The following is a 115,343-nucleotide window of genomic DNA, read 5'->3' as shown; positions in this document are numbered from 1 at the left end:
CCTGAAGGCTGGAAGTCCCGAAAAGGGATAAAAACCCGCAAGGCGTACCTTCAAGAAAAATACGCACGCATCCCGCGCCAGGAGATGCAAAAAACCCCACATCTCGGCTGGAAATCCAAAACCCTAGATGACAAGGATGGCTACCTGGAGGCGCATTTCTTCCCGCAAGAGTTTGCCCAAGTATTCATGTCGCTGTGGCGACAGTATTTGGTTTTCCGTGCATCGGTGGAGTGCCATCATCCCTATGCGTTTGTTAGCTTCGACTCTCGCTATCTGGGCAATCCCTATACCTACAATTCCTTCAACCAAAATTATGCGGCTGGGTTAAGACGAATTGGTCTCGAACCCGACAAGACCGTAGGGTTAGATCCACACGGCCATCGCCACAACTATGGCCGTCGATTGACGGATGCCGGAGTCGATCCGCTTATTCGCAAAAAGTGCCTGCATCACGCAAGCCTGGAGTCTCAGGTTCCTTACACCATGCCCTCCAGCGCGAAAGTCTCGGAAGCGCTGTCCCAGGCAACACAACAACTTCAGTTGGGATCGGATAAGGAAAAGCCCCCCGCATCTTTCGATTGGAAGACGCTTGCAGAACACGGTTTTGAAGACATTGATCCAAACGGCCACTTTACGGGCAAGAATCCACGATTGGGCAAAGGTAAATCATGACAAAAAGAAGGACGAGTAAAGGCTACACCACGGATCTGACGCTGGGGTGGGTGACTAAGGAACTGGGGCACAACTGGCTGCAATGGCAGCAGTACGCCGCCGAATGGCTTGCGGAGCAAAACGTAGGCATTGATCTGCGATTAAAATGCTTAAGACACTTCTTTAACTATCTGAACGCTAAAGCCCCGTACGCCGTTGACGTGGCCACGATGTTCAAGGGCCATCCGGGTGGTCACAAGGTGTCCACGGAAGAGTTTGAGGCCTTTCTGGTTAGCAGTGGATCGATTACTAAAAACTCTAAACACATTTCGTCCACGGTCGATTTATGCAATTACATCCTCAAGCACCATTTGAGCGCCGAGGACGATAACGGCGTTGGGCGGCCCCTATTCCCGAATCCGTTCGAGAAAATCACGAATAACACATCAAACACCGAAACCGTCCACAGCCCCTTGCCCTATCGCTACATCCAGCAACTGAGGCACATCCTCTGCCCCTATCCAACCGACGACCCCGGCAATAAAACGCCGTGGGTAGGCCACCATTTCCGGGACTGGCAATGGGCCATCGATCACCTTCAGTCTGGCAATGGGGCATGGGTGGAAGTGCCGCCCGAGGTCATCGACCCTGATGATCCGGATTGCGTTTTCCGGACTCGGATTGTGCCCAGGAAGGGAGAAAGAGTTGAGGTCCACGAAATCTGGTCGCCGGTCATGGCGATGTTCCTGTTTACCAAGCTGCACCTACCCCTGCGCTCTTTTCAGGTGAGGTTTCTGGACTCCGGCGAAGCCGATACCTGGCGCTATGAAGGTGGGCAATGGGTGGAAAACACCAAGCACCCCTTCAAGTATGGAACGCCCAAGCGACCTTATGAGAAAGGCGTCTTCCGCCGCATATATGACTCCATGACCGAGGGGTACTCGACCGGCCTCTACGTGTCCACCAACAAAACCGCCGATCAAAACAAGGATGAACTTCAGCGGGGATACACCATCCCTTGGCAGCACGAAGAGCTGCTGTATTGGCTGGAAAAGCTCCGCAGTTGGCAGGAAAAATACAACCCGATTAACCGACTGGTCAGTGGCACAGAGCTTAAGCGTAGCCATATTGGCGTCGCTAAATCCAAGCAACAATTGAAACAAATGGGCGAGTTTGCCTTTTTATTCAGGGAGCGTAATTCTGCTTTTCCAATTACCTACACCTCATTGGCTAGTTCGTGGTATCGCCTGTTGTCCAAACTGGAAGAGGATGTCTTCCAGTCGGGCCAAACGATGGCCAACGGGGATCGCCTTCGGTTTGTGAAAGACTACGGCGAGGACTTTGAAGGTACGGAAGCCGCTAAGGTGGCAACGGACTACCCGCTTCACAGCCTTCGGGTCTCCTTGATCACCTGCTACACCATGGACACCGACCTCCCCTTGCCGGTGATCGCGAAGCTTCTGGCCGGCCACACACGGCTTCTGATGACGATCTATTACAACAAGATCACGCCCTCCGTGATGGCCGACAAAATGAAGGAGGCACACGCAGTTCTGTCCGAACGAGGTGAAGGCTCGCTCCGAAACTTCCTGGTGGACGCGGAAATGAGACAGATCCCGCTCCGGGCTGCCTTTCACAACGACCAGCACAATTCCGTCGAGAGCGTGCTTGCCAACCGGAATCCCATCGGCTGGGAGGAACGAGCCACGGGCTTGTGCCTGGTTGGGGGCAACACCGTGCGCTCAGATGAGCTGTCCACCGTAGGCGGGTGCTGGAACGGTGGCCCGATAGTTAGGGGTTCAGAAAGCGCACATTCAAGAGTTTATGGCCCGGTCCCCCTCGGGCCGGAAAACTGTCCCCGCTGTCGCTGGCACATTACCGATGCCACCTATCTTCCGGCTCTCAATTCTGCGTTCAACCAGGTGAGCTACAAGGCGCACCAGGCGGCCGAGCTGTCTGTTCACCTAGAGGGTCAGCTAGAAGCACTAAAGGATGAGCTGTTCATCGCTGAGGAAACCGGTGCAGTGTTTCTCAAGCACAACGAACTTCAGGCGATAGAACGGCGCTACGAGAAGCAGAGGGTGGAGGCGGATGAGTACGCCAAGGATTGCATCGCAATTTTCAACCTGATCAATCGGGTGATCCAGATCGAGAATGGGCGTGAAGAGGACGACGACGGGCAAAAGCTGATCGCGGTCGGCTCTGATGAAGACCTCAAATATAGTATGAAGTTCGTCGAAACTGACTCGGAGTTACTGCACCTGGCACTGCTGTGCGAGGACGCTGAGTTCCACCCCGATCTGCATGATGATCTGCGCAAGACGCCCGCGATAGCCAAGCGTACCAACGCCTTGAGCCGCATGATGGCCCGTTCCGGGTACAAGCCCGTTTTCCTTGAAATGGACGAACAAACCCAGTTGATTGCGGGTAACGCGCTCATGCGCAAGATGGCCAAAATCGCCGCCCCCGAAGATCGGCTTGAGGGCTACCGGATCGCGTCCAATTACATTGAGGCGCAGGAATTCCTGAAAGACGATCGGCTGCTGAAATCCGGGTTTGACGCCGTGAAGAAGATAGCCCCAATCACCTTGCCTACTGAATCCGTGGCGCGGATTCCCGCCCTGGAGGTGGAAGAATGAACATCGATACCAATGCGGTTCTGGAGTCCCTCAAGGACGGTAAAACCGCTAAAACACAGTCGTCCCTGGATACGCTCAACCAGACCCTGAAGGACTACTACGAATCCGGTGCCCGGGACTTCTCCATTACCACCATAGGGCGTGTCTCAGAGGAAAATGACGGCGTTGGCTATCAGTCGATTCGTGCCACCGCGAACAAGCATTACCGGGACCTGATTGAAGCGTGGGCCGCTAAGGCGAAGACCACCACCAAGAAGCCACCGGTAGGGCCTGCCAAGAGACCAACTCAGGACCATCAGTTGCTTGAGCGGATTGATGATACAGCTGTGCGAGCCCTTTTTGGGCAAATCATCCGTGAGCGGGATCGCTACAGGAGCGAAGCCAACATGCTCAAGAACCAAACCCAGATCGTCATCGACAAGCGCCCTACGGTTTACAGTGAACCCCAGTCAGACGCCAGTGTGGAGCTGCTGCCCTCATTGAAGGGAGTCTGCTCTGACAACGAGATTAAAGCCCTGCAAACCGTCTGCACCGATGAGTGGCTCGAAAAGCTCGGGTTCCAGGCGAACGAATTGGGTCAGGTGAAGGATGAGTATGGTGTGGAAATCCTGCCTCGTGGCTTCCTGACCGGGCTCAAGAAGATCCTGGGGGAAATTGATGAGTAATGGTCAGGAAAGAGCACGTCAGAACCTGAGTGCCTTCCAGAGCTGGGTGGCCACCCAAACGGATGACGATTTTAAGCAGATCCTCCATCGGGGCCAGTTAAACCGTGGCGAAGTGGCCAAAGCCATAGGCATCGGAAAGAGCGCGTTGCGCCAGAATCCGGCCATCAAAACGGCATTGGAGAATCTGGAGCAGAACCTGCGTTATCGGGGTGTTCTGCCAGAACTGACCGAAACCGCCAAGGCCCAGCGATCAGAACCCAAACGCTATGATCCCAGCGTTAACAAAAGAGCCATGGAATCGAGAAGGCTCTCAGTGCTGGAGCAGGAAAACATTGAACTAAAGGCCCGGGTGGCAACCCTCGAAGCCAAGCTAAAACGTTACGGTGAACTGTCCGAAGTCCTCACAGAGTTCGGAGTAGCGCCCGATGCATGAAGAGTATTTCCGTGTCACCAGCTGCCAGCATAACGGCTATAAATACACGATCTTCACGGGCGTTCCCCTCAAGACTGACAGTTACAAGATCAACTCGGGCAAATACATCGTCAGCATCCGATGCGAAAACCAGTCCCTGCCTATCAAGCCGTCCGTTGGTCAGCAATGGCGAGTGCGTGGCGTAAGGACGCTGGAGACCGTTCAGGCAGGCGATTATAAGCTTCAGCAACATTTGTATGACGCCCCAGCTGAGATGGAGTGCACGCTGCCGGAAACGGGCGAGGCGCTGATCCGTTTCATTGCCAATGAAAAGGAGTTCACCGGTATCGGTGAGGCCAAAGCACGCGCCCTCTGGAACGTTTTTGGCAGTGACCTGCACCCCATGCTCCAATCCAATACCTCCGAGCACAGAGGCCGTCTCAGGGAGGTTCTTAGCGAGGTTTCAGTAACCGCGCTATACAACGGCTACGCCAAGTACAAAAACCTTGCGCATGCGAATTGGCTGGCTTCTCTGGGAGTGCCGCTGAGCATCCAGCAACGCATTCTAAAGTACCACGATAATCGAACCGTTGAGGTACTCAAGACCAATCCCTACGCATTGCTCGGATTCGGAATGCCTTTTCCCGATATCGATGCGATTGCTGAAAAAATGGGCATGGATAAATCGGCACCGGTGCGGCTCGCAGCTGCGTTAGAAAGCGCGATACGAAAAGAGGTAGAAAAGGGGCACACCTACGCCTCCCATCCGGCGCTCAGGCCCGAGGTGACCAAGCTTCTGGGCGATAAAGCTCTGGTCGCAGAGGCGTTCGCCAGCGGTTATCGCAACGGCCAGTTCATTCTCAGGCCAGAGACCGGCACCTACCACCCTACCGCCCAAATCATGATGGAGTCGGTCGTTGCGAAGCGGCTCAAGGCCCTGGCCGCCATCAAGAATGAAGATGAATCCGTCTTCAAGGCGCTCACCGAGGCCGTTCAGGAGTTGCCCTACGACCTGACCGAGCAGCAGGTCCAAGCGGTCGAGTTGAGCCTTACCAATGCGGTGTCCTGCATTACGGGTGGTGCCGGTACGGGTAAAACCACGGTCCTTCGTGCCGTGCTCAAAGCCTATGCCGCACTAGGCTATCAGGTTCATGCCGTCGCTCTGTCGGGGCGAGCTGCTATGCGACTGCACGAGAGCATCGGATTCTTCACCATGACAATTGCTCGCCTGTTGCGGGAAGAGCCGATCTCGCCGTCACTGGATCAGGCGCAGCATCTCCTGGTCATCGACGAAGCCAGTATGACCGACCTGCCGACCATGTATCGGATTGTTACGCACCTCGATCCTTCGGTACGCATCATCCTGACCGGCGATCCGAACCAGCTACCAGCCATCGGCTGCGGCAAAGTCCTCTCAGACATCGTTGAGTCCGGTGCAATCGCTACGGTTGAGTTGAACATCGTCAAACGCCAGGAAGACTCAACGGGCATCCCGGAATACTCGGCCACCATCAATCGGGGTGAGGTGCCTCCTGCGTTATCGGTTGGCGCAATCACGTTCCACGAGACGCCTCCGCAGAAGATGGTCGATAAGTGCAAATCCTTGTATGCGGAGTCACCCTATAACACTCAGATCATCGGAGCCACCAAGGCTCTAGTTGGCGAGGTGAACCGTGAGTGCCAAAAGCTGATCAATCCCGATGGGGAGTGCTTGCAGTTTAGACTGCATGGCGATGAATTCTTCCTCGATATCAGAGTGGGCGACCCGATCCTCTTCACCAGGAACAAGTACAACATCGGCATTCAGAATGGGTCTCTTGGCGTATTATCCTCAACAGAGCGCGACACCAAGGACGGCCAGGAAACATTTGGTGTCGTGACGCTGGATACCGGCGAAGCCATTTCAATTACGGATGAAGTCTTCGATTGCATGGAGCTTGGCTACGGAATCACGCTCCACAAGGCTCAAGGGAGCCAGTTCCCGAGAATCATCGTGGCAGTCCAGACGGGGCGTATCTCAGACCGTGCGTGGCTTTACACGGCGATTACCCGTGCCGAGGCAGAGATACATATTGTCGGGCAGGCTAGTGATTTTGCGTCCATCGTAAAATCGGTAAGCAATGCCACCAGGCGGGCGAGTTTCTTGAGGGAGCTGCTGCAAGAGAGGGATTCGGGGGTAAGCCATTAATGGCACGCCCCCTCATCGCCGGTCGCGGCCATCGGGACCTCTCCCTGTACCGCAACTTCATCTTAAACGATCATCGCTGGTCGTCAAATACCTCGAAATCAGCTCATAAACAAAAGCGGACATTCGCCGCACTCCCAATTCCAGGCTTTACGCCCCTTAAACGGGTAAGCAACGCCCCATCAAGAACTTGGCAAACGATCAAAAGGGCTGACGGTTCCAGCACGTCGATCGCCAATGACATGCGTGTAGATTTCTGTCGTTCGAATGTCGCTATGCCCAAGAATTTCCTGGACCGTCCTGATATCGCTCCCCGATCTCAATAACTCTGTCGCAAAGGCATGCCGAAAGGTATGAGCCGTCACACGCTTGGTGATTCCCGTGGCCAGAACGGCCTGCCTCAATCGCCGCGAGTACGATGAATGATGAAGATGGTGGCGGCACACATAACCAGCGATGGGATGAACGCATCTTGTTACGGATGGGAACAGGTACTGCCAACCAAAGTCCTTCATGGCCGGTCCATACTTCTTGTGAAGTGAGGCCGGCACTGACGTAAGCCCGAATCCATCGGCCAGATCGGACTCATGTACAGCCCTGACATGGGCGAATTGTCGCTCCATGTTTTCTCTTAGATTGCCTGGAATCAGTGTGTATCGATCTTTTCGTCCCTTACCGTTGAATACGAGCAAACTGCGGCTTTTTAGGTCGATGTCTTTCACGCGAAGCGAAAGAGCTTCGTTGATTCTCAAACCGCATCCATAAAGAAGCGCAGTGATGAGCCAATACTCTGCATCCATGTTTTGAAGAATAGAAGCAACTTCATCGGGACTCAGAACGGTTGGCATGCGTCGAGGCGTTTTCGTCATCTTGTACTGTAGGTTTTCAATCTCCCGCTTCAGCACATGCTTGTAGACAAAAATAATCGCGCATAGCGCCTGATTTTGAGTGCCCGGACTGACTCCCCGATTGACGGCGAGGTGATTCAGGAAACGCTCAATTTCGTGATTACCCATGACTTTTGGGTGCTTCTTGTCATTGAAAAGGATGAACTGACGAACCCAGTAAAGATAGGACTTCTCGGTTCGGTAGCTGTACTGCTTTGTCCTAATTTCTGTGCGGACCGATTGTAGAAACGGTGATTTCGACACGCTCGCCCTCCGTGGCTGAATGCTGTATGTACGTACAGTTATAATAAAAAACACCCAAAAACACCAAAATTCTTGCGGCTTAATTTGCACGGCCCTGCTCACTTTTCACAATGCATCTCTGTAGGTATCTGTTTCAGCATGGGAAAAATTCGACCCACTGGATTTAACGTGCAAAAACGTGCATAAATATCCCGCGTGCACACTTTTCACAGAACCAAAAGCTCAAAAGCCCCTGAGATGGAGGGGTAATGATCTGAAAAATCGAGGTTATTCAGGTTGTGAAGCAGTATTGGACTGGGTGATGGTGTTGCGGTTTAATAAGAAAGCAAACTAATAAGCTGTTAGCCCTCAGGAGGAAAAATGAAAATATCCATTATGGCAGCTGTTTCCGAGAATGGAGTAATTGGCTCTGGATTGGATATACCTTGGCATGTATATGGTGAGCAGCTCCTGTTCAAAGCTATGACTTACAATCATTGGCTTTTAGTCGGTCGTAAAACTTTCGACTCAATGGGTAAACTTCCGAATAGGAAATATGCTGTGGTTACTCGTACTGAAATGGCCTCGAATGATCCTGATGTTGTTTATTTCACAAGCGTTGAATCGGCATTAGCTTACTTAGACAACACGACAACACATGTCTTTGTTTCTGGTGGTGGTGAAATTTACAAAGCATTAATCGAACAAGCAGATGTTATCCATCTTTCAGTGATTCATAAGCACATCTCTGGCGACGTGTTTTTCCCTTCAGTTCCACAGAGTTTCAAGCAAACATTTGAGCAAAGTTTCAGTTCAAATATTGATTACACGTACCAAATTTGGACAAAGGGCTAACAAACTGTTCAAGAGTGATTCGCAACGCGTGGCATTTTCACTATGCGTTGATTTAAGTGATTAAGGTGGTGTGTGGAGGCTTCGGTATTGCGTTGCTCACACCTTAACAGGGCGTTATGTATCCTGACCTAGGAACTAGATACAGCAGATCCATCATAATGAAGATATTGAGTTGAACATATGACGTACAGAACAATCAGAACGCTCTTACAGCCTTGTAATGTAGATTTCAGTGAGCTTGAAGATCTATCTTCGATGGCGAAATATGCCAGAGTGATAGGGATTGGCGAAGGGGCTCACTTTGTTTCTGAGTTTTCCTTGGCCAGAGCCAGTTTCATCCGATACTTTGTAGAGATGCACGAGTTTAATGCAATTGGGCTGGAGTGCGGGGCGGTTCAGGGTAACCGGATCTCCGAATGGCTCAAATCTTCAGCGAGCACGGATAAGCTAGAGGAAATCACGAACCCATTGACCTTCGCTCTGTATGGGTCGGTGCTGACTTGGCTCAAATCTTATCTTTTAGAGACTGGAAAAAGCATTATGGTGGTTGGCGTTGATTTGCCCAATACGCTGAACCCACTTGACGACTTACAGAGATTGTCCGCGGCTATTGATTTACTGGATCCCATTTTGAAGCCGGACGTCGATGCGTTAATCCAGTCTTTGGAATCCATATGTGGCGATTCCCCCGTGATTTCATCCGCGCAATGGGGTGAACTGGGTACCGCTAAACAGGATCAAGCCTTCTCCCGGATTAGTCGGTTAAAGTTGCGGTTGTCTGGATTGGAACCAATTCTAGTCCAGCGAGGTGGAAAGGAGCTGTTTCAAAGGGCGTCGGAGTGTGTCTGTTCGATTGAACATACGCTCGAAACATTGCGCACCATGAAGATGCTCTTTGATGGCACTTCACTCGATGGTGACACTTCCGTTCGTGAGATGTTCACAGCTACCACTGTTGAGAGATTTCTTCACGCAGATCCAAATTTGAAGATACTTCTACTTGCGCATAACAACCATATCCAGAAGACTTCAGTTTCCTTTTCTGGAGAACTTACGGCTGTTCCTATGGGCCAGCAACTTGCGTATCGGAGGAAAGATTACCGTGCCATTGGAGCAACGCATCTAGGGGGTACTGTGCCGGAGATGCAGTTTCCTTCGCCTGACAGTCCGTTAGGCTTTTCGGTGGAGCCCACAGACGCTGATAAAATCCAAAGAGACAGTGTGGAACAGCATATTATGAGTGCTAGGGGTGTGGCGGGCTCATGTTTAATATTGTCGGACGACGTTAAAGGCGCTAGCCGAGTTAGATCGCAGAGCTCATCTGTTGAGACGAATGTGAGTGATGCCTTTGACGCTATATTCTGCGTTCCTAGCGCCAACCAAGATAAATTAGTGAAATTATAGGCATCGGAAATTGGACTACATAACAATCACATGCACTCGGAGAGCAAAAAGTACCGCTCGTCCCTCGCTTTGCTTTTCGCTCCCGGTGATGTGAGGCGTTATACAGTAGAAGGACCTCAGTCAGATGAGCCTGAAACAACATTTTGAGCTGATGGCCGAATACAACCGGTGGATGAATGAGAGGGTATATGGCGCCGCAGGCAACCTGAGCAAATCGGCTCTTTTAGAAGATCGAAGAGCCTTCTTCGGGTCAATATTGGGTACGCTAAACCATATCGTTGTTGGGGATACGATTTGGCTAAAGAGGTTTGCTGCACAACCAGCAAGCGCTGAACCACTACGTGAAATCACTGAGCTAGCGGCTCCCAAAAACCTCAACCAAATAATTTTCGAAGATCTTGATGAGTTGTATAGCCACCGAAAGTGGCTAGATGAGAAAATCATCAAATGGATTTCAGGGCTCACTGATAGTGATTTAGATTTTATTCTCAGCTATCAGAATACCAAGGGTGTGCCCGCCACCAAACGATTTTCCTCCTTGATCTATCATTTCTTCAATCATCAAACTCATCATCGGGGGCAGGTAACTACGCTACTTTCGCAATCTGGCGAAGACGTTGGGGTAACGGATTTGCTAGCACTGATCCCGAGTCAGAACAATGTATAACCAGGGGCTCCAGCGGACCGGTTTTCCGGCGCGGTGCGCCTCCAAATCGGCCGCTGAGCCCAGGCGTTAAAACGGGGTATGCCCTGGTGATACCATGAACGATGAACAACAACATAAAAAATATCGAGAGATGGATTTTCTGTTACCCGCATGGCTCGAGCGACAATTTAGCCATCAGGAAAATATGGAGCTGGAGCTGAATGGGTGTTGGATTAGGGCTTTAGAGCAAGGTGTTCTCAATCCCATCAATATCGAGCACCAACATTTGTTGGATGTGGTTACGGGAAAGGCAGAACCAAGCACATTGCTTGAGCAAACATGGCTTAAGTATAAAAAGCTCTCAGCAAATGGCTGCCCTTGCGAGGTATGCGCCGGTGTCGGGTATTACGACAACCCGAAAACTGGGGAAAGGGAAACTTGCTATGGCTGCCATGGTGCCGGACGTGTTGGCTGCACTCCGGTACAAATTACAGTAGAGGGGCATTATTCCAAGTGACCCAAGAGGTTTTAACAAGGCCAGTCACGGCGACGTCTACTACATTGCGGCTTCGCCTCCATTCCGTAGCCGCGCATGCTGGCTGGCGTTATGCAATCAAGGAGGACAAGTTACGTGATCACTGACCGAGAAACTGAACTGGCTGAGCGACTAATCAAGCTACATGACGGAAGGAGCTATCGGGAACTCCAAGAAATGTCGGCGCTGCCTAAGGACCCGAATGACGATGGGAAGATCACTGAAGACATGTATCTGGATATGTGTCGGGATATAGAGAACGAAATGGGTGCGTTGGAAAGCATCGAGTCTATAGATTGCCTACCGAGAAATGAGTCCAAGTTGACGTTGTGGAAGGCGAAGTACAGCAAAAGTGATATCAAAGTGTTTTGGGCGATTGGATTCGACTCGGAGACACTGAAAGTTCAAGACGTTTTGGTCCAATGGTAAATGCATAACAAGGCCAGTCACGGCGACGTCTACTACATTGCGGCTTCGCCTTCATTCCGTAGCCGCGCATGCTGGCTGGCGTTAAAACGTAAATACAGGAGGTCACATGCAACGGATCGCAACACAAATTACTCTGCGGGTTAATCTGCTCTTTCTATCCTTGATTCCTAGCATTGCTCTTGCCGACAACTCGGCTCCTGAAGACTATCTCGCCAATAAAACGCTGGTGTTGGAGGTTCGGTATTGTGAGTGTCAGGCTACACAATCGGATAGCTTACCCTCTGATTTATTGCCAAGCTTTCTGGAAGAATCGAGACTTTTAAGGGTTAGCGTATCGAGCAAGGATAAAGGCTTTGCCTCTTCCAGTGAGTTGTCCATAGGTTATGAACTCAAGCCAATCATGGGCTCGTCCGGCCAATTCCAGTTCAACTATGCTGGCAATTACACTACAAGCAATGGGAGCAATGGGAGCAATGGGAGCAGTGTTGGCAACGGGGAGTTGGTGTTGGTTCAGGGGCAGTGGGTCAATCTTTTCGGCTCACAGCATGAGAATGAAACTGGATCGCAACACAGCAACGTTGCGGTGCGGCTGGCTAACCCCGGAGGTTCCTGATGGTAGGTTTTAACCAATGCAGGCACGGCGACGCCTACTACATTGCGCCTTTGGCTCCATTCCGCAGGCGCGCATGCTGCAAGCGTTGTACGAGTAGGTACTGATGAACTTCGAGATTGGACGATCAGAAGATTTTTTAGTCGAGCACTGCTATTCCTGTGCTGTGCCCGGCTATTTGATCGTCTCTCCGTTGGCTTCAGTCGAATCGCTAGATGCTCTACCAAGGCAATCGGTCGAGAGCCTTGGCCCTCTATTGGCCAATGTCACTTCGCTGGTAAAGGAAGCAGTGAATCCCTTGCGCATCTACTGCGCTCAGTTTGGGGAAGAGCAGTCTCGACTTCATTTTCACATTTTTCCCAGGGGAGCCGCCCTTACTGAAGAGTACTTGGAGGCATTTCCCCACCATGCGTCACAAATTCGAGGCCCTATTGTTTTGGATTGGGCCAGGGACCGTTACCGTTGCTCTCACGAGGTGGTGTTTGAAACGGTCGCGGGTGTCATTGGCCAGCTGCGGGAGTCTTGGAACGTACAACAAATCGCTTAAGTACGTTCCCGGCCTGACGGCCGTCCACCGGACGTCCCTGACGGGCCGCCGCTTAGCTTCGCGTTACATGGTGAGGTCGGCCTTATGATTCCAGTGAAGCTGAGGGATCTTCAACAGAAAGATAAGACGGCTGTTATGTCGATGCTTCGAGATCCTGAGGTCATGCGATTTCTTGGGCCGGGTCGCGCCCTGACAGAAGATGAGGCGAATTCTTGGTTCGAGAGTGCTCTCACTAACCCAACTCGCTTTGCTATTGCAGAGGCTGATAAAGATGAATTTATCGGGTTCTGCGGTATTAAGCAGATAGATGGCGTTTTCGACTTCGGCTATTTCATCAGGTCGGAGTTTTGGGGAAACGGGATAGCTGCCAAGGCTTGCGAGTTGGCGGTTGAAAGGCTATCCACAGAGTTCGACCTCGATACCGTTCAGGTCTTCATCGCGGACGATAATGTGGCCAGCAAGAGAGTGGCCCAAAAATTGGGTTGGCAGGCCACGCACAGTGGTTCTAAGGATGGAGAGTATGGCGGATACTATCGAATCACCATGTAACAAGGCGGTCAACCGGACGCCAAAAGCGTGCCGCTTTTGGTTCCCTCCGCTGGCGCTCCGGCGCCGGTTACCTAAGCGTTATTCCGAAATCTGAACGTTCGCTTTGCGACCAAAGCTACGGGCGGCCAATTTATTATGGCATCCTCCAGCTACAGTATGAGTATGGTGGTACGACCATTGCTCACTTTTAAGCATCCCCGAGGAAGTTATCTGTATCTGTGCTCTCACTGGATCACATCGCTGGTCGTGAAATACCTCGGGTGAATCGCCGCTTGCGGCGAGAGGGCAGAGCCCTTGGAGCAAGTGCTCCTATTTTTACACACCAAATTACATACCGTGTAAAAACTAAAAATGCCCCAAAAGCCTTTGCTTATGGGGCATTCACTCACTCACCAACAGAAGTACACAAAATTCACTATATACTCTCTTAGGCCCTTTTTTGAATCATTATTCTGCGCGTTCCAGCGTCATACGATTTAACAATGGTGCAGTTAACACCATGACTATCGCAATAGCCCCTGTCACTAAACCAATCTTCAAGAATACATCACTGTACACCGCTAATGACTCAAGCTTACTGGTCAGCTCCCCTTCTGGCGCTGCTGCCATAGAAGCGACATAACCCGCAATAAATGCAGCCGCTGAGTTAGTTAAGAACCACGCGCCCATAATAAAGCCCATTAAACGCTGTGGAACTAACTGAGCTACCATTGCCAGCCCAAGACCAGAGATCATCAGTTCACCAATGCTTTGAAAACCATAACAGATAATCAACCATTCAACAGAAACAATCCCCGCTTCGTTTGCAAATTTGGCGCCAAGCGGTAGTACTAAGAATGCCGCAGAGCATAACACCATACCAATCGCGAATTTATGCGGCATGGGTAAGTTATCACCCATTTTATTATAAATTGCGGCTAATATTGGGCTACCAATCATAATCCATAATGGGTTTAGTGCTTGATACTGTGCAGGTTCGATAGAAAAACCAAACACTTCATGCTCTACGTTATGTAATGCAAAGAAGTTGAGTGAGGTTGGCATTTGGCTATACAAAACAAAAAAGACAATTGCTTCGAGCATCAAGATCAGAGCCACCACCATGCGCCGACGTGCAATCCCCTGAAGAGCTAGCGTTTCTTTAATAAAGATAACCAAAATACCTAAAGAAATAACCGCTAATGCTGTACGCGCTACCCCTAGGTTATGCAATAACCAAGTTGAAATTGCAATCAAGGCAATAACACCCGCGACTGTTGCAACTAACCGTGAAATAATGACCGGAGCAAAGTCAGGTTTTGACCCATGTTGGGAAACCCACTTCTTACACATATAGAAGTTAATCAGCGTAATAATAAGGCCAACAACACTGAGTGAGAATGCAACATCCCAACCATAGTGTTTTGCTAACCACGGTGTTGCAAGCATAGAAAAGAATGAACCAATATTCACGGACATATAGTACATGGTAAATGCACCATCTAACCGCGGGTCATCTTTATCATAACAGGTTGATAACAGTGATGAAGGGTTCGCTTTAAAGAGGCCGTTACCAACGGCAATAGTCGCTAAACCTACATACACCATTGAGACATCATGCCCTGAGAAGGCAACAAACGCATACCCCGCAATCAACGTTAATGTTCCAAGAACAATAACCCGTTTTGTACCAAGTATTTTATCGCCTAACCAACCACCAATTGCAACAAAGCCGTAAACTAATGCCGCAAATGCAGAGAATAAAGTGATGGATTCAGTTTCTGACATACCAAGAACTTGGCTAAGATATATAGGTAGAATACCTTGTAAACCGTAGTAACCAAAACGTTCCCAGAGTTCGATGGAAAAGATGAGATAGAATGAGCGAGGTTGCTTAAACGCGTTAAGACTGACTTCCTCTTTGTTATTTGTTGTGGACACAAGTTACCTCTAGTACAACCTGTAGATATGCAAAAAAAACCACGGAACGCTCTATGCGCTCTCGCATTGTTATTACCCCAAGAATTCAACGTCGGAAAGATTCACTTTTGGTAGGAGGAGCATCATTCCTTGATCTCAAAACAAACAAAACTGTGTGCAAACTTGTTTCTGGATCTCAAGCATAAATTCAATGAGTTAAAGCACATTTGATTATTTATTCAACGTTGACTGGTAGATAACCCGCCAAGAACGCAATAATCAATTAAGCCATATACGCTATTTATGCACCAAAATTAAAGAATTAGCTAGTATTAATTACTGCATGGATAAAATCTTATCGTGATTTACTTCAATTTTTAACAAAATAGCGAAACTATCAACGCCCACTATTTAATCACTTGTATACTTAATGTTAAGAATATTATTCTGCCATGAAACTATCGCACCACCGATTATTAACATTAGTGATATGAACGAAAAGCATAATTCAAATAAATAAAAACCAAGAATATATTGAGTGCAAGAAAATGGTTCGAGGGTTTAATGAGTGGGGAAAATACGTAAAATTTTGACAAAAAAAAGCCCAGTAACAAACTGGGCACAATGCATTCTACTCAAGGATCTTTTTACTAAATCAAACTATCACTACGTAGGTGCATTATTACATTACTTCGTGTAAAGAAATGAATGATGAGGGTAAATATATGAATGTTTACGCAAGCAAACAGTATATAGATACTAGTAAGACATGCTAATTTCAGAAAAAGTTCATATTTTTTCTCTTTTTTTTGTTTTTTCACTTTTTAGCAATATTTAACCATTTGATTTGATAATCATAATGTACAATTTGCTTTAACCCTTGCAGGTCTGAACAAAACCAAATAAGTTACCCGCTAAACTGTGACAAAACCAACATTGAGGTCGCCTTGTGAAAAAAAAACTTCTTCCTTTAATTATCATCGGCAGCCTCTTTGCACACTTAGCTTTTGCTGAGCCTACGCCAACCCCTCTAGATGAAAAAACATTATTAGGGTTAGCAAATGAAGGGCAAGCCGAAGCCCAATTCAATTTGGGCATGTTTTATCAATCCAATAAGCAATTTGAAAATGCAATAAATTGGTACCTCTTATCAGCCCAACAGGGGTTTACAAAAGCGCAAATTAACCTTGCGCTCATGTACCAACAAGGAACTGGCATCCCAAAAGATGAAAAACAAATGCTGCACTGGATGAAGATAGCCGCTGAAAACGGCGACCCTATTGGCCAGATGAATATGGCAGAATACACCTTATATGGTATCGATAAGGCTCTTGAGAAAAACCCAGCAGAAGCAGAAAAATGGTTAAAAAAAGCGGCCGAACAGCAATTTCCAGCGGCTATGTTAACCCTTGCTTACTGGTATGAAGAAGGTAAAGCAGTAACTAAAGACCCGCAGAAAGCACAAAAAATATACCTTGAACTTGCTGAGAAAAACCATCCACAAGCCCTCTACTTGCTTGGCTATCAATCCGCAACAGGTATGTATGACAAAGTCAATTACCCACAAGCTTTCCAATATTTTACTCGCGCAGCGGAGCAAGGCTTTTCCCCTGCTCAAAATAGTTTAGGTATGCTGTACCTAACCGGGCAAGGCACCGAAAAAGATCCCCAAGCGGCAATAAAATGGCTAACTTTGGCGGCCGAGCAAGGTGAGGTTTCCGCACAATTTAATATTGCGCTTATCTATGCTCGCGGTGATGGCATTAAAACTGACCAGACTAAAGCCTGTCATTGGTTTATCAAAGCGGCGCAGCAAAATAGTGCTGATGCCCAATATGCAGCTGGGGCATGCTACCAGTATGGGATGGGGGTTGAAGCCGATGATAAAAAAGCGCTACGTTGGTATAAGCTTGCCGCCGCTAAAGGTGATGAACGAGCTGCAAAAAAAGTATTAATTTTGGAAAACCAGCGCAAATAACTTAATGAGGATGCAATTTATGTGCAGCGATAATTGGATGGGGCGAACAAACGTTTTTATAGGCATTTCGCTTTACTCTCATAATGCAATTTAATCTACATGCCCCCCATTTAACTCCCTTTTATATCATGACGTTATCGTTACCCATTGAGCCAAAGTGGTGCTATATACAAGAAGTTCTGCATTGAATATATACCCCATGCAGAACTTTTATCGATATGCGCAGATTAATACAAACATTCACATTTTTCTACGGTAGACTCGCTGTGGTCGCCCCACTTTCCCGTATTCAATTTCAGCCTCAATTTTATTTTTTGCCAAACAATATTCCAAATAACGCCTTGCTGTTGTGCGGCTCAATTTTATTGTTTCAGCGATACTTTCAGCTGTATATTCTGCTTCTGAATCAGCAAATAGCGCTAATATTTTTTCTAATGTAATGATGTCAATCCCCGTCGGTAGCTCTTCTTTCGATTCACCACGCGCATAAGTATTAAACATATCATCAATTTTACTTTGGTTAGTTTTACTATTCGCTTGCAGAACAGATTTACGTTGAATATACCTATCTAATGTTTGCCCTAAACGCTCATAAGCGATAGGTTTCACTAAGTAGTCAAAAACCCCTAAGCGAATTGCTTCAGAGACCGTTTCCATGTCGCTTGCTGCGGTTGTGAAAACAATATCTGCGTTGTTTCTTTCTTGTATTAATTCATGAACCAAATCAATACCTTTACCATCAGGTAAATAGTTATCTAATAAAATTAGATCGGGTTTCATATATTCAATCATTTTCCTAGCTTCAGCTAGGTTCCCCGCAAGCCACACTTTGTCACATGCAGGGTACGTTTTTATATACTCGCCATGCATTTCTGCCAGAAGTAACTCATCTTCCACAATGAGGATTTTTATCTTAATCATTTTATATCTTCACTTTCGGAATAAAAATTGAGAATACTGTACCATGCGGTTGATTTTCTTCAATAATCACCGCGCCATTACAGCGCTTAACATAAGATGCAACTAAATAGAGCCCAATACCATGGCCATCTGTTGCATCTGTCTTGGTTGTCACTCCACGTTCAAACCATTTATTTTGAAGCTCTTCGGGGAAACCACAACCTTGATCCACAACTTCAATAACTATTTCCTTTCCTTCATCAGAAAGGTATAACTCGACCTGCTTATTCCCTTGGTTGCTTTTCAAACTTGCTTCAAAAGCATTATCCAATAAATTACCCAAGACAGCACAAAATTCAGTACTGTTTAATGAATCAGGTAAGTCGCGCAGTTGGCTACCCGCCGTAAACTTTAATTGTAACCCTAGCTCTTTGGCTCGATGATACTTACCAAATAATAAGCCAGCAACTTGCTTATCAAAAAATTGCCTGCGTAACGTATCAATCAATTGTTGTTGGGACTCTGATTCACCTTTAATTAGAGCCAAAGCTTGGTCATACTCTTTCATCTGCAATAAACCACTTAATGTTGACATCCAATTAAGGTGTTCATGGCGTAGTGTGCGTAAATTTTCAACATACTGACGCACTTGTGTTAACTGAGAATTTAAGGATTCAATATCATTTTGACTACGAAAGCTGATTACAGCCCCCACAAGTTGCTCACTATCACGAATAGCTACTCGATTTGCAATCACATTTAGCCCATTAAATTCACAAATCACATCATGCCGTGTTGTCGCAATATCGGTCATAAAAAAATCAGCGGGCGATATTCTTTCTGAAACGCGCATACCCGTTAGTTGCCCTAATGGCTCACTCAACATGAGCATTTTTCTAGCATTCGAATTGATATTGATAATCTGCCCTTGGGTATTAACAGCGATGACCCCTTCAAAAACGGCATCAAATATCCCTTTTTGTACTAACACTAATTGTGTAATTTCCTCTGGCTCCATGCCCAACATTTGTTTCTGTATTAGGCGTGAGAATGCCCAAGATAAAAACAATAAAATAATCAATATACCGAGAAACGTAGCGCCAGTTTGTACAAATAGTTCACTGCGGGAGGTGTCAATTTTATTGGTTAAATAACCAATAGAAACCACCCCGATAACTTTACCCTGCTCATCAAAAATGGGAGTTTTTGCTCGTACCGCATTTCCCATCGAACCTTCACCATTGATGAAGTAACTTTCGCCCCGCTCCAATGCACCTGGTTTGTTCCATTGCATTTTGTAGCCAATTTTCTGGCTGTTTGGGTGATATAGGCGAATCGAGTTTTCATCACCAATCACCACATAATCATAATTCGAATCTTGATTGAGTTTATCTGCAATAATTTTCAGTCTTGGGATATCTTTATTTTTTACAGATTGCACCACCCCTTCAATTGAAGCGATTAGCTTCGCTTGGCTCATCGCTAGAGACCTAATATTCGCAATCAACCGGCTTTCCGCAGTATCTGTAAAATATTTACCCAACCCAAACGTCAAAAAGACAGAGACAAGTAATAGAAGAAAGAATACTCGTACTGAAAACGAAATCGAGCTTACTTTTTTCAGTGAGGAGAATGCATATTCTTTTTTCATGTTAAATCTCGTTACACTATGAAAAGTAAAAAATTTGTTAAATACAAAGATAACAATATAACGGATAACTCAGGTTAAAGCCAAAGGTATAATACACATATTAATAATTAAACACATAAAAACCAAGCAATAAAAAACATATCCAATAATTAAAAACTTTAAAACCATTAAACAAATACAAACTCATTTAAGAAACATGAAATAGGTCAAGTATATTAAATACAGCTTCTTTAATATTAATATTGAAAAGGGAAATTAAATAATTACTTATATTAAGCGCACTAAAAAATTCTAAAAATAATTATTTAATTAACTTTAACATTAGCAACATTTTAAAAACATCTCTAAATGAGATGCAGGATACTATTATGTTCGAAAACATAACGTTTAATCAGGTAAAACGTCATGAGAACAGGAAACTTGCTGAAATTACTCAGTTTTTAAAGGAAAACGATTTAGAGCTTGATTCAAGTATCGACGTTTTTATTACTATAACCCGTAATGAAAAATTAATTGCATGCGGGGGATTAGCTAAAAACGTGATTAAATGCGTTGCAATTAGCGATGATGTTCGTGGCGAAGGCCTAGCATTAAAGTTAGCAACAGAACTTGTTAATCTCGCTTATGAAAATAACACAACACATTTATTTATTTATACCAAATTTCAGAACGAAAGCCTATTCCAACAATGTGGTTTTCATACTATTGCAACTGTCCCTGATGTCATGGTGCTGATGGAAAACAGTTGCTGTTATCTAAAACGCTATATTGAAAGCTTAAAAGCACAGCGTAAAGATGGGAAAAAAATTGGCGCCATTGTGATGAATGCCAATCCATTTACCCTTGGACACCGTTATTTGATAGAACAAGCGGCAAAAGCGTGCGATTGGCTACATTTATTTGTCGTCAAAGAAGATACCTCGCGCTTTCCTTACAAAGTTAGGCTTAATTTGATTGAGGCGGGCACAAAAGGGATAGACAATCTCACTATCCATAAAGGCTCTGAATATATTATTTCTCGAGCGACTTTCCCTTGCTACTTTATAAAAGATAAAACGGTTGCCAATAACTGTTATACCGAGATCGATATTAAGATTTTTCGTCAATATATCGCCCCAGCTCTTGGGATCACCCATCGATTTGTAGGTTCTGAGCCTTTTTGCCAAGTCACTAATCAATATAACCAAGACATGCGCTTCTGGCTGGAAACGGACGCTATGAATTTTCCACCTATAGAACTCATTGAATTTCCGCGAATAGTCATCAATGGCACGGCGGTTTCCGCCTCGCAAGTTAGAAGACTGCTCGCTAAAAAAGATCTTGCGGCAATTAAAGCGATTGTGCCTGAAGCGACATATCAATATTTACAAGAAATGCTCGCTAACCAAGTAACAACCACAATAAACCGCACCGAAAGTTCTGAATTAGCCATAGGTGAAATATGAAGATTAAACACGCAGCAATAGCTGGCACGCTTGAATCAAGTGATGTCATGGTTCGCATAGAACCTTTAGAAGATACTCAAGAAGTTTCAGTGCAAGTAACCAGCAGTGTCGAAAAACAATTCGGTGATGCCATCACGCAAATCGTACAAGAAATGATACAGCGGCATGAAATCCAAGGTGCACAAATCATCGTTGATGATAAAGGTGCATTGGAATGCGTACTCAGAGCACGTCTTGAAGCATTATTCGCTCGCGCTTGTGATATCGACTACCTACCTTGGGAGGAAAAATAATGACTCCACAACAAAAATCACGGACACGCAGAAGCATGCTTTTTGTTCCTGGCTCAAACGCAGCGATGCTAAGCAACTCCTTTATTTATAAAGCAGATGCGCTGATGTTTGACCTTGAAGACTCCGTTACACTGCGTGAAAAAGACACGGCTCGACGTTTAGTTTACCACGCATTACAACACCCGCTTTATCAAGATATTGAAACTATTGTTCGTGTCAATGCATTGGATTCCGCATTTGGTGTCGCCGATCTTGAGGCCGTCGTTCGCGGTGGCGCCGATATTGTTCGCTTGCCAAAAACCGATACTGCGCAAGACGTTATTGATATTGAAAATGAAATTCTACGTATTGAAAAAAGTTGTGGTCGTGAGGAAGGCAGTACTGGATTACTGGCCGCCATTGAATCCCCTATGGGGATCACCCAAGCTGTTAATATTGCACATTCATCACAACGACTTATTGGCATCGCACTAGGTGCCGAGGACTATGTCCGCAATTTGCGCACCGAGCGGTCTCCTGACGGCGTTGAACTCCTCTATGCTCGGTGCGCCATTTTACAAGCCGCACGCTCAGCAGGTATCCAAGCTTTCGATACCGTTTATTCTGACGCTAATAATGAAGAAGGCTTTCTACGCGAAGCCGCTCACATTAAACAACTCGGCTTTGATGGCAAGTCATTGATAAATCCAAGACAAATTGAGTTACTTCATAACCTGTATGCACCTACTCAAAAAGAAGTCGACCATGCTCAACGTGTTGTTGAAGCAGCTGATTCAGCTGCCCTTGAAGGTAAAGGTGTTGTGTCTTTAAACGGAAAAATGGTCGATGGCCCAGTGATTGATAGAGCCCGTCTTGTATTATCACGCGCAGCATTATCAGGCATTCGGGAAGAGTGAGGCAAATAAAATGACAAATAATACTCAGCGTCAGGCTCGCGTATCAGCCTACCTACAACCAAATACGGATGAAACTCAACAAGAATTCCAAGATATTGGCAAAATACAACAGCAGGTACAAAAACCGAGAAATCGCAAACTGTGCGATGATTTACAAGTTGCTATCCGTCGTTCTGGCCTCAAAGACGGTATGACGATTTCATTCCATCACGCATTTCGTGGTGGCGACCTTACCGTTAATATGGTGATGCAAGTAATTGCCGAAATGGGTTTTCGTAACCTTACCCTTGCTTCTAGTTCATTAAGTGCATGTCACTCCCCCTTAGTTGAACATATTCGCCACGGCGTTATTCGTAAAATTTATACCTCAGGTATTCGGGGGCCATTAGCTGAGGCTATTTCACGTGGAGAATTGGATGAGCCAGTACAAATCCATTCACATGGCGGACGAGCAAACTTAATACATAGCGGTGAGCTATCAATCGATGTAGCCTTTATTGGTGTTCCTTCTTGTGATGAGTACGGTAATGCCAATGGCTATACAGGAACTGCAAGCTGTGGTTCTTTAGGTTATGCCAAAATTGACGCAGAAACAGCTAAAAAAGTGGTCATGCTGACAGAAGAATTATTGGATTACCCACATAACCCATCCAGTATTAAACAAGATGAAGTTGACTACATTGTGAAAGTAAAACGCGTAGGCGACGCAGATAAAATTGGCGCCGATGCGACCCGTATGACATCTAACCCTCGGGAACTTCTCATTGCCCGTACCGCCGCGGATGTGATCGAAAAATCCGGTTATTTTAAAGATGGTTTTTCATTGCAAACAGGGACTGGCGGTGCATCTCTGGCAGTAACTCGTTTTCTTGAAGATAAAATGAGACGTCACAATATTACCGCAGGCTTTGCATTGGGCGGGATCACGTCAACCATTGTTGATTTACATGAGAAAGGCTTAATTCGCAAATTATTAGATGTACAAAGTTTTGATAAAGCCGCCGCAGAATCATTAGGCCGCAACCCTAATCATATTGAAATCAGTGCGAATCAATATGCTTGCTTTGATTCTAAAGGGGCCTCCGTTGATATGCTTGATGTGGTGGTACTCAGTGCGCTAGAAATCGATACTCGCTTTAATGTCAATGTATTAACCGGCTCTGACGGTGTCATTCGTGGAGCTTCAGGTGGTCATAGTGATACAGCGGTGGCCTCAAAACTCTCCATCATTGTGGCACCATTAGTTCGCGGGCGCATCCCAACCTTAGTTGATGAAGTATTAACTTGTGTTACTCCAGGCTCAAGCGTTGATATTCTCGTGACGGACCATGGTATTACAGTAAACCCAGCTCGTCCTGAATTAAAACAACAACTTGAAAGCCAAGGGATTAAAACTGTTTCAATGGACTGGTTAAGAGAACGAGCACAACTCTTAACTGGTACTCCTAATCCAATTGAATTTACCGATAAGGTCGTGGCCGTTGTTCGCTACCGCGATGGTTCGGTCATTGATATTGTTCATCAAGTGAAGGAGTAACTATGTTTTACCCACTGCCTGATACTCAAGAGCAATTTGAAATTTCCTTACCTGAACTGCTAGATAGCCGTGATGCCCGTCAGGCTCGTCAGCAACAATGGATTGGTCTCCATCAGGTAACCTTGATTTCATTTACTGTCGTTTTCCCGGGAGCGGTTAAAGATAACTCCCTTGTTAGACATGTTTTTAATCAAGGACTAAATGCGCTTAAACAAATTGCTTCACGCAGGCAGTGGGTGTTTTTATCACAACAATCATGGGCATTAAAAACAGGACCGGAATGTTTGGCTGCTGTTGATGTCGATGCAATTGAAATTAAAAAAGCGTTAATTGAAATTGAAGAGTTATCGCCAGTGGGACGGCTATGGGATTTTGACGTTTTTGATGCGAACGGACAGCAGTATTCTCGCTCACAATTAAACCTCTCTTCAAGGCGTTGTTTGGTTTGTGAGAATGAAGCTAAGGTGTGTGCTCGACATCGAACACACCCACTTGGTGAGATCCTTAACCGTATTGAGGAGTTAGCTAATGCAACACGCTAAACAGTTAAACTCTATCACTGAAGAACAAGTTCAGCATTACAGCCAATTAGCTTGGCAAGCTTTGCTCGCTGAAGTGAATTTAACCCCTAAACCGGGGTTAGTCGATAAACATAACACAGGTGCCCATAAAGATATGGCACTGACCGATTTTCACTTAAGTGCCAATGCAATTGCAAAATATTTCCCTTATTTTCTACTCGCAGGGGCTCAGCATAAAGATTTACCGATAGAAAACGTTTTAATCAATATCCGTAGTATTGGTATTAATTGTGAAACGGCCATGTTCCGTGCAACTCAAGGTGTAAATACGCATAAAGGCAGTATTTTTTCCCTAGGGTTGGTATTAACTGCAATCGGCCGTTTAATTGCCTTACAGCAACCCGTGCTGCCTCAATATATTAGTCAGTTAGTGGCAGGAATGTGTGTTGGAATTACCGATGAATTAAAAAAACCAACTGATACCCCAACGGCAGGGCACCGCCTATATCAGCAATATGGGCTAACAGGTGCTCGAGGTGAAGCGCAAAATGGTTACGCGTTAGTCATTCAACATGCACTCCCTTACTATTTACAACAACTCGCAAAAGATAAAGCAGACGATATTGCCCTACTTGATACCTTAATTTTATTAATGAGCCTGAATGATGACACTAATATTGTTAATCGTGGAGGTATTCAAGGGTTAGAGTGGGTAAAACAACGCGCTACACAATTATTACATCAAGGGATTAATACCCACAATGATTTAATTTTTGTAAAAAATTTCGATAATGAATGTATTCAACAGAATGTCAGCCCCGGTGGCAGCGCAGACTTATTAATATTGACTTGGTTTTTTGCCCGATTAGCAAATCAACATCACGGTTTAACATTACAAAAATTCAACATTATTAATATAGGAAGAAATAAGAAAAATTAAATTAATTAAGAAAATAAAAACCAATTAAATATTTATTAATAAAAAACATCCGCTTTAGAATGAATTACTAATAAAACCAATTTATTATTTTCATTCAAGATGCAGCCATATTAAAAATTGTTATTTTAACAAATTCCTAATATTAAAGTTCATTCAATTTAATATTAAATAAATTTAATATTGATTTAATCAAGGAAATTGGCTTATGCAAAAAGAAAAAATATGGAAGCTATTTATATTAATAGCGATTCCAATTATCATTGCTTTAATACCAACACCAACTGGGCTCCCGCATATTGCTTGGTTATTATTTGGTCTTTATCTTGCCGCCATTGTAGGGTTAGTATTAAAACCCTATTCAGAACCCGTTATTTTATTAGCCACTATTGCAGCAAGTGCTGTCATTATTGGTATTACAGGTACTAAAGATGTCAAAGCAAGTGAAGTGCTCAGCGGTTATGCGTCTGGGACCACATGGTTAGTATTTGCTGCATTTACACTGAGTGCCGCATTTGTAATTACCGGTCTCGGGAAACGTCTCTCGTATATATTAATAGGTAAGCTAGGCGGAACAACGCTTGGGTTAGGATATGTCACTGCTATTCTGGATTTAATTATTGCTCCTGCTACCCCATCGAATACTGCACGAGCTGGGGGAATTGTTTTTCCTATCATCAATAGTGTCGCGGTTGCTTTAGGGTCAGATCCAGAAAAAAGCCCTCGTAAAGCAGGTCACTATTTACTGGTTAACGTATATATGGTGACTAAAACCACCAGCTATATGTTTTTAACTGCCATGGCACCGAATGCTTTAGCATTAGCGATGATGACCGACATCATGGGGATCCATTTAAGTTGGGGTGGATGGGCACTCGCTGCTTCAGTTCCCGGCTTAATCATGCTGATTTTAACTCCCTTAATGATTTATAAGCTTTACCCACCAGAATTAAAAAAAGTAAATAACAAAGAGATCGCGGCAAAAGGCCTTGAAGAATTAGGCCCGATGACTATGCGTGAAAAATTACTCAGCATTGTATTTATTATTGCGCTTTGTGGCTGGATTTTTTCCGACTTAATCGGCGTAAGCGCATCCAGTGTTGCTATTGCCGTCATGGCATTAACCCTGCTCCTTGGTGTTGTTACTTGGGATGATGTCTTAAAAAACAAAGGCGGCTGGAACACGCTGATTTGGTACGGTGGGATCATCAGTATGTCTGGCGTACTGACTAAAGCGGGTTTCTTTAAATGGTTAGCTGATACCATGAGCCAATACCTTTCTTTCGGCGACCAAGCCATGCTTGCCTTCTTCGTCATCATGTTTATCAGTGTCGCAATACGTTACTTATTTGCCTCTGGTGGTGCATATGTCGCCGCGATGGTTCCAGTATTCGCGACAGTCGGTATGGTAGCTGGTGCACCTCCAATGCTACTGGCTCTAGGCTTACTTTTCTCTAATGCCTACGGTGGTAGTGTAACTCACTATGGTGGTGCGGCTGCGCCTATCGTATTCGGTGCGGGTTATAACGATATTCGCTCTTGGTGGATTATTGGTGGCCTTGTCGCATTCATTAGCTTACTTGTTCATATGACTATCGGTTTAGGTTGGTGGGAAATTTTAATTAACACTGGGTTAATTTAATCCTCACGCCTTTATATAACGGTATGGGCACAATGATTATTGTGCCCAATTTAACTAAACATTATTTCTCACGCTTCTATGGTTATTTGCAGCCTTTAAGCTATCGCGTAAATATTTATCGGCTTCCCCTAAATAGTTCTCGTTGTGGCTAGGCGGCAAATGAAGGCATCCCAAGGCGCATACAAAGGTATGTGACTTGGGTAACTGAGTGTAGCCAACACCGCCACAGCGGGAAACATCAACGGGCTTCCCCTAAATAGTTCTCGTTGTGGCTAGGCGTCAAATGAAGGCATCCCAAGGAGCATACAAAGGTATGTGACTTGGGTAACTGAGTGTAGCCAACACCGCCACAGCGGGAAACATCAACGGGTTTACCCTAAATAGTTCTCGTTGTGGCTAGGCGGCAAATGAAGGCATCCCAAGGAGCATACAAAGGTATGTGACTTGGGTAACTGAGTGTAGCCAACACCGCCACAGCGGGAAACATCAACGGGTTTACCCTAAATAGTTCTCGTTGTGGCTAGGCGGCAAATGAAGGCATCCCAAGGAGCATACAAAGGTATGTGACTTGGGTAACTGAGTGTAGCCAACACCGCCACAGCGGGAAATATAACGGGTAAACAGATGAAAAAGATCCCTTGCACATTAATGCGTGGCGGCACCTCGAAAGGTGTATTCCTACTCGCAGATTCTCTTCCCAACGATATTCAACAGCGCGATAAGCTCATTCTTGCATTGATGGGTTCTGGTCATGCTTTACAAATTGATGGCATTGGAGGTGGTAGCCCACAAACCAGTAAAGTCGCCATTATTGGCCCCTCTTCTCACCCTGACGCTGATATAGACTATTTATTTGCACAAGTTTCTATTATGGAAGCGATTGTCGATACAGCGCCGAACTGCGGTAATATCCTGTGTGCGGTTGGCCCTTTTGCCATTGAAAAAGGCTTAGTCCCTATTCATCATGACACGACCACGGTAAGAATTCGTAATGTGAATACCAATACCTTTATTAATTCAACAGTACAAACACCTAATGGCGAAGTGAATTACCTTGGTGAAACCTCAATTGCTGGTGTACCTGGGTATGCAGCACCTGTTGCGCTAACATTTTTAAATGCCTGCGGTACTAAAACTGGGAAACTTCTGCCAACTGGGCACTCAATTGATACCTTTGACGGTGTTGAGGTGAGTTGCATCGATATGGCAACGCCTGTGGTACTCATTGATGCCCCTCAGATGAATAAAACCGGTTATGAGACGGCTGAACAATTAGAAACAGATAGCGAATTTATGCAGAAATTGGAAGCTATTCGCATTAAAGCGGGGGCAGCAATGGGTTTAGGTGATGTGAGCAAAAAAGTGATCCCCAAACCTATTTTGGTCTCTCCTGCTATCCATGGTGGTACCATCAACGTACGCTATTTTATGCCTCATAAATGTCATGGTGCCCTTGCTGTAACCGGCGCTATTGCTATTGCCACCAGTACCCTTTTACCTGACAGTATCGTGAAACAATATATTGATTCTGTGGATATGAAAAATATCGCTATTGAGCATCTCAGTGGAATGTTTGAAGTCTCATTAACTCCAAAAAGTGACTTTCCTGAGGGGCTACAGGCATCAATTATCCGTACAGCAAGGAAGTTATTTGAAGGTGATGCGTTTATTCCATAATACAAAATGAGAACCTGCCTCTTACCTAGAGGCAGGTAAACCATGCTATATCTCCCCGAACAACTCAACAAACTCACTATTAATATAATAAGAAACTTGGTGCGCTTCATCGGGAGTGGGTAATTCCAACTTGCCTGCCATTCTTTCCATAATATTATCTGGAACAGCATATTGCCGTTGTTGATTTTGTTGCCGCCATTGCTTGAATGGCACTTCCAAGTAAACTAAATGAACTTTTGCTTGATAACGTTCAAATAGGCTGATCATACTGGCTCGCAAAGAAGCGCTTAACGAAGTCGCATTCCAAATAAAATCCGTTTTAGTGCGCAGTAAACCTTTAGCTTGCTCTTTCGCTTGTTGAGCCACCCACCCTTGTGCATTTTTATCTGCAGGGTTAATTTTATGTTCTCGGCGAATATCATCGAGGCAAATTATTTGAGTTTGTGGATAAAACTGTTTTACAAAGTGATCCTTCCCCATACCGGGTAAACCGCATAACATAATCACTTCGCTACCAAACTCCTCAAAAGGGAGGTAATCTGCCGTGCCCTTCTGGTAGTGAAAATATTGGAAACGGCCCGCTAAAGAGGCAAATGATTTAGGCTTATCCCAACAATCTTGCTCACGACAAAATAATTCAAACAGCTCAATTCTAGCGAGTAAATCAGCTTTATCTTCACAAGTTCGGCCTATTGCATCCGCTTTCGCCAACATACACAACAACGGCATTTCGACACGTAAAGAGGCGGCAAATAAAGTACGCTCAGGGTCTGGTTTTTCCATTATCCATAACGGTAAGCCGTGAAAACGCACTAATGCAGCAATATGTTCACGAATGGCAAAAGGTGTTTCTATTTGACGAAATAATATATTCCGTACAGATAACTCACCTTTTTTAGCGTGCCCCGGTGAATGAATTCGCCCCTCTTCATCTTCACGTGTGGTACTGCGCTTTTCTACGTCATGCAATAATGCCGCAGTCCAAACCACCTGCTGCTTAAACGGTGATAGTTGCTGATATTCAGGCAAACTTTCAAGCGCGGCTAACACCATTTGGGTATGAATAGCCACATTACCCTCTGCATGGTGCAAGCTATCTTGTGGTACATTTTGCATGTCGCGGATAAAATCAAATTGAGCTTCAAGCTGCAACCAATCGCGGTTTTTTGTCAATTGCCAGCTCATCATTGCCCTCCTTGATATTCAAAAGCCAGTTTGGCTCTTTGCCAATTACGCTTCCAGTGGATATCTGTTTTGACATGATTTTTACGCACATATTTAAATACATGCGACATAAAATCATCTACTGGGAAGGCTTGGCTATCACGGCTAACAATACCTTCCATGCTACATGCTTTGCCTATATGTGTATCATAGGCAATAAATTGGCTATCTTGGGATGCGGCTTCTATTAATCCACGGGTATATTCTTGCTCAGACATATTCTTATTCAATGATAAATCCAACTGAGGCACCGTAGGGAAATCAAATAATGCTGCATAAAATTGCACTTCTTCCCAACTAAGCCAATAACCCCCTTGCCTAACGGCAAACAGATAAAAATAGTCTTCAATATGCTGATACTCAATGGAATGCACAGCATAAAGATTTTCACCGAATAGTTCGATATCACCTAAATCATCTTTAATTAACTGCCAACGCTGACGTATCTGTTGGCTCCATGCAGATTGTGTTGGCGCGCCATGAGAGCGTGCAAACACACCATAGCGATTTAAACAATTGTTTTCGCCATCGAGTTTTTCTGTGTGAATTAATTGCCCAATATTTTGGATGTGCGACCACCAATCGCTATTGATGCGATCGTCACTAGTCGTACCGGGTGAGAACGGATAATGATACGTTCTACCATACTTTCTTGATTGCATATTCATCATGCTTTCTCTAAAAAATAGAAATCACAACAAATCTTTTGCAAGATTTGCTTCTTTTATTGTTGAGAAATCAAGTGTTGGTATTACATATCTAGTCCGAGTGTCGGCCTCATATTGATGCTGCCTAGCGTTTTCTCTAGGCCTGTTTGTGTTATATTCAGTGAGATCCTAACTTAACTGTCAAGGAAAAAACTATCAATTTATTCCTAAACTCATGAAAAACGCAGTTATTCGATAACAATTCGGCTTTCATCAATAGGGTATTTCACTACGACTTTATTGCAGTACAAACAATTATCTTGCAAAGTGACTGGTTCTTGCCCTTTAGTCGTCACTTTTTGCCAAATTTCATTGTGGCGATAAATCACCCCTTTTTCACGGGTAAATTTATGGTTTTTCTCATAAATATGGTATTTCGCCTCTCGCGGATCACTGCATAACAACTCCCCTTCAAGTTGGTGCTCAGCAATATTAAAAACCAATTGAAATGCACTTTGAGTTGGGTTGTAAAAGACAAGGTCGATGTAATTATAAAAAATGGCAGCGCCTGAGCCAAACGGCAATACTCTGCCCTCATCAGGAAAAGGGTCAAAACTATGATTAGCACGCTCAACCACCTGTAATGGTGAGTGCAAAATCATCCAGTGTATTAGGTTGCTGAGCTGGCAAATTCCACCACCAATACCACTACGAGCTTCGCCAAATGATAATTCCATCCCCTCAAGAAACCCCCTACGCGCTGTGGGCTTTCCCACTAATCGACAAAAGGAAAAATACTCCCCAGGGTATATCGTAATACCATTCATGGCTTTAATGGCTATGCGCAAGTTAGTCACTTTGTTGTACTGCAAACGTAAATCCGACTCACCTAATTTGCGGATTAATTTGGATGTGTGCTTATTGTAACGATATTCAAGACGTTCAGAAGATTTCGCTTTCGCATAATATTGAGAGGAAAATGCCCAATGCAGTCTTCGAGCTAGACGTTTTTGAGTCACACGCAGCCAATAGAGGATAGGATGATAAGAAGAAAGTGGCCGACGCATAACAAAACCTTATTGATAATAATTAACCAATAAATCATGTCATAACCGTAAATTTTACGACATAGTAACTATCTGATAATTCGCAATATAGCTATTCAATCACCTTGGTACCTGTACCGACTACAGATTACAAACCAAAAAATAAACTGGATGTATTCTAATCTGATGCTATTGCAACTAGGCGACAAAAAGTAACCCCTAGAACATACCAATGTATGACTAGGGGTTACTTTTAAAGCCAACAACACTGCGGCGCGAAAGTCAATTAGTAGAGACCGAGTACCGCACCAGCGCCAAGTAAAAATAGACTAAATAGCCAAATCCACCCAAATGAATAACGCAGGTGACGCCCCATATCAATCCCCGCTAGCCCCATGGCTAACCAAGCTGCCGGTGAAAATGGGCTAACAAAAGTCCCTGCATTATTACCAATAGCCATAGAGTAAACAACAGCAGATGGGTCTACCCCTACAGTGGCTGCAATTTGTTGAATTATCGGTAATAAAGCAAAATAATAAGCATCTGTACTGGTGAATATATCCATCGGCACACCCAAAATACCAACAAAGATATGCACTTTTGATACCCATTCCATTGGTAAAATAGCAGTTAAATCTTTTGCTATCGACTCAAGCATTCCCCCTTCAGATAAAATCCCCAAAAATGCTCCAGCTGCAAGTATAATCGCGACCATACCTAGTGCTTGTGGCGCATGAGCAGATAAAACCTTCATTTGGTCTCTAGGGTTAGGGAAGTTCACCATCAGTGCGATTGATAGTGCTATCATAAATACATATGGAGCTGATAATAAACCAAATGCCAGACACACCACCGATGCAACAATTAAACCACCATTAATTAATGGCTTTTTAGGCTTTTGGATAGTTTCATTGATTTCGCCAATTTCTTCACTCGCAGGTAATAACGAATCCATCTCATACGGCGTCGTCCCTTTCAACCGTGCGGAAGCTATGCGGCGTTTCTCGCGCAAACCCATAATAATAGCGAATACCACAGCGCCACCCATACCAATTAATTGAACAGGTATAAGTTGCTGCCATAAAGTTGATGCGTCAATTCCAGTGACTGCAGAGGCGCGCCCTAAAGGCCCTCCCCAAGGCACCATATTCATCACCCCCATGCTTGCACACATCAGTAATAACATTAAATATGGGCTCATACCTAGCTGTCGATATAAAGGTAATAATGCAGGGATAATAATTAAAAATGTTGCTGCTCCTGAGCCATCTAAATGGACAATACCCGCGATTAGGGTAGTCATAATACAAACAACAACAATATTTCCACGAGTCATTTTGACCATTATCCGAATTAATGGGTCAAAAATATGGAGATCTTTCATCAAGCTAAAAAACAAGATGGCAAATAAAAACATTGCAGCGACTTTCGAGACTTTATTAATCCCACTCTCGAAGAAAACTGAAATTTCCGCTACAGAATATCCTGCAAATAATGCACCAATAAATGGTATACAGGACATTGCGATAATAGGGCTCACTTTTCCCATCATGAGCAATGTCACGATAGATACAATGATTAAAATACCAATAATTGTTAACACATCGACTTCCTTCTTAGAATTATATTTTTCAGGTGAAATAAGCTTTAATTAACTAGCCTAATTATTTAATGCTATTTTACGACTATGCAAATTGCGTAATTAAATTGTCTATTTGATTCAATATCAGTATGTTGCTTATATAAACCATTAGAAACAAGTGCAAGGCTATTTTTATATTTTTGCTGCGATAACAACTTGTTTACACTAATTAAAATCACTATTTAAAATAAAAAACCAGTGTATTTTTCTATTACAACCATTAAAACCATAAGGTGAAATTAAAACCATTATATATTGGTGATTATTTATTTAATTTATAAGTGACAGAATTATAAATACCAAGATAATATATTTACTCTATTATTTTATTTTTTATGCTATTTTTTTAAGTATTTCAGCTATTTTTTAGCCATCAACACAGGGATTTATACTTTTTTTTATGTTTTTCAAAGATCCAAAAAACTACTTGCTTTTTAGTTTCAACTTTATGTAAAGGTAAGGTTGATTTGCAATATCACACCATCTCACAAAAAGACCAAAATAAACTAGGTATAATATAAGAATAACTAAAGTTATCTAAAAAGGAATGTTCCTATGAGTCATCTTTTTTCATCCGCATCAATAGGCCAAGTTTCACTAGAAAATAGAATTATCGTTCCACCTATGTGTCAATATTCAGCAGACAATGGGATGCCAACGCCGTGGCACAAGGCGCATTATATGAACCTCGCTTTGTCTGGTGCTTCATTAGTCATTATGGAAGCTAGTGCAGTTACGCCCGAAGGACGTATTACACACAAGGATTTAGGGCTGTGGAATGATGAACAAATGGCCGCCATGCAGCAAATGCTGGTAGATATTAGGCAATATTCGAATGCACGTTTAGGAGTGCAAATAGCCCATGCAGGTAGAAAAGCCTCTACTGATTTACCTTGGTTTGGTGGAAAAAGCCTTCAAGCAACTGACCCTCATGGGTGGCAAACCGTTGCACCATCCGCGCTTGCTTTTGGTGATAACTACCTACCACGTGAGTTAACTATTGAACAAATTATTGAAATCAAAAAACAATTTATTGATGCAGCAAAACGAGCAGAACAAGCTGGATTTGACGTCATTGAAATTCACGCAGCTCATGGGTATTTATTGCATGAATTCCTATCCCCAGTTTCAAATCAACGCCAAGATGAATATGGGGGGAGCTTCGAGAACCGAAGTCGCTTATTAGTGAATATTTTTCATGAAATTAGAGAAACAATTAGCCCAAATATTGCAGTTGGCGTACGAATTTCCGCAACTGACTGGCTTGAACACGGATGGAGCGTTCCCGAATCTATCGAGCTTACTGAAATATTAGAAGATTTAGGCTGTGACTATATCCATGTCTCCTCAGGTGGCCTATCTGCGGAACAACAAATTCCTTTAAGCCCTAATTACCAAGTTCCATTGGCTCAAGCAATTAATGAACATACTATGATGCCTGTTATTGCTGTTGGCCTTATTACAGAGCCATTACAAGCAGAGGCTATTCTGGCGACTCATCAAGCGGATTTTGTCGCTATTGGGCGGGGGATTTTATTTGAGCCACGCTGGCCATGGAGAGCTGCTTGTGAATTAAATCAGCAAGTTAATGTTGCACCACAATATTTACGTTGTGCACCACATCAGTTTAAAAATTTATTTAAATAGAAATAAAAAACCCGCAGCACTTATACGATGAATAGCCATCAAACTGCGGGTTTAAAGCGACTAACGTGCGTTTTGCGAACACTGCTGAACAAATTCGATCATGGATTTTTGGAATTCAGGTTCTGCATCACCTGACTTAGCCAATTCACCATCAATACGTTTAAATTCAGCTAAGCCATATTTCTCAATTGTTTTGTCATAGGCACATCCGCATATCGCTGAAACAGCATTTGCTGTTTCGCCCTGTGGATTCCCTGACCCTGCAACACAAGTATTCACAAAGTTAGTTTTATATTCAGCAATTTCTGCCTTTTCATCAGAACATGCAGATAACACAGCTACTGCCCCAACCATACCCAATATTAATGCTAATTTTTTCATCTTATGCCCATTTTCTCATTAAGCGCTTGACCCAAGAAGACAACAATAAACAAATTATCGTCTTAGTACTTCGCTATTTTGGATAGATAATTTATATTTACAACACCATTAATCTTAATATACAAAATAAGAACTTCTAATTTAGATAAATATTCCTATCTATGATTGTTACTATTAATCATAGACGTTTTCCTATAAAAGATCTGCAATCATTAAGTTATTTTTATAATTTAATTTCACTTAGGTATCGAATTTGAACAACGCCAACGATAATAAAATAAAGCACATAAAATCAATATACAACCCACGATTTGAATCAAAGGCATCCGTTCGTGATACCAAATAGCCGCAACAAATACTGTCATAACAGGCTCTAGGATCATAATAATTGCAGCGTTTGCAGCTGTTGTGTTTTTCTGGCCAATAAGCTGTAAAATAAACCGTAAACTCGTCGCTATCACCACACTTGCAATAAACCACATCATCGTCGGTGCAGTAATACTGGCAGGCCACTCTTCCAAAAAGATGGATAGCACTAAACCTACAGTACCTGTGCAAGCTAATTGTATTGTCGTTAAAGGTAAAAGCGGCACGGTTCTGGTATATAAGCTGGTATAACAAAAATAAATAGCTTGGACGATAGCAGCACAAAGAAACCATAGTTGGCTCGCCTTAAATTCAAGTTGTGCCTTAAATAAAGTTAAGCACGCCAAACCCACTACAGCAACAGGAAGGGCTTGCCAAAAATAACGCACTGGCTTATTTTTTAAAATGACCCACGCAACTAAAGGAACAAATAGCATGGCTAGGCTCATAATGAATGCCCCTTCCCCTATCGAATCCGTTGTTGCCACTGCGTAGATCCATAACACCATATTCAATGCCATCCAACCACCTGTCATTAATATTTTTGGCAGTTGTTGAAGAGTTACTTTATTTTTCTTTCCGCGACAAAATGGCAGTAAAATTATGGCGGCTAATAAGAAGCGGCTGCCGAGAAAGGCGAATATAGGCATTCCCTGTACAGCTTCGCGAGAAAAAACCCACCCCCAAGCTGCAATTATCGTGGTCAGCACTAAGAAAAATTCTGCCTTTCTTTGCGAATACATGTGTTCCTCTAAATAAATTCACCCTCAAGCACTTACATCATACTGGCTTTTGCAGGCAAACCAATCATATTTATTTGCTTTGTTAATTCATTTTCCAAATAAAAAAATACTTATCCAAAAAGCATAAATATGACCTTAGATGAGTAACCATTTCCTCTTAATGAAGCTAATTTAGCGCTTAAACTTCTTTTTCCCTTATTTATTTAACTGAAACCGAGTTTTATCGTAAAAAAGGAGGAAGTTTGTATAAAACCCCATCAATTTTTCTGACTTTACATATCTGAAATAATCACAGCAGACAAAATAAGCCACATATCATTACCTTAATAAAAGGCAAGTAATCATGATGATGCAAAAAAATGCCGACACTACCACCGATATAGTTAATAACGTTAAAAATGCCATTAATACTCGCAAATATGCACATGCTGATGAAATAAGCTTATTATGGCAACATGCAATGAAATCCCCCTATATGATCAGTTGGGGGCATGTGATGTTAATTGCGCTAATCGTCGCGGCTATCATTACTGTGATTAGCACATTATTTTTTTAAGTTAAAAACACCAATAAAAAATCGGGCTGTTCGCCCGATTTTTTATTCTAACTAGGTAAATTTTTCACTATTACCAGTAACCTAAGAATTTCCACCAAATGCTACCGATAAAGAACCAAACGGCTAAATTTACAACACTCATGACAAAACCCGTTTTCCACCATTCGCCTAACGTCGCATAACCCGAACCAAAAATAATCGGCGCTGTCCCTGTACCATAATGCGTTAATGACATCATTAGTGAAGATGAGAAAGCTAACGTTAAAGCTAATAACATTGGCGGGGCACCAAGCGCTAAACCTGCGGAGAAAAATGCCGCATACATTGCTGTAATGTGCGCTGTGGTACTTGCAAAGAAGTAATGTGAATAAACATAAATTAAAACAAGGATTAGCATCCCCCACACCCAGCTTATTCCCATACTGTCAATCGTGCTACCAACAGTCACTGACATCCATTTAATTAAGCCTAGTTTGCCTAAGAAGGTCGCCATCATAACCAAAGCAGAGAACCATACTACCGTATCCCAAGCCCCTTTATTTTTCAGCACATCATCCCAATTAATAACCCCTGTTGCTAATAAAATACTCAAACCAATAAAAGCAGCAGTGGTAGCATTAACACTATAGGCTGGACCAAAAACCATGGCGGGCACACCAGCCCACATCAATAATAGCAGCCCGAAAACAGCAAGGGTTATTTTTTCGGGTAATGAAACTGCACCCAACTGTTTCAAACGCTCTTTAGCAAAATTCGGGGCATCAGGTGTTGAGGTGATTTCTGGTTTATACATAAAATAGATCACCAAAGGCATTAAGATTAATGACACAATGGCAGGTACAAATGCAGCTATTGCCCACATACCCCAAGTCAATTCATTACTTTGACTAGTTTCACTAATGATCAAACTTACTATCAATGGGTTTGGTGCAGTGGCAGTAATAAACATCGCAGAGGTAATGGGGTTAATATTGTAATTAACCAGCGATAAATAACGCCCTATTTTACTTGAGGTCCCATCTTCAGCTTTTGACCCAAAGCTATCCGAAATAGAACGCATAATGGGGTGAATAATCCCCCCGCCCCGAGCGGTATTACTTGGCGTTACTGGTGCAAGAATGGTTTCTGCAATTGCTAATGAATAAGCTATACCGAGTGTTTTTTTACCGAATAGGGAAATCACATAATAACCTATCCGAGCCCCAAGACCTGTCTTATTTAGGCTCATGGAAACCATAATAGAAATACCAATCAACCAAATTAAGTCATTGGAAAAACCACTTAATGCGTCAGCAATAGCGCCTTTGGTTGATTCTGGATTAGTGACTCCGGTTACAGCAACTAAAGAAATAGCCACAATAGAAACACCACCAATAGGTAATGCTTTACCTATAATGGCGGCAATTGTGCCAACAAATAATGCTAAAAGGTGCCAAGCATTTGGATTAACCCCTTCAGGTACAGGGATCAAGAACCAAATTATTAGCGTAATGGCAACTGCGATTAAGGTCGGTACAGGCTTTAAAGGTGTTAACTTATTCATAAGGTTATCCATGTACGTATAAAGATGGAAATACAGATTAATTTCAGTTATATATTCTGATTTTTATCATTATGTTAACAATACAGCTCAAAAACTTTGATCATTATCAGTGAGTAGCTTGGTTTTATTAAAAATAGCCAGACTATTTTGTAACAATAAGTAATATATAATTATAAGGTTATATTGACTCATTTTTTAAAAAAATAGAGGGCCACACTCTTATTTTAAAGAGTGAACCTATACAGCGAATTAATAATTCTCACATTTGATGATGTCAATACAGTTAACTATTCATTGTAATCAGTAAATTATTTCGATATTACCTAATATACTAAAATTTCAATTTTATTTATGTTTTTTCCTCTATTTTTGCAGGCTGAATCGAATTAATAAAATAAAAATAGTAAATAGTGTTATTTTTTTTGAGTGGATAAAAATACTACACCACGCACAATTGATTAAAAAAAGACCAAAATGAACAGTAATAATACTTAAGAAGCTTAAAAAAAAACCAGATAACCGAATTAAACCAATATGACTCTCTTTATTAAAAGTATTGTTACCTAACCTAATAATTCCAATTAGAAATAACTATAAATATTATGCCTTGTTTCCATACACAGTGTGAATATTTAATCTAACATTAATAGTAGTTTCATTTCTAAATATGACTGATAAGGAAATTAAATGTCTACCATGAACACTTATACCACTAGTAATCATCAACCTTGCATTGTGCTATGTACAACGAATAGCCATGAAAGTGCAATTAAAATTGCACAACATATTTTAGCGAATCGCCTTGCAGCCTGTGTTTCACTATTACCAGAAGTGGTATCTATATATCTTTGGCAAGGTAACATTACACAAGATAAAGAAATTTTGCTTTTGATTAAGACAACACACGATAATCAGCTCAGTTTATTTAATGCAATAAAAGAAATTCACCCATACGAAACACCAGAACTTATTCGTCTTGACCCAAGCCAAGTCGAAGATAATTATTTACAATGGTTAATTAATTCCGTTAAAAAATAGCTATCTACATGAATTAATAAACATTATTTTACAGCTCAGCGGCTTATTTATTTTTTTACAAAATTATTTTACTGGTCGGGTATGGTTTATACATAATTAGTGGTATACCAATAGGCTCGCTTTATATTTATTTTCCCTCCTTAATGTTTGGAGGGTTTTTTTTACCTAAAATTCCAGAACACTTTTCTATACGCCTTAAACTCACCACCAAACCCAAAAACCCAACATAAGCTAAATTTAACATATTTTAATTCATTGTTTATATTTCACGCAAATACCGGTTGATCATTTACATGATTACATTATATTAAATTATATAATATAAATAACATAAATATAGTGAGGAAGAAATGTCAGACTTCAAACAAATAACAACTCATATCAGCCAAAATTTGCCTGAACTCGCTAAGCATATTCCTGATGTGATGAAAAATTTTTCTAACCTAGTTAGTTCAGGTAGCCAAGATGGTGCATTAGATAAAAAAACAAAGGAATTGATTGCTATCGGTATTGCTGTGGCAAATCGTTGTGATGGCTGTATTGGTTTTCACACCAAAATACTGGTTGATTTAGGTGTTACCGAACAAGAGTTAGCAGAAGCACTCGGTGTGGCCATTTTTATGGGGGGTGGGCCTTCTGCAATGTACGCAGCAGAGACCATGAGTGCATACAAGCAATTTACAAGTAAATAAATATATTAATGTTGTCTCTGAACCTACTGGCTCAGAGACAACTAAATTGATTGCAATTTAAAAAGTCGCTTCTAACCCAAGCCTGAAGGTTCTTCCTGGAATCGGCATATAAATAACGGTTCCTGGGTCAAATGCATAACGATTCGTCAAGTTATCAATATTAAAATTCACATGGATATTTTTCTGAATAGAGTATTTACCTAACAAATCAAATGTTGTCGTGGAATACAGCTTGGTAACAGGTGCTGCTGCTGTTCCAGCTAGCCATTCTTGTGGGTAATCTTTCCCAGAGTTATAACGTACACGTAAACCTGTTTGTAATTTTTGATCAAACATTTTTACCCCAACAATTCCGGTGACAACTTTCTTGGGTGGAATACGTGAAGGTGATAACCCCCATGCAAAACCAACCGAATTACAAGCAGATGGTAAACTCCCTAGCGCCATTTCATCCCGAGAGCAAAGTTCTGCATTGTTATAAAAAGTGGCATCAACGGAACCAAATGCATAATTTGAATTGTATTTTAATTCAACCTCATAACCTGAAAGCTTAAACCTGTCATAGTTTTTGGTTATGACGTAAGGTGATGACCAATCCTCCAATTTAGGGTTCACACCTTGTGAAAGATAATCTTTGATATCATTATTAAAATACGCCACCCGCAACTCGGCAACATCTTCATCGGCAATCAAGTTATTTTTTTCAAGGTTCATGCCAACCTCAAACGACTTGGCATGCTCAGGTTTTAGTGGGGAGTTAGGGCTATAAGAGTAAGTCTGACCGGATGCCGTTGTTTCAAATAAACTAGGTTCTCTATAACTATCTGAATATTTAGTATAAATATCCAATTCATTCGTCATATGAAAACGCAATTCACCGAATAAATCATTCTTTGGCCCGTAATGAAGGCTTTTCCCTTGAACATGGTCATCAACATCAAACGAGTGGATGCGCCAACCCGCCAGCGCCGTGACCCAATCACCTTGGTACTCAACGTTAGTAAATGCGGATGTATTAATACCTTTCGCATTACGTGTTACCGGCGTCAGTTCGTCCCCCTCTAGTGTTCCATCGGGTGTCCATATCGGCTGATAAGTCTTACTAAGTGGCTTTGATTTCTGCTGCATATATTCCACACCATATGTAATCCCGATGGGATACGCGGCAAGCTCGGAAGTATTTTCTAAATTAAATCCAAGCCGCTCATCGGTATAACGGTGTTTATATTGATCACCATAATGAGCATTTACATTATCCGATGTACCATTACGTTGCTTAAACTTACCTTTCGTCCACCATACTCCTAAATTCATATCAACCCATAAAGAATCAGGTTTATACGAGTAGTTTAATGACGCGGTATCTATATTTGCGGTTCCTAACGACCACTGTGGCATTTTATTATCATACTGATACCAATAAGCAGCTAAAACTTCACCAGCTTGCTGTTCGTGGCGACGATAATTTAATTCAATACTAGAATATGGGTTAAGATAAATATTCGTCTTTAATAATGTTGACTGACTTTCATAACTCGTATTAACCACTTCTTGCCCGGGTTTTATCGGTGCATCTGTGGATGAATATTTATGATAACCATTTTTCCCTGCAAAAAAATTGCCTTGTTTTCTGTCACTATGCGCAATTAACACGTCAAACTTATCATTTCTATAGGCAATACCAGTGGTTATGGAACCATTATTAAAATGACTATTTTTAACACCATTAGATAACCGATACTCTGACTCCCGCCCTTCCTCTGATGCTATAGAAGGCCGTCGGTTATTGTTATAAATATTTCCTTTAAATAAAAACCCGAACTGCTCTCCTTGGGGGATAATACTATTAGCAGATAACGTTTTTAATTTAACTGTTCCACCGATAGCACCGCCGGAGAATTTACTCATCGATGCTCCTTTTTCGATCTCTATGGTATCAACCAAATCCATATCAATATAGGTTCTATCGGTGCTACCTTGATAACCTCGCCATGTATTCGTCGATTGCAAACTACCATCGATAATAATAGGCACTCGGCCATTACCTTGTAGACCTCGAATACCAATATCTAAAGCACCTGCTTCATTTCTGGCATTATTTATTTGAAGAGAGGTCTCATTAGCAAATATATCCGAATTAGTTGTGCCTCTTACTACCGAAATATCTTTAGTCTCTATTCGCTTACTATTTGACTTTATTTTACTCGCAGTAACGAGAAGTTTATCTTTCTGCTGTGCTGTATTGGCTTCATCCGCTAAAACCGTCCCTGAAGAACATATAACAAGTAAGCTAATTATATTTTTATTTTGAAATATCATTTAAGTAATGCCTTCATTAATTAATGAATATTTAATACAAATGAAGAAATATCGTACAAGCAGCTTGAAAATATCCCCTGCTATACTTTAATTCGTCAATTAAAAGTGAGATGTAAGTGCAATTAGATAAATACAGCTAACACCAAAAACCTTATTTATTGAATGGTTAAGGGCGATTTTTTCCTCGTATTAATCAATTATCCTGAAATATACACCAATAATAACAATGATCAAGATCATAATGAATATCATTTGCATTCTCATTAATATAACTATTGTTTATTAATTCCTTTATGATTTCACCCCATAAAAAAAGCGGCTGATATAACTATCAACCGCTGTTGAATAACCAAAAACCGGGTTTAATAATATGCTAGTGCCTTATTACCCCCTTAAAGGCGTTTTTCTAACCGGCGTATTCCCCGCCACAAAATAATCCGCTTGGCTGACAGGTAGTGGTGCCCGATTACGTATTTTATCTGCTATTTTTTCAGCAATCATAATCGTCGTTGCATTCAAATTACCGGTAATAATTAATGGCATTATTGATGCATCAATCACCCTTAACCCTTCAATACCGTGTACCTGCCCTGCACCATTAACAACTGCCATTTCATCATTACCCATTTTACAAGTACCACAGGGGTGAAATGCGGTTTCAGCGCGCTCTCGGACAAAAGCATCCAGTTCTTCATCGGTATTCACCTGTTTACCGGGGCTTATCTCTGCACCACGATATGGGTCGAGCGCTGGCTGAGCCATAATTTCACGGGTAATACGGATAGCTGCACGAAACTCTTCCCAGTCCTGTTCCGATGACATGTAGTTGAATAAAATACTCGGGTGTTGCCTAGGGTCTAATGATTTTAAACGTACTCGCCCACGGCTAGGAGAACGCATTGAGCCGACATGAGCTTGGAAACCGTGCATATTAACTGCATTACTACCATTATAATTAATTGCAACTGGTAAGAAATGAAACTGAATATTCGGCCACGCAAACTTATCACTAGTACGAATAAAACCGCCCGCTTCAAACTGATTACTGGCACCAATTCCCGTCCCTTTGAACAGCCACTGAGCACCAATCATCGGTTGATTATACCACTTTAATGCTGGGTATAATGAAACTGGCTGTTTGCATTCATACTGCAAATACATCTCAAGATGATCTTGTAAGTTTTGCCCAACACCGGGCAAAACATGTACTTTAGGGATATTAAACTCCGCCAATACATCTTCAGGACCAACCCCTGAGCGTTGTAATATTTGTGGCGATGCAATCGCCCCTGCACATAATAACACCTCTTTACGCGCTTTTATCACCGTTGCAGTTGTACTGTTACCTGGGTAATACTTCACACCAACCGCTTTTTTTCCTTCGAACTCAATAGTATCAGTGGTTGCATGAGTCACAATCGTTAAATTTTTTCGCCCTTTCGCTTGGTCTAAATAACCACGCCCCGTACTTGCTCGACGTCCTTGAGGGGTTACTGTGCGATCCATAGGACCAAACCCCTCCTGTTGATAGCCATTTAAATCATCAGTTTGCGGGTAGCCTGCTTGAACCCCAGCCTCAACCATTGCATGAAATAGCACATTATTGCCATTTTTAGGCGTAGCTACACTGACGGGCCCATCACCACCATGGTAATCATTTGGACCAATATCCCGCGTCTCCGCTTTTCTAAAATACGGTAAGCAATCTAAATAGCGCCAATCTTCTAGACCGGGAGCTTCAGCCCAGCCATCAAAGTCCATCGCATTTCCACGGATATAACACATCCCATTAATCAGTGATGAGCCGCCAAGCCCTTTTCCTCGACCACACTCCATACGGCGGTTATTCATATGTGGCTCGGGGTCAGTCTCATAGGCCCAATTATAACGTCGACCTTGTAATGGATACGCTAATGCCGCTGGCATTTGTGTGCGAAAGTCGAACCGATAATCCGGTCCTCCTGCTTCAAGGAGCAGCACAGTAACTTCAGGATCTTCTGTCAGGCGGGTAGCAAGAACGTTACCGGCTGAACCAGCACCGATAATAATATAGTCATAGACCATTGTTATCTCCTCTGTTTCAGTCAAATTAAAATGATGTGATTAAAAAACCGATGAAAACTCCCCAAGTTCAACTTGAATAGATTTGATTTGTGTATAATTTTGCAGCGTTATCACGCCATTTTCACGACCAACACCTGAATGTTTATAGCCACCAACGGGCATCTGTGCAGGAGATTCGCCCCATGTATTAACCCAGCAAATACCTGCTTCTAATTGATTAATTACACTATGCGCTCGCGTTAAATCTTGAGTAATAACCCCCGCCGCCAACCCATACACACTGTTGTTGGCACGAGCAATGACTTCCTCTTCCGATTGATAACCTAAAATACTCATTACTGGACCAAAAATTTCTTCCTGAGTAATTTGCATTTCATCATCACAATCTGTAAATACCGTAGGAGCAACATAAGCGCCATCAGCAAAGTGACCATCCACTAAACGCTGCCCACCACATAACAAACGAGCCCCTTGCTGCTTCCCTAATTCGATATAACGCAGTACATTTTCCATATGCGCAAAACTGACTAATGGCCCAAAATTCGTGTCCTCTTCAACAGGAGAACCGATTTTAATCCGCGCAACACGCTCAACAATTTTATGTTCAAATTGTGATTTAAGAGAATTAGGCACAAATACCCGTGTACCGTTCGTACATACTTGGCCTGAGCTATAAAAATTAGCCATCATAGCGATATCAGCAGCTTTATCTAAATCTGCATCATCACAAATAATTAATGGTGACTTACCACCAAGCTCCATGGTGACTTCTTTCAATGATGAAGCAGATGCATTGGCCATGACTTTTTTACCCGTAGCTATCCCACCCGTAAATGAGATTTTAGCAATATCTGGGTGCTCTGTTAGCCATTGGCCGACTTCCCCGCCTGCTCCAGTGACCACATTGAACACCCCAGCTGGTAAACCTGCTTCGGTATATATTTCAGCCAGTTTTAAAGCCGTTAACGAAGTCACTTCACTCGGTTTGAACACCATCGCGTTTCCAGCTGCAAGCGCTGGCGCCGACTTCCATAAAGCGATTTGAATTGGGTAATTCCATGCACCAATACCAGCAACAACACCTAATGGCTCACGACGGGTATAAACCAATGCGCTATCACGTAACGGAATTTGTTGCCCTTCCAGCATCGGTGCTAGCCCAGCATAATATTCAAGGACATCAGCCCCTGTCACAATATCGACATAACGAGTTTCAGATAACGGTTTACCGGTATCCAAGGTTTCAAGATAAGCCAGCTCATCATTACGTTCGCGTAAAATATCAACAGCGCGGCGTAAAATTCGTGAACGCTCCATCGCTGTCATTGCCGCCCACACCTTTTGGCCTTGTTTGGCGCTTTCTACTGCCCATTGAATATCTTCGAGGCTAGCAGATTGTAACTTGGCAATGACCTCCCCATTTGCGGGGTTGATTGCCGAAAATTGACTGCATTCTGGTTGTGAGCTATCGACGTAACCACCATGAATATAAAGCTTATGGATTGGTGGATGTTGCATATTATCTCCTTTGAATTGATATTTAGGTTTTTGTTACCTCTGCCCGATGAAGTTGCATATCGATATATTCATTAGTGATTTTCAGTGCCTCTAGGACTGGGAATACTTCATTGCTTAAAGCACTCCGTAACCATAAACCATCAATTAGCGCCGCAAGCCCTTTTGCAGCCATCCGCGCATCGGATTTGCTTAATACCCGCCCAAATTCATAACTTAAATTCGAATAAAGCCGCCTATCATTCACCTGTTGTAGTCGGTTTAAGTTAGGCTGGTGCATACTACTAGCCCAAAATGCTAACCACGTTTTCATCGCGGCTTCGCTAGTCTGTGTTGGGTCAAAGTTACCTTCAACAATCGCCTGTATTCGCAATTTTGGCTCTGCATCCGGTAGCATTCTTAAGCGCATCGCAACTGCAAGCCCAAGTTGGTATTGAATATGGCGCATAGCCGCTTCAAGTAACCCGTTTTTATCTCGAAAATAATGGCTGATAATACCTGTAGACACCCCAGCTTTACGGGCGATTAACACAAAGCTGGCTTCTTGCATTCCAACTTCGTTAATCACAGCCAAAGTGGCCTGAATTAACTGCTGTTTACGTATCGACTTAATTCCTACCTTCGGCATAGTATTTAAACCTAAAAAATACACTGTTCCCTTTTATTAAACGTTTTTTTAATTGAATGTTCAATCAATATTCTCTATTGTATTTTACAATTAATTCACAATACATGCAGGAGGGATATGGAGGAAAACCAAATTCACACTAATTAATCAATTAGTTAGAGTGAAAAGTAATTTTAACCTGTTAAATAAATAAAAATGTGGAACTGCCGATGACAACTCAACATAGTTCGAAAAATCAGCAGAAAGACAAATTAAATTCTGTGGTTTTTTTCACTTCCGCTGGTCTTATTCTAGCGTTTTCTTTTTTTACAATTCTGATGACCGAAACAGCAAATCAGTGGATCGTCGCCACCTTAGGTTGGGTATCAAAAACCTTTGGTTGGTATTACCTATTAGCGGCAACCTTGTACATTGTTTTTGTTATTTTTATTGCAACATCACGCTTTGGGAATATCAAACTCGGTCCTGAGCAATCCAAACCTGAATTTAGCGTTCTTAGCTGGTCTGCAATGCTATTCGCTGCGGGGATTGGTATTGATTTAATGTTTTTCTCTGTAGCTGAACCCGTCACTCAATATATGCTTCCGCCAACAGGCGATGGAGAAACCTTAGAAGCAGCCCGTCAGTCGATGGTGTGGACACTATTCCACTATGGCCTAACGGGCTGGTCTATGTATGCATTAATGGGTATAGCTTTAGGGTACTTCAGCTATCGTTATAATTTACCTCTGACCATTCGGTCTGCACTTTACCCTATTTTTGGTAAACGTATTGAGGGGCCTATCGGCCATACCGTTGATATTGCTGCAGTACTGGGGACTATCTTTGGTATCGCAACGACACTTGGTATTGGGGTAGTACAACTCAATTATGGGCTAAAAGTGTTGTTTGACTTACCGCAAGGCTTAACGGTACAAACTGGCTTGATCTTTCTATCCGTTGTCATGGCGGTGATTTCAGCGACCTCTGGGGTTAATAAGGGTATCCGTATACTCTCCGAGCTCAATGTGCTTCTAGCTTTAGGCTTGATTTTATTCATATTATTTGTCGGTGATACTGAGTTCTTGCTCAATGCGTTAGTGCTCAATGTAGGGGATTACGTCACCCGCTTTATGGGGATGACACTCAATAGCTTCGCATTTGACCGCCCAACTGATTGGATGAATAGCTGGACACTGTTCTTCTGGGCTTGGTGGGTGGCATGGTCGCCATTCGTTGGGTTATTCCTCGCCCGCATCTCTCGTGGCCGAACGATCCGTCAATTTGTGATTGGTACTTTAATTATTCCTTTTGTTTTCACTTTATTGTGGCTATCCATTTTCGGAAATAGTGCTTTATATGAAATCATTCATGGCAATAGTGAGTTAGCTCAAACTGTACTCGAAGCCCCTGAAAAAGGGTTTTATTCCCTACTTGAGCTCTATCCTGGCTTTGGTTTAACCGCCTCAATCGCCACCATCACAGGGTTACTTTTTTATGTTACTTCTGCGGATTCCGGCTCATTAGTATTAGGGAATTTCACCTCGAAACTCAGTGATATCAATAATGATGCACCTAATTGGTTGCGTATATTTTGGTCCGTCGCGATTGGCTTACTAACTCTAGGAATGCTAATGACTGATGGAGTTGCTGCCTTACAAAATACCACGGTGATCATGGGGCTACCTTTTAGCTTCGTCATTTTCTTCATTATGGCAGGGTTATATAAGTCATTAAAAGTCGAAGATTTTAGGCGCGTTAGCTCATTAAACACCAATGCACCCGCACCACTGTATGGCAATGGTACCCTCAATTGGAAACAACGTTTAGGCCGTGTGATGAACTTCCCCGGTACGACTTATACGCAACGGATGCTTGATTTAGTTTGTATCCCTGCGATGCAAGAAGTGGCGAAAGAGTTATCTTTAAGGGGAGCAAAAGTGGAGTTTAATACGATGCCACCAATTGCAGATGAACGGTTAGAACATTTAGAGCTGACCGTTGACCTTGATGATGAACAAAGCTTTATCTATCAAGTCTGGCCGCAACGCTATTCTGTTCCTGGCTTTACTTATCGCGCCCGCTCGGGGAAATCCCATTATTACCGTTTAGAAACCTTCTTATGGGAGGGTTCCCAAGGGAATGATTTAATGGATTATACCAAAGAGCAGGTAATTAGCGATATTCTCGACCAATATGAAAAACACATGAATTTCATTCACTTAAGCCGTGAAGCTCCAGGAGCAACATTGACTTTCCCTGAATCAAGTTAACTTAAAATCAATAAGGGAGCCTATTGCTCCCTTATTTCTCAGTAAAACTGCTTATCAGTAGCGCCCCGCTTGCTCCAACATTTTCTTCATTTGTTGTCGGTCATTCACCCAAGGCCTAGAGTTTGGGCACCCTGCTCCCGTAGGGTTGGCATCACAAGCATTAAACTGATGTAGCATTGAATTTTCATCCGCATTACGTTGGTCTAATAAAGCTTGATAACTTTGTTCCTCTGCTGGAAGTTTCTTCTTGGGATCAAAGACAAACTTTTGTTGTGCCTGTAATTTTTTAACACCTTGGTAGTCTTGATTAAACTCGCGATCAGCGGGTGATTTTTCTTTAAAGGTAAAATCGCTGGCAAAGCCGTAAGTAGTGAAACTAAGAAAAATAACAAAAATAATCTTTTTAAACATATGAATATCCTACTGTGCCTGTAAGTCAGTATTATATAACGCAGAATTATCACATCCAGAAATGATTAAAATAAAATATAATCAAATCTTACTATTCAATATGTTAATTATAATAAAACATCAAATCAATTGATTGATATAGATACTATTAGTAATGAACTATTAACATGACATTAATCATGCATCAGTAATATAAATACAGTTCACCTCAATCACAACCAATTGTTCTTAATAATTACCCCTCACATGAAAGACCAATGATGTGATGATATGAAATAAGCCAAGATGCAAAAAAGACTAACTACCATCATTCAAATTAACCTAATAATTTGTATCGAATTACCTCCATTATCATGATCATAATAGGACTGTAACCTATTAGATTACTAATAATTTTTAGTCTTGTTCCTAAGCCTATTTTCTATAAAAGTGACCTTGCCCTATTAGTTAGTATTGGGCACCAATTTCACTTTATCTAACTCATTAGACTAGGAATATACAATGAATAAAACCTATTTTGGTCCTTATATCGATGTCAGTGTCGATGCCACTTGGAACGATTGGCAAAACTACCCTGATGGCAGGCCAAATGCTAAATACAGCCAAGCTGCAATCCAATATGGGGTTGATATACTTTACCTTGGTTTTTTAACTGCGGACCGAAATAGACAAGCGGCATGGTCCGCCCAACCCACAATGCCAATAAGCTGGGCTAAACCCTTGTGTGACGAACTTATTGCTGGCGGGGTAAAAGTTGCAGTGTCATTCGGAGGAGCCGCTAATCAAGATGTCTCATTGGTACAGACACAAGAAGAACTGATCAAAACCTATCAAGAAGCTATCGATAAACTAAACGCATCGCATATAGATTTAGACTTCGAAAATGGCCTCTATGATGCTGATAATGCATTTTCTGCTTTAAAAGTGATTGTCGACAATAACCCAAAAATCACCTTGAGCCTAACCCTACCCACCCTACCGACAGGGTTAACAAATACTGGATTAGCATTAGTGAAAAAATCTGTAGAAGCAGGTTTGGTCATGAAAGTTAATGGAATGGCAATGGATTATTATGACCCAAACATCATTAGCTTGGGCGATGCCGCTATCAAGGCTGCCATCAGTATTAAAAACCAATTAAAACCTTTCTACCCATCGGTAGAAGATAAGGAAATGTATAATTACGTTCAAATTACCCCGATGATTGGCCTAAATGATGACCATGCTATGTTCAGTTTCCATGATGCCGACATTCTAAGCGAATTCGCAAAAAAAATAGGTTTGAACCTCGTGTTGATGTGGAGCTTAACCCGTGACCGTCCTGGTAATAAACCCTACCCAGAAGCAACAAGCTCAGGTAACCCAGAACAAACCTATGATTTTCAATATACAGAACTATTTACTCAAAAACTTAACTCATAGATAACCCGTTATCACCAATATTATGGGTATTGGTGATAACCCATTTTTTCTGAAATATTACGCCCCGCCGTTTTTAGTAATTCAACATAATCATCAATACATTGTTCATCAAAGCGGATCGTTGGAAATGAAATGGATAGCCCTGCAATCACATGCCCTAACCGGTCATATACTGGGACAGCGATACAACGTAAGCCAAGCTCTTGTTCTTCCCTATCCTGCGCATAATGACATTCGCGAACGGTGGCTAATTCCGCCAGCAAATCATCCAACGTTAAAATCGTGGTATTGGTTTTTTTGGTAAATAATTCATCTTTTAATGCACAGCGAATAGCGTCTTCACTTTGCCAAGCCAATAAAATTTTACCTATCGCGGTACAATACAACGGGTTACGGCGACCGACCCGTGAATACATACGTAAATTATAACTAGAATCTATTTTGTGAATATAAATGATAGCGTCTTCATCTAATGCGCCTAAATGCACGGCCTCATTGGTGAGTCGGCCAATCTGGCGCATTTCTTTATCTGCAATTTCAATCAGGTCAACGTACTCGAGGGATTTCGCCCCTAATTCGAAAAGCTTCAATGTCAGTGAGTATTTATCTGCCTCACCTTCTTGCTCCACATACCCCAGCTGTTTCATGGTTTGTAAGAAACGAAATGTTGTCGCTTTTGACATCAGCAAACGCTGGGAAAGCTCCGATACACCGATTTCCTTTTGTTCACCAAGAGCGCTAAGTATACTAAATACTTTGACTACAGCTGAAACGGCGTCCGTTTGAGTCGTCTTATCCATTGCTTTTCCATCATCCAATTCAATTGATAGCGATATTATAGCGAAACCAGCCAATACCACTCTAGGCTAAATAGCATAATAGGCAGGTCACAGAAAAACAAGAACAGTGATTCAATATTTTTAAAACAGCGTTTCATTTTTATTTGAAGTTATGAATAAAATGAGTTTTAATAGCTCTATCAGGTCAGTATTAGTTTACTAAGTCGTAATCGCGCAGGTGGTAAATATGAGTACACATCCGCAAGTTGCCGTCATTGGCGAATGCATGGTTGAATTACAAAAATCGGGTGAGCTTTACAGCCAAACTTTTGGTGGGGACACGCTAAATACCGCGTTATACCTCTCACGTTTAACTCAGAAACACGGAGTGACAACCCGATATATTACTGGTTTAGGGAAAGACCCATTTAGCCAACAAATGCTTACCCGCTGGCAGCAAGAAGGGATCAATACCGATGATGTGTTTATTTCTGATACACGGTTACCGGGTATGTATTTAATTGAAACCGCCCCCAATGGTGAACGCCGTTTTTTCTACTGGCGTGATAACGCAGCAGCAAAATTTTGGTTAGATGAAAATAGCAAAGCACACACACAGCAACAGCTTAATGCACAACAATTCATCTATTTAAGTGGCATTAGTTTAGCTATTTTACCTGACGCCACACGCCAATTGTTATTAGAAATTTTACAGCAAGCCAAACAGCATGGCGCAAAAATTGTATTTGATAATAACTACCGCCCAGGTCTTTGGCCTTCAAAACAAGCGGCACAGCAAGCTTACCAGCAAATTTTAAGCCTAACCGATATCGCTTTTTTGACCTTTGATGACGAACAATTGCTATACGGTGATAATCACGAAACCGATGCAATTCTTCGCACTCAACAATATGGCGTTAATGAAATCGTGATAAAACGCGGGGCTGATGCTTGTTTTGTGGTTATTGATAACCAACGCTTTGAAATTCCTGCAAATAAAATTAGCCATGTTGTTGATACAACTGCCGCAGGGGATTCCTTTAGTGCCGGCTACCTAGCTTGCCGCATTTTAGGTGGCAGCCCTTGCGATTCGGCAAAAACAGGTCATTTACTGGCTGGAAGCGTCATCCAACACCGGGGAGCGATTATTCCATCCGAGGCCATGCCAACCATTACTTTAGCCCCCATTGAAAAGGTTTAATCATGAATCAATTAATTGAAAAAATTAAGCAGCTGAAAGTTGTCCCTGTGATCACCATTAACCACGCAGAACATGGGGCGCCACTAGCTAAAGTGTTGGTGGAAAATGGCCTACCGTGCGCAGAAGTCACTTTCCGCACCCCAGCCGCGGTACAAGCTATCAAAAACATGCGCGCTGCCTACCCTGAGTTGCTTATCGCAGCAGGTACCGTATTAACCACACAGCAAGTTGACCAAGCCATTGAAGCAGGCGTGGACTTTATTGTCAGCCCAGGCTTTAACCCGAAAATTGTTGCCTACTGCCAACAAAAAAATGTGATTATCATTCCGGGCGTCAATAACCCAAGCTTGGTAGAGCAAGCCCTTGAGTTTAACCTCACCACCTTAAAATTCTTCCCTGCAGAAGCCTCTGGTGGGGTTGCGATGCTCAAAGCACTCGGCGCCGTTTACCCTGTTAAATTTATGCCAACAGGTGGTATCGGTATGAAAAATATTAAAGAATACACCGCATTACCGTCTGTATTAGTGTGCGGCGGTTCGTGGATGGTACCAAATGCATTAATTGACAGTGAAAACTGGGATGAACTTGCAAAATTAGTTGCTGAAGCAGCGGCTATTTAATTAATAATAAAAATCTCGTTGTTATTGCGCCCTTACTGGATGGTAAGGGCTTTTTGCTAACGGCTTAGATAGAATACATTCGAGTAAAATATTCGCTGATTTTGTCATTATCTAACAATCTATCTTTGGTAAAATCTAAAGTATCAGAAACGACAATGTATTGCCTTAGAGGGATAGGTATATCTGATATTGTCGCATAAATCGTTGGCACTAAATGGCGAAAATAATCTCCCATTTTTGTTTCACCATCATAGCCCACAGGAAAGTCTTCCCCTTGGTTATAGCCTTCAATGCCTTCAAATACAAATATTCCCTTTTGTGTTGCAAGATAAGCATCTGTCAGTTTATTACCTTCATCTAAGCAATTTTTATAACTGGTAAAAACAGTTTCTTGGGAATAATGCTTGTATCTCCAATAGGAAAATAGATCAACTGAAAAACCACCATTTTTCTGTATGCTATTTTCATATTTAGCCGATTCACAATATATAAACTCTATTAAATCAACATATAACTCACTAATATTAGGTATGTTGATATACACTTTGGGTAACCATCCCCAGCAATTATTCAGCATAAATGCTAAATAACCGTTTTTATCCATTGCAACCCATGAATAAATATTCCCCCATTCAGGTCGCCAATCAGTAGTTAACATAAAAGCCTCTTATATCGTTCACAATACAATTAAATTTTTATAGATATTGAGTGAATTGGCCCTATACTTTAATTCAATGCATAAGGCCAAAATGAAACAGACTCTATATAAAAAGCTCAATAGTCATTAAATTATCAGAAACCTAACCAATAAAACGCTGCAACTGTAAACGCAACATCTCATTTTCGCGCCGTAGCCTTTCATTTTGGTCCATCAGGCTCATTGCCATTGCGATGCCCGGCCAGTCAATCTCTAATTCATGATAAAGGCGTACCGCCCTTCTCACGACCACCACGGCTTGGTCGTCAAATAACCATTCATCTCTAATTTCAATAGGTTGTACAATCCCAAGCCCGACGATTTCCTGTAATTCATCTTCAGCAATCCCCGTATGAAAGCAGAAATCAATAACGGTTAATGTAGTTAACTGTTCCATTATTTACCTCCCCAATTTTTACGTGGGTCAAAATGCGTTTGAGCCTCCGCCAACTTCTGCCACAATGCTTTCGATTCCGCATCATTACTATCGGGCATTACAATTTTTATAATGGCGTATAAATCCCCTGCACTATCTTTATGTTTCAGCCCTTTACCTTTAAGTCGCAATTTTTGCCCCGCTTGGCTATTGGCGGGAACCGTAATAACAATCGGGTCCTTTAAGGTTGGTATAGTAACTTTAGTTCCGAGCGCCGCCTCCCAAGGGGCTAATGGCACAACCACTTCTAGGTCATAGCCTTTAATATCGAATAAGGGGTGTGGCGCAATACGGATGGTTATCCATAAGTCACCGTTTTCACCGCCATTTTCTCCCGCGGTCCCTTGCCCTTTTAAGCGAATGCGTTGCCCATCAATTACCCCCGCAGGGATGGTCACATTGAGTGTTTTAGGGATTTCATTTTCGATAAAACCAAAAGCGTTGTAGACCGGTAAGTTATAACTGATAGTGCGTTTATGTGACTCTTGGCTTTCTTCAAGGAAAACGGCTAATTCAACCTCTAAGTCATGGCCACGATGGCTGCGTGCTTGCCTTGTACTGCCGCCGCGTGCGCGTTGGGAAAACATCGATGAAAAAATATCATCAAAGCCCCCCGCATCAAACCCTTGTTGGGAATAGCCTTGGCTTTGTTGACCTTGGTGCCTTTGATTAAAATAAGGGTCATTTCGATGTTCCCACATTTCATCGTATTCGGCGCGTTTTTCTTTGTCACTTAATACCGCCCACGCTTCTGCTATCTCCTTAAAGCGGGCTTCGGCATCCGATTCTTTACTGACGTCGGGGTGATATTTTCGCGCTAAACGGCGATACGCGGTCTTAATGGTTTTTAAATCATCGGTGCGTTTTACACCCATGATGCTGTAATAATCCTTTAGTTCCATAGTCATATCTCGTTCACTTATCTGTTGAATAGAATTCATATGGTGTTTAGCCTTACTACTTAAATGGGCTAAACATAACGACTTACCTTGAATTTAACTTAAGACATTTATATGGCAATTGGAATAGTAGAACAATGATAAATATTAAATATATTGGCAAATAATGAAGATGCAAATCGATAACATCCCACAAAAACAGGAAATTTTCGCTATTTAGAGCTAAACCTATAAGAGAGCTCACGTCTTGCAAGGGGAATTTATGGATGCCATCGCCAACCGATTGACCTATAAAATGAATTTTGCCATTAACATTGAGGATTTTATTCGCTTAATCCATCAGTCATCATTTAAAGAAACCGTACCTACCGATAACCTAACCAAATTAGATGCAATGCTAAATAATGCGGACTTATTAATTAGTGCATGGGATGAAGAGCAAGTTGTGGGTTTTGTAAGAGCGGTCACCGATTTTAGTTCTTGCTGCTATATCTGTGAGCTTGCCATAGATACCAATTATCAAAAGCACGGTATCGACCGTCATTTAATGCGCCTTGCCGCTGAAGAACTGCCTTCTGAATGCAACCTTTTATTTTTTTCGACCGACAGTAACCTCACCGAGTACCTAAGACTGGGGTTTACTCAATCCCCAAGAGCGTGGCACACCACAGCAGAGAGTTTTTTGGCTAAATTAACAGATGGGGAATGATAAATAGATTATATAAACCAGTGAGGATATCTCGGGGAGCATACACAAGTATCGAAAACTCAGGGAATATCTAAAAAAACAGTTTCAATTTAGGGTTTATTAAAAATTCACCCTATGCGGATGCTCTAAATAATTCGTGTTGTGGGTAGAAGACCAGTGAGGATATCTCGGGGAGCATACACAAGTATGTGACCCGAGTAGCCGAGCGCAGTCGACACCCCCACAATACGAAGTATGACGAGCATCGAGGGGCATCACTTAAGGCGGCCACGGAGTCGTTTCACGGCCTGACTATGAAGTTGACTCACCCTAGACTCCCCCACATCCAACACCGCACCAATCTCTTTTAAATTCAGTTCTTCTTGGTAATACAGCGTTAGCACCATTTTCTCACGCTCAGGCAATTGCTCAATAGCCGCTGCAATTTGGTCGCGTAAACTGGAATCCAATAACAAACTCAATGGGTTGCCGCCATCATCTTCATCCATTTGCGGCTCACAGCTTTCCCCGTGAACCTCATGCCACTCATCATAAGAAAACAACTGGCTATTATTCGTATCTAATAATGCTTGACGATACTCCGCAAGGTCGATATTCAGTGCTTTGGCGATTTCCGGCTCGGTAGCACTGCGCCCTAACGATTGCTCCAACGCACCAATAGCTTTGGTCATTTCACGCGCTTGGCGGCGCACACTGCGCGGCACCCAATCACGGCTACGCAGCTCATCGAGCATCGAACCTCGAATACGTTGCACCGCATAGGTGGCAAACGACGCCCCTTGGGTAACATCGAAACGTTCCAATGCATGCAATAAACCAATGCCCCCCGCTTGAATTAAGTCGTCAATATCAACACTGGCAGGTAGTCTGACTTGCAGTTTCAGGGCTTCATGGCGTATTAGAGGGTAATAACGCTCCCATAGGCTATTTTTATTGATCACACCTTCGGCAGTATACAAATCACTCACAACCTGAATCACCCTTCAAGCTTTATAAAAGGTACTCATTATCAGTGTTGGATTTGAATTCAATCCGTAGAGTAAGGCAATAAATAGGGCTTTATTTGCCTTATCCTAAATAGGTAAAATTTGAATGATTACAATGTTAATTATTGTTTTAACACAATTTTTAGGGAATTTTACTGACAATACAAGTGAGAGTGGTGGTTTTGTTGAGAAGCAATTTTTGATTTAAAGGAGGTTATCTTTGGGGTTTGATTGTATTTTCCTTTTAGCTTTAAAAAAACAAATTGAATCCCTTAAATAATTTAAGTTGTAGGTAGGCGGCAAGTGAAGATATCTCGATGAACGTACATAAGTACGTGATTCGAGTAGCTGAACGCAGCCAACACCCCTACGGCTTAAAGGATGACAGGGATTTAAATAATTTGGGCTGCAGGTAGGCGGCAAGTGAAGATATCCCGATGAGCGTACATAGGTACGTGATTCGGATGAACTTATGAAGCCAACAACGCTATGGTGCGAAATATGACGGCTAATATGACGGGCAAAGAAAAGGCCAGCATCGCTGGCCTTCAATATCATCCACCAATTACGAATTAACGTAACAGACTTAAAACACCTTGTGGAACTTGGTTAGCTTGTGCTAACACTGCAGTACCTGCTTGTTGCAGGATTTGACCACGGCTCATGTTAGAAACTTCTGTCGCGAAGTCAGCGTCTTGAATACGGCTACGAGCAGCACTTAAGTTGTTAACTGAGTTGTTCAGATTGTTGATAGTAGACTGCATACGGTTTTGGATAGCACCTAAAGAAGAACGGAACGAATCCACAGTTTTTAGTGCTTCATCAATAGCAGCTAGCGGTGAATCATTGATTGTCATATTAGTTATTTCTTTGCCATCTTCTAGTTTAGTTGCATCCACTACACCAGTATCACTAATATCCGATTTTTTTACTTCAAAAAATTTGCCATCTCTTTTCAGAAGGAAAGTATCATCACTAGCTTTGCCTGTTTTTTTATCCAACTGTTGAAATAACTCATCACCTTCATCTAAGTTTAAAGTAACTGTTGATTTTTCAGTCTTAGCTGAAATTATGTCAACAGCAGTACCATTATTTGTTAATGATGCATCAGCGGTAAGTGTTCCTTTAATAAACTTACCATCTTTATCAAAGTCTTTTGCTGTCACTTCATATTTTGAGTCATCATCAGCAGTGTACACCCACTTACCACCAACTTCCTCGGTCAATTTATCTTTAGTACCTGACTTTGTAAACTTAACTTCCGGTGCTCCTTCCGTGTCAATCTTGGTTATTTTCTCTCCAACAATCCCAGATTTAGTAGGGTCTAAATTAGAAATTTTTAATACATCACTATCAATTTTTTTCAAGTCAATACCAATAGTTTCACTATCATTAGCACCCACTTGAATTTTCATTGTAGAATCGCTTTGCAGTACTTTTACACCGTTAAACTGAGTTTGTTCAGAGATACGGTTAATTTCTTTCATGCGCAGATCTACTTCATCTTTAATTGACTGTTTATCTGAATCTGAGTTAGTTCCATTACGTGCTTGAACCGTCAGCTCACGAATACGTTGTAAGTTATCGTTGATTTCGTTAACTGCGCCTTCCGCCGTTTGTGCAATAGAGATACCGTCGTTGGCATTACGTGCAGCTTGGGTTAAACCTTTCACGTTAGCTGTGAAACGGTTAGCAATTGCTTGGCCAGCCGCATCGTCTTTAGCGCTGTTGATACGTGAGCCAGAAGATAAACGCTCAATTGCCGTACCTAATACGCCTTGTGAACGGTTTAAGTTGTTCTGAGTAGTCAGAGACAGAATGTTAGTGTTGATAACTTGTGCCATGATGTGATCCTTATTATTCAAATTAATGCGTTAAGCCAAAATGCTTAACTTGATGAATTTCGTCAGCAACTAGGTTATCGGCTACAAAAAAGTCCCCTTTAGGCTTTTTAGTGAAAATTTTTCTTCTCACGAGCAGAAATGGCTTTATAACCCGCTTTTTAGCCCTTAATTTTTTAGCAAACAAATTTTTTTATTAATTTTCTTATTATTTAATTCCAATAGTAATAATTACCTACTTTTATCTTCTCAGTTCTTGCCATCACTCTTTTTCAGAATAGTCTAAAATTTTGCTCCATTTCGCCGATAACAGTCTAAATAGTTTTTATATTCAAGATTTATGTCGCCGACATAGCGTAGGAGAAAACATGGCAGGAATATCTACACTCGGTATCGGGTCAAACTTAGATTTAAATGTGCAAATGGATCAACTCGAAGCGATGGAACGCCGTCGTTTGGAACCACTGACGACACAAAAAGCCAGCTATGACGCACAAATCAGTGCCTTTGGCAAAATGCAATCGTCCTTAGAAAAACTAAAGAAAGCTGCGGAAGACTTAAAGAAATACGGCGATATCAGTACCACCAAAGTCAATGGCGAATATAAAGCCTTTGATGTGAAAACTGACGGTAAAGCGGTAGCAGGTGTACATGATGTTACCGTAGAACGTTTAGCAAAAGCACAAACTATCGCCACTAAAGGTCAAAAAGATAATAAAGAATTACTCGGTAACGGTGCTAAAGAACGTACTATTACCATCACCCAACCATCACAAAAAGAAGATAAAGATAAAATCGTTATCAAACTGGATAACGAACACACTTCACTGATTGAAATTGCAGACGCCATCAATAAAACCGATAAAGGCGTTTCGGCATCGGTTATTAAAGACAAAGACAATATCTACCACCTTGTCGTGACCTCTAAAAAAGAAGGCAGTGAAAACCGTATTAGCATCAATGTGGAAGGCGATGACAAACTAGCTGACATCCTGAATGTTGAGTCTGTGATAGATGAGAATGGGGTTGTCACCTTAAAAAATGCCGATACCATTGGTATGGAGCAAAAAGTTCCACCACAAACCGCATTACTGGAAATTGATGGTTTCAAATTAGAGTCACAAACCAATGAAGCCAAAGATTTATTTCCTGGTTTAACCTTAACGCTGAAAAAAGAAAGCGAAGACGGTAAAGCCGACCATCTGATTGTTTCGGAAGATATCGAACCCGCCAAAGGTAAAATTAAAGCGTGGGTGGATGCCTATAATGAATTCCAAACTTTAGCGAAAGAACTCACCAAATATACCCCTACAGAAAAAGGCACAGCACCGGATAAAAGCAACGGACCATTAATTGGTGATTCCACTTTACGCATGATCCAAAGCACCTTACGCACCCAAGTTCGCATGCCACAAGCCAGTGGAGACATCGATACTCTAAGCAAAATGGGCATTAAGCAAAAGCTGGATGGTACCTTAGAAATCGATAATAAAGTGCTGGATAAAGTCCTCAAAGAAAACCCATCGAGCGTCAAAGTATTTTTTGCTGGAGACGGTAAAGAAACTGGTTTTGGGACAGAAAACTTTAACTACTTAAAAGATACTTTAGACAGCAAAGAAGGCACGTTACACAACGCTACCGATGGTATTCAAAAGAAAAAGAAAAGCTTAGACAAACGTATTGAGCAGACTAATAAACAAATCGAAAACACCATGGACATGTACCGTCGTCAATTCCAAAACCTCGACAAAATGATGACGTCACTTAACAGCACCAGTAATTCATTAGGCCGATTATTAGGCTAATACTTTTAGGTTAAAAACATGTATCAAAGACACGCACAGCAAACCTATCAGCAGGTTGATTTGGAAAGTGAAATTACCAATGCGACCCCATACCAATTGATCCAGATTCTGTTTAAAGGGGCGCTTAGTGCCCTAAAACGCGGGGAGATTTTTATGCAGCAGGGTAAGGTGGCAGAAAAAGGTAAAGAAATCTCAAAAGCTATCGACATCATTGACACAGGGTTAAAGCAGTCGTTAAATTATGAGGCTGGCGGCGAGCTTGCTGAAAACTTAGCAAGCTTGTATGAGTATATGACAATGCAGTTACTTCGCGCCAACCTCGAAAACAACGTGGCTTATGTCCAAGAAGTTTACCAATTACTCTCCGATATCGCTTCTGCATGGCAGCAAATCGGTGCAAATGTGGATGAAAGATAATCAGGTGGACAATAAAAATCCTATCGATTTACATGAAATATACCGTAATGTCTTAGTATTGAGTGAAGAGTTAGTTGCCTTAGCGCAATCCGGGGAATGGGAGACATTAGTCTCCCGCGAGACAGAATATGTCCTTGCGGTGGAAAACCTCACCCAGTTGACCCAAGCGTTCGAACAACAACAACCAATCACTGAAGAATTTATTCAGTTATTGCATAAAATTATTGAAAATGAACGTATTACTAAAGAATATTTACAGCAGCATTTAAATTTCTTAAGCAAAGAAATGAAACAATTAGACCAAAAACGGGTACTCAATAATAGCTACGGCCAATTTGATGAGCCAGATACCCCGATTGTCATTCGCCCCATGGAATAAAAACCAGTCCGTGTGTCAGGCCATTAGACCTGACACGCCATTTCGGATATAAATACCAAAAACGACTATTGTTGCTGTTTTAAACGCTGTTGTTTTTTCAGCTTTTTCAATAGCATATTACGTTTTAGTGGTGATAGGTGGTCGAGGAACACTTTGCCGTGTAAGTGGTCAATTTCATGCTGCATCACAATCGCCAAGAACTCATCAGTATCGACTTCAAACGCTTTGCCATGCCTATCGAATGCTTTAACTTTAACACGCAGAAAACGCGCTACATCCGCATAAATTTCAGGGACTGACAAACACCCTTCTTGGTAGCTAGTTTCCCCTTCACTTTCCACAATTTCAGGGTTCACAAACACCATTAGTTGGTCGCGGTTTTCTGAAATATCTATCACCATAATCGACTTGGTTTCAGCAATTTGGGTTGCAGCAAGGCCAATTCCATTATCAGTGCTGTACATGGTATCGATTAAATCGTCAATTAAGGTTTGAACTGCGGCGAAATCCGTCACAGGGCTGCATTTAATACGCAGTCTCTCATCAGGGATTTCAATAATTTCTCTTACTGCCATGGTTTAAATCCTATTAATTCAGTCTTTATTCTCAATAATTAAATCTATTGCTCAGCTAAAGTTGCTATATGACCACAATGACGGCCACAAACACTTAATAAATATAGTAAAAATAGATATTAAGAGTTAAATAGGCTGACACATTAAGTTATTTAGCTATTTTTAAAAGAATAAGTATAAAAAACATTATCGGCTTTTTTATTTACTAACAATATGCAAAAAATGACATCTAGATTGAACGCAATTTATTCAACACCCTATTAATGATAAAGAAAGTGAACAAATTGAGTTAAAATTCCCTGAAAAAACAAAGTATAGTGAAATTTGACAGAAAAATACCATGTTATTTAACAAACTGCATCAAAAATTGGCAAAAAGTGTCATTCTATACATCGTCCTGTTTACACCCTATCAATATTGGTTCACTTATCGCAGCACTATCCCCTTTAAGCTAAGCTGATATTTTACACCATTGTGCGATGTAATCGATTGCAATTGATCTAAGCGTAAATAATCGCGGATACAAATTGCAACGCTTTATTTATCTCTATACAATGCTCGCCTTTACAAGGGGCATCCTCCTCATTCAAGCAATAATCACCTTATTATTAATAAGTTAACTTGGTGCTATACCCATTAACAGCATCAGGCTATTAAAAAGAACACAAAGCTGAATCGAATCAACTTAGAGCCATACAACCTAGAGATATACTCTACATAACTTAAAGTGCATATTGTGAAATTACTATTTTGTCTTTCGTTAACCACCGCCATTCTCTCTGGTATTTGGGCTTGGGTCGCAGACTCTTTAGGGTTAATTAGCTGGGCTGGTTTTCTTGGCTGTACAGCTTATTTTGCTTATCCAAAAGATGGCGTTAAAGGGCTTGGTATTACTGCTTTAACGGTTAGTAGTGGCGTTATTTGGGGGTTAGTGATCCTCAATAGTGGCCATTATATTCAACATCTACCCAGTTATGTGGGTTATTTTATTACAGGCTTAGTTGCTTTTTTTATGTGTATTCAAGCCAAAAAACAGTGGCTAGCTTATATACCCGGTACCTTTGTGGGGACATGCACTATTTTTGCAACACAAGGCGCATGGTTAATTACCATTCAATCATTACTTGTTGGCATACTTTTTGGTTTTGCGATGAAAAAGAGTGGGCTTTGGATATCGGATAAATGGTAAAAAAAAACCGCCACTCAGGCGGTTTAAACATAAATATAACCAAGGGAATTTCAAACAAATTCAATATTACATTAAACAGGTATAACAGCAACACTTAACATAATGATTTAATTAGGAATTACCAACAATTCCCACTAAGTAACCCTACTTAAATCAAAATATTAAATAAACTAAATATTATTAATGAAGCAATTAAAAATCAGATTAAGACTCTTTTTTTGACTAAAAAAGATTATGACTTTGAGAAAAAACACCCCAATATCCATTGGGGGCATTTTTCAATATTTCATAATTAAGATTAATCTGCCTTAATTAATAACCATTAATGCTTTAACTGCCAATTAATAACATTAGTTTACTAATTTAATAACCATATGCCGCTTATATTTAAATTAAATTTATTATAAATAACGACCAATCAAGTTATTTTTAATATAACCCAAAGTATTAAGGTGTGAATGTTACAACCCCAATGGGGTTGTGTGTTGATTTAGTTGTCAGCCAAATACTAATGTTACCTATAGGTGTTGTGAACCTCTCACTTGTTTTATCGCAAGCCTCACTGTTTTGGCAATTTTGCTTTATCTTAGTGATGAGGTCTGCATTGAAACCATTTTTTTGCAGAAAATCAGCTTCAATATTCAGCTTTTCATTAAAATTCTGGAAACTGGGATTACGCCCATCAATCCCCGCGAATGTAGAAATAACTTTGACCAGCGCTCCTTTATCAAAGGTGAGTTCATTTGAATAGGACCATTGATTAAAAGGCTTCTGATTTTCAAACTTACAAGTTGTGATATTTTCTTTCGTTTCACAGTTACCATCTTTAACAAAGTTGATACTTTCCATTGACTGCCCCCAAGTTAAGCCAAATGGAGCATCAGGCTTGCTATCACAACCAACTAATAAGGCTGTAAAAGCCATTGCGACTAAAATTTTTTTCATCATCATGCCTTTTTAGTGTTCTATCGTTTGAAAGTAGTAAATGATACTAACAACTGGATACCATAACGCTAAAGAAAAAATACAGTAACAAGTTTACAAACCAACCCGCTATTTATAGGTTAGTTTATAACTTTCATCGATCAACAAGGTAAGTTCGTGCTTATTAAAATCACTATTCAGATGTACCGTCACCCAGTGCTCCTTGTTCATATGGTATGCAGGGTAAACACCTTTAATTAGCCTTAAAGAACCAACTAATTCAGGGGCAGCTTTCAGGTTTATAATGTCAATTATCTTACCCCCTCCACCTTCATATAATTTATTTGCTGGAATACTCATCATAACAGCAAACCACTTTGAGTTGTTTGTATGCCGAAAAACAAGGTATTTAGGCAGCTTAGCCCATGGGTGTTCAGGAGCTACACCATAATGGCTCTGTATATAATCAATGACCTCGTCTCTCTTCATGTTTTGCCCTCATCAACTCACTGCAACCATGTTAGATCAGTAAAAATGCAAATTAAAACCAATAAATACCTTGATGCTTTGGAAATAGGGTTATACAACTAGAATACCGATAAGTGCCTAATCTACAGATAAATACAGCTCTCACTTTCTAGATTACTTATTGAATTTTATTAATTATTTTTAAGAATATAGTCTAGTTAACTTTGATAACGTTACTCTTGCTGTTAAAAACTTACAAAAAGAAACATATTTTTAACTATGTATTCATAAGCTAACTAAAGAAGCGGTATAGTGAACACCAATGTTAATCTCATTTAATACATTCCTTTCGGCTCCTACTCGGAGCCATTTTTTTCTTGATATAATCGTTAACCTAAGCAAACCCGATGGAACACTTCACATTGGACAAAATTAATTTTTTTAGCCGTAATCTTATTCACAACTATCACCCCATCTCTTTTGAAAGTCATTCTCTGACATTATTTCACCTTCAAAATCAAATAATGGAAAAGAATACACGCATGAGCCCTGCTTACTTGCGGCCACTTGGACGATAAACCGTTTATATTTATAAGGGCTCCCATCCTTAAAAGTAAAAACTTCGCCGCAGACATGACCAATCACTTTATTTTTCATGCTAGTGCCGTTTGAATAAAACGTGACATTTTTAAAACTAGCCGCTTGAGGTTGATACATAAAATCAGCAACCATCGCTTTTGCGCCGTCAATAACGCTCGGGTTTTTACTCACATTCAGAGAAACGCCAAATACAAATGCAAGCAATACCAATAATAGAACACATAAGAAACGCAAAATCTTAGTTAGCACATCAAATAACCATGAATGAAATACAGGCTCAAAATGTACTCTTTATAACCATCCAGAGCAATAAAAACGCGTACTCATCAGGCAATTACATTAATTGAGTGATTAGGTGACATAGATAAAACTCGCGTAAAGGATAAATGACCAAGCAACGTTAGCTCAAACCTTTACAAAATTATTCTGGTTATTTTTTAACCATGGTTATACATTAATATTCTCAGCTGAAGAACGTTAAAAACACTGAGTACATAGAACCAAGCAATAAATTACTCTCGATAGCATACTAATAAGACAGTCTAGTGTATTTAAACCTTGATACCCTGCGATCCCTTAACCCAATTGCAGGGTTCTTTTTATTTCCTGAAATACTCATTTATTTACATCGGCAAAATAAGCGAAAAATGACACTGTTGATATTCTGCTATAATTAAACAAGCACTATCTGATGACTTGTGTTTTTTTACAACGAGAGGAAGAAGATATGTTAAAAAAGATCAGTTTATTCGTATGCTCAATCGCGGTTATATTCTCTTTAACAGCCTGTAATACCACCAAAGGCGTCGGTGAAGATGTCGAGGCCGGAGGCGAAGCGATACAGAGAGCGGCTCAATAGTGACCCAAGGCAGGCTGAATTAGCGTCACTAAAGGCTACTTAATGTAGCCTTTATAATATGAATAGGGTTATTATTTTATTAATTATCTGAAGATCATTCATATATATTATTGGAATTTAATCGCCATATAATAGGTTATCGTAAAAACCTAACCTATTAATGTCAAAAAACCCCGCACTTGGCGAGGTTTTAAATATTGACCTAACTGGCCGCTAATTAGCTTGAGCTTTCATCGCACTTTTGCAAAAAATACATTTTGCACCATGTGGATTACTTACTGAAATATCAAACTGTGAAGTCCGATATTGTGAGCCGCTACAGCAAGGACATTTAAAATAAAAATAAATTTTTATTGTGCCCTTAAAGCGCAACTACATTTGCAGCAGCTGGACCTTTCATACCATTTTCAATGGTAAATGAAACTTGTTGGCCTTCAGCTAAAGATTTGAAGTTATCGCTCTGGATTGCAGAGAAGTGAACAAACACATCTTTACTGCCATCAGCAGGAGTAATAAAACCAAAACCTTTATCATCGTTAAACCATTTTACTGAACCAGTCATTGTATTAGACATAGAATTTCCTTTAATTTTTTAATTTTGCCATAAGGCATATGTGCGGTTTGTTTGGTATTTTTACTTATGGGAATTAATTAGAAGGAATTCGCAATGAAGAGGTATCTGAGATAGCGCTTAATGGTGAACATCTTAAAACTGACTAGCATAAATAGGCCTGTACTTCCAAACCAGTGAACGAATTAGACCACAAATATTTAGAGATAGCAAACTTTATTATACTAACCATTAAATAACTAGCTTTATAAGAGAAGTTTAATGACCAGGGTTTACGGCGCATAGGATAAATATGTTTATTTTATATTCCATCCAATAAAAACCCACTGTAAGCGGGCCTTGTAAGTTTTTTAAATGACTTCAATTAGCTCAAACTCTTCAGCAACTAGCTCCATATCATCAGAAAAACAGCCTTCTCGAGTAAAAAAGTCCTTATGACCCGCTCTCCAAAAATCTAAGCTTAAATCACCCTCACCTTCTTTCCTCGCAAACTCTTCAGTAACTTCATTAAACTTAATTAGTTTTAATGCTGTTGTCCGTATCACACACTTAGGCTCTTTAGCCCCATTAAGGATAATATTGATGCCACCAATTTTAATTAAATCTTCAGATAAATAGGATTTCAATGAACTACATGACGCTGTTTTACGCCCATTAACTACAAGAGCAACTAACTCATCAGCAAGTTCGGGGCTATCACCGAATGACCATACCGATGCATTTGGGTATTTAGTTTTTAATTTATCCAAAGTATTCATTATCAATCTCTCTATATTCTTTATTAGCCTGACAATATATATTTATTATGGTCACTTGTCATACTTGTGGCATATCACTAAACGCCCTATCTATTTCTTCATGAGGTTTTGGTAGATGGATAATAGAACGCAAATCTTTTAGAAAAGAAAGTCAGTGATAATGGAAACTTTAATGAAGGTTATGGAAATGGAGCAAGACTAATCACATGGCTAACGGACAAGCACGTGAAAGAGGCCCGTTCAGGAAAAATTAAAAGGCATTAATAAAGATATAAACCGACAAATCACTCAGGCTGTTAACGCTGGGAGCCGTAAAAATGCCCTCGATAAGCTCACTAGAATGGTTGTGATGACAGCCAAAAATCAAAACGCTATCAAGCACAAGTAACCCACCGCACCAACACTAATGTATAAACATAATAATGGAAACCGCTTTTCCAACACTTTCAGCTAACGTGAAAGGATGTGTAGGGAATAATTGCCCGAAAAATTGAATAGCAACAAATGAAGCTTCCATAAATAACACCTATACAAATCAGAATGCAATCATTTAAACAGAATAAATAATTGTTATCAATCGATAAGTAATGGTTTCTCACATCCAGAGGTAAGCATGAATATTGATAAATACAAATTACGTGTAACCCAAAACGTAAGTACACCATGAACCCCATATTTTAATTGCCCAGCCATAACAATAAAATCAACTCTTCAACCTAAAGGAGAGCTTGAATGGTTAATAATATATATAGTGTGGATAACTGAAAATGATGCCAGCTAAATTGATATTTTTGAGTATATCGAAATGTTCTACAACGTTAAACGCAGGCACGGTTCCAATAATCAACAGTCGCCTGTCGAGTATGAAAAACGGTATAAAGGAAAATTAGTGAGTGTCTACTGAATTGGTGGCTATTCACTATTCAAATAATACTTATCAGTCACGTAGCTACAACCTGAAAGCAAAATCACAAAAATAAAAGATAGAAGAATTCCCTTTCTCATACACCACCATAAATTTAACTTAAGATTTATTGATATTATCAAGGAAGCGAAAAAACCTCAATCAAGAGGCGTAATGTGTGATCTGGATAGCAAGCCCAAGGACGGGCTATCTACAGCAATCTTACTTAATTAAGCTAACTCTTATTTTATTGCTTATAACTACCCTATTATTATTCGCTATTTCTAACTCTCTTACAGTGAGGCCTTAGCCATGGGCGTATCAATCTATTATTCAGCAACTAGGAACTCCCTATTAACAACCACCGAAAAAGACTCATTTAACAATCTGGTGAATAAGTTAAATCAATCCTTTCCATACAAAAATGAAGCTGAAACTCTAAACTTTTATGAAGAGTTGTCTCAGGGGTTTATTTTAGAAGGCTCAACGAAACTGCCTTTAGAAGACGAAGCTATATTAATGGAATCAATCGAGTATTGGCTTGAAGCACTTTCGCAGTTAACTTTATCGCTATCTTCAGCCGATTGGATTGTAAATATTGAAGACAGCCCTGCCAGTTGGGTTAATGACCGATGGGTAATGCAATGAAATCAGCCCAAGGACAGGCTAGATTCCTACCGAGTGTTAGCTTAGCGGGAGTGCAAATTGAAGCAAACAAAAAAGGCCGCATGAGCGACCTAATCAATGTTTTTGCTATTTGTTCATTACTTATTGACGTAATTTGCATACAGTATAAGTAATATTGGCGTCGCAATAATATCAGCAGCAATAGTAAATGGTGTAATCATAACATTGCCAGCCAATTTCCCAGCACTAAGTGATGTATATTCCTCTGAAGTATAAAACTCAACCTTATATGATTGGTTTAGCTTAGCATTGGGGGCTGATAGAAGAGTGATCCCGTCCCTATCAAATAAATAGCCACTTAGCGGGATTGTTTTAACCCATGACTTATCATTATCAAATCGCCTCTCACTAAAACCAAAATCCTTAAGGTTTTTCTCTTGTTCTGGACTTAACTTGTACTTTTTATCTATATAAACAAAGTAGCTGTCATTAAATTTTACTAGTCCTTCTTTGCGCTCATCTGGCTTTATCTCTATTCTAATAACTCCCTCAGGGTTATTAAATGCTGACAATGGAATTACTTTAACCAACTCATTTAATTTCATTAATTCAGCAGAGCCATTCGTGAGTATATAAACATATTTATCACCTAAAAAACCATAACCTGAAGTAGGAAGCTCAATATCTTTTAATTTTTTATTAGTTAGTTTATTTTTAACGCTAATATCTTTATATTCAAAAGCTGATACAATATTATCTTTTAAATCAACACTCGCCCTTGTTTTAGTCTCTTTTGCTGCGTTAGAATCCCAAACAGCTGCAGTTACGCACCCAGTAGAGCTTAAAATCGATACGCTCAAAAAGCACGCTAGTAATTTATTCATTCCATTACCTTAAAAGTTTAGCTTAAGTTCATCGGCATGTTATGGCAATGCTGCATTTAAGACAATAAAAAACCCACCGAGGTGGGTTAATCTGATTTAATGCTGAATATCGAGCAGTATTCAATGCCTATTCGCTCTTTGCAAAGTTGCCTTGAATCAAAATCTCTTGACCAATTACACAGCCAACTGTCCAGTTCATCAAGCGAATATTCTTTAGTTGCTAGTCCGCGAGCCATTTCGACCACTTCATCCTCTGGAGCCGTTAGTTCATAACCATTAAGTAATAAAAAACGTACCCTGCCATCATGGCGGTTCGTTTGTTCGCATTGGCAAAAGGATGGTTTTGTATCAGGCTTTCAATTAATACTACAGCAAGAACAAACATATCATCTGTTTATTCATAGTATTTTACTTGGCTTGGTCTTGATTGGGATGAGCTAAGGTTGTTAAAGTTTAATACTTCGATTGGCTCATTGGGCGTTTGTCGCTCTATCAATGTTCTATTGATGTTTATTATATCATCGATAGACAGATAGTTAATTCCTTCAACAAACTCCCCTGTGATATTCAGCACTCACTATACCTTAGCTAATTTTTCCATGGTTTTTTCATAGCGAGTGAAACCAAAGTCAAAAGCATTCTTGACTTGATTATCATGACTTCCTTGCTCGCTCATGGCAGCTCTTGGCGCTGCGATTTTATTTTTGTCACGAGCAGGTATATTTAAGCGATTAGGCTTTTGCAGTGCGTGACTCATATTAACTTCGTTATAAACCAATGAGTTATAATTTACATCTAGGTATACGATGCGTATTACCTCTGGTTATAATGAAAGTTAAGTTTCATTAAGTCAACAGTTTTGCTTGTATTTTACATTGACGCTCGTATAATTCGCGCCCCGCGAGATTGCCATGCTCTTTTTTATCTGCAATAAAAAGATACCTTGCCACTGACAAAAGCACCACGCAAACAAAAATACTGTATACATATACAACGATACCTACTTGATACTCATTAATACCTAAAAAACACCTATCTAGAATGAGAGTTTTTGAGGATAGGTGGCATGGAAAGAAAATATAAGCATCCGCAGGTTAACCTCAGATTACCGACTGATTTAAAAGATAGAATTCAATAGTTAGCTGAATTTAATAATCAGTCAGCCAATCAAGAAACGGTCGCAGCTATCGAATATTGGATACTGCGTAATTCTCATGTTGAAGTTTTAACGATTTCTGATGCGGCTGAGCGCATATTCCAGCTTGAACGAGAGATGGAAGTCGTTAAAGAAAAATTAGGGATTAAGAAGTAGAGTCTCATGGCGTTATTTTTTATATTCTTTCAGAATAGCGCCAGACTCACTTAACACCTGAAATACATCTCCTTCTTTTAATTCAATAAACATTAGATTATTTTCCCTTGAGCTATCAACCCTGCAAATGATAACAACATCACTATAATATCTATCGTTAGAAGAAAAACCACTAGTGAACTCAACGCTACTTACTTTAATCAACTCCTGCTCTACGTTAAGCTTACCTACAGGATTTTTGCGTAAAACATGTAAATACATAGTTACCCCTTGTTCCTTTAGCTTGTGCAATTCGACGCTTTTTTACGCTCGAAATAATCATCAACAGCAGTGTCATATTCTTCTTTGGTGAAGCCTTTTTCCTCTGAATACTTAGCTTTAAGCATCATCAGAAACTCTGACATTGTGAGCTTCTCGGCTTCATCGCGATTCATCTCAAAGTGGACACGGGATGCATTGATATATTCGACAGCATTAAATGAATCAATGAATTCTTTATCACTCTCATTGCGCTGTAGCTTCACCCCCTACGGAGTGCCTGAGGTTGAGTTAATAAATAGCCGCACACAGCTCTTGTGTTAATTGATAACGAGGGTAATTGATTCTGTGGCGGCGTATACGAAAAAAGGCCGCACTAGGCGACCTCTTGAATGTGAACTATCCGGAAATTCCGGAGAGTTGGAATTAATAACAAAAATCAGATGATGATTTATATCATCGTTCCCACCGCCATTCCCAAGACTTGCTATCTCCACCTATGGAGCCTAAACTCTGAAGTCTTTCCCTATTTCGGTCGATCTCTATTTGCTTCATTCTACTCTCGATATTTTGCTTTTCATCTCTAGATAGATCTCTATAAATATACATAGCCTCAAGCGAGCTATATTCTCTATCTAAAGATTGGATTTTTCGTTGCGATGCTTCAGATTGCTCTTTTTCCCTCTTTCGCCTGTCATTCTCTTGCTTATCTCTTTCATATCTAAGATAATCCAACGAATAGGCATATGAGTCATCATTTTGACTTCTTACAGCGACTCTGTTTTGTTGTTGCTCTAATTCAACCTCAAACTTTGTTTTGCCGTGCCCCACTGAGTAGGTATTTATGGGTTTAACTCTGCTGGAAGATCCTTTAATTTTTTGGGTTTCACTTTTTATCTCCATTGCAGGTGTGGAGCATCCAAGCAAAAATAAGTAAGGTAATATTATTATCGCTTTCATATAGTCACTCTAAATAATTATCGGTATTAGATAGTATTCCAATAAATACTTTAGCGCTCAAAAATTCCATAATCGTTTTACTTATATTCAACAAAATACAATCGTTAGACTTTGAAAGCAAAAAGCCCCACCGAAGTGAGGCTCTATTTTATTTCGCTTGGGATAATGAAATGCAAAATTCCCATCATTGGAAGCATGATAGTCCACTATCGCCATTCATGCAATGAATATTTCTAGTTAAGTGTTAATTTATGGAAATACTTTCTCTTTTTGTGACGATTGATAGTTGCTTTTCTGCGTTCTCCTGTTCTTTGAAACATTCCTGAATTAGCATTTCATATAATGGCTTAATGTTTCTACGCCATGAAGTTTCGGGCAAATCAAAAACCTTATCGCAGATTTCACGCCTTACATCTTCAGCCGATAACCGTGAATATCCACGCCCCGAGCATTTGCAGCATGTTTTGCAAATTATTTTAGTTGTATCTCGAACCTCTCTTGCAGTGTTAGCTATCCGAAGTGGCGCTAGCCCTCCTGAAGATACAAATACCTTTGCCTTAGTGGAATATTTAGTATCGAACACCTCGGCTTCAATAAATCCCCCGTGACAATCAGGGCAAGCCTTTTTACTGGCTGCGCTTCTTGCATAGTCCTGAAATGCATAATTTGCGAGTATTTGCAGAACTGATGACCTATCATCTTCATTAAGCTTTTGGATAGCACTGTATTTATGCGCCTGAGTTAGTGCATATTGATAGAGACTTTCCACCGCTTCATCTGGCTTGTTGATACCGTATTTCGCCAAAAACAATTCAATCCCCATTCTCGCTTTAGAGGTCGCCAAACCAAGCGAGGCCATTACATCGGTGATTGTTAGGTTATCTGAAGCTGTAGCGGCTGGAGAGTCACTAAACATTGGGCTCTTAGGTGAAAAGTACTCAGGTAAGTCTTCGAGTCTCATCTTACCTCCGGCAATACTGTGTGATCCCTATCTCAACCTACTGAGTAAACAATCGACTTTCCTCTTTGTTGCGCATCAAAAGTTTTCACAACAGCCAGATTTCCTAGTGGAAGCTGAATAACACTAAATTTGGCGCGATGAAGTGATTCTCTTGATTTTCTTCTAGCCGCTGCTATTGCAACGCGAAGATTTTTGTATTTATCAGTCATTGCACATCCCCCATCTGATAAGTTATGCCGTGCTGATACCAATCAGGTAACGTGAACTCAATAGGATTAGCTTGGGAAGATATAGACATGGTCGAGAAAACACTAATGGTTAGACGCAACATATTTGCACCATCCAAGTTTTCATATCCCAAAACCAGCGCTGGGACAGATAGGGTCATTCATCTTGTTGATGCTGCATTTAATTGCTTGAAAAACCAATCTGCATATACAAAGCTAACGCAGCAGATAGATATAAATGTAAATACCAGAGAATTTAAAAAAATAAGGAAGGATAAATGCACGTTTGTGTTTCAACCATCAATTGTAAGCGTCAATGGCGGCACTAGTAAATATTATTCTCCCGGTGGATTCTCACAAATATGGAAATCATTAATTCGAAAATCAGGAGTTAGACATAAAAAATCATACCAAACTAGGCACACATACGCATGCTGGATGCTAAGCACAGGCGCAAACCCTTCGTTTATAGCGACACAAATGGGACACTCATCCTCAAAGATGGTTCATGATGTTTATGGCGCTTGGATGCCTGAGAACGACCAAGACCAAATTTCTTTATTAAACCAAAGATTGAGTAATAATGTCCCCTATGCGTCCCCAAATGGAATTGAAATTAACAATACTCTTTTTAATTCAAATAGATAACCATATCACACTGGCATTGACATAATTTCTTGGTATGCAGCCACCAGCTTATTTCTGACTTGTATGCCCATTTGGAGGCTTAAACTCGCTTTTTGCATATCAACCATCACATCATTCAAAGAAATATCTTGTTTTCCCAACGTAAAGTTTTCAACTTGCTTAGCAGAATCATTACGTGTTTTATTTATTTGATTCACAGAGGCGACCAGATGATCAGCAAAACCGACGGGTTCTATTATAGGTTTTGTTGGGTTCGTTGCCTGAGTTGCCACAACATTTAATTGTGATACAACTCCTTCAATCGCTTGAACTGTCATTTTATTCTCTTCTTATATAGTGTGAATTTTTGTCACAAATTTATTTAGCAAGCTTACCCTACCACACCCTTTTTAACTTGAAGCCGATAAATAACACCTAAATTATAGGCTGATTCCGTCATTAGAACCCTACAAAACAATAAATAATAGCAAAGTGAAAAAGTGACGTTACGAAGAGGGAAATAACATTGTTTCACCAAAAGTATTTTCATCCGTCTAGTAGTCTGCCAAGCAGGGAATATTTATGAGTGCCGCATCTAAAGACACGGGGGAGGCCAAAAAGGGTTTTGCCTCAATAGTTGATCGTATTAAAGCTGATCCTAAAATACCGTTAATGATTGCGGCAGCTGCAGCTGTTTCAATTATTGTTGCCCTACTTCTCTGGTTACGCAGTCCTGACTATCGCGTACTTCTTAGTAATCTTAGTGCTAAAGATGGTGGCGATATTGTCAGCCAATTAACTCAGATGAATGTGCCATATCAAATCGCTGATAATGGTAGCGCCATTTTAGTTCCTGCAGATAAAGTGCATGAATTACGTTTGAAGCTCGCCCAATCTGGTTTACCTAAAGGGGGGAATACTGGCTTTGAATTATTAGATAAAGAACAGTTTGGTATTAGCCAATTTAGTGAACAAATTAACTACCAGCGTGCTTTAGAGGGTGAATTATCTCGCACTATCGAATCGTTGAGCCCCGTGCAAAGTGCGCGTGTACATTTAGCAATCCCAAAACCGACACTATTTGTCCGTGAGCAAAAGTTGCCTACAGCTTCTGTCACGGTAGGTTTATTACCGGGAAGAATGCTCGACGAAGGGCAAATTAGCGCCATTGTGCATATGGTCTCAAGTAGCGTAACAGGATTAACTGCAAGTAATGTAATTATAGTCGACCAAGCGGGACGCTTGCTCACAAATAATGATAACAGCCAGCAATCAGCTAATAGCGCACAAATTAAGATGACCAAAGAGATGGAATCTCATCTCAAACAACGCATTGAAGATATTTTGTCACCATTAGTTGGGCGTGCCAATATTCATGCACAAGTCACCGCGCAAATGGATTTCTCCAAGGTTGAGCAAACCTCCGAAGAATATAAGCCGAACCAAACACCGGACAGCGCCGCTATTCGTTCCCGCCAGAACAGCCAAAGTATGCAAAACAATAATGGCGGCACGGGGGGTGTCCCGGGGGCATTGTCGAATCAACCGGTTAGCGCACCGAATGCGCCAATTGAAACTAACAAAGACAATAAAGACGCACAGCAAACCACCAATAACCGTAATAACACGACTAACTCGCAAAGCGATGAAACCACAAATTACGAAGTAGATCGCAAAATTAGCCATACTCAACGGCAAATTGGCGTCATTGATAGGCTCTCGGTCGCAGTTATTGTTAATTACCATTCACAAGAAGGCGAAAATGGGCCAGAAATGAAACCATTGCCGCCAGAGATGCTACAGCAAATTGAAGCGTTAACACGAGAAGCGATGGGCTTTTCTTCAGCACGAGGAGACTCAATCAACATCACTAACTCCTTATTTACTGATGATACGCCTGTTGAAGTAGAGCCATCATTACTGTCCAATCCACAGTTGATTACACAACTTTTGGATTACGGAAAAATATTGCTCATCACCCTCATTGCTTGGTTTATGTGGCGCTTCGGTATCAAACCTCAATGGGTTAAATATCGTAAAACACAACAAGCCCAAGTTGATGCTGAAATTTTTGTCGCAACTCAGGCAAAAGCACCGTTCGTGGTAGATGAAGAAATAAACGAAGACATGGATGAGCAAACACGCCGCCGTCTTACTCGCCAGCGTGTTAGTGCAGAGATCCAAAGCCAACGTATACGTGAAATGGCAGAGAAAGACCCACAAGTCGTGGCAATGGTTATCCGTCAGTGGTTAGGAAAATCCCTATGAGTTTAAGTGGAACAGAAAAAAGTGCCGTAATGTTAATGACACTCGGTGAAGATCAGGCTGCGGAAGTATTTAAGCATCTAAACCCTAAAGAAGTTCAACAATTGAGTATGGCGGTGTCTAACATGCGCCAAATCTCCAATAACGAACTTGCGGAAGTGCTAACTGAATTTGAAGAGTCAGCAATTCAATTCGCGGCCTTAAATATCAACACAAATGATTACCTGCGTTCTGTACTGGTCAAAGCATTGGGTGAGGAACGCGCAGCTAGCTTACTTGAAGATATCTTTGAAAAACAAGAAACCACCTCAGGTATCGAAAGCCTCAACTACATGGAGCCACAAACTGTTGCCGATATTATCCGTGATGAACATCCACAGATTATCGCCACAATTTTAGTCCACTTGAAACGTAACCTCGCTGCGGACGTACTTGAATTATTTGAAGAGCGCCAACGCAATGACATTATGCTACGTATCGCTACTTTTGGTGGAGTGCAACCTGCAGCCCTAGCGGAACTGACCGAAGTCTTAAACAACTTATTGGACGGCCAAAACCTCAAACGCAGCAAAATGGGTGGCGTAAGAACAGCAGCAGAAATTATCAACTTAATGAAAAGCCAACAAGAAGAAAGCGTTATCGATGCAATGCGGGATTACGATGGCGAATTGGCTCAACGCATTATTGATGAAATGTTCCTGTTCGAAAACCTTATCGAAGTGGACAACCGCAGTATCCAACGTATTTTGCAAGAAGTGTCAACCGACTCACTGGTCATTGCCCTCAAAGGCAGCAATCAAGCCCTGCGCGACCACTTCCTCAACAATATGGCGGTTCGCGCTGCCGAAATTGTTCGCGACGACTTGGAATCGCGTTCACCGGTTCGCATGTCCCAAGTGGAAAACGAGCAAAAAGCGATCCTGCTTATCGTTCGTCGTTTAGTAGAAAAAGGCGAAATCGCCATCGGTGGTGGAGACGATGTGTATGTCTAATTCAACAACGCCTAACGACCAATGGCAGCCTTGGCAACTGCGTGAGCTTAACCAATGGGATCTTAATTCAACTTTAAATGAAGCTCCTGAGCCAGACGCACCAAAAGTGCCATGCTTAGAGCCGAAAGAAGTCTTAGAGCAAATCAACTTGCTCGATAACATAAAAGAAGATGCGCAGCGTACAGGTTATCAACAAGGCTATGAACAAGGCCAAAAAGAGGGTTATCAAGCCGGGTTTGAACAAGGTTTACGTGCTGGCGAAGAGCAAGGGCGTGAGCAAGCACTTGCTTTGCAACAACCCGTCATTGAGACATGGCAAAAATTGTTATCTGAGTTCAATTATTCTCTTGATACCTTTGATACGGTTGTTACCACAAAGCTGCTACAAATTGCATTAACCGCTGCAAAACAAGTGTTGGGTCAATCTACTGTATGTGATGGTACTGCATTACTTGAGGAAATCAGTAACTTATTACAGCAAAAACCTATTTTTGCGGGTCAACCAGAATTACATGTTAACCCCAATCATTTTGAGTTGATTGAACAGCACCTTGGTTCACTCTTAAACCTGAATGGTTGGCGGTTAGTCGCAGACCCTAAGCTGCATATTGGGGGTTGTCGTGTGGTCGCTGAAGATGGCGAAATCGACATGACCGTCGCAACACGTTGGCAAGAATTGTGCCGTTTATATGCACCGGAGAGCTTTACATGACCGCACGTTTGGGACGCTGGATTGCCTCGCTTGACGATTTTGAATCGCGGATGAAAGGCATTCCGATGGTACGCCGTTATGGCCGCCTAACAAAAATTACGGGCTTAGTCATGGAAGCCGAGGGGATTAAAATGCCCTTAGGGGCAACCTGCTTTATTGAACGCTCCATTAATGGCGGTACAGACGAAGTTGTGTGTGAAGTCGTCGGTTTTAGTGGGCCTAGAATGTTGTTGATGCCATTAGCCGACCTCGAAGGTATCTCCCCAGGTGCTCGTGTCTATGCTCAATCAACGGGGGATGACGGGCAAACCAGCCGCTTACTCCCTATTGGTAATGAACTATTAGGGCGAGTGCTTGATGCACAAGGCACCCCATTAGATGGCAAAGGCCCACTCGAAGTTAAAACGCGAGCCCCATTAATCACACCCCCCATTAATCCTCTTGAGCGCACACCAATCAGTAGTGTGCTCGATGTCGGTGTACGAGCAATCAACGCGTTATTGACTGTGGGTAGAGGGCAACGCATGGGCCTGTTTGCTGGCTCAGGCGTAGGGAAAAGTGTATTACTTGGCATGATGGCACGCTTTACCCAAGCCGATATCATCGTCGTTGGGCTGATTGGGGAACGTGGCCGTGAAGTTAAAGATTTTATTGAAAATATTTTAGGCACTGACGGTTTAAAACGTGCAGTGGTGGTTGCTGCACCTGCTGATGTTTCCCCCCTCTTACGTATGCAAGGTGCATCTTATGCCACGCGTATCGCCGAATATTTCCGCGATCAAGGCCTCAGCGTGTTGCTGATCATGGATTCCCTTACTCGCTACAGTATGGCTCAACGCGAAATCGCCTTAGCCGTCGGTGAACCACCAGCAACGAAAGGCTACCCCCCTTCTGTTTTTGCCAAGCTACCCGCACTCGTTGAGCGTGCAGGAAATGGCAAGAATGGCGGCTCGATCACCGCTTTTTATACCGTATTAACTGAAGGCGATGACCAACAAGACCCGATCGCAGATTCTGCTCGCGCCATCCTTGATGGTCACATTGTGCTTTCTCGTTCTTTAGCAGAGTCAGGGCACTACCCAGCTATTGACATTGAAGCGTCCATTAGCCGTGCAATGACTGAACTGATCCCAAAAGAACATTACCGAAAAATTCAGCGTTTTAAACAACTCACCTCTAGCTATCAACGCAACCGCGATTTAATCAACGTGGGGGCTTATGCAATGGGAAGTGACCCAATGCTGGATACTGCAATTCAATATTACCCACGTATGTCTAAGTTTTTACAGCAAGATATTGATGAACGTTGTGATTACCAAACTGCTTGCGAGCAATTACAGCAAGTGGTACCTAGCGAGTAACGAGGGGATAAATGGCCAATAACAATGCCTTAACGACATTACTCAGTTTAGCCGTAGAAGCCTCCGAAGAGGCAGCAAAGGTGTTAGCGCAAGTACGCCAAACTCATACACAAATGGCGCAACAATTAACCATGCTGGAGAATTATCAAACCGAATATCGGCAAACATTAAACCAGACATTGCACAGCGGAATGGCCTCCGATAAATGGCAAAATTACCAGCAATTTCTCGTCACGTTAGAGCTAACCATTGAACAACAGCAGCAACAACTTAATTTGTGGGAACAAAAAGTGGATGAGGCTAATCGTCATTGGCAAGAAAAACAACAACGGGTCAATGCGTTTGATACTTTGATACAACGCGCTGAACACACCGAACATCAACGTCAAAATCGTATAGAGCAAAAACAAATGGATGAATTTGCCCAACGAGCGACTTTACGGAGACCACAATAAATGGACATCAACGCGACTATCGTACCTGTTGCACCGCCAGCAAAGACCATAAAAAGTGCTAATGAACAGCAAAATGGCCCCAAGGATGACGAAAACCAAGCTCCCGCATTACCATTTCAAGCGCTACTTGATAACCAACAACCCGCGCCCAAAAATACGGCTGTAAACACGGCCGTTGATGAACAAGCCCTGAATAAAGAAATTGTCGCCGATAAGTTAGCGGTTTCAGATAAAACAAGCGCGTCTCCGGCAAGCAAAACACCCACTCATGGTGAGAACACCCTTGAGCAGCTTAATTTCACCCGCAATCTTAGAGGTGACGGCGTACAAACCGCTCTACAATCTGAGCTGTTAGTCGGGGAAAATTCAAGCGAACAACCTTGGCTCAATAATTTAAAGTTATCGCTTTCTAGTCAAATACATCCATCAGCTAATGGGCAACTTGCCGCTGAGTCGCTCCCTAAGTTAGGCGCGTTTAACCAAAAGATGCAGCAACTAAATGGTGACCTTGAAGATATCACACTAACTAGTGACAAACTGCTAGATAAGAGCCAATTAGTGCTTGATGAACAAGAAGATAAACCGGCAATAACGGCGTTTATTAAAAACGAAAAGGATGAGCGTCGCGATCAGCCCCTTTTACCGTTAGATAATCAACGTGACGTTCGTAGTAAAAACCTGACAGCGGATTTTATGCCATTAAATAAAAAAGTGAGCGATAAAGAGCCGCAGTCTGGCCTACCCACTTTTTCGACTGATACGCTTGGTTCAAACGGGAAAGGTGCTTTTGTCACACAAAGCGAAACGAGTGCCTTTACCACGGCCACAACACACCAGACATCAACTCAACCAATTAGCATGATGCCAACAACCTCTGTCGCACAAGCCGCTGCAATGAACGCTCCGACCGTAGCGCCAACCTTGCATCTCACTAGCCAATTAGGCAGCGAAGCTTGGCAACAACAGTTAAGCCAACACATGTTATTTTTCTCCCGACAAGGTGTTTCTCAGGCGCAAATTCGCTTACATCCTGAAGAGTTAGGCTCACTCAATGTGCATTTACGCATTGAAGATAACCAAGCCGTCATGCACTTTGTTTCGCCTCACAGCCATGTTCGCGCCGCGATGGAGTCCATGATGCCTGTATTACGTAATGCGCTACAAGAAAGTGGCATTCACTTAGCTCAAGGCTCTGTGGGGCAAGATAACTTGGGTAACTCATCAGATAATCAACAGCACAACACGCATCAACATGATGGCCATATTCAAGCCACTCATGCAACGGCCGGTGCCGTTGGTATCAGTGAAGCGAATGCTTCTGTTGCCGCTCAAAAGTCGGTATCTAGGCAAGGTGGGATTAACACTTTTGCATAATAAGTAAACGAAATGCGGTAATTTCCTAGCTAAAGCGCCGAGTTACCGCCTTTTTGTTTCGTTTTTCACTCCTTTAACTCTTAGCAATCAAGCGATAATGCTAGAGATCATAAAGTAAAAAACCCATTTGGGTTTAGCATCCAAGAAACAGGAATTCAGCTAACATGTCGTCACGCAAAGAATCAAAAAGTTCTCATAAAGGGTTGATCATTCTGCTTGCCCTTATTGCCTTAGCAGGGGCTGGTTTTGGTGGTTACACCTGGTGGACGACACAGCAAAACACTCAAACGGCTAGTGAAGAAGAAAAACGTCCGAACATGCCACAACCCATTTTTATGGAGTTAGAGCCATTTACCGTGAATTTAGCCGGTGCTGATAATGGCCCTGATCGTGTGCTCTATATTCATATAACCTTGCGACTTGCAAATGAAAAATCTCGTAAACAACTTCATGAATATCTCCCTGAAGTACGTAGTCGCTTACTACTATTACTATCAGAACAAAAATCAAAAAATATTGAAGTTCATGAAGGCAAGTTGCAGCTAATGAAAGACATTAAGCAAACACTCACCCCTACCCTGATCCCGGGGGATACCGATCAGGATATTTCTGATGTGTTATTTACTACTTTTATTCTGCGGTAATATTCATGAGCGATAATATTTTATCTCAGGCTGAAATTGATGCGCTTCTTAATGATGATGCGCCTTCAAACGATACGCCGGTGCCAGAGAATCAAGGAAAAGATAATATTCGCCCTTACGACCCAAATACGCAACGTCGGGTCATCAGGGAGCGAATGCAGTCTCTTGAAATCATTAACGAACGTTTTGCGCGCCAATTCCGTATGGGGTTATTCAATATGTTACGCCGTAGTCCGGATATCACGGTGGGCGGAATTAAAATTGAACCTTATCACGAGTTTGCTCGTAACTTACCAGTACCAACCAACCTAAATTTAATTCACATGCCACCATTGCGGGGCACTGCGCTCTTTACCTTTGAGCCTGCTCTCGTTTATATCGCGGTTGATAATCTATTTGGGGGAGACGGTCGTTTTCCTGTACGTCAGGAAGGTAAAGAATTTACCAATACTGAGCAACGGATTATTAACCGAATGTTGAAGTTAGCATTAGGGGCTTATCGCGATGCTTGGAGACCAATAGCGGATATAGAAGTGGAGTATGTGCGCTCCGAAATCCAAGTTAAATTTACTAATATCACCACATCACCAAATGACATTGTGGTAACCACGCCATTTTTAGTTGAGATAGGCAATACGGTTGGTGAATTCAGTATTTGTATTCCCATTGCCATGATTGAACCATTGCGTGAGCGTTTAATTAACCCACCAATGGAACAAGGGCACCAAGAAAATGAAACTTGGGTGACAAATCTCGTCACACAAGTAAAACGTTCTGAACTTGAATTGGTTGCCAATTTTGTTGACATTCCAATGCGAATTTCTCGCTTACTGCAACTGCAAAAAGGGGATGTGCTCCCTATTGAGAAGCCTGACCGCCTCATTGTCAATGTTGATGGCGTTCCTGTACTAACCAGTCAATACGGAACTCAAAATGGCCAATATGCGTTGCGTGTAGAACATTTGATTAACCCTGTTTTAAACACTCTAGATGAGGAAAGTACCAATGAGTGAGGCGAAGAACTCTCCTGATGCATCAACCAATCACGCTAGTGAAGACCTATGGGCTGAAGCGCTGGAACAGCAAAAAAAAGCGGAATCCGCCTCAGCTGGTGCACAGGCTTTTGATAACCTTGATGGGCAGAATCCATTAAATCAGTTGTCCGACATCGATATGATTATGGATATCCCAGTTCGCCTATCCGTTGAGCTAGGGCGTACTAAAATGACCATCAAAAAATTACTCAGTTTGTCTCAAGGCTCTGTCGTTTCTCTCGATGGTTTAGCTGGCGAGCCATTAGACATTTTAATTAACGGTTATTTAATCGCTCAAGGGGAAGTCGTCGTCGTTTCAGATAATTATGGTATTCGCATTACTGATATCATTACGCCATCCGAACGTATGCGCCGCTTAAGCCGTTAATAGACAATATGAGTCACTGAAAATGGCAATAACCAACCAAGCTGAACAGGCACCAGCATCCGTGCCTTTTTTGTCAACTAGCGTTCCTTCCAGTGAATTGAATGCGCCAGCTATCGACCATAGTAATAGCTTAACGCAAATTTCAGGCTCATTGGGGATCATTATTTTATTGATTCTGATTGGCGCTTGGTTGGTTAAAAAATTGGGTTTTGCCCCGAAGAAAATGGGGAAAGAGCAAATTGTGAAAGTGACAAGCAGTTGCTCATTAGGCAATAAAGAACGGGTTGTCGTGGTTGAAGTCAATAACGAGTGTTTAGTATTAGGTGTGACAGCTCAAAATATTAGCCTGTTACATCAATACCCTGCACAAGATAAAACCACTGTATCTTCAGTTATTGAGCCCCTTACGTTCCAATCCGTATTAAAGAAAAAACAAGATGCGGCGGATCATGCGGCATCAGTAACACCTTTGTATAAGTAATTGGAAGCACACATGTTACCACGTAAATCCCTACTGATGATTGCTGTGCTTCTATTTGCATTGCCAAGTTCTGCATCAGCAGCACTCCCTGCCGTTATCAGCCATAGTTTAGCCGATGGAGGCCAAACTTGGTCATTACCCGTTCAAACCTTACTATTTTTAACCCTGTTAGGCTTTATACCCGCCTTACTCTTAATGATGACCAGTTTTACACGCATCATTATTGTTCTCGGTTTATTACGAAATGCCTTAGGGACACCCTCTGCACCACCAAACCAAGTATTATTAGGTTTAGCGTTGTTTTTGACCTTTTTCGTTATGTCCCCCGTTGCCGACCAAGTTTATCGTGAAGCATACCAACCCTTTAGCGAAGATAAAATCAGCCTTGAAGTCGCACTAGAAAAAGGGACTGCCCCGTTAAGGACCTTTATGTTAGGGCAAACTCGCGAATCCGATTTAGCGCTTTTTGCTCGTATTGCCAAAGTGGGGGAGATTCAAGAGGCGAAGGATGTTCCTTTACGGATCCTCGTTCCCGCATTTATCACCAGTGAATTAAAAACGGCATTCCAAATCGGCTTTACCATTTTTATTCCATTTTTAATCATAGACTTGGTTGTTGCTAGCGTCTTAATGGCCTTAGGGATGATGATGGTTCCACCGGCAACCGTTTCACTTCCCTTTAAATTAATGCTGTTTGTATTAGTCGATGGCTGGCAATTATTACTTGGTTCATTATCGCAAAGCTTTTTTAATTAGGAGTAACGATGACACCTGAATCTGTCATGGCAATGGGCACTGAAGCAATGAAAATTGCCTTAATGCTAGCGGCTCCATTATTACTGGCGGCACTAGCCGCAGGGTTGATTATTAGCTTACTGCAAGCCGCAACACAGGTTAACGAAATGACCTTATCTTTTATCCCTAAAATTTTGTCAGTCATTTCAGTGATCATCATTGCGGGGCCTTGGATGCTCAACCTACTAACCGACTATATGCGAACGTTGCTTAGTAATTTACCCTTTATTATTGGCTAACAATGTTAACCATTACCAGTGAAACGCTCACGCTCTGGTTGAGCCAAGGTTTTTACCCTTTCATACGCCTTTTGGCGCTGCTCGGAACAGCGCCCTTTTTTAATGAAAAACAAGCCATTACCAAGGTTCGAGTTGCCCTTGCTTTTTTTGTCGTGTTGATTGTTTCCCCGCAACTTCCCGTGGTAAATATTCCCCTATTTTCTGCAATGGGGTTATGGGTCATTGTGCAACAGATTGTGATTGGTGTGGCGATGGGTTTAACCATGCAAATCGCCTTTGCCGCGGTTCGCCATGCAGGAGAAGTCATTGGTTTGCAAATGGGGTTATCTTTCGCGACCTTTTTTGACCCAACCGGTGGGCCCAATATGCCTATTTTAGGGCGCATCTTCAATGTGATTACTATTTTATTGTTTCTCGCCTTCGATGGCCATTTATGGTTAATTTATATTATCGTCAATTCATTTGAATTGATCCCCATTCAAACAGCCCCACTGAATAGAGACGGTTTTTGGGTATTTGTTCAATTTGCCAATACCTTATTTATTAATGGGTTAATGTTAGCGCTGCCTTTTATTACATTGTTTTTAATTCTCAACCTTGCGCTCGGTATCCTAAACCGTATGACACCACAACTGTCCGTATTTGTGGTGGGTTTCCCCCTCACCTTAACTATAGGTATCAGCATGCTAGGGGTAATTATCTCCATCCTTCCCCGATATACTGAACGCCTTATCCACCAAGCTTTTGAGCAATTGTCATTGATGTTTAATTTGTTTATTTGAGTCGTGATGTTTGTATTTTTTTAATTAAATGCAGGTTTATAAAATCATTTATAAAATCGAATGATGATTGAAAACCAATAACAATTTATTTCAAACTCAAAGCTCATAGCCCCTCCTAGTTATCCCTATTATTATCTAGTTACCCGATCTATTTTTCAGGTATTTATCTCTAATCAAAATCTGCCTTTGTGGCAGTAATATAATACCCGTTCTATATTTCATTTCTAAGCTATCGAATGATAGATACGTATTATATTTGATATTAAATTTAACTTAAGATAAAGATGGTATAACTACTTATTTCACAAAAAACTAGCTTTAACTCACATTTATTTTTTTCACCAATTAAAGAGTCTAGATATCTATTCTTTAATATTCTTCTCTAAACTGCCTATATGGCAGTAAACTTAAGTTGATAAATTAAGCTCTTTAATCCACTTTTCTGAGCTGCCTATACGGCAGTGAACACGTTACATGCGCTTGTTGGTGTTGAATCATCGTTTCTAAGCTGCCTATACGGCAGTGAACAAATCGACACGGTGGGTGCGTTGATATTCGCTTTTCTAAGCTGCCTATACGGCAGTGAACGAGTAGAGCTTGAAGTCGAATTATTGCGATCCTTTCTAAGCTGCCTATACGGCAGTGAACTCCACGCTTTTTCGAACGTAGCATCAGAGTAATTTCTAAGCTGCCTATACGGCAGTGAACAATATCTTGAGCACGACTTTCTAATGTTTCAGTTTCTAAGCTGCCTATACGGCAGTGAACGTCTCTCCCTGACACTTTTCCACTTTTGTTGTTTTCTAAGCTGCCTATACGGCAGTGAACGGTGTTTATTCTGTATCAGCAACATTTATTGATTTCTAAGCTGCCTATACGGCAGTGAACTGCGATACCCCCGCTCTGCGTCAACTAAGTCATTTCTAAGCTGCCTATACGGCAGTGAACATTAGCCACTTAGATTGCACTCAAATGGATTGTTTCTAAGCTGCCTATACGGCAGTGAACTATGCAATTTAATATAATAATCATGCTATAACAATTAGTTAAGGGTATTTATTATAAAATACCCTTTAATTTGTGAATAATTATAACATGCTGATTTAAAAGTTATTTTTTAAAGAACAAAAAATAATGGTTAAAAATGAGGAACCGTTGCAACCAACGTTTGGTCATTTGAAAGCTGGCTTAAACCATAGCAATTAAACATCCCAGCTTGCATTTGTGTTGCTACCACTTTTTCAATAAAGAGTGGAAAAGGCCGGCTTCCTGTTTTCTCATTCTTTGCATGTAAACTTGTAACCCAAATAAACGGTAAACGGTTATTGGCTTTCGGCCGACTTTTAGATAACACTTCCAAGCACTGCGCCACTGACTGACCTGATTTTTCAGACCATAAACGTGCCTTTTGCTGCATATCGGCTTCTATCCGGTTTTGGCCTTTTACATGTCGTCGAATATAACTGACAGGAACACTTTGCTCCGGCACGGTTTGAATAGATTTAATATGAGCGTAATCCATTAACCTTGCTAACCACTTCGGTAAATTTAGCTGCTCAAGTTCCTCTGGTGTTTTAGCATGCAAACGGATTTTTCTACCTAAGCGAAAACCAACGCTACCATATTCAGGAAATGCAACAGCAATAGCGCTTTGGCCTTCAGCCGTTTGGTTATCTGCCAGCGCAATATGAATTTGCTGGTAAACTTTCTGCCACAAAAAATCCACTGAAACGGTTGAGTCAGGTAATAAAGTGACCTCCTGATAATAATTCATATTTCACCTTATTTATCACTTTCACCAAACACACCGCCACGCACTAAAACTGCCATCACATAATGCTCATCTTCAATACGTGATAATTTTTCACCGCGAGCCCATTTATCGAATAGGGTATAGAAGTCTTGGTTATCTTTTGGCGTTCGAAAAGCGGTACCTAAATTCGTCACTGCGCCATAAGGCTCAATTGCGATAGCCCCTGCACCACTTTCAGTTCCATACGCGGGGTACCACGTGTCAATGGAGCGCAAAGCATTACCAATTTTTTGTGAATGCATCGCAGCATGCCCATTCACATGATATAAAATTTTGCTTTTATCCCCTTTGCCTTTATCCATCACCAGCTCTTCACTTGGGTAAACTTCTTGTGCTTTGCCTAGTTGAGAGTAAGTGGTAATTTCTAATAATAATGCACCTTGAGGGTGAGCTAAAGCGGTAGCAATTTTCTCACCTAACTGAGCCACTTTTTCATCTTGAGTATCAAATTGGTGAATACTATATTGTGTGGCGTCAAAAACCCATTCCATTGATTGCCCTTTATTAAGTACTTTGACAACCACTTCGATATGTTCGGCACCTACTCGGTTACGCCATAAAAAGCGCCCATTAGCGACATTCTGCGCATAACGATAACCTAATTCACGAAAGCCTTCTTTTTCAATATAACCTTTTGCTGCTTGCACATAACCTTTTTTAAATAACACGTTATTACACGCAGAAGGTGTCTCAACTCCACCAAGTATTTTTAAGGTGAATTGATGAACTAAAGTATCTTGCTCAGTTCCTAACGCACAGGCATCGACTGTTTGTAAGTTGGCTTTTTCCACCTCAGAGTTTAGCTTTAAAGGATCATTTTTTACCGCACCTTTTAAGCGATTGGAAATAGTACCCCGTACCGATTTTTCTTGTAATGATAAAGGGGTAAAATGCGATTTATTTTCCCAACAAGTACCATAAAAATAACCATCAGATGGAACCAATTTTTTTTCAAATGCTAAAACAGATGCAACATCATTATTCTTCGCCATTACTTATTCTCCACTCGAAATAAATTTAGATGCCACTTGTTGGCATAAATAAAGGTTATTAGGTTCGTCATAACCGTATTGCCACAATATTTCATTAATATTGTTAGCGCGGTTTGCCAAAATAAACTCACCGAGCGTCACAACACTTTCTGCGAACCGGTGAGGTACGTCTAAATCTCGCTGATTTTTTGCCTGAGCAAGTGGCGAAACCCCTTGATATCCGGTAGCAATAGGTACAACCCAACCTGCCAATTTACGTTGAGCACGCCATTCAAATTGCGATTTCCCCTCATTTTCGTTGCCCCATTCGACGCAATTATTCTCTACCACCACATAGTCCAACAAAGCATCCATAGCATCTTGCCCATCTTCCATCGCTCGAATCATTAAATCCCTGCGTTCTATTAGCGCATAACCGGGCATTACGCTATTTAGCAGCCCCTGCCTTGATTCCCCGTCTACCTCATCTGATTGCAGAATATGTGCTGTTGGTTTATCTAATGAAAGAATGTCGCCACCAGCGAGCTTCATCGTCTGTATTAAGTCGTAAATGACCTCTAAAATAGGCGATTGTGTAGGGAGTGCTTTAGTCTTACCACCGTCATTCACGCCATATCTGATAAGTAATGACACGTCTAAATGACAACGGGCCTCTTCAATAAATGCGGAACGCGTACCGTCACTATTCAATGGGTTTGCAGTACCTACAATGGAGTTAACATAATCATTCGGCCCGCGATAGGTTTGTAAATCACACGCGTGACTAATAACAGCAATAGAATCAAACACAATATCCAAGTGGCCATCAGCCCGCAATTTACGCTCTAGGGCATGCATAAAACCGAGCCAAGCCGTCATGGCTGGAAAGCCAATGGTATAAGGGCTAGATAACGCATTGGCATTTTGTATTTTGATATGAGGAAGCTTGAGTATGTAGGTTGAGCTCATCGTAACAGCTCCTTATTAATGGCGATAACCTGCGCGATAGCCGCTAGCTCGTCGTTACCTAAAGCAATGGCTTTTTTCCCTAACACTTTTTTGTAATGACGCATAAATTGCTGAGCAATAAGAGTAATAATTCCCTCTAGCCATTCATCCGAGTTATTACGCTGCTGTTGGTCTGGAAACAGCCAAATTTGCTGTACTTTTGCTAATTGAGTGGGTAATTGAATGTTATTCTGTTCAAACCCACGCCTGACCTCCCACATGGTCAACATAATGTAGTCTACATATTCTTGGATACGCCTATCACGATATTCAATAAAACGGCTACCACGCTGCGCTTTCGGTAGGGAGATCAAACCATGAAATGCTTCTAACGTTTCTTTAACTTGCCAAGGGTTTACAGTATTGGTAAAGAAGTCATAAGTAGGTAAACGCCGCTTACGCTGAGCTATTTGGGGGGTAATGACGGCAATAAATGGGCTTTCCCTGCATTTTGATTATTAAGCACGGAAATATTTTGGGGCTTAGTTCCCCCATAGCCAATAGTGGTTACCCCATAAATTTCTTTATAGCCAACCTGGCTAAATTCCCCCTTGCGTTTTAAATCACGCAGTGCCTTAGTTTGCTCAGAAAATCGAATTGTATCAATACGTTTGCGTAGTTCAAAAACCAAACCGGATGGGGTCAGTGGAGATAATAAATGGTATTCGTTATCCTCCAACCACACAGGAAAGTAAACTTGTTTTATTTTTGAGCTAGTGATCACGGTTTTATCTGCCGCCACCATGGCAAGAAAACCATCCCTGAGTAAATGATACTCTTCATCCCCTTGATTAAGTATGTCTTTTGCTAACGGTGTTTCATCCTTAATATGGGCCAACAACGTTCGGTTATCTTGCAATTCAAGTGTGAGAAATTTATATACATCAAGCGCTGCCGCATTACCCAATGCATCCGTCTCAACCATGACATTCCCTGTTCGGAGCAAGCCATCATTTGTGTGCTCTGCCCTCGCTAATATTGGGGTGACATACCCGTTTTTGTTTTTTCTAGAGCTTGGATGACTAAAGGTACAAGGATGCGTGGATAATGAAATTTGCCCCGCCCGCTTCGCAGCACTCGGCAACCACTGAGCCAATGATAAAATAGCATCACATTTCTGCTGCAGTTGCTGTATTTCCCCTTCACTCATCGACGCTTTTACATTTTTTTTAAGCCAACTTTCTTTACGCTCTGTAAAGAAAGCCTCTATTGCTGGATCTAACATAGTAAATGGTCCTTGTGACTTAAGTTTCTATTCAAAAACCTTAAATGTGCTGAGCCCCATTTGGTCGTTATAGTGGTAAAAAACTCCGCTACTTTTACGCGGTAAGAAACTAATTTCGCCATACCGTTTTGAAAGCTGCTCTGCTTGCTGATATTCATTTTCTCGGCTCGCCAATGATTGCTGATAGTCTCGGATGAGCCATAAGCGCTGTTTTAATGGTTCGGCAAGTGGTTGAAAACCAATTCCATACTCATCCTCCTTCGTGACCCAACCACTGTCTTTGTCGTACTCACAAAAGTGAAGTCTATTTTTTGCTGATAAGATTAAGGATACCCGTTTGGTCGGTTCACTTTCCCTAAATGACGCAAACTGCTGAGGAAGTGCCGTCATCCACCACCCCCCACTGGTATACCCCCATAGCGTGGTCGGGCGGTTTTTAGGAAGTACTGCGCTTGATAAAAATGTAGAGCGTGTTCTTACGGCTGCCTTAGCAGGCTTAGCGGTGGATACATCGCCCATCAGCCGTTCGATTGATGCATGTTCTAAACAGGCTAAATTAGTTGTTTGCTGAGTTTTCCAACCTGTAATGGGCTGTATTCTAGGAATGGCATCAACAGATTTAAGTAGCTGTGATTCATCCACCAGCTCAGATAGGTTATAAGTTGATAAGCTAAGGTTTAGATTGCGATTTTCATAACCTGGTTTGGAAAATGCATCTCGTTGATTATTCCCTTGAAAAGCGACCCAGTTATATTGCAGTAAAGCGATGTTAGGGCTCGCCACTTCACCCGCACGGTGCCGACGAACCCGCCCCGCCATCTGTACGATTGAGCGGTAAGATGAAGGTTCAATAACGGCCCAATCAAAGTCATGATCACGCCCGACTTCCTCCACCGGTGTTGCCACTAAAATAAAAATAAGATGTTTAGCTTTCCCATTTCGGTGGGCTTGGTCTAAATGCTGCCTAACAATAGGGTTTTGGAATGCTTCAGGCTGCTCTCCTTCTTTTTCCTTACGTTTCAATACGCCATCAAGGTGTTTTTCTTGCTCATGACGTAAAAGTAGTACCTGTTGGCTATGGTAGGCCATAGTACGAATTTCCACCTCTTCAGGCCATTGTGCCGCCAGTAAATAGTGAGTCAATGCAACACAAACTGGAATATTAGCAACACGCACAACCCCAAAGGAAACTTGCAACTGGGTTTCCCTCTCAGAATAGGCGTGAGCCTGATGCAATCTAAGAATAGCTTGCTGAATGTGAGCAAAATACTGAGTTTGTAAGTCTTTGCCTTGTTCTTTTTGTATCGGCAAGATAAAGGCTTTTCGGCGAGCAACCAGCGCCCGCAATGCCTTTACACGTTTTTCTATAAAATTGTTATGGTACTGGCGATAATGACTGACCGTTAATTCATCATCGGCTGTGGTAATGGTTGCGATTTGGCATGCATGTATGCATTTATCTTTTTTCTCATCATACTGCCCCTCATCCACCCAAACACAACCGACTTTTAAGGATTTTTGATGGCTGAGCGCATGAATATGCCAACCTTGTTGGTAAGCATTAAAATAAAAAACAGCAAGTGTTGGGGGAATGGTGGCTGATGAAATCATAACTTTACGCCCCAAGGCCCCTGCGAGATAAACAAGCCGCCCAATAGCTACGGGGTCATTCCCTGTAAAATCATCAATTTCATCAATAACTAAGTCAGATGACATTAATCGAAGATAGGGAAGAATATAGCGACCACCTCGCAGGGTTTCCGTCGCCCCCATAATATGGTCAATGGTACAAGCTAAAATAGGGGCATAAAGCAAAGCTCTATCTTTAGGCCGCGTCAATACAGTAGCCAACTCTTCTTCTGGTAAACTACCTTGCCATTTTTCTTCTGACCAATTTAATTCAAGCCCTTCATCATCAAAAAGGCGGTCTTGGGACTCAGAACCAAATTCTGCTAATTGGAGCTCTTGTTGAATTGTTTTTTGTTTATCTTCTTGATGAAGGTCTAAAACGGCTTTAGAGCCAATTAATACTGCAAGGTTGTCATCTTTTATGCCTAAGCGAGTACGATACTCATCCCCTGTTTGCAATGTAAGAGCTCTGAGGCCCAACGCAAGAATAAACCGCAAGCTTTGTTTATCCTCCGATAACGCTTGCATAATTTTAGCGTTGGCAACCGTCTTACCGCAGCCCGTACTTGCCATATTGACAACAAAATACCCTTCCGTTTTATCTTGTTGCTGTTCTCGATATTGCTCAATGGTATTAACCACATCTTCCTGCCAACTAAATTGCCCTGAGGCATTTTTATGCTGTTTCAGTAAGTTAATATCACTCGCTACAGGGGGTTCTATGACAAAGAATGGCAAGTACTCCGTAATATTTGCCGCAATATTAGCCACATTAACCAAGTGTTCATCAAGCCGTTGCTTGTATGCAGTTTGCCCATTCACGCGCTGGGTATTGGCATATAACGCCATATTTGATTGCCATGTTGGGTCTGCCTCCTTTGAGGAGTAATTGTGATCTCCCAGCATCAAGCACAAGCGTGCTTGTTCAGCAACTAATCGCCAGCAACCATTGCTTAGCGCTTCATCAAATAACGGAAGTTGGTGTTTAAGGTGTTCTGCCGCTTGACTTAGGGCTTGACGCCAAACTTTTGACTCACTTAATAAGCCATGAGGGAATTCAAAGCATTGCTGAATGCGTTGCGCATATTCTGAAGCATCATAGAGATTTTGGTATCCCCATTGTTTATCAACAATATCTAATAATTGAGCTAATGAGTTACAGGGTTGATCTGCATATTGTAGACGCTCTGTTTTATTAGCCAAAAAGGGTAACCTGTGATGGGAAACAATCAACCAAACCAGCAATGAAGCTGCATCAGGTAGTTGGTTTAGTGGTTTTTCCAGTTGATTTTTTCCCTTCATCCACGACTGTAATTGTTGCTCATGCCATGATGAAGTGATTAATGCATCCAACCAATTTTCGTCACTATTCGGTTCTTTCTGGCTTTTTACCAATGCACTAAATAGCAGTGACGATACCCATTCGTGGCGCAGCGGGTCGCCTTTAAAACGCATGTTTGACGCGGGGTTTAATTTATCTTGAAACAATTGTGAGGCTTTTCCCCAGTCATGTAACAAAGCGGCTAAACGAACAAATCCATTAATTAACGGCAAATACTTCCAATCATTTCCTTGCTCACTACCCAGTAAGGATTTTTCTGTTCGGTTCACTGGAACATAACCTTGTTCATTGAATTTGTTTTTTCTTCCCACTACCCATAATAATTGGCTGCGAGAGCGAGAACGTATCCAATGGCAGCTTACAGCTGTATTGCGACTGGCGCTGCGGCGCAGTAATTTTTGTACTGTATGCAACCCTTCTTGGGTGATCAAGGTTTGCCATGTGTTATCACCAATTCGGTTAGCAAATGCATCTAGTATCCGCCGAGTCCGCTTTAACGCGTGCTTTTCACACTGAGAAATAAAGGTTACCATCATAGCTGAGTAACCTGTTGTTGTGCCTCGTTTTGTTGTAATGCCAAAGATTTAACTACATCGAACATAAAATCAAGGGATTGATGGTCAACAAATGATTGCAATATTTGCTGGCGAAACTCTTGCTCTGTTGCCCCCTCTTTACCGCAAATAAATGCCCACGGTAAAACAACCGCATCTTTAATTAAATCTGCGATATCAAAGACTAAAGCGCCACGACGAGTTTTACCATGCATTACTGCAAAACCATGGGGAATACCCAGTACCCATAGGCAACTTGCGGCTAACCCATAAGCCAGATAATTACCATGGTTTAAAAAAGAATTCGCTTTATCAACAGCTTGGTGTTGACGAGTGAAATTTTTTTGCCCTGTATTATTAGCAGCGTATTTATACAAGGTTTTAGTTAACTGAGCTTCTGTAAGCAGTAGTTCTTGTGTATCTTGAGCAGCGATAGTGCGATTATGGAAGGCCTTTAATGCGGATTGAATCGTGCTGTCTTGGTATACAAACCCTTCATTCTGTAATTCACGAGAGCTTTGCCAAACTTTCTGTAGGTATGTGATACGCGACTGTTGTAATACCTTAGCCGCGGCTAACCTTTTTTCATCATTAAACCAAAACGATAACCAGCTTTGTAAATATTCCGTTGGCCGATATTCGCCTTGTGGTGTCATCCATTCTACTTCTGTAGACATATACAGAGGTGTACCACCACCCCCACAAAACCCAACTAGTACCCCCGCTTGAGATAACATTCTCATTGCGGCTTGGGTAATTGATGTTCCTGTACCAAGTAACAAAACTGTTGTATTTGCAATAGGGATATTGAAATAGAGGTTTTCATTTTTTGCCTCTGTGAAATACAACACTCGACCATCTTTTTGCATCACTCGACAATGCTCTAAGTAATACATGTTAGCGCGCTTGGAATGTAAGATGGTTTTTAAGTCACTAGGTGAAAAGTCATCCATAAGCAGTTGAATTCTTCCTTAAATAATAAGTTTTTTGAATCAATCTTATTAGAATAAGCTTTAACCAATGAAACAAGCCTTAAATTATCACTAAAGCCAAATTTGCGAGGGGTTTCACAGAATATCCAGTAAAAATAACTCCTTGGCTGTTTTTTAGCTGCCTTTATGGCAGTGAACGATTAATTTAACTCGCAGGGATGCAATGAAGATTTCTAAGCTGCCTATACGGCAGTGAACAGAGAACATCCTGATCCCATTCATCAGCATGATTTCTAAGCTGCCTGTACGGCAGTGAACACGATAATTTATGGCGTAGCCGCGTTAGTTCCTTTCTAAGCTGCCTGTATGGCAGTGAACAATCAATAGTTGCTCTTTTCTTTTCCACTTCGTTTCTAAGCTGCCTGCATGGCAGTGAACCATTCGATTCGCTGAGTCTGATTTCACGGCGATTTTCTAAGCTGCCTGCATGGCAGTGAACATTTCCCCGCGCCTAGCAATTCGACATTTGCAGTTTCTAAGCTGCCTGTATGGCAGTGAACTGTTTTACGTGAATAGATAAAACAAAGGAAAATTTCTAAGCTGCCTGCATGGCAGTGAACTGTCTCAGGTCTGCCCAAGAACTTATCTTTTCTTTCTAAGCTGCCTGCATGGCAGTGAACGAGCTGAGGCGGTTCTTGATAGCTCTATGTCTTTTCTAAGCTGCCTGCATGGCAGTGAACTTACTACGCTGCCATTAATCGACGTTTGCACTTTTCTAAGCTGCCTGCATGGCAGTGAACACAAAGTTTTCTCTTGTTCGGTACTTAGAAACATTTCTAAGCTGCCTGTATGGCAGTGAACCATCAATAGTTGGTGAAACGGTGACGTGGTCATTTCTAAGCTGCCTGTATGGCAGTGAACTGTTTATCGCCGAATCAACTTAGCGTGCTCATTTTCTAAGCTGCCTGTATGGCAGTGAACGTTTGGATACCCACTAACTGATGTTTATCGTATTTCTAAGCTGCCTGTATGGCAGTGAACTTGTTGTTTTTGACGGTGAAAAAGGTGTCAAATTTCTAAGCTGCCTGTATGGCAGTGAACAGATGAGGAAAACAGCAATGGAAATTAAATTATTTCTAAGCTGCCTGTATGGCAGTGAACTATTAGTTAAATAAGATAAAACAAAGGAAAACAATGTACTAGCTTTATAAACGCCAAAATACCTTTGTTTTGGGAGGGTATCCTAACTTATTGTTTAATAATTAATTTTTTAAATAGCAAAAAATAAAGGTCAAACTAGGGTAAAACAAATCGGGATTTATGCAATATGCACTAAACAAAAATAGTGCGTAAATATAGGTACCTCAAAATAAAAAAAACCGCGCTCGAATCACTCCAAAGCGCGGTGAGTAAAATTAAACCTTTAATTTATTAACGGTTACCAAAAAGTGACATACTGTTTAAATCTTTAAAAATACTTTGGGATGCATCAAACATCGCCTTTTCTTTATAGTAATCCGTCGTAGTGCCCGTCCAGTTGGTCTCAAGCAGCTCACTTTTACGAGCTGCATTTTGAATCGAACGGGTATCTGCCAAGAAATCTAATTTATCAATTTCTTGCAGTTGTAAGCCTTGTTTCGCTTCAATATTAGAAATTTGGTCAAGCGCTGCTTTAATTCCACGGTTAGCTTCATCCATCCCTGCTTGAGCGCGGTCTAAATCAGCTTGAGGCGCATCTTGTTGTGGAATTTTCAGCGCATCAATACCTGCATTCAACGCTTTGAAAACATTAACAACATTATCGCTGCCCGTCTCAAAAACTTGCGCACCCGTAAAATAGGTGGTCATTTCTCGGTCACTAGCGACATTTTGCATAATCGGTTTATCACCGCCGTGGTACAACACATTACCATCAGCGTCAATTTCAAACGGGGGCTTATCCGATTTAAAACCAGCAAAAATATAACGGCCATTACCATCCGTTGTATTACCTAATCCCACCAGTTGTTCTTTTAAACCTGTTAACTGCTCTGCCAGTGAATGACGGTCTTTATCACTTAAAGCACCTTGGTTAGAAGCTTGAATGATAGTGGTATCAATTTGTGTGGTCACATCCGTCATTTGAGTCAAAATACTCATCTGCAATGTCATGCCCGTTTTTGCAAACCCACGGCTTGCGACATATTGCTGGTTACGGTTTTCTGATTGGCTAATTCGCACCGCTTGTGATGAGGCTTGAGGGTCATCAGACGGTTTACTCACGCGCTTACCCGAGGCTAATTGGCTACCTGCATCCATCCAACGCGCCTGAGCATTATTCATGTCTTGCAGGCGTTGGTGATAAATCATATTTGTACTTAAACGCATCGCTAAACCCTTATTATATTGCTAAAACTTAGAATGCACGCATCAACGCATTAAACAAATCATCCACCGTTTTTAATACTTGCGCATTCGCATTAAAAAACTGCTGGATCTTCTGCATTTGAATACTTTCTTCATTCATATTCACGCCTGAGATAGCCTGCTCTTGGGCATAAAAGCTCTCAGTCATTTTATTTTGTGTTTCCGAATCAATTTGGGCTTGTTTAGTTTTACTACCGACATCATTGACTAAGGTTGCGTAGAAATCAGAGAAGGTCGAGCCGCCATCAATCAGTTTTTGGTCTTGTAATTTAACCAGCTCTTTAATATTTTCATTATCACCTGGGCCACTATCTTTACTCCCCGCGGCAGCAAAGCCCGATGCATCACTAATCAATGTTTGCATACCGTTGATAACACCGCTCACAGGCTTAACAAGGAAAGAATCACCTTTTGTCATGCCTTGGCTATTGCTTATTTTGACTTCTATACCATCAAATTTCAGTGTGCCTGCGGTTGAATCATCTACCGAAACTTTAATGCTTTCAGGTAAACGAGTGACATTCCATTCGCTACCATCAAAACGCATTTCATAGTTATTGCCTGTCACCTTAGAGACATCGCTATAGCTCAAATCGAAATCCGCTTTACCGCTATTATGGGTATTGCTAACAACGCTGCCTTTACCAATCTCAAAAAAGTCTTTACCCGTATTACCATTGGCATCATAGCCTTTGCTATGAACTTCATTGAATTTCGTTGCAAAAACTAATGCTAATTTATTGAGTTTTTGATAAGCCGGGTCAATCACTTCCTGACGAGAACGCAAAATACCGCTTAGCTCTCCCCCACGAAATGACCCATCTGGGATTTCACGCGCTTGGCCATTTGCTCCCACAAAACCGATACTAAAACGGCTATCGTCTTTTGATGAAGGGACTGCTTCTAAACGGTTAGCTTTTTCGCCAGTCACCAGCGGTAAACCATTGGCAAACGTCACATTATAGTTGCCGTTTTGTTCAATGACCTTAACCCCAACTAACGAGTTAACTTCATTTACTAAGCGATCACGCACATCCAATAAATCATTAGGTTCAGAACCGCTGACTGAACGTACACGGGAGATCTGCTGGTTTAGACCAGCAATTTTTTCCGCATATGTATTGATATCTTTCACCTTATTTTCGATTTGGTGATTAATATCCCGCTCCATTTCTTGTAAACGGCGATCAGCGTCTTTAAATTGACTTACCAACGCATTTGAATTGCCCAAGAAAACGTCAATCAATGTTTTATCACTGGCGTCACTGGTTGCTGCATCTAATGAAGTGAAAAAACTACCGATATTACTGGAGATATCTTCAATATCATTAGTAAGCAAATCATCGACTTTATTACAGTTTTTAACGTACGCCTCATAATCACCGCTGCGAGCGCGTGATTGGCTGTACTGTGCATTGATAAATTCATCAAACTCACGGCGAACATGGCTGAAATAAGTGCCGTTACCAAAATAGCCATTAGGTGTCATCGTACCGGGATTCTCCCCGAAAACAGCACTTTGGCGGTGATAGTAACCTACACCTGCGTTCGCTAAGTTGTTAGAAATCACACTTAACCCGCCTTGTGCAGCGTTCACACCACTGAGCGCATTATTCATTACATTGTTCAGCATAAGCTTTTCCTGTTCTAGATGCTGACCCCTTTAATTGGCTGACACAATCAAAGTGATAAGCAACTCAAATTATTTACAGCATATTTGGTTATCGGAAATTCAGCGTAATTGTTTAGGCCAAACTCGCATTAATTCCGTGTTTTTAAAAAATATCGTTTAAGTCTATGGTATAGGCTTGCACTGCCCTTGATGCCGAGGTATTTGCTGTCGGTTGATGACCGCGAATTTGGTTAATCAAGGTGATCAGTTTGTCTGAATAACTTGGGTCAGTGGCGTAACCGGCTTGATGTAAGCGACGCGCAGCAATTTCAGGCGTCGGCGCTTTTTTCACATCTTTATAGCGCGGGTTTTCGGTTAATAGACTGATATAATCAGCAATCGCTTCTTCGTATGAACCATAGACTCGGAAGTCATCGCGCATTTTTATTGTTTTGCCATTAATGACTTCGGTTGTCATGATATTAGTGACGGGTCCCTGCCAGTTTTTCCCAGCTTTAATACCAAATAAGTTATGGCTGGTTTTACCGTCACTTTTCAAAATTTCCCGCTGTCCCCAACCACTTTCTAATGCCGCCTGCGCTAAGACGAGAAAGTGTGAAATACCACTGTTTTGACTTGCAGCCTTTGCTGGTTCAATTAAGCGACGAATAAAATTACTGCTGTTAAGCGATAACGCTTTGATTTTTTGAAATGGTGCTGAAAGCATATCCCCCGTAGGCGCAAAATGACGCATCATCTGCTGCATATTAAATGGTGGCAATGTTTGGATGGCTTTTTCATCGAGCGGTAACATGCTATTGCTGAGCGCTACATTAGGCTCTATTTGCTCGCGCGTTAACTGTTGGTACATCATCTCACCAAAACCTAAGCCTTTTTGTGAAAGATCTTGGGCGATTTGCTGGTCATACATGCTGGTGAGCATACGCGTTTGGTCGCTGGAAAATAAACCATCTTGGGGTAATGCGTCACGCATACTTTTTAGCATCATTTGGACAAATGTTGCCTCAAGTTGCTGCGTGACTTGGCGCAGCCCTTGCTCTGGGTTTTTATTCAGTTCGCCTTTTAGCTGGCCTAGCGACTGTAAATCAAACGCGGCACCTTGCAATAGCTGCATATCACTCATTAGATGATCTCCAATTTTGCACGCAAGCAACCTGCACTTTCCATAGCTTGCAATATTGACATCAAATCGTTTGGCGTCGCACCTAAAGTATTTAAAGCCTGAATAACTTGGTTTAATTGCACACTCGCATTCACTTTTTGCAATGAACCACCTTGGTCGCGTATACCGACATTGGTGTTACGGGTTACGACCGTTTGCCCACCTGCAAATGGGGTATCAGGTTGGCTGACTTGTGTTTGTCTTTCAACGGTAACCGCTAAACTACCATGAGCCACCGCACAGCTTTCGAGTGTCACACTGCGGTTAATGACAACTGAACCGGTCCGTGAATTGAGGATCACTTTTGCTTCTGCCATTGGTGTCCGCACGTTAAGTTCCTGTACCCGAGACAAAAAGCGTACTTGGTCACGGTTGTTAGCCGGAACTAATAATTGAACCGTACGCGAGTCCAACGCGGAAGCTGAACCGACTCCCCCCATACGGTTTATTGCATCTGCAATATCTTGCGCTAATGTGAAGCTATCTTCGTTTAATTGCAGGTTAATTGCGCCACTTTGCCCAAAGTTACTTGGTAGTTCACGCTCAATCGTTGCCCCACCAGTAATGCGTCCACCATTAAGTTGATTCACTTTAATGCTGCTACCACCACCGCTTGCGCCAGCTCCACCAACCAGAATATTTCCTTGCGCCATGGCGTAGACTTGCCCATCAACGCCTTTCAGTGGCGTCATCAATAATGTTCCACCCCGCAAGCTTTTTGCATTCCCCATTGAAGAAACAACGATATCCACAGACTGACCAGTACGCGCAAAAGGTGGTAATTTTGCGGTTACCATCACCGCTGCCACATTTTTCAATTGCATGTTAGTACCGGGGGGGACCGTAATCCCCATTTGCGACAACATGTTATTTAAACTTTGGGTTGTAAATGGGGTTTGCATGGTTTGGTCACCCGTGCCATCGAGCCCGACAACAAGTCCATAACCGATTAATGCGTTATCACGTACCCCTTGAACCGTGGTTAAATCTTTAATACGTTCACTGTGCGCTGCAAATACAAAACAGCAAAATAGCGATAGCAAAATTAATACTTTGTTTTTCATTGAGTTATCTCGGCTATTCTCTCTTATGTTCAATTAATAAGGCGAAACATTTAAGAAAAAGCGTTGCAGCCAGCCCATGTTTTGCGATTCATTGATGTAACCATCACCCACATATTCAATACGTGCATCCGCCACCTGTGTGGAGCTTACATGGTTATCTGACCCAATGGTCCGTGGGTTAACCACGCCAGAGAAGCGGATCGACTCCGTTCCTTGGTTAATGGCAATACGCTTCTCACCGACGACATGTAAGTTACCGTTCGCCAGTAATTGGTCTACCGTCACGGTAATCGTCCCTTTAAAGGTGTTATTGGCATTCGCTCCGCCCTTACCACTAAAGTCACTATTACCTTTAATATCGAGTTCGGTATTCTTACCGCCAATCCAGCCTTGCATAAAGCCGGGCAGTATCGCAGCCAAGAAACCAGTTTTCCCAGTGCGATTCGCATTTGCAGACGAGTTTTTGCTAGCACTGACATTTTCTTGCAGATTGATAGTCAAAATATCGCCAACATTACGAGGGCGCCTATCTTCAAATAGGGGCTGATAGCCATAATATGCCGGCTGAGCACTTTGAAATATTGAGCCATTCGGTGCAGGTGCCGTCGGTGCACTTGGAATTGCCGTTGTCTGTGTGTCCACTAACGGACGTGATTTTATGTGTGCGCAGCCACTGGTAATCAAAACCAAAGCAATGACTAATCCCACCTGTTTGGTTGCGATTAAAGGCGTTTGCAACGCTATTTTTTGCTGTTGAGAAATCGTGCTGCTTTCAATCATCATGCTACTCTTTTGCTGCAGTGTACGTTCTACCATCACGAAGAGATCCCTCTCATAGGTAACTCACCATCGTGATTGCAAGTTACCTTTCTGTGTCTTTCCCGCTCAATAAACCAATTACAGCTGAGTTAAACGCTGTAGCATCTGGTCAGATGCGGATACTGCCTTACTATTAATTTCATAAGCACGTTGAGTTTGGATCATATTCACTAACTCTTCGGCAACATTGACGTTAGATGTCTCTAGCATATTTTGATAAATCAACCCTGCACCATTCGTTCCCGGAGCACTTTCATTAGGGGCACCTGAACTTGCCGTTTCCATATACAGGTTTTCACCCATACTTTCTAAACCTGCATCATTGATGAAAGTAGTTAAGGTGATTTGACCAATCTGTTGCGGCTGATTATCACCATAAACGGTGATAGAAACCGTACCATCACGGGCAATTGACATGCTGTTTGCGTTATCAGGGATCATAATCGCAGGGACAATTTGGTAACCGCTTGAGGTTACAAGCTGGCCATCTTGGTTGGGCTGCAATGCCCCATCGCGGGTATAGGCGTCGGTACCATCTGGCATTTGTACATGCAAGAAACCTTGGCCTCGAATAGCGATATCGTTGGTATTACCCGTTTTGTTTAACGCACCTTGTGCGTGAACTCGCATTGTGGCAACGGGACGAGCCCCCGTCCCCATTTGTAACCCTGACGGTAACGATGTTTGCTCAGAGCTCATCGCGCCAGGTTGGCGAATATTTTGATACATTAAATCTTCAAATACGGCACGTTGGCGTTTAAAACCATTAGTACTGACGTTTGCCAAGTTATTAGAAATAACATCAAGGTTGGTTTGTTGAGCATCAAGCCCTGTTTTTGCAATCCATAATGAACGGATCATAATAATTCCTTACTGAATTTAGCTGACGGCAAGCAATTGGTTTGCCCGCTGTGCATTTTCATCAGCACTACGGACTACTTTCATTTGCATTTCAAAATGCCTTGCATTGGCAATCATGGAAACCATGGCTTCAGCAGCATTAACGTTACTTCCCTCAATCACACCAGCGGTAACGATAGCGCGCTCACTTTGTGGAAGCACATTGCCATTAGCCGCTTGGCCTTGAGGTGATAAATGAAATAACCCATCTTCCCCACGAAGTAGGTCTTGTGGCTGTGCTTCAACCACTTTTAAACGGCCAATCTGCCCTAGCATCGTTGGGGGGTCGGTCGCCAATAGCGCTGTCACTGTGCCGTCTGTGCCGATAGTTAATTCGGCATTCGGCGGAACATTAATAGGACCACCATCCCCTTGTAAACGACGCTCGCCAATCATTAACTCACCTTCACTCGAAACCTGAATATTACCGTTACGCGTGTAGGCTTCGCTGCCATCGGCAAGTTCAACAGCCAAAAAGTGCTTGTCATTTAACGCCACATCTGTTGACTTGCCTGTATAGTTCAGTGGCCCTTGGCTCATATCTGCACCGGGTGTTGAGGCAACGACCAGTGTCCTTGTTGGTTCGCTGTCCCCGTTAATGGGCACAGCACGCATTGCCGATAGTTGTGCTTTAAAGCCCGCCGTTGACACATTAGCAATGTTATTTGAAACAACCGCTTGGTTTTCAAGCGCATGACGCGCCCCACCCATGGCAGTATAAATGACGTGATCCATGCCCACCCTCTCGGTTTATCGTAAATTAACCAATGTTTGTAACATTTGATCTTGCGTTTTGATGGTCTGCGCATTGGATTGATAATTACGCTGCATCACAATCATACTGATCAACTCTTGGCTCATGTCCACGTTAGAAGACTCCAGCGCACCACTGGTTAATTTGCCGTATTGCCCTACACCTGGGACACCATCCATTGGGTTACCTGAAGCATTTGAAGAAGCCCAAACGTTACCACCTTGAGAAACTAAACCATTCGGGTTAGCAAAAGCAGACAGCGCAACTTGCCCTACCACACGTTTTTGTTGGTTAGAATAATTCGCAGTAATTAAACCGTTATCTTCAATTTTAAACGTGGTGTATTCACCGGCAGGAAAGCCATCTACATCAATAGCACTGACCGAGGATTCACTGACTTTCTGTTGGCGAGTTTTACTCAGATCGACATTTAACGTTCCATTATCCGCCCCATTTAACCCGTTATAAGCAAAGGCAAATGTGGCTTTATCAGCGTCTTTTAGCTTGCCGTTGCCGTCAAACTCTAATTCACCTAATTTTTTAGCTTCTGTGTCGTTAGTATCTTTTGCATAAGCCGTCCAGTTATTGTCAGACTCTTTGACAAAATACACTGAAATTTCGTGAGTATTACCTTGACTATCAAATGCAGTCATTGTGGTACTGAAATTATAAGTTGCTGAATCATCAGGTTTTGTTATATCAAACTTTTTATCTTTAACTTTATCTTCTGAATTAAGGTTAACTGTCAGTTTGGCTAAGTCTGATTTTTTAGCATCCATCATATCGGTTGGAATGTTAATTCCCGCAGGAACACCACCACTTTGAATAGTGACATTACCGTCCTCATCAACACCTGCCGGATAACCTGTGACGATCATGCCTTGGTTGTTCACTAAGTTACCGCTTTTATCACGTAAAAACTGGCCATCACGGCTATAGTAAATATCGCCATTTTTGTCTTGCACACGGAAAAAACCATTGCCAGAAATAGCGACATCCGTTGGTCTATCCGTACGTGTGATAGGGCCATCTTTAAAATTTTGTGTTACTGCTGCAACATTAACACCCAGACCAACGCCTGATCCTGCGAACATATCGGCAAAAGAGGTTGTCGCCCCTTTAAAACCATTGGTCGCGGAGTTGGAAATATTATTACCAATTGAATCCAGCCCCGCTGATGCTGCATTTAAGCCACTGACTGCTTGTGAAAAAGACATATTTTCTCCATGAGTATTGGGGATAAATTAAGATGAAGGATAAACTTTGAAGATGCTGCTCAGGGGGACACTTTGCCCAATACCAACATCTAATAATGGTGCGTCAGAACCTGGGGTCACGCCGTTGACGCGGGTATAACCTAGTTTTGTGACTTCAACTTCGGCTCCGGCTCTGACGGCTTTCACATCAAAGTAATATTTCCCTTTTGTATCTGCCACTAGATTTCCTTTATTGTCGCGACCATCCCAAGCCATATCATAAATATCGGGTTTGACTTCGGTATCATAAGTAATGGTGCGTACCACCATTCTGTTTTTATCGCGAATAGTAATTTCAACGTTATCTGCCAATTTCGGCAAAAAGAAACCAAACGGAGATGAGATAAATTCGGACTGTGGTTCTTCGCTGCCGCCTTCATCACCCATCACACTTTTATCACTCAGTGCAAAGTTTGAAGGACTATCAGGGCTAATCCCCTCATCCGGTAATGGATTTGAAGGTTTAATGATTGAACTATCTTCGCCAGTGCTCTCTTTTTTAAGTGGCGCTAAAATAATTTCGTTGCGAGGAATAAGAACACCTTTGCCAACAAGCTGAGTGGCTTGTAATGATTGCCCTGAACCGATTTGTTGGGAAATACCACTAACACTATCACTTAGCTTATTCATACTCTCAAGCGTTGCGATTTGTGCCAATTGACTGGTCAAGTCGGTATTTTCCATAGGGTTAGTAGGGTCTTGGTTTTGCATCTGTGTGACAATCATCTTTAAAAATGTGTCACGCATATCATCACTTTGACTTTTCTTTGGCACATTACTGGCAGCCGGCTCTGGACCGGCTGTAGTATTATCCAAAGAGTCGTACATTGTGGCGGCAATTCCCATTACAAACCTCCCTTACTGGCCTATTGTTAATGTCTTTTGCAATAACGTTTTTGCCGTATTCATCACTTCAAGGTTGGCTTGATAACTCCGAGAAGCCGAAATGGTGTTGATCATCTCCCCGACCATGTCGACATTTGGCATTTGCACATAACCTTTTTCATCAGCCAGTGGATGGCCAGGCTTATATTCCATACGCGGCGGTGCGGGGTCTTCAATGAGTTCACTCACACGCACACCACCCACTTCATTGCGCCCTTGTGGTGCCATTTGAAAGACCACTTGCTTTGCACGATACGGCTGCCCGTCCGGTCCTGCGACGCTTTCAGCGTTTGCCATGTTGCTTGCACTGACATTTAAACGCTGAGACTGCGCTGTTAATGCAGAAGCAGAAATATCAAAAATACTCAGTAACGCCATGCTTATTACCCTTGCTGTAGAACAGCCAACATACTTTTAACGCGGCTATTAATAAATGTGAGATCAGCCTGATATTTCAGGGTATTATCAGCGAATTGACTACGTTCAATATCCATATCTACCGTATTACCATCCATCGATGTCTGATAAGGAACACGGTATTTCAAGTCTAAATTTGGCGCTTTAATGCCTCGTCCTTCGATATGGCCTTTAGCTGTCACGGCAAGGGTGACGCCCTTTGAACCAACGACACCTTTGTCCATTGCTTGTTGAAGTTGACGATTAAAGTCAATATCACGTGCTTGATAGCCCGGAGTATCCGCATTTGCGATGTTTGAAGCCAAAACAGTCTGTCTTGCTTCGCGTATTGATAACGCCTGCTGCTGAAAAGCAAACGTGGCATTTAATTTATCAATCATGATGGCCCTCAATGGAAATAAAGCGACTCCTGAATCTGAACATTCGCTCATATAATTTAAAATTCGACCTGCATATCTTAGCCGTCTACTAAAAAATCTAATGGCAAGATAAAGGCAAAATAATTGACCTATTTGGCTCATTCATTATTAAAGACCTGCGTAAACTGCAATCGTGAAAAAGTTTGCTTACCAAGGAGGCTATCCCTACATGCGTTATCGTCAAAAGCTGCCATTTAGCATTGTAATTAGTGTATTAGGGTTAACCATTAGCCTTGCTCAAGCTTCATTACCTCAAGATATCAATCACTATTTCCGCCAAATTCACGGTAAAAAAAACCAAGTTTCTATTGAGATCAAAACGCCGATTGAACGTTGGCCAAGCTGTGAGAAACCCCAAATCAGTCCACCTATTGGGGGCAGAAATATGGGAAATGTATCTATTCCAGTGCAGTGTGGTAAGAAAAAACAATTTATTCAGCTAATTGTGAATGTGACGGGGCAATATTTCGTTGCAACACGTAATATAAATCGTGGTGAATCTATTGAGTTTGTGGATATTGGCAGTAAAAAAGGCTTATTACATAAGCTTCCCGCTGGAGCGAGTACTGATAAAATGGCACTACGCGGCGCAATAGCACTTCGTAATATCCCAGCGGGGCAAACATTTACCAAATCGATGATCCGGCTCCCTTGGGCAATAAAAGCAGGTCAAACCGTATTTGTCTTTGCTAATGGGGAAAATTTTTCAGTGAAATACGAAGGAAGAGCCATTAATAATGCCACCATTGGGCAAAATATTCGTGTAAGATTACTCAATGGTCAAGTAGTCAATGGGTTAGCACAAGAGAATGGCAGTGTTAATATCGCATTAAAATAAATGCCATCAAGACCGAATATGACGAGTCTGTACTTAATGTCAACTCACTCAAAATGAACCTTTATTCTAAATAGTTCAAGTCGCATCAAGGCGACAAGTGAATGAGTCGCTAGGAGCTTACATAAGTAAGTGACTAGTGCGAATGAGCGTAAGTTAACGTAGAGGCGGCTTGAAATATGACGAATAAAGGCAATATTTTGTAACACTATAAAGACTAAAGATCCCACAAAATACGCCGATAACTCTCATATGATAAAAATCGGGAACAGGAAAACACATTATGGCTATTGAGCAAACACCTGCAATTTCTGCGCTAACTCAGGTAACAAACCGTGACCCACAAGATACGGCTACCCCGATGCGCGATAAAAAAATTTCGACAAATGAAATCATTAAAGAAAGTACATTTGTCCCGAGTGAGCTGCAAAAAAAATTATTACAGCCCCAAGCTAGCGATATTAACAGCGCTAAAGTTGAACAAATTAAACAAGCTATCAAAGATGGCACCCTGAAAATGGATGCAGAAAAGATTGCTGATGGCATTTTACGTGATGCACATGAGTGCATGTTATCAATGAAATAAATAACTACCATGACTGATGAACTATTAATCTTGCTAGAACAGCAACATGCTCATTTACAATCATTGCAAATCGTGATGAAAAATGAGGAACTACTATTAGGTTACCAGCGTGTTCCGCCTTCGCCTTTTCAGGAAACGACTGAACAAAAACGTTTCCTTGTTGCGGCGATAGGCCATGGGGAGACCCAGCGGCTACAACTCGAATCACAAGCAGAAATTACCGCGCCTTATGAAGGTAATACTGAATTAGCCAGTGTATGGGAAGCGATTAAAGTATTAACAACCAGCTTAAAAGAATTAAACTATCGCAACCACCAAATGCTGCAATTACATATAGAACTCAATGCTCAACGCCTAAACTTTGTAAAGAAACACAATAACCAATCCACTTATGGTGCTGATGGTTTAGAATCAAAACGCCCTGTTTTAGGTAAAAAAATTTCGATTTAAACTGTGTTCTGCCTAGTTCAAAAACCCTTTTTTATCATCTCAAAGCCTATCAGACAGCTTACTCAATGACCTGATATAGCTTCAACATTAAGTCGACTAAAGGAAACCTACCGCCATTTAACCGACCTGCTGGCTATACCCTGATATGCAGCCCATCTAAGAAGCCTCTGATAAAGGCCTAATTCAGTTCCCCTCATAAACAAATTGGTTCATTTTAATCAGCTATCAAATGCGAAAAGGCCACTCGAATAAGAGTGACCTTGCATACTTTCTTTACGCTTTAACGTGGGTTCAAATACACGCCTTCGGTATATGCCTTAAAACAATGACATACCTATCCTACTGGCCATATAGGTTGGCGCAACAGGGTTAGCTACCACTAATCATCGAAGTCATTCTAATCTTACGGTGGTCAGTCATTTCTAAATTAGACATCACCACTAACTGCGGCAAACTTCGGCGTAAGAAACGCGATAAAATTAGGCGTAAAGCATGGTTAACTAATAACACTGTAGGAGCCCCCATCGCTTCTTGGTGAGAAATTGCTTGTTCTGCTTGAGTTTGAATAAACTGCGCAAGGTTAGGCTCTAAGCCCCCACCATTTTTGGCCGCTTGCAATAAAATTTGTTCAAGCCCCGCATCTAAACCAATAACTTGAATTTCTTCTGCATTACCAAACCACTGTTGAGTAATAGCGCGGCCTAATGCAATTCTCACTTGCGAAGTTAAATAGTCCGTGTCTTTTTGCTCGCCATTTTCCCCCGCCATTTCTGCTAGTGTTTCAATAATGGTACGCATATCGCGGATCACTACGTCTTCCATTAATAAATTCTGTAGAACACGGTGCAAAATTGTTAATGAGATGGTATCGGGGATCAGGTCATCAGCCAGTTTTGGCATCTCTTTTTTCACTCGGTCATATAACATTTGTGCTTCTTGGCGACCAAATAACGTGCTTGAGTTTTGCAATAAAATTTGATTGAAATGCGTTGCTACCGCGGTACTCGCAGACACTACCGTATAGCCTTGAATTTGCGCTTGCTCACGTAAATCATCATCAATCCAAACGGCAGGTAAACCAAATGCAGGTTCTTTAGTCTCATCACCTTGCAATGACCCCGCCGCATTACCAGGGTCGATAGCAAGACTACGCCCCGGTTGTGCTTCACCACGCCCAACTTCAGCGCCTTTAATTAAAATACGGTATTCACATGGGGAAAGTGCTAGGTTGTCACAAATATGGACAACAGGGGGCAAATAGCCTACTTCTTGAGCGAATTTCTTACGTAAACCACGAAGGCGACCCAGCAATTCACCTTGCTGCTCACTGTCAACGAGCGGTATCAATCGATACCCGACCTCCATCGCTAACAAGTCTTCTAATTGAACATCATCCCACGTTGCTTCAACAACTTTGTTCGCTTCTTGAAAATGTTGTGCTTGGTTGTTGTCCCCCGCGGCATTTTCCGGTTGCTGAGCTTTACGAACTAGATACCAACCCAATGCCGCTAACGCTGCAGTAAACAACAGGAAAACAAAGTTAGGCATTCCAGGTATTAAACCTATTAGCCCAAGGACCCCTGCACTGAGCCACATCACTCGCGGGTTATTGAAGAGTTGGTTAACCATCTGTTCACCCACATCTTCATCCGTTGCAACACGAGTGACGATAACCCCTGCCGCGGTCGAAATAATTAATGCCGGAATTTGGGCGACTAAACCATCACCGATGGTTAACAAGGTATAGGCACTGGTCGCATCCCCCAGAGACATATTATGTTGACCGACCCCAACAATTAAGCCTCCAATCACGTTAATCACCATAATCATGATCCCCGCGATAGCATCGCCACGGACGAACTTACTCGCCCCGTCCATTGAACCGTAAAAATCAGCTTCTTGGGTTACTTCGGCACGGCGTTTTTTCGCTTCGTCATCACTAATGATGCCAGCATTGAGGTCTGCGTCGATAGCCATTTGCTTACCCGGCATACCATCAAGTACGAAGCGTGCGCCCACTTCCGCAATGCGCCCCGCACCTTTAGTGATAACCATAAAGTTAATTAATACTAGGATGATAAATACCACAATACCGATAGCAAAATTACCGCCGACTAAAAAGTGGCCAAATGCTTCAACGACTCGCCCTGCTGCGTCTGGCCCTGTATGACCATCAAGTAAAATAATCCGCGTAGAAGCAATGTTAAGGGAAAGACGTAACAATGTGGCGAATAACAAGATGGTTGGAAACGCGGCAAAATCGAGGGTCCGTTTAGTGAACATCGCCACTAGCAATACCATGATGGAAAGTGCGATATTAAAAGTAAACAATAAATCCAATAAAAATGCCGGCAATGGCAGTACCATCATCGACAAAATCAATAAGATAAGAACCGGACCCGCAAGTATTTGCCACTGCGTTCCTTGTAAGTTTTTCGGCAATTTTAAAAGTGAAGCCAAATTAGCCATCTCGATTGTTATCTCCAGCAAAGTCCAGTGTTGGTGGCACTGGTAAATTTTTCGGTTTTTTCGGTCTGAGCCCACCTTCACGACGCCAGCGACGTAATTGGTAAACCCATGCTAAAACTTCTGCTACCGCAGCATATAAGGCAACAGGGATACTTTGTCCTATCTCTGCATGGCGATATAATGCACGTGCTAAGGGCGGTGCTTCTAACTGCAATATTCGGTGTTCTTCACCGATTTCTTTAATACGTTGAGCAAAAACCCCAGCGCCTTTTGCTAATACTTTTGGCGCTCCCATTCTTTTATCATCATATTTTAGCGCCACCGCATAATGGGTTGGGTTGGTGACTATCACATCCGCATTGGGGACATCCGCCATCATCCTATTACGCGCGATAGCACGTTGCTGCTGGCGAATTTTGGCTTTTATCTGGGGGTCACCCTCTTGCTGTTTAAATTCATCTTTGATTTCTTGGCGGCTCATTCTTAATTTTTTCAAATGAGAGCGAAATTGGTAAAACACATCAAACGCCACCATTGGGATCAGTAAAAAGACAATTAAGTAGCCAGCAAAAATTACTTTTTGTAGTGCATTACTAAGGGCGGTAATCGGTGATTCCATCACTAAATGCAGCAATGATGGCCAACTTTCCCATAAAAATATAAAGGCCCCTAACCCAACAAATAACGATTTCAAAATTGCTTTAAATAGCTCAGATAATGCATTCATTGAAAAAATACGTTTTAACCCTTTCAACGGGTTAAGTTTTTTCAAATCAAACTTAATCAATTTGCTATTAAATACTAGCCCGCCCACCAGTGACGAAGCCGAAATCCCAACGAGCGCCAACCCACCAATCACCGGAAGTAAAGCAAATAATGCCTCACTAACGACCCTAGCTAAGTAGCTGATCATTAAGCCCGTATTTTGTAAATAATGCCCATCAAAAATAAACCCTTGGCGAGCTATTTGTCTTAGTTGAGTTGCCAGATGCCCACCACTTAGCCACAGTAAGCTAATACCCGCTAACATCATCATTAACGAGCTCAATTCCTTTGAACGAACTATTTGCCCATCATCTTTGGCTTTCTGCTTTTTATGGGGAGTGGGTTCTTCTGTTTTTTCTACATCACTCTCGTCGGACACATCTGTTCCATCATTTTAAAATACGAGTTATCGCATAGCATGACAGAGTGTAAGAAAATCAATGGTGGAAAATAGACACACTTCGAGGGGGTTATTTGCCCATTGAGCAATAAGCCAGCAATCTTGCGAATAGCTTCGCAAACATGAGCGCTCACTGAAGATAATCCTATATTTCGTATTAATAAAGAATAAAAAAATATCAGTGTCACTGTAACGCCTGAGCTCTGCGAACAAGCATGGCGGGCTAAACTCAACTTATCTGCAATACTAACTTGTGCCTTACAAGCTGAATTAAAACGCCTAGAAGCACAAAAGTGGAAAAATGAAAATATCGAAGGTTTTAACCAGTTAAATAGGATCAATGAAGAATACGGATTACTCTCAGATAAATACAAGGGTTTTTAATGCAATATTGCCTCTATCAAAATCGAGAAGATACAGTCAAACACCCATATTTACTGGACATTCAAAGTAATATTATTGATATATTGAATACTCTTTTAGTCATCCCGTTATTCGATAGCAGGCTAGTTAAAAAGCCATTACCTACTTGCCTTAACCCCCAGTTATTTAGCAACGGGCAGGTGTTTGTTTTAATGACACACCAAATGGCTTGCGTCCCTCATTCATTATTAGGGAAAGAAATCGTTGACTTGAACTGCCAACAAAACACGATTAAACACGCAATTGACTTACTTATTGATGGCTTTTAACAATAAAAGGTTATTATGGATATTTGTCATCTTGTTGCCCCTGATGTTCCCTTAGAAGATGCCCCTAAGCATGCGCAGCACATACTTAATTGGCTAAAGCAACAAGGCATTATTGACCCACATTTTCAACATATTGAATATGGTGAAGTTATTTATCGCCCAACGCCCGCCTATAAAGAGCCGATTCTCTATGTTGTCAATGATGAGATAGTACCGACTCAATTACCTGAAGAGACATTAAAAAACTATTTAACTATCGTCACCGAACGCACCGTATTCCACGCAGGGGGAAATGGTCTTGGTATTTATTGCCCACAATGCGCCAAAGAACAAAGTGAACATAGTAACGCATGGGGCGATACCGTTTCCGATTGGTACGAAGGGAGACCTGAAATTCTTGGGTGTTTTAATTGCAACTTCAATGCCCCACTTTCCGGTTGGAATTTTGACCCACAATGGGCTTTTGGAAATTTAGGTTTTAGCTTCCATAATTGGGACATACAAGACTGCTTTATCGACCAACTAGAACAGGTGCTCGGCAGCAAAATCATCACGGTATATCAGCATGATTAATATTCGCTGTACCTTTCAACTTATTTGACCGTGACGCTCAGTGAAAGGCGCATGCCTAATGCATCTGCATACTTTAGTAATGTGCCAAGCTTAGGGTCAAATTGCCCTTTTTCTAAACGTGAAATATTTTGCTTTTGCGTTTTCATTTTTTCAGCGATTTGGACTTGGGTTAAATTATTGGCAATGCGGGCTAATTTAAGCTGGTTAATCATCTCTTTGCGTATTTCTAATTCTATATAAGGTGATTCAATATCAGTCTCATTATGTTGTTCTGTTTCAGTGTCCCTGACTATAGTAGAGATTAAATCGTTATTTATCATTACAATACCCCCTATACTCTAAATAACTCAAGTTAGCGCTAGCCAATAAATGAACTCGTCGATAAAGCCTCTATCAACAAAGTGACTAAGGTGAATAAATGTAGTCAACAGCGCAGCCGCTTGCAGTCTGATGAAGATATAATTCAACTAAATTGAAGCTACTCTAGCAGGATGACTATTAGGGTAGCTCCATAAACAAAGGCTTAAAATGTTCGGTTAGAAACCGAGTTCATCAAGAAGATCATCAACCTGTGACTGTGATGCCATTACGTTCACACCTTCTTTATTAATTTGAGGCCCATTGAGCAAACCTTCATTTTGCGTTTTGACGCGCATTTCTGGTGGCGTATTCTCCATCAACAAAGCCAGTAATTGTTTTTCCGCTTCTTCAACAACTTCCATCATTTTTTTGATGACTTGCCCTGTTAAATCTTGGAAATCTTGCGCCATCATAATTTCAAGTAGTTCAGCTTTAGTCGTTTCGCTGTCTTGGATCACTTGGCTTAAAAATGCCTCTGTTGATTGTCGCAATTGAGCCGGGACAGCATCATTTTCCGCTTCTTGCCATTGCTGTTGTAACGCTTGTGCGTTTTTATTCATATCAACTTGTAATGGCTTGATAACATCAATGCCATTTAACGTTTTTTCTGCTGCTTGCGCAGTCATTTGGGCAATATAACGTAACCTATCTTTACCATCAGGAATGCTGGCAACCGCCTGTTGAACACTTTTTTCAAGACCAAGCTCTCGCATGCTCTCTCTTAGCGTTCTCATTAAGGTACCAATCCGCGTAATGACTTGTTTTAAATCATCATTACCATTGCGATTGCTCCCGATACCACACTGTTCTGTCATGACAATCTCCTTTGGTATACGCGTTTATTGCAGACCCATTTTTTCAAAAACTTTATTTAATTTTTCTTCCAAGATAGCTGCGGTAAACGGCTTAACCACATAACCACTTGCTCCTGCTTGTGCGGCTGCAATAATATTTTCCTTTTTGGCTTCTGCGGTGACCATTAGAACTGGAATATGTTTCAGGGCATCATCACCACGGATAGTTTTAAGCAGTTCTAAACCATCCATATTTGGCATGTTCCAATCTGCAACAACAAAATCGATATTGCCTGTGCGGATCTTCTCTAATGCATCAACGCCGTCTTCTGCTTCTTCTATTTTATTAAACCCGAGCTCTTTTAATAAGTTACGGACGATACGACGCATTGTAGAAAAATCATCGACAACCAAAAAACTGAGATCTTTAGCGGCCATAACCACTCCTTCAAAAAACAATTGTGAA

The 115,343-nt window shown here is 41.8% G+C and carries 113 protein-coding genes, 4 pseudogenes and 2 CRISPR repeat arrays (1 of these 119 cut by a window edge); of the genes and pseudogenes, 57 read left to right on the top strand and 60 right to left on the bottom strand.

Going from position 1 to position 115,343, the window contains the following annotated elements; genetic code table 11:
- The 5 genes in view from gmtY to RB151_RS07930 are tightly spaced (each overlapping or abutting the next) and all read left to right on the top strand, a layout consistent with a single transcriptional unit that may run on beyond the window.
- Positions 1-672 carry the 3' portion of a gamma-mobile-trio recombinase GmtY gene (gmtY, locus tag RB151_RS07950; RefSeq protein ID WP_071547865.1) on the top strand. The gene continues 801 nt to the left of window position 1, outside the view, so only the last 672 of its 1,473 coding nucleotides appear in the window; its start codon lies off the left edge, out of view; its stop codon occupies positions 670-672.
- Entirely contained in the window at positions 669-3,290 is a 2,622-nt protein-coding gene (gmtZ, locus tag RB151_RS07945; protein ID WP_071547864.1) for a gamma-mobile-trio integrase GmtZ, read from the top strand. The genes gmtY and gmtZ overlap by 4 nt, the downstream gene beginning before the upstream one ends.
- Positions 3,287-3,955 carry a gamma-mobile-trio protein GmtX gene (gene gmtX, locus RB151_RS07940; protein ID WP_071547863.1) on the top strand — a complete coding sequence of 223 codons (669 nt, stop codon included), beginning with the start codon at positions 3,287-3,289 and terminating at the stop codon, positions 3,953-3,955. The genes gmtZ and gmtX overlap by 4 nt, the downstream gene beginning before the upstream one ends.
- The gene (locus tag RB151_RS07935) at positions 3,948-4,388 is read left to right on the top strand and encodes a VPA1267 family protein (protein ID WP_071547862.1); all 441 of its coding nucleotides are present in this window, start codon (positions 3,948-3,950) and stop codon (positions 4,386-4,388) included. The genes gmtX and RB151_RS07935 overlap by 8 nt, the downstream gene beginning before the upstream one ends.
- The gene (locus RB151_RS07930) at positions 4,381-6,555 is read left to right on the top strand and encodes an AAA family ATPase (protein ID WP_071547861.1); all 2,175 of its coding nucleotides are present in this window, start codon (positions 4,381-4,383) and stop codon (positions 6,553-6,555) included. Before RB151_RS07935 ends, RB151_RS07930 begins: the two co-directional genes overlap by 8 nt.
- A gap of 179 nt (positions 6,556-6,734) precedes the next feature.
- Here the strand turns inward: RB151_RS07930 and RB151_RS07925 are convergent, their stop codons facing one another.
- Complete coding sequence (locus RB151_RS07925) at positions 6,735-7,703, bottom strand: integron integrase (protein WP_008169685.1); 969 nt, start codon at positions 7,701-7,703, stop codon at positions 6,735-6,737.
- 360 nt (positions 7,704-8,063) lie between these two features.
- Between RB151_RS07925 and dfrA46 the strand changes: the two genes are divergently transcribed.
- The 7 genes from dfrA46 to RB151_RS07885 all read left to right on the top strand — a co-directional run bounded on the left by dfrA46 (position 8,064) and on the right by RB151_RS07885 (position 13,257).
- On the top strand, positions 8,064-8,537 hold the full coding sequence (gene dfrA46 / locus RB151_RS07920) for a trimethoprim-resistant dihydrofolate reductase DfrA46 (protein ID WP_071547860.1): 474 nt from the start codon (positions 8,064-8,066) through the stop codon (positions 8,535-8,537).
- A gap of 180 nt (positions 8,538-8,717) precedes the next feature.
- Positions 8,718-9,941: an erythromycin esterase family protein gene (locus RB151_RS07915; RefSeq protein WP_071547859.1), complete on the top strand. Its 1,224-nt coding sequence runs from the start codon at positions 8,718-8,720 to the stop codon at positions 9,939-9,941.
- A gap of 124 nt (positions 9,942-10,065) precedes the next feature.
- Positions 10,066-10,608 (top strand): DinB family protein, encoded by a 543-nt coding sequence (locus tag RB151_RS07910; protein ID WP_071547858.1) that lies wholly within the window; start codon positions 10,066-10,068, stop codon positions 10,606-10,608.
- A 94-nt stretch (positions 10,609-10,702) separates the two neighbouring features.
- On the top strand, positions 10,703-11,104 hold the full coding sequence (gene maoP, locus RB151_RS07905; protein WP_071547857.1) for a DUF413 domain-containing protein: 402 nt from the start codon (positions 10,703-10,705) through the stop codon (positions 11,102-11,104).
- 553 nt (positions 11,105-11,657) lie between these two features.
- The gene (locus RB151_RS07895; protein WP_071547856.1) at positions 11,658-12,164 is read left to right on the top strand and encodes a hypothetical protein; all 507 of its coding nucleotides are present in this window, start codon (positions 11,658-11,660) and stop codon (positions 12,162-12,164) included.
- 103 nt (positions 12,165-12,267) lie between these two features.
- Positions 12,268-12,708 (top strand): hypothetical protein, encoded by a 441-nt coding sequence (locus RB151_RS07890; RefSeq protein ID WP_071547855.1) that lies wholly within the window; start codon positions 12,268-12,270, stop codon positions 12,706-12,708.
- A gap of 84 nt (positions 12,709-12,792) precedes the next feature.
- Entirely contained in the window at positions 12,793-13,257 is a 465-nt protein-coding gene (locus RB151_RS07885) for a GNAT family N-acetyltransferase (RefSeq protein ID WP_071547854.1), read from the top strand.
- A gap of 447 nt (positions 13,258-13,704) precedes the next feature.
- Here the strand turns inward: RB151_RS07885 and dtpA are convergent, their stop codons facing one another.
- On the bottom strand, positions 13,705-15,177 hold the full coding sequence (dtpA, locus tag RB151_RS07880) for a dipeptide/tripeptide permease DtpA (RefSeq protein WP_042844175.1): 1,473 nt from the start codon (positions 15,175-15,177) through the stop codon (positions 13,705-13,707).
- Between the two features lie 928 nt (positions 15,178-16,105).
- Between dtpA and RB151_RS07875 the strand changes: the two genes are divergently transcribed.
- Positions 16,106-17,134: an SEL1-like repeat protein gene (locus tag RB151_RS07875; protein WP_071547952.1), complete on the top strand. Its 1,029-nt coding sequence runs from the start codon at positions 16,106-16,108 to the stop codon at positions 17,132-17,134.
- 240 nt (positions 17,135-17,374) lie between these two features.
- On the opposite strand, the gene dpiA is transcribed toward RB151_RS07875, so the two are convergent.
- Together dpiA and dpiB are read right to left on the bottom strand one after the other, a co-directional pair.
- Positions 17,375-18,055 (bottom strand): two-component response regulator DpiA, encoded by a 681-nt coding sequence (dpiA, locus tag RB151_RS07870; protein ID WP_042844177.1) that lies wholly within the window; start codon positions 18,053-18,055, stop codon positions 17,375-17,377.
- A 1-nt stretch (position 18,056) separates the two neighbouring features.
- The gene (gene dpiB / locus RB151_RS07865; RefSeq protein WP_048606926.1) at positions 18,057-19,685 is read right to left on the bottom strand and encodes a sensor histidine kinase DpiB; all 1,629 of its coding nucleotides are present in this window, start codon (positions 19,683-19,685) and stop codon (positions 18,057-18,059) included.
- 368 nt (positions 19,686-20,053) lie between these two features.
- Between dpiB and citC the strand changes: the two genes are divergently transcribed.
- The 8 genes from citC (at position 20,054) to RB151_RS07825 (ending at position 28,633) form a co-directional block, all read left to right on the top strand.
- Positions 20,054-21,130, top strand: coding sequence for a [citrate (pro-3S)-lyase] ligase (gene citC / locus RB151_RS07860; protein WP_042844179.1), 1,077 nt, complete (start codon positions 20,054-20,056; stop codon positions 21,128-21,130).
- Entirely contained in the window at positions 21,127-21,423 is a 297-nt protein-coding gene (gene citD / locus RB151_RS07855) for a citrate lyase acyl carrier protein (protein ID WP_042844180.1), read from the top strand. The genes citC and citD overlap by 4 nt, the downstream gene beginning before the upstream one ends.
- A complete protein-coding gene (citE, locus tag RB151_RS07850; RefSeq protein WP_048606922.1) occupies positions 21,423-22,319 on the top strand; it encodes a citrate (pro-3S)-lyase subunit beta in 897 nt (298 codons plus the stop codon). Before citD ends, citE begins: the two co-directional genes overlap by 1 nt.
- Positions 22,320-22,329: 10 nt before the next feature.
- The gene (gene citF / locus RB151_RS07845; RefSeq protein WP_048606920.1) at positions 22,330-23,856 is read left to right on the top strand and encodes a citrate lyase subunit alpha; all 1,527 of its coding nucleotides are present in this window, start codon (positions 22,330-22,332) and stop codon (positions 23,854-23,856) included.
- Between the two features lie 2 nt (positions 23,857-23,858).
- On the top strand, positions 23,859-24,398 hold the full coding sequence (gene citX, locus RB151_RS07840) for a citrate lyase holo-[acyl-carrier protein] synthase (protein WP_042844183.1): 540 nt from the start codon (positions 23,859-23,861) through the stop codon (positions 24,396-24,398).
- Positions 24,385-25,317, top strand: coding sequence for a triphosphoribosyl-dephospho-CoA synthase CitG (gene citG / locus RB151_RS07835; RefSeq protein WP_071547951.1), 933 nt, complete (start codon positions 24,385-24,387; stop codon positions 25,315-25,317). Before citX ends, citG begins: the two co-directional genes overlap by 14 nt.
- 205 nt (positions 25,318-25,522) lie before the next feature.
- Positions 25,523-26,956 (top strand): anion permease, encoded by a 1,434-nt coding sequence (locus RB151_RS07830; protein WP_071547950.1) that lies wholly within the window; start codon positions 25,523-25,525, stop codon positions 26,954-26,956.
- Between the two features lie 624 nt (positions 26,957-27,580).
- Complete coding sequence (locus RB151_RS07825) at positions 27,581-28,633, top strand: 4-oxalomesaconate tautomerase (RefSeq protein WP_071547949.1); 1,053 nt, start codon at positions 27,581-27,583, stop codon at positions 28,631-28,633.
- 45 nt (positions 28,634-28,678) lie between these two features.
- Here the strand turns inward: RB151_RS07825 and RB151_RS07820 are convergent, their stop codons facing one another.
- From RB151_RS07820 to RB151_RS07805, 4 genes are all read right to left on the bottom strand, one after another.
- Complete coding sequence (locus RB151_RS07820; protein WP_071547948.1) at positions 28,679-29,818, bottom strand: AAA family ATPase; 1,140 nt, start codon at positions 29,816-29,818, stop codon at positions 28,679-28,681.
- A complete protein-coding gene (locus tag RB151_RS07815) occupies positions 29,818-30,525 on the bottom strand; it encodes an RNA ligase family protein (RefSeq protein WP_071548838.1) in 708 nt (235 codons plus the stop codon). The genes RB151_RS07820 and RB151_RS07815 overlap by 1 nt, the downstream gene beginning before the upstream one ends.
- Positions 30,526-30,752: 227 nt before the next feature.
- Positions 30,753-31,571 carry a VanW family protein gene (locus RB151_RS07810; RefSeq protein ID WP_042844187.1) on the bottom strand — a complete coding sequence of 273 codons (819 nt, stop codon included), beginning with the start codon at positions 31,569-31,571 and terminating at the stop codon, positions 30,753-30,755.
- Positions 31,572-31,836: 265 nt separating this feature from the next.
- Complete coding sequence (locus RB151_RS07805) at positions 31,837-33,153, bottom strand: CitMHS family transporter (RefSeq protein WP_042844188.1); 1,317 nt, start codon at positions 33,151-33,153, stop codon at positions 31,837-31,839.
- Between the two features lie 594 nt (positions 33,154-33,747).
- Between RB151_RS07805 and RB151_RS07800 the strand changes: the two genes are divergently transcribed.
- On the top strand, positions 33,748-34,839 hold the full coding sequence (locus tag RB151_RS07800) for an NADH:flavin oxidoreductase/NADH oxidase (RefSeq protein ID WP_042844189.1): 1,092 nt from the start codon (positions 33,748-33,750) through the stop codon (positions 34,837-34,839).
- A gap of 60 nt (positions 34,840-34,899) precedes the next feature.
- Here the strand turns inward: RB151_RS07800 and RB151_RS07795 are convergent, their stop codons facing one another.
- Both RB151_RS07795 and RB151_RS07790 read right to left on the bottom strand, forming a co-directional pair.
- Positions 34,900-35,220, bottom strand: coding sequence for a hypothetical protein (locus tag RB151_RS07795; protein ID WP_042844190.1), 321 nt, complete (start codon positions 35,218-35,220; stop codon positions 34,900-34,902).
- Between the two features lie 236 nt (positions 35,221-35,456).
- The gene (locus RB151_RS07790) at positions 35,457-36,329 is read right to left on the bottom strand and encodes a DMT family transporter (protein WP_071547947.1); all 873 of its coding nucleotides are present in this window, start codon (positions 36,327-36,329) and stop codon (positions 35,457-35,459) included.
- A 343-nt stretch (positions 36,330-36,672) separates the two neighbouring features.
- Here RB151_RS07790 and RB151_RS07785 point away from each other — a divergent pair, with 343 nt between their 5' ends.
- Positions 36,673-36,885 carry a hypothetical protein gene (locus tag RB151_RS07785; protein WP_042844192.1) on the top strand — a complete coding sequence of 71 codons (213 nt, stop codon included), beginning with the start codon at positions 36,673-36,675 and terminating at the stop codon, positions 36,883-36,885.
- Between the two features lie 70 nt (positions 36,886-36,955).
- On the opposite strand, the gene RB151_RS07780 is transcribed toward RB151_RS07785, so the two are convergent.
- Positions 36,956-38,428: an anion permease gene (locus RB151_RS07780; protein ID WP_042844193.1), complete on the bottom strand. Its 1,473-nt coding sequence runs from the start codon at positions 38,426-38,428 to the stop codon at positions 36,956-36,958.
- Between the two features lie 687 nt (positions 38,429-39,115).
- Here RB151_RS07780 and cutA point away from each other — a divergent pair.
- Both cutA and RB151_RS07770 read left to right on the top strand, forming a co-directional pair.
- On the top strand, positions 39,116-39,466 hold the full coding sequence (gene cutA / locus RB151_RS07775; protein ID WP_042844194.1) for a divalent-cation tolerance protein CutA: 351 nt from the start codon (positions 39,116-39,118) through the stop codon (positions 39,464-39,466).
- Positions 39,467-39,816: 350 nt separating this feature from the next.
- Positions 39,817-40,158, top strand: a complete 342-nt coding sequence (locus RB151_RS07770) for a carboxymuconolactone decarboxylase family protein (RefSeq protein ID WP_042844196.1) — start codon at positions 39,817-39,819, stop codon at positions 40,156-40,158.
- A gap of 57 nt (positions 40,159-40,215) precedes the next feature.
- On the opposite strand, the gene RB151_RS07765 is transcribed toward RB151_RS07770, so the two are convergent.
- From RB151_RS07765 to betI, 4 genes are all read right to left on the bottom strand, one after another.
- On the bottom strand, positions 40,216-42,477 hold the full coding sequence (locus RB151_RS07765; protein ID WP_071547946.1) for a TonB-dependent receptor domain-containing protein: 2,262 nt from the start codon (positions 42,475-42,477) through the stop codon (positions 40,216-40,218).
- Positions 42,478-42,861: 384 nt separating this feature from the next.
- Complete coding sequence (gene betA, locus RB151_RS07760) at positions 42,862-44,541, bottom strand: choline dehydrogenase (protein ID WP_042844198.1); 1,680 nt, start codon at positions 44,539-44,541, stop codon at positions 42,862-42,864.
- Between the two features lie 39 nt (positions 44,542-44,580).
- Entirely contained in the window at positions 44,581-46,059 is a 1,479-nt protein-coding gene (gene betB / locus RB151_RS07755) for a betaine-aldehyde dehydrogenase (RefSeq protein ID WP_048606903.1), read from the bottom strand.
- A 22-nt stretch (positions 46,060-46,081) separates the two neighbouring features.
- Positions 46,082-46,684: a transcriptional regulator BetI gene (gene betI, locus RB151_RS07750; protein ID WP_042844367.1), complete on the bottom strand. Its 603-nt coding sequence runs from the start codon at positions 46,682-46,684 to the stop codon at positions 46,082-46,084.
- Positions 46,685-46,893: 209 nt separating this feature from the next.
- Here betI and RB151_RS07745 point away from each other — a divergent pair, with 209 nt between their 5' ends.
- A complete protein-coding gene (locus tag RB151_RS07745; protein ID WP_071547945.1) occupies positions 46,894-48,936 on the top strand; it encodes a choline transporter in 2,043 nt (680 codons plus the stop codon).
- 54 nt (positions 48,937-48,990) lie between these two features.
- Here RB151_RS07745 and RB151_RS07740 read toward each other — a convergent pair whose 3' ends face one another.
- Positions 48,991-49,347, bottom strand: a complete 357-nt coding sequence (locus RB151_RS07740; RefSeq protein WP_042844203.1) for a hypothetical protein — start codon at positions 49,345-49,347, stop codon at positions 48,991-48,993.
- A gap of 501 nt (positions 49,348-49,848) precedes the next feature.
- Here RB151_RS07740 and RB151_RS07735 point away from each other — a divergent pair.
- Positions 49,849-50,769 carry a chitinase gene (locus RB151_RS07735; protein ID WP_071547944.1) on the top strand — a complete coding sequence of 307 codons (921 nt, stop codon included), beginning with the start codon at positions 49,849-49,851 and terminating at the stop codon, positions 50,767-50,769.
- Between the two features lie 20 nt (positions 50,770-50,789).
- Here the strand turns inward: RB151_RS07735 and kdgR are convergent, their stop codons facing one another.
- Entirely contained in the window at positions 50,790-51,569 is a 780-nt protein-coding gene (gene kdgR, locus RB151_RS07730) for a DNA-binding transcriptional regulator KdgR (RefSeq protein WP_042844205.1), read from the bottom strand.
- Positions 51,570-51,795: 226 nt separating this feature from the next.
- Here kdgR and RB151_RS07725 point away from each other — a divergent pair, with 226 nt between their 5' ends.
- Positions 51,796-52,749 carry a sugar kinase gene (locus tag RB151_RS07725; RefSeq protein ID WP_071547943.1) on the top strand — a complete coding sequence of 318 codons (954 nt, stop codon included), beginning with the start codon at positions 51,796-51,798 and terminating at the stop codon, positions 52,747-52,749.
- Positions 52,750-52,751: 2 nt separating this feature from the next.
- Positions 52,752-53,369 (top strand): bifunctional 4-hydroxy-2-oxoglutarate aldolase/2-dehydro-3-deoxy-phosphogluconate aldolase, encoded by a 618-nt coding sequence (locus RB151_RS07720; protein ID WP_042844207.1) that lies wholly within the window; start codon positions 52,752-52,754, stop codon positions 53,367-53,369.
- A 64-nt stretch (positions 53,370-53,433) separates the two neighbouring features.
- On the opposite strand, the gene RB151_RS07715 is transcribed toward RB151_RS07720, so the two are convergent.
- From RB151_RS07715 to cbpA, 3 genes are all read right to left on the bottom strand, one after another.
- Entirely contained in the window at positions 53,434-54,027 is a 594-nt protein-coding gene (locus RB151_RS07715) for a hypothetical protein (protein ID WP_042844209.1), read from the bottom strand.
- A gap of 142 nt (positions 54,028-54,169) precedes the next feature.
- Positions 54,170-54,463 carry a chaperone modulator CbpM gene (locus RB151_RS07710; protein WP_042844210.1) on the bottom strand — a complete coding sequence of 98 codons (294 nt, stop codon included), beginning with the start codon at positions 54,461-54,463 and terminating at the stop codon, positions 54,170-54,172.
- On the bottom strand, positions 54,463-55,404 hold the full coding sequence (cbpA, locus tag RB151_RS07705; protein WP_071548837.1) for a curved DNA-binding protein: 942 nt from the start codon (positions 55,402-55,404) through the stop codon (positions 54,463-54,465). The genes RB151_RS07710 and cbpA overlap by 1 nt, the downstream gene beginning before the upstream one ends.
- Before the next feature lie 259 nt (positions 55,405-55,663).
- On the opposite strand from cbpA, the gene RB151_RS07700 reads away from it, so the two are divergent.
- Complete coding sequence (locus RB151_RS07700; RefSeq protein WP_048606897.1) at positions 55,664-56,110, top strand: GNAT family N-acetyltransferase; 447 nt, start codon at positions 55,664-55,666, stop codon at positions 56,108-56,110.
- A 254-nt stretch (positions 56,111-56,364) separates the two neighbouring features.
- Here RB151_RS07700 and RB151_RS07695 read toward each other — a convergent pair whose 3' ends face one another.
- A complete protein-coding gene (locus tag RB151_RS07695) occupies positions 56,365-57,078 on the bottom strand; it encodes an RNA polymerase sigma factor FliA (protein ID WP_042844212.1) in 714 nt (237 codons plus the stop codon).
- Between the two features lie 590 nt (positions 57,079-57,668).
- Positions 57,669-58,940, bottom strand: coding sequence for a FliC/FljB family flagellin (locus RB151_RS07690; RefSeq protein WP_071547941.1), 1,272 nt, complete (start codon positions 58,938-58,940; stop codon positions 57,669-57,671).
- A gap of 365 nt (positions 58,941-59,305) precedes the next feature.
- Between RB151_RS07690 and fliD the strand changes: the two genes are divergently transcribed.
- Genes fliD through fliT form a run of 3 tightly spaced genes read left to right on the top strand, consistent with a single transcriptional unit; the run spans position 59,306 to position 61,538 of the window.
- On the top strand, positions 59,306-60,742 hold the full coding sequence (fliD, locus tag RB151_RS07685) for a flagellar filament capping protein FliD (protein WP_042844215.1): 1,437 nt from the start codon (positions 59,306-59,308) through the stop codon (positions 60,740-60,742).
- Positions 60,743-60,760: 18 nt separating this feature from the next.
- Complete coding sequence (gene fliS, locus RB151_RS07680; protein WP_048606814.1) at positions 60,761-61,159, top strand: flagellar export chaperone FliS; 399 nt, start codon at positions 60,761-60,763, stop codon at positions 61,157-61,159.
- Positions 61,149-61,538, top strand: a complete 390-nt coding sequence (gene fliT / locus RB151_RS07675) for a flagellar protein FliT (protein WP_042844217.1) — start codon at positions 61,149-61,151, stop codon at positions 61,536-61,538. Before fliS ends, fliT begins: the two co-directional genes overlap by 11 nt.
- A 65-nt stretch (positions 61,539-61,603) precedes the next feature.
- Here fliT and def read toward each other — a convergent pair whose 3' ends face one another.
- Positions 61,604-62,113 carry a peptide deformylase gene (gene def, locus RB151_RS07670; RefSeq protein WP_071547940.1) on the bottom strand — a complete coding sequence of 170 codons (510 nt, stop codon included), beginning with the start codon at positions 62,111-62,113 and terminating at the stop codon, positions 61,604-61,606.
- A 736-nt stretch (positions 62,114-62,849) separates the two neighbouring features.
- Here def and RB151_RS07665 point away from each other — a divergent pair.
- The gene (locus tag RB151_RS07665; protein ID WP_042844220.1) at positions 62,850-63,302 is read left to right on the top strand and encodes a DUF1097 domain-containing protein; all 453 of its coding nucleotides are present in this window, start codon (positions 62,850-62,852) and stop codon (positions 63,300-63,302) included.
- A gap of 447 nt (positions 63,303-63,749) precedes the next feature.
- On the opposite strand, the gene RB151_RS07660 is transcribed toward RB151_RS07665, so the two are convergent.
- From RB151_RS07660 to RB151_RS07650, 3 genes are all read right to left on the bottom strand, one after another.
- Positions 63,750-64,253, bottom strand: coding sequence for a hypothetical protein (locus RB151_RS07660; protein WP_158516016.1), 504 nt, complete (start codon positions 64,251-64,253; stop codon positions 63,750-63,752).
- 102 nt (positions 64,254-64,355) lie between these two features.
- Positions 64,356-64,715: an MmcQ/YjbR family DNA-binding protein gene (locus RB151_RS07655; protein WP_071547939.1), complete on the bottom strand. Its 360-nt coding sequence runs from the start codon at positions 64,713-64,715 to the stop codon at positions 64,356-64,358.
- A 432-nt stretch (positions 64,716-65,147) separates the two neighbouring features.
- Entirely contained in the window at positions 65,148-65,543 is a 396-nt protein-coding gene (locus tag RB151_RS07650) for a hypothetical protein (RefSeq protein ID WP_042844223.1), read from the bottom strand.
- 478 nt (positions 65,544-66,021) lie between these two features.
- Here RB151_RS07650 and RB151_RS07645 point away from each other — a divergent pair, with 478 nt between their 5' ends.
- Complete coding sequence (locus RB151_RS07645) at positions 66,022-66,153, top strand: entericidin A/B family lipoprotein (protein WP_048606810.1); 132 nt, start codon at positions 66,022-66,024, stop codon at positions 66,151-66,153.
- A gap of 231 nt (positions 66,154-66,384) precedes the next feature.
- On the opposite strand, the pseudogene RB151_RS23610 reads toward RB151_RS07645, so the two are convergent.
- From RB151_RS23610 to RB151_RS07635, 3 genes and pseudogenes are all read right to left on the bottom strand, one after another.
- Positions 66,385-66,507, bottom strand: a pseudogene (locus RB151_RS23610) (cold-shock protein); the annotation flags it as partial.
- A 7-nt stretch (positions 66,508-66,514) separates the two neighbouring features.
- Positions 66,515-66,727, bottom strand: coding sequence for a transcription antiterminator/RNA stability regulator CspE (cspE, locus tag RB151_RS07640; protein WP_042844225.1), 213 nt, complete (start codon positions 66,725-66,727; stop codon positions 66,515-66,517).
- Positions 66,728-67,074: 347 nt separating this feature from the next.
- Positions 67,075-67,482, bottom strand: coding sequence for an ASCH domain-containing protein (locus RB151_RS07635; RefSeq protein ID WP_042844226.1), 408 nt, complete (start codon positions 67,480-67,482; stop codon positions 67,075-67,077).
- A 784-nt stretch (positions 67,483-68,266) separates the two neighbouring features.
- Between RB151_RS07635 and RB151_RS07630 the strand changes: the two are divergent.
- Positions 68,267-68,386, top strand: a pseudogene (locus RB151_RS07630) (IS3 family transposase); the annotation flags it as partial.
- A gap of 312 nt (positions 68,387-68,698) precedes the next feature.
- Positions 68,699-69,034 carry a hypothetical protein gene (locus tag RB151_RS07625; RefSeq protein WP_042844228.1) on the top strand — a complete coding sequence of 112 codons (336 nt, stop codon included), beginning with the start codon at positions 68,699-68,701 and terminating at the stop codon, positions 69,032-69,034.
- 116 nt (positions 69,035-69,150) lie between these two features.
- On the opposite strand, the gene RB151_RS07620 is transcribed toward RB151_RS07625, so the two are convergent.
- From RB151_RS07620 to RB151_RS24220, 8 genes and pseudogenes are all read right to left on the bottom strand, one after another.
- The gene (locus tag RB151_RS07620) at positions 69,151-69,897 is read right to left on the bottom strand and encodes a hypothetical protein (RefSeq protein ID WP_071547938.1); all 747 of its coding nucleotides are present in this window, start codon (positions 69,895-69,897) and stop codon (positions 69,151-69,153) included.
- 86 nt (positions 69,898-69,983) lie between these two features.
- A pseudogene (locus RB151_RS07615) lies at positions 69,984-70,462 on the bottom strand (type II toxin-antitoxin system death-on-curing family toxin).
- Between the two features lie 12 nt (positions 70,463-70,474).
- The gene (locus RB151_RS07610; protein WP_048606808.1) at positions 70,475-70,654 is read right to left on the bottom strand and encodes a hypothetical protein; all 180 of its coding nucleotides are present in this window, start codon (positions 70,652-70,654) and stop codon (positions 70,475-70,477) included.
- A 567-nt stretch (positions 70,655-71,221) separates the two neighbouring features.
- Positions 71,222-71,470 (bottom strand): hypothetical protein, encoded by a 249-nt coding sequence (locus RB151_RS07600; RefSeq protein ID WP_071547937.1) that lies wholly within the window; start codon positions 71,468-71,470, stop codon positions 71,222-71,224.
- A 17-nt stretch (positions 71,471-71,487) separates the two neighbouring features.
- Positions 71,488-71,733 carry a DUF6246 family protein gene (locus tag RB151_RS07595; RefSeq protein WP_048606803.1) on the bottom strand — a complete coding sequence of 82 codons (246 nt, stop codon included), beginning with the start codon at positions 71,731-71,733 and terminating at the stop codon, positions 71,488-71,490.
- 190 nt (positions 71,734-71,923) lie between these two features.
- The gene (locus RB151_RS07590) at positions 71,924-72,427 is read right to left on the bottom strand and encodes a hypothetical protein (RefSeq protein WP_048606800.1); all 504 of its coding nucleotides are present in this window, start codon (positions 72,425-72,427) and stop codon (positions 71,924-71,926) included.
- Between the two features lie 244 nt (positions 72,428-72,671).
- On the bottom strand, positions 72,672-73,388 hold the full coding sequence (locus tag RB151_RS07585) for an antitermination protein (RefSeq protein ID WP_071547936.1): 717 nt from the start codon (positions 73,386-73,388) through the stop codon (positions 72,672-72,674).
- Between the two features lie 32 nt (positions 73,389-73,420).
- Positions 73,421-73,597, bottom strand: a complete 177-nt coding sequence (locus RB151_RS24220) for a hypothetical protein (protein WP_155405727.1) — start codon at positions 73,595-73,597, stop codon at positions 73,421-73,423.
- A gap of 87 nt (positions 73,598-73,684) precedes the next feature.
- On the opposite strand from RB151_RS24220, the gene RB151_RS24215 reads away from it, so the two are divergent.
- Positions 73,685-74,263 (top strand): tyrosine-type recombinase/integrase, encoded by a 579-nt coding sequence (locus tag RB151_RS24215; protein ID WP_071547935.1) that lies wholly within the window; start codon positions 73,685-73,687, stop codon positions 74,261-74,263.
- Positions 74,264-74,268: 5 nt separating this feature from the next.
- Here the strand turns inward: RB151_RS24215 and fliE are convergent, their stop codons facing one another.
- On the bottom strand, positions 74,269-74,580 hold the full coding sequence (gene fliE / locus RB151_RS07575) for a flagellar hook-basal body complex protein FliE (protein ID WP_042844236.1): 312 nt from the start codon (positions 74,578-74,580) through the stop codon (positions 74,269-74,271).
- A 244-nt stretch (positions 74,581-74,824) separates the two neighbouring features.
- Here fliE and fliF point away from each other — a divergent pair, with 244 nt between their 5' ends.
- The 13 genes from fliF to fliR all read left to right on the top strand — a co-directional run bounded on the left by fliF (position 74,825) and on the right by fliR (position 85,764).
- On the top strand, positions 74,825-76,510 hold the full coding sequence (gene fliF / locus RB151_RS07570) for a flagellar basal-body MS-ring/collar protein FliF (RefSeq protein ID WP_042844238.1): 1,686 nt from the start codon (positions 74,825-74,827) through the stop codon (positions 76,508-76,510).
- A complete protein-coding gene (gene fliG, locus RB151_RS07565) occupies positions 76,507-77,499 on the top strand; it encodes a flagellar motor switch protein FliG (protein ID WP_042844239.1) in 993 nt (330 codons plus the stop codon). The genes fliF and fliG overlap by 4 nt, the downstream gene beginning before the upstream one ends.
- A complete protein-coding gene (gene fliH / locus RB151_RS07560; RefSeq protein WP_042844240.1) occupies positions 77,492-78,211 on the top strand; it encodes a flagellar assembly protein FliH in 720 nt (239 codons plus the stop codon). The genes fliG and fliH overlap by 8 nt, the downstream gene beginning before the upstream one ends.
- On the top strand, positions 78,208-79,572 hold the full coding sequence (gene fliI, locus RB151_RS07555) for a flagellar protein export ATPase FliI (RefSeq protein WP_048606797.1): 1,365 nt from the start codon (positions 78,208-78,210) through the stop codon (positions 79,570-79,572). Before fliH ends, fliI begins: the two co-directional genes overlap by 4 nt.
- A gap of 11 nt (positions 79,573-79,583) precedes the next feature.
- Complete coding sequence (gene fliJ, locus RB151_RS07550; RefSeq protein ID WP_042844242.1) at positions 79,584-80,027, top strand: flagellar export protein FliJ; 444 nt, start codon at positions 79,584-79,586, stop codon at positions 80,025-80,027.
- Positions 80,028-81,401 (top strand): flagellar hook-length control protein FliK, encoded by a 1,374-nt coding sequence (locus RB151_RS07545; protein ID WP_071547934.1) that lies wholly within the window; start codon positions 80,028-80,030, stop codon positions 81,399-81,401. It abuts the gene before it with no gap.
- Between the two features lie 164 nt (positions 81,402-81,565).
- The gene (fliL, locus tag RB151_RS07540) at positions 81,566-82,045 is read left to right on the top strand and encodes a flagellar basal body-associated protein FliL (protein ID WP_042844245.1); all 480 of its coding nucleotides are present in this window, start codon (positions 81,566-81,568) and stop codon (positions 82,043-82,045) included.
- A gap of 5 nt (positions 82,046-82,050) precedes the next feature.
- Positions 82,051-83,058 (top strand): flagellar motor switch protein FliM, encoded by a 1,008-nt coding sequence (fliM, locus tag RB151_RS07535; protein ID WP_042844246.1) that lies wholly within the window; start codon positions 82,051-82,053, stop codon positions 83,056-83,058.
- Positions 83,051-83,467, top strand: coding sequence for a flagellar motor switch protein FliN (fliN, locus tag RB151_RS07530; protein ID WP_042844248.1), 417 nt, complete (start codon positions 83,051-83,053; stop codon positions 83,465-83,467). Before fliM ends, fliN begins: the two co-directional genes overlap by 8 nt.
- 22 nt (positions 83,468-83,489) lie before the next feature.
- On the top strand, positions 83,490-83,948 hold the full coding sequence (gene fliO / locus RB151_RS07525; protein WP_052219285.1) for a flagellar biosynthetic protein FliO: 459 nt from the start codon (positions 83,490-83,492) through the stop codon (positions 83,946-83,948).
- Positions 83,949-83,984: 36 nt separating this feature from the next.
- Positions 83,985-84,704, top strand: a complete 720-nt coding sequence (gene fliP, locus RB151_RS07520) for a flagellar type III secretion system pore protein FliP (protein WP_173424801.1) — start codon at positions 83,985-83,987, stop codon at positions 84,702-84,704.
- Positions 84,705-84,712: 8 nt separating this feature from the next.
- Complete coding sequence (gene fliQ / locus RB151_RS07515) at positions 84,713-84,982, top strand: flagellar biosynthesis protein FliQ (protein ID WP_042844250.1); 270 nt, start codon at positions 84,713-84,715, stop codon at positions 84,980-84,982.
- 2 nt (positions 84,983-84,984) lie between these two features.
- Entirely contained in the window at positions 84,985-85,764 is a 780-nt protein-coding gene (gene fliR / locus RB151_RS07510) for a flagellar biosynthetic protein FliR (protein WP_042844251.1), read from the top strand.
- Between the two features lie 379 nt (positions 85,765-86,143).
- Positions 86,144-86,772: a CRISPR direct-repeat array (repeat unit 28 nt; unit sequence TTTCTAAGCTGCCTATACGGCAGTGAAC).
- 130 nt (positions 86,773-86,902) lie between these two features.
- Here the strand turns inward: fliR and cas6f are convergent.
- The 17 genes and pseudogenes from cas6f to flgB form a co-directional block, all read right to left on the bottom strand.
- Complete coding sequence (cas6f, locus tag RB151_RS07505; RefSeq protein WP_071547933.1) at positions 86,903-87,538, bottom strand: type I-F CRISPR-associated endoribonuclease Cas6/Csy4; 636 nt, start codon at positions 87,536-87,538, stop codon at positions 86,903-86,905.
- 8 nt (positions 87,539-87,546) lie between these two features.
- Entirely contained in the window at positions 87,547-88,569 is a 1,023-nt protein-coding gene (csy3, locus tag RB151_RS07500; protein WP_042844253.1) for a type I-F CRISPR-associated protein Csy3, read from the bottom strand.
- Between the two features lie 3 nt (positions 88,570-88,572).
- On the bottom strand, positions 88,573-89,517 hold the full coding sequence (gene csy2, locus RB151_RS07495; RefSeq protein WP_071547932.1) for a type I-F CRISPR-associated protein Csy2: 945 nt from the start codon (positions 89,515-89,517) through the stop codon (positions 88,573-88,575).
- Positions 89,514-90,706, bottom strand: a pseudogene (gene csy1, locus RB151_RS07490) (type I-F CRISPR-associated protein Csy1). The gene csy2 and the pseudogene csy1 overlap by 4 nt, the downstream one beginning before the upstream one ends.
- 102 nt (positions 90,707-90,808) lie before the next feature.
- Positions 90,809-94,288 carry a type I-F CRISPR-associated helicase Cas3f gene (cas3f, locus tag RB151_RS07485; RefSeq protein WP_071547931.1) on the bottom strand — a complete coding sequence of 1,160 codons (3,480 nt, stop codon included), beginning with the start codon at positions 94,286-94,288 and terminating at the stop codon, positions 90,809-90,811.
- The gene (gene cas1f / locus RB151_RS07480) at positions 94,285-95,259 is read right to left on the bottom strand and encodes a type I-F CRISPR-associated endonuclease Cas1f (protein WP_042844257.1); all 975 of its coding nucleotides are present in this window, start codon (positions 95,257-95,259) and stop codon (positions 94,285-94,287) included. The genes cas3f and cas1f overlap by 4 nt, the downstream gene beginning before the upstream one ends.
- A 149-nt stretch (positions 95,260-95,408) precedes the next feature.
- Positions 95,409-96,399: direct repeats of the CRISPR family, unit length 28 nt; unit sequence TTTCTAAGCTGCCTGCATGGCAGTGAAC.
- A 270-nt stretch (positions 96,400-96,669) separates the two neighbouring features.
- Positions 96,670-97,605: a flagellar hook-associated protein FlgL gene (gene flgL, locus RB151_RS07475; RefSeq protein ID WP_042844258.1), complete on the bottom strand. Its 936-nt coding sequence runs from the start codon at positions 97,603-97,605 to the stop codon at positions 96,670-96,672.
- Between the two features lie 28 nt (positions 97,606-97,633).
- A complete protein-coding gene (flgK, locus tag RB151_RS07470; RefSeq protein ID WP_071547930.1) occupies positions 97,634-99,277 on the bottom strand; it encodes a flagellar hook-associated protein FlgK in 1,644 nt (547 codons plus the stop codon).
- A gap of 142 nt (positions 99,278-99,419) precedes the next feature.
- Complete coding sequence (gene flgJ / locus RB151_RS07465; RefSeq protein WP_071547929.1) at positions 99,420-100,400, bottom strand: flagellar assembly peptidoglycan hydrolase FlgJ; 981 nt, start codon at positions 100,398-100,400, stop codon at positions 99,420-99,422.
- Complete coding sequence (locus RB151_RS07460) at positions 100,400-101,503, bottom strand: flagellar basal body P-ring protein FlgI (protein WP_042844261.1); 1,104 nt, start codon at positions 101,501-101,503, stop codon at positions 100,400-100,402. The genes flgJ and RB151_RS07460 overlap by 1 nt, the downstream gene beginning before the upstream one ends.
- A gap of 33 nt (positions 101,504-101,536) precedes the next feature.
- Positions 101,537-102,319 carry a flagellar basal body L-ring protein FlgH gene (locus RB151_RS07455; protein WP_173424802.1) on the bottom strand — a complete coding sequence of 261 codons (783 nt, stop codon included), beginning with the start codon at positions 102,317-102,319 and terminating at the stop codon, positions 101,537-101,539.
- An 81-nt stretch (positions 102,320-102,400) separates the two neighbouring features.
- Complete coding sequence (flgG, locus tag RB151_RS07450; protein WP_042844262.1) at positions 102,401-103,183, bottom strand: flagellar basal-body rod protein FlgG; 783 nt, start codon at positions 103,181-103,183, stop codon at positions 102,401-102,403.
- 18 nt (positions 103,184-103,201) lie between these two features.
- Positions 103,202-103,957 (bottom strand): flagellar basal body rod protein FlgF, encoded by a 756-nt coding sequence (locus RB151_RS07445; protein WP_042844263.1) that lies wholly within the window; start codon positions 103,955-103,957, stop codon positions 103,202-103,204.
- Between the two features lie 15 nt (positions 103,958-103,972).
- Complete coding sequence (gene flgE, locus RB151_RS07440; RefSeq protein WP_048606790.1) at positions 103,973-105,193, bottom strand: flagellar hook protein FlgE; 1,221 nt, start codon at positions 105,191-105,193, stop codon at positions 103,973-103,975.
- A 27-nt stretch (positions 105,194-105,220) separates the two neighbouring features.
- Positions 105,221-106,078: a flagellar hook assembly protein FlgD gene (locus RB151_RS07435; RefSeq protein ID WP_048606788.1), complete on the bottom strand. Its 858-nt coding sequence runs from the start codon at positions 106,076-106,078 to the stop codon at positions 105,221-105,223.
- Positions 106,079-106,090: 12 nt separating this feature from the next.
- A complete protein-coding gene (gene flgC, locus RB151_RS07430; protein ID WP_042844266.1) occupies positions 106,091-106,495 on the bottom strand; it encodes a flagellar basal body rod protein FlgC in 405 nt (134 codons plus the stop codon).
- A 5-nt stretch (positions 106,496-106,500) separates the two neighbouring features.
- Positions 106,501-106,914, bottom strand: a complete 414-nt coding sequence (flgB, locus tag RB151_RS07425) for a flagellar basal body rod protein FlgB (RefSeq protein ID WP_042844268.1) — start codon at positions 106,912-106,914, stop codon at positions 106,501-106,503.
- 208 nt (positions 106,915-107,122) lie between these two features.
- Here flgB and flgA point away from each other — a divergent pair, with 208 nt between their 5' ends.
- The 3 genes from flgA (at position 107,123) to RB151_RS07410 (ending at position 108,824) form a co-directional block, all read left to right on the top strand.
- Positions 107,123-107,791, top strand: a complete 669-nt coding sequence (flgA, locus tag RB151_RS07420; protein ID WP_042844269.1) for a flagellar basal body P-ring formation chaperone FlgA — start codon at positions 107,123-107,125, stop codon at positions 107,789-107,791.
- A gap of 280 nt (positions 107,792-108,071) precedes the next feature.
- On the top strand, positions 108,072-108,374 hold the full coding sequence (flgM, locus tag RB151_RS07415) for a flagellar biosynthesis anti-sigma factor FlgM (protein WP_042844270.1): 303 nt from the start codon (positions 108,072-108,074) through the stop codon (positions 108,372-108,374).
- A 9-nt stretch (positions 108,375-108,383) separates the two neighbouring features.
- Positions 108,384-108,824, top strand: a complete 441-nt coding sequence (locus tag RB151_RS07410) for a flagella synthesis protein FlgN (RefSeq protein WP_042844271.1) — start codon at positions 108,384-108,386, stop codon at positions 108,822-108,824.
- Between the two features lie 369 nt (positions 108,825-109,193).
- On the opposite strand, the gene flhA is transcribed toward RB151_RS07410, so the two are convergent.
- Complete coding sequence (gene flhA, locus RB151_RS07405; RefSeq protein WP_042844272.1) at positions 109,194-111,293, bottom strand: flagellar biosynthesis protein FlhA; 2,100 nt, start codon at positions 111,291-111,293, stop codon at positions 109,194-109,196.
- Positions 111,286-112,437, bottom strand: a complete 1,152-nt coding sequence (gene flhB, locus RB151_RS07400; protein ID WP_042844273.1) for a flagellar biosynthesis protein FlhB — start codon at positions 112,435-112,437, stop codon at positions 111,286-111,288. The genes flhA and flhB overlap by 8 nt, the downstream gene beginning before the upstream one ends.
- 198 nt (positions 112,438-112,635) lie before the next feature.
- Between flhB and RB151_RS07395 the strand changes: the two genes are divergently transcribed.
- The 3 genes from RB151_RS07395 to RB151_RS07385 are packed head-to-tail and all read left to right on the top strand — an operon-like array spanning position 112,636 to position 113,723.
- Positions 112,636-112,842, top strand: a complete 207-nt coding sequence (locus RB151_RS07395) for a type II toxin-antitoxin system CcdA family antitoxin (protein WP_071548836.1) — start codon at positions 112,636-112,638, stop codon at positions 112,840-112,842.
- Positions 112,842-113,150: a CcdB family protein gene (locus tag RB151_RS07390; protein WP_048606785.1), complete on the top strand. Its 309-nt coding sequence runs from the start codon at positions 112,842-112,844 to the stop codon at positions 113,148-113,150. The genes RB151_RS07395 and RB151_RS07390 overlap by 1 nt, the downstream gene beginning before the upstream one ends.
- A gap of 15 nt (positions 113,151-113,165) precedes the next feature.
- Entirely contained in the window at positions 113,166-113,723 is a 558-nt protein-coding gene (locus RB151_RS07385) for a hypothetical protein (RefSeq protein ID WP_071547928.1), read from the top strand.
- 20 nt (positions 113,724-113,743) lie between these two features.
- Here RB151_RS07385 and RB151_RS07380 read toward each other — a convergent pair whose 3' ends face one another.
- From RB151_RS07380 to cheY, 3 genes are all read right to left on the bottom strand, one after another.
- Positions 113,744-114,043: a helix-turn-helix transcriptional regulator gene (locus RB151_RS07380; RefSeq protein WP_042844276.1), complete on the bottom strand. Its 300-nt coding sequence runs from the start codon at positions 114,041-114,043 to the stop codon at positions 113,744-113,746.
- Between the two features lie 216 nt (positions 114,044-114,259).
- Positions 114,260-114,898, bottom strand: a complete 639-nt coding sequence (locus RB151_RS07375; RefSeq protein WP_042844277.1) for a protein phosphatase CheZ — start codon at positions 114,896-114,898, stop codon at positions 114,260-114,262.
- A 24-nt stretch (positions 114,899-114,922) separates the two neighbouring features.
- Positions 114,923-115,315 carry a chemotaxis response regulator CheY gene (cheY, locus tag RB151_RS07370; RefSeq protein WP_034782834.1) on the bottom strand — a complete coding sequence of 131 codons (393 nt, stop codon included), beginning with the start codon at positions 115,313-115,315 and terminating at the stop codon, positions 114,923-114,925.
- Positions 115,316-115,343 lie beyond the last annotated feature (28 nt).

This window comes from Providencia rettgeri (assembly GCF_001874625.1).
Lineage (GTDB): Bacteria > Pseudomonadota > Gammaproteobacteria > Enterobacterales > Enterobacteriaceae > Providencia > Providencia huashanensis.
This window is presented reverse-complemented; position numbering and strand designations above follow the sequence as displayed.

Bases quoted from the DNA above. Each gene is read 5' to 3' on its own strand.
- csy3 (WP_042844253.1), bottom strand. From the start codon at position 88,569: ATGGCGAAGAATAATGATGTTGCATCTGTTTTAGCATTTGAAAAAAAA.
- cheY (WP_034782834.1), bottom strand. From the start codon at position 115,315: ATGGCCGCTAAAGATCTCAGTTTTTTGGTTGTCGATGATTTTTCTACA.
- flgJ (WP_071547929.1), bottom strand. From the start codon at position 100,400: ATGAGTGATATGCAGCTATTGCAAGGTGCCGCGTTTGATTTACAGTCG.
- RB151_RS07375 (WP_042844277.1), bottom strand. From the start codon at position 114,898: ATGACAGAACAGTGTGGTATCGGGAGCAATCGCAATGGTAATGATGAT.
- cbpA (WP_071548837.1), bottom strand. From the start codon at position 55,404: ATGGAACTAAAGGATTATTACAGCATCATGGGTGTAAAACGCACCGAT.
- RB151_RS07890 (WP_071547855.1), top strand. From the start codon at position 12,268: ATGAACTTCGAGATTGGACGATCAGAAGATTTTTTAGTCGAGCACTGC.
- RB151_RS07720 (WP_042844207.1), top strand. From the start codon at position 52,752: ATGAATCAATTAATTGAAAAAATTAAGCAGCTGAAAGTTGTCCCTGTG.
- RB151_RS07610 (WP_048606808.1), bottom strand. From the start codon at position 70,654: ATGAGTCACGCACTGCAAAAGCCTAATCGCTTAAATATACCTGCTCGT.
- RB151_RS07830 (WP_071547950.1), top strand. From the start codon at position 25,523: ATGCAAAAAGAAAAAATATGGAAGCTATTTATATTAATAGCGATTCCA.
- kdgR (WP_042844205.1), bottom strand. From the start codon at position 51,569: ATGGATAAGACGACTCAAACGGACGCCGTTTCAGCTGTAGTCAAAGTA.
- RB151_RS07435 (WP_048606788.1), bottom strand. From the start codon at position 106,078: ATGGGAATTGCCGCCACAATGTACGACTCTTTGGATAATACTACAGCC.
- RB151_RS07660 (WP_158516016.1), bottom strand. From the start codon at position 64,253: ATGATGATGAAAAAAATTTTAGTCGCAATGGCTTTTACAGCCTTATTA.
- RB151_RS07785 (WP_042844192.1), top strand. From the start codon at position 36,673: ATGATGATGCAAAAAAATGCCGACACTACCACCGATATAGTTAATAAC.
- csy2 (WP_071547932.1), bottom strand. From the start codon at position 89,517: ATGAGCTCAACCTACATACTCAAGCTTCCTCATATCAAAATACAAAAT.
- RB151_RS07780 (WP_042844193.1), bottom strand. From the start codon at position 38,428: ATGAATAAGTTAACACCTTTAAAGCCTGTACCGACCTTAATCGCAGTT.
- RB151_RS07700 (WP_048606897.1), top strand. From the start codon at position 55,664: ATGGATGCCATCGCCAACCGATTGACCTATAAAATGAATTTTGCCATT.
- RB151_RS07725 (WP_071547943.1), top strand. From the start codon at position 51,796: ATGAGTACACATCCGCAAGTTGCCGTCATTGGCGAATGCATGGTTGAA.
- fliD (WP_042844215.1), top strand. From the start codon at position 59,306: ATGGCAGGAATATCTACACTCGGTATCGGGTCAAACTTAGATTTAAAT.
- fliL (WP_042844245.1), top strand. From the start codon at position 81,566: ATGTCGTCACGCAAAGAATCAAAAAGTTCTCATAAAGGGTTGATCATT.
- cas1f (WP_042844257.1), bottom strand. From the start codon at position 95,259: ATGGATGACTTTTCACCTAGTGACTTAAAAACCATCTTACATTCCAAG.
- fliE (WP_042844236.1), bottom strand. From the start codon at position 74,580: ATGACAGTTCAAGCGATTGAAGGAGTTGTATCACAATTAAATGTTGTG.
- fliR (WP_042844251.1), top strand. From the start codon at position 84,985: ATGTTAACCATTACCAGTGAAACGCTCACGCTCTGGTTGAGCCAAGGT.
- RB151_RS07600 (WP_071547937.1), bottom strand. From the start codon at position 71,470: ATGTATTTACATGTTTTACGCAAAAATCCTGTAGGTAAGCTTAACGTA.
- def (WP_071547940.1), bottom strand. From the start codon at position 62,113: ATGGCAGTAAGAGAAATTATTGAAATCCCTGATGAGAGACTGCGTATT.
- RB151_RS07410 (WP_042844271.1), top strand. From the start codon at position 108,384: ATGACTGATGAACTATTAATCTTGCTAGAACAGCAACATGCTCATTTA.
- RB151_RS07910 (WP_071547858.1), top strand. From the start codon at position 10,066: ATGAGCCTGAAACAACATTTTGAGCTGATGGCCGAATACAACCGGTGG.
- RB151_RS07455 (WP_173424802.1), bottom strand. From the start codon at position 102,319: ATGGTAGAACGTACACTGCAGCAAAAGAGTAGCATGATGATTGAAAGC.
- fliH (WP_042844240.1), top strand. From the start codon at position 77,492: ATGTCTAATTCAACAACGCCTAACGACCAATGGCAGCCTTGGCAACTG.
- RB151_RS07915 (WP_071547859.1), top strand. From the start codon at position 8,718: ATGACGTACAGAACAATCAGAACGCTCTTACAGCCTTGTAATGTAGAT.
- citD (WP_042844180.1), top strand. From the start codon at position 21,127: ATGAAGATTAAACACGCAGCAATAGCTGGCACGCTTGAATCAAGTGAT.
- RB151_RS07810 (WP_042844187.1), bottom strand. From the start codon at position 31,571: ATGCGTCGGCCACTTTCTTCTTATCATCCTATCCTCTATTGGCTGCGT.
- RB151_RS07690 (WP_071547941.1), bottom strand. From the start codon at position 58,940: ATGGCACAAGTTATCAACACTAACATTCTGTCTCTGACTACTCAGAAC.
- dfrA46 (WP_071547860.1), top strand. From the start codon at position 8,064: ATGAAAATATCCATTATGGCAGCTGTTTCCGAGAATGGAGTAATTGGC.
- flgM (WP_042844270.1), top strand. From the start codon at position 108,072: ATGGCTATTGAGCAAACACCTGCAATTTCTGCGCTAACTCAGGTAACA.
- RB151_RS07645 (WP_048606810.1), top strand. From the start codon at position 66,022: ATGTTAAAAAAGATCAGTTTATTCGTATGCTCAATCGCGGTTATATTC.
- citF (WP_048606920.1), top strand. From the start codon at position 22,330: ATGACAAATAATACTCAGCGTCAGGCTCGCGTATCAGCCTACCTACAA.
- RB151_RS07545 (WP_071547934.1), top strand. From the start codon at position 80,028: ATGGACATCAACGCGACTATCGTACCTGTTGCACCGCCAGCAAAGACC.
- RB151_RS07820 (WP_071547948.1), bottom strand. From the start codon at position 29,818: ATGAGCTGGCAATTGACAAAAAACCGCGATTGGTTGCAGCTTGAAGCT.
- fliI (WP_048606797.1), top strand. From the start codon at position 78,208: ATGACCGCACGTTTGGGACGCTGGATTGCCTCGCTTGACGATTTTGAA.
- RB151_RS24220 (WP_155405727.1), bottom strand. From the start codon at position 73,597: ATGACTGATAAATACAAAAATCTTCGCGTTGCAATAGCAGCGGCTAGA.
- RB151_RS07735 (WP_071547944.1), top strand. From the start codon at position 49,849: ATGAATAAAACCTATTTTGGTCCTTATATCGATGTCAGTGTCGATGCC.
- RB151_RS24215 (WP_071547935.1), top strand. From the start codon at position 73,685: ATGGTCGAGAAAACACTAATGGTTAGACGCAACATATTTGCACCATCC.
- maoP (WP_071547857.1), top strand. From the start codon at position 10,703: ATGAACGATGAACAACAACATAAAAAATATCGAGAGATGGATTTTCTG.
- RB151_RS07625 (WP_042844228.1), top strand. From the start codon at position 68,699: ATGGGCGTATCAATCTATTATTCAGCAACTAGGAACTCCCTATTAACA.
- dpiB (WP_048606926.1), bottom strand. From the start codon at position 19,685: ATGAAAAAAGAATATGCATTCTCCTCACTGAAAAAAGTAAGCTCGATT.
- citE (WP_048606922.1), top strand. From the start codon at position 21,423: ATGACTCCACAACAAAAATCACGGACACGCAGAAGCATGCTTTTTGTT.
- flgB (WP_042844268.1), bottom strand. From the start codon at position 106,914: ATGATTGATAAATTAAATGCCACGTTTGCTTTTCAGCAGCAGGCGTTA.
- cutA (WP_042844194.1), top strand. From the start codon at position 39,116: ATGTCTACCATGAACACTTATACCACTAGTAATCATCAACCTTGCATT.
- RB151_RS07385 (WP_071547928.1), top strand. From the start codon at position 113,166: ATGGATATTTGTCATCTTGTTGCCCCTGATGTTCCCTTAGAAGATGCC.
- gmtX (WP_071547863.1), top strand. From the start codon at position 3,287: ATGAACATCGATACCAATGCGGTTCTGGAGTCCCTCAAGGACGGTAAA.
- RB151_RS07800 (WP_042844189.1), top strand. From the start codon at position 33,748: ATGAGTCATCTTTTTTCATCCGCATCAATAGGCCAAGTTTCACTAGAA.
- RB151_RS07740 (WP_042844203.1), bottom strand. From the start codon at position 49,347: ATGTTTAAAAAGATTATTTTTGTTATTTTTCTTAGTTTCACTACTTAC.
- fliG (WP_042844239.1), top strand. From the start codon at position 76,507: ATGAGTTTAAGTGGAACAGAAAAAAGTGCCGTAATGTTAATGACACTC.
- RB151_RS07895 (WP_071547856.1), top strand. From the start codon at position 11,658: ATGCAACGGATCGCAACACAAATTACTCTGCGGGTTAATCTGCTCTTT.
- citX (WP_042844183.1), top strand. From the start codon at position 23,859: ATGTTTTACCCACTGCCTGATACTCAAGAGCAATTTGAAATTTCCTTA.
- flgC (WP_042844266.1), bottom strand. From the start codon at position 106,495: ATGGCGTTACTGAGTATTTTTGATATTTCTGCTTCTGCATTAACAGCG.
- fliJ (WP_042844242.1), top strand. From the start codon at position 79,584: ATGGCCAATAACAATGCCTTAACGACATTACTCAGTTTAGCCGTAGAA.
- citC (WP_042844179.1), top strand. From the start codon at position 20,054: ATGTTCGAAAACATAACGTTTAATCAGGTAAAACGTCATGAGAACAGG.
- RB151_RS07585 (WP_071547936.1), bottom strand. From the start codon at position 73,388: ATGAGACTCGAAGACTTACCTGAGTACTTTTCACCTAAGAGCCCAATG.
- RB151_RS07795 (WP_042844190.1), bottom strand. From the start codon at position 35,220: ATGAAAAAATTAGCATTAATATTGGGTATGGTTGGGGCAGTAGCTGTG.
- RB151_RS07790 (WP_071547947.1), bottom strand. From the start codon at position 36,329: ATGTATTCGCAAAGAAAGGCAGAATTTTTCTTAGTGCTGACCACGATA.
- RB151_RS07710 (WP_042844210.1), bottom strand. From the start codon at position 54,463: ATGGAACAGTTAACTACATTAACCGTTATTGATTTCTGCTTTCATACG.
- RB151_RS07390 (WP_048606785.1), top strand. From the start codon at position 112,842: ATGCAATATTGCCTCTATCAAAATCGAGAAGATACAGTCAAACACCCA.
- fliT (WP_042844217.1), top strand. From the start codon at position 61,149: ATGAAAGATAATCAGGTGGACAATAAAAATCCTATCGATTTACATGAA.
- gmtZ (WP_071547864.1), top strand. From the start codon at position 669: ATGACAAAAAGAAGGACGAGTAAAGGCTACACCACGGATCTGACGCTG.
- flhA (WP_042844272.1), bottom strand. From the start codon at position 111,293: ATGGCTAATTTGGCTTCACTTTTAAAATTGCCGAAAAACTTACAAGGA.
- RB151_RS07460 (WP_042844261.1), bottom strand. From the start codon at position 101,503: ATGAAAAACAAAGTATTAATTTTGCTATCGCTATTTTGCTGTTTTGTA.
- RB151_RS07655 (WP_071547939.1), bottom strand. From the start codon at position 64,715: ATGAAGAGAGACGAGGTCATTGATTATATACAGAGCCATTATGGTGTA.
- fliN (WP_042844248.1), top strand. From the start codon at position 83,051: ATGAGTGAGGCGAAGAACTCTCCTGATGCATCAACCAATCACGCTAGT.
- cas3f (WP_071547931.1), bottom strand. From the start codon at position 94,288: ATGATGGTAACCTTTATTTCTCAGTGTGAAAAGCACGCGTTAAAGCGG.
- RB151_RS07825 (WP_071547949.1), top strand. From the start codon at position 27,581: ATGAAAAAGATCCCTTGCACATTAATGCGTGGCGGCACCTCGAAAGGT.
- RB151_RS07590 (WP_048606800.1), bottom strand. From the start codon at position 72,427: ATGAAAGCGATAATAATATTACCTTACTTATTTTTGCTTGGATGCTCC.
- RB151_RS07885 (WP_071547854.1), top strand. From the start codon at position 12,793: ATGATTCCAGTGAAGCTGAGGGATCTTCAACAGAAAGATAAGACGGCT.
- RB151_RS07815 (WP_071548838.1), bottom strand. From the start codon at position 30,525: ATGAATATGCAATCAAGAAAGTATGGTAGAACGTATCATTATCCGTTC.
- RB151_RS07445 (WP_042844263.1), bottom strand. From the start codon at position 103,957: ATGGATCACGTCATTTATACTGCCATGGGTGGGGCGCGTCATGCGCTT.
- flgG (WP_042844262.1), bottom strand. From the start codon at position 103,183: ATGATCCGTTCATTATGGATTGCAAAAACAGGGCTTGATGCTCAACAA.
- fliO (WP_052219285.1), top strand. From the start codon at position 83,490: ATGGCAATAACCAACCAAGCTGAACAGGCACCAGCATCCGTGCCTTTT.
- RB151_RS07635 (WP_042844226.1), bottom strand. From the start codon at position 67,482: ATGAATACTTTGGATAAATTAAAAACTAAATACCCAAATGCATCGGTA.
- fliS (WP_048606814.1), top strand. From the start codon at position 60,761: ATGTATCAAAGACACGCACAGCAAACCTATCAGCAGGTTGATTTGGAA.
- dpiA (WP_042844177.1), bottom strand. From the start codon at position 18,055: ATGATTAAGATAAAAATCCTCATTGTGGAAGATGAGTTACTTCTGGCA.
- betB (WP_048606903.1), bottom strand. From the start codon at position 46,059: ATGCAACATCCACCAATCCATAAGCTTTATATTCATGGTGGTTACGTC.
- RB151_RS07715 (WP_042844209.1), bottom strand. From the start codon at position 54,027: ATGTTAACTACTGATTGGCGACCTGAATGGGGGAATATTTATTCATGG.
- RB151_RS07765 (WP_071547946.1), bottom strand. From the start codon at position 42,477: ATGATATTTCAAAATAAAAATATAATTAGCTTACTTGTTATATGTTCT.
- flgE (WP_048606790.1), bottom strand. From the start codon at position 105,193: ATGTCTTTTTCACAAGCAGTCAGTGGCTTAAATGCAGCATCAGCGGGG.
- RB151_RS07770 (WP_042844196.1), top strand. From the start codon at position 39,817: ATGTCAGACTTCAAACAAATAACAACTCATATCAGCCAAAATTTGCCT.
- flgL (WP_042844258.1), bottom strand. From the start codon at position 97,605: ATGCGTTTAAGTACAAATATGATTTATCACCAACGCCTGCAAGACATG.
- cspE (WP_042844225.1), bottom strand. From the start codon at position 66,727: ATGTCTAATACAATGACTGGTTCAGTAAAATGGTTTAACGATGATAAA.
- flgA (WP_042844269.1), top strand. From the start codon at position 107,123: ATGCGTTATCGTCAAAAGCTGCCATTTAGCATTGTAATTAGTGTATTA.
- cas6f (WP_071547933.1), bottom strand. From the start codon at position 87,538: ATGAATTATTATCAGGAGGTCACTTTATTACCTGACTCAACCGTTTCA.
- fliF (WP_042844238.1), top strand. From the start codon at position 74,825: ATGAGTGCCGCATCTAAAGACACGGGGGAGGCCAAAAAGGGTTTTGCC.
- RB151_RS07380 (WP_042844276.1), bottom strand. From the start codon at position 114,043: ATGATAAATAACGATTTAATCTCTACTATAGTCAGGGACACTGAAACA.
- fliM (WP_042844246.1), top strand. From the start codon at position 82,051: ATGAGCGATAATATTTTATCTCAGGCTGAAATTGATGCGCTTCTTAAT.
- fliP (WP_173424801.1), top strand. From the start codon at position 83,985: ATGATTGCTGTGCTTCTATTTGCATTGCCAAGTTCTGCATCAGCAGCA.
- betA (WP_042844198.1), bottom strand. From the start codon at position 44,541: ATGGTCTATGACTATATTATTATCGGTGCTGGTTCAGCCGGTAACGTT.
- RB151_RS07935 (WP_071547862.1), top strand. From the start codon at position 3,948: ATGAGTAATGGTCAGGAAAGAGCACGTCAGAACCTGAGTGCCTTCCAG.
- RB151_RS07620 (WP_071547938.1), bottom strand. From the start codon at position 69,897: ATGAATAAATTACTAGCGTGCTTTTTGAGCGTATCGATTTTAAGCTCT.
- flgK (WP_071547930.1), bottom strand. From the start codon at position 99,277: ATGCTGAACAATGTAATGAATAATGCGCTCAGTGGTGTGAACGCTGCA.
- fliQ (WP_042844250.1), top strand. From the start codon at position 84,713: ATGACACCTGAATCTGTCATGGCAATGGGCACTGAAGCAATGAAAATT.
- RB151_RS07745 (WP_071547945.1), top strand. From the start codon at position 46,894: ATGACAACTCAACATAGTTCGAAAAATCAGCAGAAAGACAAATTAAAT.
- betI (WP_042844367.1), bottom strand. From the start codon at position 46,684: ATGCCGAAGGTAGGAATTAAGTCGATACGTAAACAGCAGTTAATTCAG.
- RB151_RS07930 (WP_071547861.1), top strand. From the start codon at position 4,381: ATGCATGAAGAGTATTTCCGTGTCACCAGCTGCCAGCATAACGGCTAT.
- citG (WP_071547951.1), top strand. From the start codon at position 24,385: ATGCAACACGCTAAACAGTTAAACTCTATCACTGAAGAACAAGTTCAG.